This window comes from Yersinia aldovae ATCC 35236, from assembly GCF_000173735.1.
GTDB lineage: Bacteria > Pseudomonadota > Gammaproteobacteria > Enterobacterales > Enterobacteriaceae > Yersinia > Yersinia aldovae.
In genome coordinates, this window is sequence record NZ_ACCB01000008.1 from 1 (window position 1) to 115,343 (window position 115,343).

Consider the following 115,343-nt stretch of genomic DNA (forward strand, 5'->3'; position numbering starts at 1 on the left):
GTTTACTGCGGACGATAATTTCCTGTTGCTTTAACGTTTTACAAGTTGTCTTGGCAACGGCGGCATATATTACTAATTTCTCTTCACAGTGCAACTTAAATTTCTGTAAAGACGTCTAACTGCTTGTTCTTCGTTCGCCAAAGCCCAGTAATTAGTCAATATGTCCAATTACTGGGCCAGAAAAGACTAAAGAGCAGATAAACGTTTCTGTGCCTGTTTAGCAGCATCAGTGTTGGGATATTGCTTAATCACTTGTTGATAAACCGCCTTCGCTTTATCGCTTTGGCCTTTATCCTGCATGATCACCCCAACTTTAAACATCGCTTCTGAACTTTTTGGAGACTTTGGATAATTTTTTACGACAACAGCATAATAATAGGCAGCATCGTCTTTCTTACCCTTGTTGTAATACAACTGCCCTAGCCAGTAATTGGCATTAGGTTGGTAAGTCGACTTTGGATACTGTTTCACGAAGCTCTGGAAAGCTGTGATCGCTTGATCATATTGCTTTTTTTCCAGTGCCAAAGAAACTGCTGCATTGTAGTCGCTGTTTTCATCACCGCCACTTGCCGCAGGTGCCGCTGTAGAAGCTGCTGCGCCTGCTGCGGCCGCATCACTACTTCCAGTGGCAGCATTGCCTGTCGCAGCACCAGCAGCCGCAGAGGCTGAACCTGACGCCCCCTGACCACCGCTCAGGCTATCCATCTGCTGGTAGATCTGTTTTTGCCGCTCAACGATTTGATTGAGCTGATACTGATTTTCTTGGATCTGACCGCGTAAACTATCAACATCGCGTTGCGAATCTGACAGTTGTTGCTGAAGTTGAGTTAATAGCTGGCTGTGAGCGTTGGAAATACGCTCAAGTTGAGTGACTCGATCTTCTACCGAGCCGGAACCGACATTACTGATTGGCGCTTGGGCAGTAGCGGCCCAAGGGACCGCTACGCCAACCAGTAACGACAGACCCACCAAGTGACGTCTGAAGTTACTGTTCATGCGATTCTCTTAGTAAACCAGAACTGCACGACGGTTTTTAGCAAATGCTGCTTCGTCATGGCCCAGTACTGCTGGTTTCTCTTTACCGTAAGAAACGATAGAGATCTGGTCAGCAGAAACGCCTTTACCTTGCAGATACATCTTCACCGCATTTGCACGACGCTCGCCCAACGCGATGTTGTATTCTGGCGTACCGCGTTCATCCGCGTGGCCTTCAACAACAACTTTGTAAGATGGGTTGCTACGCAGGAATGCAGAGTGTGCATCCAGCATTTGAGCGAAGTCAGAACCGATATCGTATTTATCGAAACCGAAGTAAACGATATTGTTCTTTTGCAGTTCTTGCATCTGAAGACGTGCTTGCTCTTCGGAAGACAGGTTGCTGCCGTTTTCTGTACCAGTGCCAGCGCCCATGCCAGATTGGTCATTATTTGCGCTTTTGTTAGAACTACAAGCAGCGATTGCCAGAACTGGCAAAGCCAACATTAGCCCTTTTAGCACTTTGTTCAGTTGCATCTCTTTGATCCTTTTATAGTTTGCCATACATACGTATTTACACATGCATCACAGATACGGCGACCAGGCAGGAAATTTGACCTGTCCATCAGTTGCCGGAAGACGCGCTTTGAAACGCCCATCAGTCGAGACCAGCTGTAACACGGCTCCCAGCCCTTGTGTCGAGCTATAGATAACCATGGTGCCGTTCGGCGCTATACTTGGCGTTTCATCCAGGAACGTGTCCGTTAATACTTGAACGGCTCCCGTTTCCAGATCCTGTTTGGCGATGTGTTGTGCCCCACCATTGGAACTAACCAATACCAGGAACTTACCATCAGGACTCACATCTGCGTTCTGGTTCTGAGAACCTTCCCATGTAATTCGCTGAGGCGCACCGCCATTAATATTCACTTTATACACTTGTGGACGACCGCCCTGATCCGAGGTATAGGCCAGATTCTGGCTATCCGGGAACCAGCTTGGTTCAGTGTTATTGCTACGGCCATCAGTCACCTGGCTAATTTGGCCAGAACCTAAGTCCATAACATATAAGTTCAGGCTACCACTTTTCGACAAAGCGAAGGCCAGTTTAGTACCATCGGGTGAGAAGGCTGGCGCACCATTATGGCGAGGAAACGACGCCACTTGCTTGATTGCACTATTTGCCAGCGTCTGAATAACCAGCGCTGATTTACCACTCTCAAACGTCACATAAGCAATTTTGCTACCGTCTGGAGACCAGGCCGGTGACATCAAAGGTTGAGGAGAACGGTGAACCACAAACTGGTTGTAGCCATCGTAATCAGAAACCCGTAATTCATGTGGGAACTTGCCGCCGTTAGTTTGCACAACATAAGCAATTCGGGTACGGAAAGCACCTTTAATTCCGGTGAGTTTTTCAAAAACTTCATCACTGGCAGTATGCGCGGCATAACGTAACCATTGTTTGGTCACTTTATACTGATTCTGCGCCAAAATGCTACCAGCAGCACCAGAAGTATCCACTAACTGGTAAGAAACCACATAACTGCCATCAGCACTTGGCTGAACCTGGCCGACAACCACGGCATCAATACCGAGCGCAGTCCAGGCAGCAGGGGTGACTTCCGCTGCAGTTGAGGGCTGTTGTGGCATACGAGCCGCATCAATTGGATTGAACTTACCGCTGTTACGTAAATCTGCGCCAACAATAGCACCGATCTCTTCAGGTGGTGTACCCGGCCCCATCCATTTAAACGGAACAACCCCAATTGGACGAGCTGAATCTACCCCTTGGGTAATCTCAATTCGGACTTCTGCATGTAAAACAGCAGCCCATAAAACTAAAAAGCCTAGCGCAACTCGAAATGCCTGCTTCATCTTATCTCCCTTATCCGAGCGGGATGCCCGCGATAATTAGCAGAATTTTAACAAACCAACGCAAACAAAACTACATAATCCACGGGGCGATTAACAACGTGATATGTCCGGTTTACTTGCAGTATGTCCTTCTTAATCAAACTTTATTGCGGTTTAAAATCAAGTGGAACATTCTTAAACACTTCATAAACATCCTGACTTGGCGGTTTAGGTATTTTAGCAAGTTTTGCGGCGGCGATGGCAGCCTGACACAATGCCGGGTCGCCCCCTTCAGCTTTAACATCAATTAATAGACCATCTGGTGCCAATTTAATTCGCAGATTACAGGTGCGGCCTTTGTAAAGATCCGCATCATAAAATTTACTTTGGATTGCCGCAGTGACCTGGCCTAAATAACCGCTGATATCCCCCGCTGACGCCCCACTCTTCTTGCCACCACCTTTACCGGCTGCGGCAGCGCCTGCACCGGAACCGCTTTTCGGTGCATTCTTGGAGTTTGCCAGGCCGCCAAACAAATCATCTACATCGGTTGCCGTTGCAGCGTCTGCGGCAGCCTTTTTCTTGGCTTCAGCAGCAGCGGCTTTTTTAGCATCAGCGGCAGCTTTCTTCTCAGCATCCGCAGCCGCTTTCTTAGCTGCGGCTTCAGTTGCCGCCTTCTCGGCCGATTCTGCGGCTTTCTTCGCCTCAGCATCCGCTTGTTTCTTCGCTGCTGCCGCTACAGCGGCTTCTTTTTTGGCTTCTGCTTCGGCTTTCTTCTGTGCGTCAGCTTGGGCTTTCACTATTTTGTCAGCCTCCGCTTTGGCTTGAGCAGCCGCGGCTTCTGCCTGTTTCTGCTCTTCTTTCGCTTTTGCAGCAGCGGCGGCGGCAACTTTCTGTTGCTCAGCGGCCTGTTTCTGCTGTTCAGCGGCTTGTTTTTTCTGTTCTTCCGTCGCCTGCTTAGCATCTTCTTGTGCTTGCAAACGCTCTTTTTCCAGTTCTTTCAGGCGTTGTTGTTCAGTGGCCTGTTTTTGCTGCAATTCTTCTGTTTGCTGATCAGCTTTCTTTTTGCGTTGCTGTTCCGCACGTTTAGCGTCCGTCTGCTGTTGCTGCTGACGGTTATATTGTTCAGTCACCGCGCCCGGATCGACCATGACAGCATCAATCACTTCGCCGCCAGCGCCACCGCCGCCCATTTCAGTCGTCTGCGTCAAAGAACCCCAAATCAACAGGGCAATCAATATGATGTGCAGAACCACCGAAACAATAACGGCGCGATTCAGCTTGTCATTTTGCTCGGTTGCCTTACCCACGCTCGATTTCCACTCTCGATGTCCGCGCTCTATTGCTAAAAAACGGAATTGCTAAAAACAGAGTTTCTATCAGCTGTCGCGAACTATCACTACAGCCAATATCAACGCAAATTTATATCGGCTGGGTCATTAAGCCCACCGACGTAACACCCGCCTGATGCAGCATATTCAGCGCCTTGATGATTTCATCATAAGGAACCTCTTTTGCGCCGCCGATCAGGAACACGGTTTTCGGATTCGCTTTCAATCTGGCCTGCGCCTCTGCCACTATTTGTTCTGACGGCAGTTGCTCCATCCGCTGATGATCAACCACTAACGTGTATTGCCCCACACCTGAAACTTCAACAATCACCGGTGGGTTATCATCGCTGGAGACTGTTTTTGAGTCAGTTGCATCAGGCAGATCAACCTCAACGCTTTGCGTGATAATCGGTGCTGTCGCCATAAAGATCAGCAATAGCACCAGCAGCACATCAAGCAAGGGAACAATATTAATTTCAGACTTAAGCTCGCGCCGTTTACGACCACGTACTCGCGCCATATAACCCCCTACTTATTTGCTCTCGGCGCTGGCAAAAGCCTGGCGATGCAGAATAGCAATGAACTCTTCCATGAAGTTGTCATAGTTTTGCTCAAGTTTATTCACACGCTGATTCAGGCGGTTATAAGCCATAACAGCAGGGATTGCGGCAAACAGACCAATCGCCGTGGCGATCAATGCTTCAGCAATACCCGGTGCGACCATTTGCAATGTCGCCTGTTTGACTGCACCCAGAGAAATAAAGGCATGCATAATCCCCCATACTGTACCAAACAGGCCGATATACGGGCTGATGGAACCAACAGTGCCAAGGAAAGGAATATGAGTTTCCAGCGCTTCTAATTCACGGTTCATAGAGATGCGCATGGCACGGGAAGCACCATCAATCACGGCTTCAGGCGCATGGCTGTTTGCGCGATGCAAACGAGCAAACTCTTTAAACCCAGAATGGAAGATTTGCTCGGAGCCACCCAGCGTATCACGGCGAGCCTGACTTTCTTGATACAGGCGAGACAGCTCGATGCCGGACCAAAATTTGTCTTCGAAAGCTTCTGCATCGCGGGTGGCAGCATTCAGAATACGCGTTCGCTGAATGATGATCGCCCATGAAGCAATAGAAAAGCCCATCAATACCAGCATGATAAGCTTAACGAATAGGCTTGCCTGCAGGAATAAATCCAGAATGTTCATGTCAGCCACTACTTAAACTCCGCGACAATAGACTTAGGAAGCGCTTTTGGCTTCATTTGGTGTGGATCGATACATGCGATCAATACTTCCGCACTACTCAGAAGATTGCCATGTGTGTCGAGAATTCGTTGAGCAAACGTGAGAGAAGCCCCACGCATTGCGGTAATTTCACTCTGAACGTCTAGCATATCATCAAGACGTGCAGGTGCCAGGTATTCTACCGTCATGCGGCGGACAGCGAAAGCGACATGCTCACTGAGCAATTGCTGATGATGAAAATTGCGTTGGCGCAACATTTCAGTGCGCGCCCTTTCGTAAAAGGCGACATAGCGTGCGTGATAAACCACGCCACCCGCATCGGTGTCTTCAAAATAGACACGAACCGGCCATCGAAACAACGTATTACTCACTTTACTTCCCAGTAATGCAGTTAACGGACACACTATACTGAAGAGCGTTACGCTTTGGAATCACTTGCAAGAATAGAACGAAAATAATTATGGGCCAGGCGGCCCATAAAGGAGAGATTGTATTTAGATTAGGCGAATCGCTGTTAGATTAAGCGAAAAAGTAGAATAAACCCGCGCCCAAGCAAACAATTGCAGGAAGTGGTGAGAAGAAAGCACGCAACCACACCCGCTTAGGGCGAAAACCAACCCCATGAATCACACCGGTACACACCGCCCACACGATAAAGACCTCTTGCCAGACTTCAAGTGAGCTGGTTGCCGCCGCAAAACGCGAAGGGTCCCAGAACACACAAAACGCCACAGCAAATGCGAGCACCAGTGAAAGGGCCCGTAAGGGGCCCTTATCCATTAGTTCATATAACTTATCGGACAACATCGTCATCGCCATCATTCGCGGCTTTGGCTGCTGCATTGGCTTCACTCTGCTCCAGCGCCAGAGCAGTAATGATACCAAAGGAGCAGGCCAGAAGTGTCCCTAAAATCCAGGCAAAATACCACATGCTTTATGCTCCTTAGTACAGTGAGTGCTTGTTGTTTTCGATAAAGTCTTTATCAATGCGCCCGAACATCTTGTAGTAACACCAACTGGTGTAGATCAGGATGAGAGGAACAAAGATTATCGCCACAACGGTCATCACTTTCAGCGTCAACAGGCTAGATGTCGCATCCCACATGGTCAGGCTGACATTTGGCACTGTACTTGATGGCATGACGAATGGGAACATCGTTACCCCAGCAGTCAAGATCACACAGGCAATGGTCAGTGATGAGAATACGAAGGCCCAAGCCCCTTTTTCAAAGCGCGACAGCAAAATGGTAAACAGCGGCAGAATCACCCCAAGCGCTGGCAGCGCCCACAGGCTCGGATACTTGTTGAAGTTAATCAACCACGCACCTGCCTGATGTGCAACTTCTTTGCGCATCGGATTAGATTCAGCTGCGGTATCCAAAGCTGAAGTAATAACAAAACCATCAATGCCTTTAACTAACCAGATACCGGCCAGCAAGAAGGCAACACCCATTATTAGAGCGGAAATCTGCGCCGCCGCACGGGCACGTAGGTGCAGCTCACCACGGGTACGCATTTGCAGGTAAGTTGCCCCCTGCGTTACCAACATGGTTAAGCTGACCACACCGGCCAGTAAACCAAACGGGTTCAGCAACTGGAAGAAATTACCGGTGTAGAACAGGCGCATGTAGCTGTCCATATGGAACGGCACGCCTTGCAGCAAGTTACCGAACGCCACACCGAACACCACCGCAGGCACGAAGCTACCAGTAAAAATGCCCCAGTCCCACATATTGCGCCAGCGGTTGTTCTCCAACTTAGAGCGGTAATCGAAACCGACCGGGCGGAAGAATAACGCAGCCAGCACCAGAATCATCGCAATATAGAAGCCGGAGAATGCCGCTGCATACACCATTGGCCAGGCCGCGAACAGTGCCCCACCCGCAGTTATCAGCCAAACCTGATTACCATCCCAGTGGGGGGCAATCGAGTTAATCATAATACGACGTTCTGTATCATTCTTACCGATGATACGCAGCAAGATACCGACACCCATATCAAAACCATCGGTGACTGCGAAACCAATCAGTAGCACACCGATCAGCAGCCACCAGATAAATCGTAATACTTCATAATCAAACATAAGTGGACTCCTGTTTACCGTGCTTCCTGCACTGGGGCAGTCGGCTGTTCAAAATGATAGCGGCCGGTTTTCAGGCTGCTCGGCCCAAGGCGCGCGAATTTGAACATCAGGTACATCTCTGCCACCAGGAACAGCGTGTACAGACCACAAATCAGCCCCATTGAGAATAAGATATCCCCAGCAGTAACCGATGAGTTTGCAATTGCTGTTGGCAGCACTTCACCAATGGCCCAAGGTTGGCGGCCATATTCAGCCACAAACCAACCCGCTTCTACCGCAATCCACGGCAATGGCATACCGAACAGGGCAGCGCGTAGTAGCCATTTCTTCTGACCAATCCGGCCACGAACCACGTTATAGAACGACAGACCGATGATCAGCAACATCAGGAAGCCACAAGCCACCATGATGCGGAAAGCAAAGTACAGTGGCAGAACGCGTGGAATTGAGTCTTTGGCGGCTAACTGGATTTGCTCTTCTGTCGCATCTGTTACGTTTTGCGTATAGCGCTTGAGTAACAGACCGTAGCCCAGATCTTGTTTTGCTTTATTAAAGGCTTCACGCACTTCTGGAGAGGTATTACCCGCACGCAGTTGCTCTAACAGGTGATAAGCCTGAATACCATTACGGATACGCACTTCATGTTGAGACATCAAATCACGCAAGCCAGTTACCGGGGTATCCAGTGAGCGGGTTGCGATAATGCCCAATGCGAACGGAATCTGAATGGCAAACCGGTTCTCCATTGTTTCCTGATTAGGAATAGCAAACAGCGTAAAGGCTGCCGGAGGCGGTTGGGTTTCCCATTCAGCTTCAATTGCAGCCAGTTTGGTTTTCTGCACGTCACCCATTTCATAACCGGATTCATCACCCAGCACGATAACAGACAACACGGCAGCCAGACCAAAGCTCGCAGCAATAGCAAAAGAACGCTTGGCAAACGCAATATCCCGGCCTTTCAGCAGATAGTAAGAGCTGATACCCAGAACAAACATCGCACCAGTCACATACCCTGCTGCCACAGTGTGAACGAATTTCACCTGTGCCACTGGGTTTAGAACCAGTTCAGAGAAGCTCAGCATTTCCATACGCATGGTTTCAAAGTTGAAGTCAGATGCAATCGGGTTTTGCATCCAGCCGTTTGCAACCAAGATCCACAGCGCAGAGAAGTTAGAACCTAATGCAACCAGCCAGGTTACGGCCAAATGCTCATGTTTACTCAGACGATCCCAACCGAAGAAGAACAGACCGACGAAAGTAGATTCCAGGAAGAACGCCATTAAACCTTCGATTGCCAGAGGGGCCCCGAAGATATCACCGACGTAATGAGAGAAATATGACCAGTTAGTTCCGAATTGGAACTCCATAGTCAGACCAGTAGCAACACCCAGGGCAAAGTTAATCGCAAATAACTTGCCCCAGAATTTGGTCATATCTTTATAGATTTGTTTGCCAGACAGCACATAAACCGATTCCATAATGGCCAACATAAACGCTAAACCCAGCGTTAGTGGGACAAATAAGAAATGGTACATTGCCGTTAAGGCAAACTGTAACCTTGACAGTTCGACAATATCAAACATCTTGACTCCTTGCTCCTCGCACGAAGACTCCGACTTGCGGCAACCGGGCTTCCGTTATATTGGAAGCCTCATATACCTTTCGAATTTGAAACCACAGGGGGGTTAGCTGCCTTCACTCACACGGATCACTTACACGAGTAAGCTCATCGCGTTCATTCGCATACTGCCTACCTGCAACGCCAACTTCTTTGGGTATAATTACCAGCAGTGAATGCCCAAAAAAACACAACAAAAATAACAATATCAACTACCCAGTATTACACCGCGGTAATAGTACGCTTCTAATCCCATACAATAAATAGGATTTTACGTGACCCAGCGTTGAGTTCTGGATACAGGTCAACAAATAGGCCATTTACCTATCATGCCGTAGTTTGATCCAAAACAATTTAAGCCCATATGAACATTATTGCCATAATCAAAACTTGATTTAGAACAATTAATTCTTTTTCATGTTAATTAAAAGTTCAATTGTTTTTTTATAATCCGCGAGTGTTAACAAAATGTAGTTTTAAGGTTTATTTAATGCCTTATTACGTCACTATTATGCAATCCAGATTAACGTTTAAATTTATAAGATTCAGGGTAAGTAAAATCACAATTCTGAGTTTTATATGACTATATTAGTTCATCCTGAGGGAAGCGTTAGCAAGTGTTGCCATTTTGTTGCATGATAAAATGCTACGACATTATAAAATATAGAAACCTCTGTAATGAAAAGAATAGCACTCACCACTTTACTCTGTATCAGCACCACGTCTCTGGCCGCAAATCGGGTCGATATCATCGTTCTGGGCACCTCTGATTTACATGGTACTTTCGTGCCGTGGGACTATGCCAGCGACAGTCAAAATAGGGCTGGCAGCCTGAGTCAGATTGCCACTCAAGTACGGAAAATACGCGCCGAACAGCCGAATATAATACTGGTCGACGCCGGTGATACTCTTCAGGGCAACTTTGTTGAATCTTTTAAAAATGAGCCGATTAGCCCGATGATCCTGGGCTTTAATGCCTTAAAATACGACGCCTGGGTGATGGGTAACCATGAGTTTGATTTCGGCCTGAAGGTGCTTGGCACCTCACTAAAACAATTTAACGGCACCGCACTGGCGGGCAATATCTTCTGGGATTCAGGTAAACCCTACCTGCCCTCTTACAAAATCATTGAGCGTCAGGGCGTAAAAATTGGCATTATCGGTATGGACACCCCGATGACTGCGGAGTTCGCCCAAGGCACAGACCGCATTAATGGCATTCATTTTACCGATCCGGTTCAGGAAGTGAAAAAGGTCATTCAGCAACTCCAGCCACAAGTCGATGCCATCGTGCTAGTCGCTCATATGGGGATTGATAATGAAAACCAGCGCCCTGGAACCGGTGTGGGTGATATTGCTAAAGCTAACCCCGAACTGGCAGCTATTATTGCAGGTCACATGCACGTAAAAATCGATAAAACAGTGGTCAATGGTGTCATTATTACTGAGCCGGATAAATATGGCCGCGCACTGTCTCGTATAGACCTGAAATTTGAGCAACGTGAAGGTAAATATCATCTTATCAATAAAGACAGTTATACCTATCCCATCAAAGATATCGAGTCAGATAAAACGTTGGAAAGCCTTTATCAGCCCTACCATGATATTTTACGTGCCAATGCTAATCGGGTAATTGCCAAGTTGAGTGGCATCAATTTGGTGCCGACAGATGAGATTAAAGGTATTCCTCAGGTTCATATTCAGGACACGGGTATCAGCGCCTTGTATCAGGAGGCCGCTCACCACTTCGCGCCTCAGGCACAGGTTATTGCCTTACAGATTGATAATGACCGTCCGAAGTTAGATGTGGGTGATATTAAAGCCAAAGATATTGCATATAACTATCAATATGCCGGTGGTGAGATTACCGTTTACGCCCTCACCGGCAAAGAGTTGAAACAGTATATGGAATGGTCGGCTGATTACTTTAATCAGGTTAAACCGGGCGATGTAACCTACAGCTTTAACTCGCAACGCCGTGCCTCTAAATACTCTACTAACGATTTCTTTGATGGCGTGACCTACACCATTGATTTACGGCAACCAGCAGGCTCGCGCATCACCGATCTGTGCCTCAATGACGGCACGCCAGTCTCAAATAGCACCCCGATTCATCTGGGAATGAACAGTTACCGGATGGGCCATCTGACACAGAAAGGGGGGGTACTTGAAGGGCAGGAATTCCCTATATTGTCAGACAGTAAAGTGCAATATGGTGAAGAAGAAGGCACTATTCGTAACCTAACGATACGTTACCTCATTGAGGTAAAAGACGGAAATTACCAAGGTAAACCACAGCAGCGCTGGCATCTGGTAGGGCTGGAAGGCTTTGAAAAAGAGCGACAAATTGTTAAACAGTTGATTAACGATGGGACGATTTCCGTGCCGACCACCGCTGATGGCCGCTATACCAACATCGCGTCTATTAATGTCAACGATAAGATATTTAAAGATAAAGCCAGCTACCAAGCTGCTTTAGCAACATTGCAACAGCAAGCCACCACAGCAAGCAATGAACAGGCCAAACAACAGGCTCAAACTGATATTGCATTAATTACCGCGTTAAATAAGTTCTGATTAGGTATTAAAAAGGCCACTGCAAGGTGGCCTGAGGTTAATGACAAAGTGCCCGTAACGGGTGAAAACAGGCAGATCGTAAAGACGCCGTAAACCCATCCCTGGGGGTTCGAGCCGCGCCTTCCCTGGCGCGGATGCTTTACTCTTCTACCTGTCTTCACCTTGCAAGATCGAGCCGTTGGGGTTTGTCAGCAGTCTGAGGCCACCACAAGGTGGTCTCAGGTGTCGAACTAACACTGAAACCAGTGCACTCGATGTTATTTATTACTTTGGTAAACAGCTTTCACCGCATTGCCGATTTCAGCCAAACTACGGACGGTTTTCACGCCAGCAGCTTCCAGCGCAGTAAATTTATCATCCGCCGTTCCTTTACCACCAGCAATAATGGCACCCGCGTGGCCCATACGCTTACCTTTTGGTGCAGTGACACCAGCGATATAACCCACCACAGGTTTGGTCACGTGCTCTTTAATATAAGCCGCCGCTTCTTCTTCTGCATTACCCCCGATCTCACCGATCATTACGATGACTTCAGTTTGTGGATCTTCCTGGAACAACTTCAGGATATCGATAAAGTTAGAACCCGGGATCGGGTCACCACCGATACCAACACACGTTGACTGACCGAAACCGATATCCGTGGTTTGTTTTACCGCTTCATAGGTCAGTGTGCCGGAACGGGAGACGATACCCACTTTGCCAGGCAAGTGGATGTGACCTGGCATAATACCAATCTTACATTCACCCGGGGTAATCACACCAGGGCAGTTCGGGCCGATCATCCGTGCATCAGACTGTTCTAATCTGACTTTTACTACCAGCATATCCAGTGTTGGGATGCCTTCAGTAATACAGATAATCAGTTTGATGCCCGCATCAATCGCTTCCAGAATCGAGTCTTTACAGAACGGTGCTGGAACGTAGATAACAGAGGCAGTGGCACCGGTTGTTTCTACCGCTTCACGTACGGTATTAAACACTGGCAGGCCCAGATGCTGGGTTCCACCTTTACCTGGCGTAACACCGCCAACCATTTTTGTACCATAAGCAATAGCTTGTTCGGAGTGGAAGGTCCCCTGGCTACCGGTAAAACCCTGGCAAATAACTTTGGTGTTTTTATCAATTAAAATAGACATTATTTAGCCCCCACTGCTGCTACAACTTGCTGAGCCGCATCTGTCAGGCTGGTCGCAGCAATGATATTCAAACCGCTGTCTGCCAGTTTCTTGGCACCCAGCTCGGCATTATTCCCTTCCAGACGCACTACCACTGGCACGTTGACACCCACTTCCTCAACTGCACCAATAATGCCGTCAGCAATCAGGTCACAACGCACAATCCCGCCGAAGATGTTAACAAAAACCGCTTTCACTTTATCGTCAGACAAAATGATTTTAAACGCTTCAGTCACGCGCTCTTTAGTGGCACCGCCACCAACATCAAGGAAGTTAGCCGGTTCGCCGCCATGCAGTTTCACGATATCCATCGTGCCCATTGCCAGGCCAGCGCCGTTCACCATGCAACCAATGTTGCCATCCAATGCAACATAGTTCAGTTCCCACTGTGCTGCGCGCTCCTCGTTCTTGTCTTCCTGGCTTGGGTCACGCATTTCACGCAATTCAGACTGGCGGAACAAGGCATTACCATCTGCGCCCAATTTGCCATCCAAACAAATCAAATCGCCCTGTTTGGTGATAACCAGCGGATTTATCTCAACCATCGCCAGATCACGCTCGAGGAACAGGGTTGCCAGGCCCATAAAGATCTTAGTGAACTGATTCACTTGTTTACCGGTCAGACCTAGCTTAAATGCCAGTTCGCGCCCTTGATAAGATTGTGGGCCAGTTAACGGATCCAGTGCGATTTTGTGAATAAGTTCCGGTGTCTCTTCAGCGACTTTCTCAATTTCAACGCCGCCTTCGGTAGATGCCATAAACACCACACGACGGGAACTACGGTCAATAACCGCGCCCAGATACAGCTCTTTATCAATATCAGTTGCGGCTTCAACCAGAATTTGGTTAACCGGTTGGCCGTTGGCATCCGTCTGGTAAGTCACCAGTTTTTTACCCAGCCACTGTTCGGCAAAAGCACGAATCTCTTCTTTGCTGTTAACAACTTTCACGCCGCCCGCTTTACCGCGGCCACCTGCATGAACCTGACATTTAACCACCCACGGGCCAGCACCGATTTTAGATGCGGCTTCTTCTGCTTCACGCGGTGTAGTACAAGCGTAGCCAGTTGGTGCTGGCATACCATACCGAGCAAACAGTTGTTTTGCCTGATATTCGTGTAAATTCATGATGTTCTATCCATATAAGGTCTGAGTTGGGCAAAAGCCTGGCAGGTAGCCTGATTGCAGGGCGGCGGATCATTAGCACCGTGCAATCAGACTGACCTTGTCATTTATCTTTTTTATACGTCGAGCAGCAAGCGAGCCGGATCTTCCAGCATCTCTTTCACCGTCACCAGATAGCCCACGGATTCGCGGCCATCGACCAAACGGTGATCGTAGGAGAGAGCCAGATACATCATCGGCAGGATAACGACCTGACCATTGACCGCCATTGGCCTGTCTTTAATGGCGTGCATACCAAGGATCGCGCTTTGTGGTGGGTTAATAATCGGAGTCGACATCAGTGAACCAAATACGCCGCCATTGGTAATGGTGAAATTACCGCCGGTCAGCTCTTCAACTTTCAGTTTGCCGTCACGACCTTTCACAGCCAGTTCTTTGATTTTCTTCTCAATATCAGCCATGCCCAGTGTATCGACATCACGCAGAACGGGTGTCACCAAACCGCGCGGGGTAGAAACGGCAATGCTGACATCAAAGTAGTTGTGGTAAACCACATCTTCGCCATCAATAGAAGCATTCACTTCTGGATAGCGTTTCAACGCTTCAACCACCGCCTTGATGTAGAAGGACATAAAGCCCAGACGCACACCGTGGCGCTTCTCGAAAGCTTCACCGTACTGCTTGCGCAGATCCATAATTGGCTGCATGTTGATTTCGTTAAACGTGGTCAGCATGGCGGTGCTGTTTTTCGCTTCCAGCAGACGCTCGGCCACACGTTTACGCAGGCGGGTCATTGGCACACGTTTTTCACTGCGACTAGCAAGAGCAGCAGCCTCAACTTTTACTTCAGGCGCGGCAATGGGAGCTGCTTTGCGATTGGCCAAATGGCTATCGATATCTTCACGCGTGATACGGCCACCCACACCACTGCCTTTGATAGCGGATGCATCAAGAGAGTGCTCAGCAATCAGACGGCGGATTGCCGGGCTGAGGCTATCGTTGCTTTCTTCTACCAGGCTGGCAGTCTGACGCTGAGCCGGTGTGGATTCCGTGTTCTGACTCTTCTCTTCGCTCGGTTTGCCAGAGCTGTCACTTGGACGAATACGGCCCAGCACCTGACGCGAAATCACGGTGGCACCCTCATCTTCCAAAATGGCATCCAGAATACCGTCCTGACTGGCCGGAACTTCCAGAATCACTTTGTCTGTTTCAATCTCAACCAGAACTTCGTCACGTTTGACGCTGTCGCCCGGTTTTTTATGCCAGGTTGCAACAGAGCCATCGGCGACAGACTCAGGGAGGTCAGGAACATTAATATCTACGCTACTCATTCTCTATCCTTTATATGTTAACCGGCTCGCTACTCAACGGTCAGCGCGTCATTAACCAGAGCTTGTTGTTGTTTCTGGTGTACGGAAAGGTATCCAACGGCCGGTGAAGCGGATGCCGGGCGGCCTGCGTAACGCAGAGAGGCACCAAATGGAATCACTTCGCGGAAGTTGTGTTGGCTGCAATACCAGGCACCCTGGTTGAGAGGCTCTTCCTGACACCAAACGAAATCATGAACATGAGCAAATTGTTCCAACACCGTTTGTACCGCTTGGTGTGGGAACGGATAAAGCTGCTCGATACGCACGATAGCGACATCGGTTTGCCCATTCTTGCGCCGCTGTTCCAGCAAGTCGTAATACACTTTGCCTGAACACATCACCACACGCTTGACGCCTTTCGGGTCCAGCTCGTCTACTTCGCCGATGGCCGGCAGGAAGCTGCCATTCGCCAGGTCATCCAGAGATGATATAGCTAACGGGTGGCGCAACAATGACTTAGGTGACATCACCACCAGCGGACGGCGCATACCACGTAACGCCTGACGGCGGATCATGTGGTAAACCTGTGCAGGCGTTGACGGAATACACACCTGCATGTTCTGCTCGGCGCAAAGTTGCAGGTAGCGTTCCAGCCGCGCGGAGGAGTGCTCCGGCCCTTGCCCTTCGTAGCCATGAGGCAACAGCATCACCAGGCCACACATGCGGCCCCATTTCTGCTCGCCAGAGCTGATGAATTGGTCGATAACCACCTGAGCACCGTTGGCGAAGTCACCGAACTGCGCTTCCCAGATAGTCAGGGTACGCGGTTCTGCGGTGGCATAACCATATTCGAAGGCCAATACCGCCTCTTCTGACAACACGGAGTCCCAGACCTGGAATTCACCCTGCCCGTTGTGTAAATTCGCCAAAGGCACGTAAACCGAGCCATTCTTCTGGTTGTGAATTACCGCATGACGATGGAAGAAAGTCCCACGCCCGGCATCTTCACCCGACAGACGAATCGGAATCCCTTCATCGACCAGAGTGGCGTAAGCCAATGTTTCAGCACCGCCCCAGTCAAACGGCTTCTCACCGCTGGCCATCAAGGCACGATCGCCATAGATCTTGGCAACACGAGACTGCATTTCGATAGCATCTGGTGCATGGCTGATACGGCGCGCCAAGTCTTGCAGGCGTTTCATATCAACTTTGCTTGGATATTCTTCATCCCATTCATGGTTCAGATAAGGCGACCAGGTGAAGGATTGCAGATTCATCGGACGCCACTCTTCCACCACACAGTCACCACGATCCAATGCATCACGGTACAGGTTGACCATTTCCGTGGCATCTTCCAGGCTGGCGATACTTTGTTCTACCAGCTTGTCAGCATAGATTTTGCGCGGCGTCGGGTGTTTTTTGATCTTCTGATACATCACAGGCTGCGTAGCACTTGGCTCATCGGCTTCGTTATGCCCATGACGGCGGTAGCAAACCAGGTCGATCATTACGTCACGTTTAAAGGTGTTACGGAAATCCAACGCCAGACGGGTAACAAATGCCACCGCCTCCGGATCGTCAGCATTAACGTGGAAAATCGGTGCCTGCACCATTTTGGCAATATCGGTGCAGTATTGGGTAGAACGCGCATCCAGAGGATTCGAGGTAGTGAAGCCAATCTGGTTATTAATAACGATGCGCACAGTACCGCCCACTTCATAGCCGCGAGCCTGTGACATGTTCAAGGTTTCTTGCACCACACCTTGGCCGGTGATCGCCGCATCACCGTGAATAGTGATTGGCAATACCATATTACTGCGGGCTTTATCCAGACGGTCACGACGCGCACGTACAGAACCGATAACCACCGGACTGACAATCTCCAGATGGGATGGGTTAAAGGCCAGCGCCAGGTGAACCAGGCCACCTTCGGTTTCCACATCGGAAGAGAACCCTTGGTGATATTTGACGTCACCGGTGCCCAGATGCTCTTTATGCTTACCGGCAAATTCATCGAACAAATCTGCGGGTTTCTTACCCAAGACGTTGATCAGTACGTTCAGGCGGCCACGGTGCGCCATCCCCAGTACCACTTCGCGCGTGCCGTTTTTACCGGCGTGGCGAATCATCTCTTTCAGCATGGTGACCAGCGAATCGCCGCCCTCAAGTGAGAAACGTTTCGCGCCAGGGAATTTTGCCCCTAAGTAGCGTTCCAGCCCTTCGGCGGCCGTCAGTTCGTTCAGAAAACCGCGCTTCTCTTTATCGCTGAAGGTTGGTTTCCCGACCACCGATTCAATACGCTGCTGAATCCAGCGTTTTTCATCGGTATTGGTGATATGCATATATTCAGCGCCAATCGAACCGCAGTAGGTCTGTTTCAGGGCGGTATACAGATCAGACAGCTTCATGGTTTCTTTGCCGATGGCAAAAGAACCTACATTGAAGGTGTTCTGGAAATCGGCTTCGGTTAGATGGTGATAGGCAGGATCAAGGTCTGGAACCGACTCCTGCTTCCACAAACCGAGTGGGTCAAGGTTGGCATGTTGATGGCCGCGGAAGCGGAAGGCGTTGATTAACTGCAACACCTTAACTTGCTTGGCATCATTTTCAGGATCGCTGATAGATGAGTTATAACGCGTGGAATCCTTCGCCAGGCGACGGAAATACTCACGCGTTTGAGAGTGGAACTGATCAGGTTTTACACCCGTCGTCGGTAGTTGTTGAAAAATTGAACGCCAACTATCATCAACGGAACCAGGATCGGTTAAAAAGTCTTCATAGAGCTGCTCTATGTAGGACTGGTTCGCGCCCGCCAGATAGGAGGAATCCAGCCAGGCCTTCATTGCGCCGTTCTGCATCATGATCCCTTAAGCTTTGAAGCTTCAGTTTTCGCCGTGGTTAACATATACACCGTAATATCAACGGTTTGCCGTAAAAACGGTTCACTCGACATGCTCAATGCATGTTCTGTTATGGACCTTAACGGTCCCGTTCAAGGAACCTCTAGAAACAGACAACTTGCCGGTTTTTAGAGATTCCCTACCTTGAAGCAACCTGGGGAAACCATTCCCCAGGTTAATAAACTCACATCATGCACTAGGTTGCAACTATCATTGTTACAGCGATTATGCGCTGCGTTGTAACAACATAGACTTGATGTGGCCAATCGCTTTGGTCGGGTTAAGGCCTTTAGGACAAACACTGACACAATTCATGATGCTATGGCAGCGGAAAACACTAAAAGCGTCGTCCAGATCATCTAATCGTGCTGGTGTTTCGGTATCACGGCTATCAATCAGGAAACGGTAGGCAGCCAGTAACCCTGCCGGCCCCACAAATTTATCCGGATTCCACCAAAAGGACGGACAAGACGTGGAGCAACAGGCACACAGGATGCATTCATACAGACCATCGAGTTTTTCGCGCTGTTCCGGCGACTGTAAATGCTCGCGTGCTGGCGGATTTTTACCGTCATTCAACAGGTAAGGTTTAATTTTCTCGTACTGAGTATAAAACTGCCCCATATCGACCACTAGATCCCGCACTACTGGCAGCCCTGGCAAGGGGCGAATCACAATCTTCTTATTGCCCTTTTGCAAAGCCGAGATGGGGGTAATACACGCCAGCCCATTTTTGCCATTCATATTCAGACCGTCGGATCCACACACCCCTTCACGGCATGAACGACGAAACGACAGTGTCGGATCTGTTTCTTTTAGCAAGATGAGAGCATCCAGCAACATCATATCCCGGCCTTCTTCCGCGTCTAACGTGTAATCCTGCATATACGGGGCGTTATCGACGTCCGGGTTATAGCGATAAATTGAGAACTCAAGTTTCATGACCTACTCCTCCGCAACGGGTTAACTCGGTAAATACATCAGTAAGAACGCACTTTCGGCGGGAAGGCCGCGCGTAACTTAGGCTGCATGTTTACCTCACGGCGGGTCATGCTCTCGGTGTCTGGCAAATAGAGCGAATGGCACAACCAGTTGGCATCATCACGTTCCGGGAAATCGAAGCGGCTATGCGCGCCACGGCTTTCGGTACGGAAGTTTGCTGACACGGCAGTGGAAAACGCCGTTTCCATCAGGTTATCCAATTCCAAACATTCAATACGCTGGGTATTGAATTCGCTGGAAGTATCATCCAGACGGGCATTTTGCAGACGTTCACGGATAGTTCTCAGCTCTTCTAATCCTTTAGCCATCGCATCACCTTCACGGAATACCGAGAAGTTATGCTGCATACAGGATTGCAGTGCTTTACGGATCTCAACCGGATCTTCACCTGAGCGAGTGTTATTCCAACGATTCATTCGCGCCAGTGATGCTTCAATATCTGACTCGCTGGCATCACGGCTGGCACCTTGCTCCATTAAGGACTCTTGCAGATGCATCCCGGCGGCGCGACCAAACACCACCAAGTCCAGCAATGAGTTGCCCCCCAGACGGTTGGCACCGTGGACGGAAACGCAGGCAATTTCACCGACCGCAAACAAACCTGGGATGACAACATCTTCACCCTTTTCATTAACAGTGATGGCCTGACCGGTCACTTTGGTCGGAATTCCGCCCATCATATAATGGCAGGTTGGGATAACCGGGATAGGTTCTTTGATAGGATCAACGTGGGCAAAGGTGCGGGATAACTCAAGAATGCCCGGTAGGCGGGATTCCAGCACATCTTTACCTAAGTGATCCAATTTCAGTTTGGCATGCGGGCCCCACGGGCCATCACAGCCACGACCTTCACGGATTTCAATCATAATAGAACGCGCCACCACATCACGACCCGCCAAATCTTTAGCGTTCGGGGCATAACGCTCCATAAAGCGCTCGCCGTGCTTGTTCAGCAGATAGCCGCCTTCACCGCGGCAACCTTCCGTGACTAACACGCCCGCACCGGCAATACCGGTTGGGTGGAACTGCCACATTTCCATGTCCTGCACCGGTACACCGGCACGCAGCGCCATGCCAACACCGTCACCGGTATTAATGTGCGCATTGGTTGTTGATTGGTAAATGCGACCAGCGCCACCGGTGGCCAACACGGTGGCCCGCGCTTTGAAATAGACCACTTCGCCGGTTTCAATGCAGATAGCGGTACAGCCGACAAACGCGCCGTCCTGATTTTTCACCAAATCCAGCGCATACCACTCAGAAAATATGGTGGTGTGGTTTTTCAGGTTTTGCTGATAAAGGGTGTGTAACAGTGCATGACCGGTACGGTCAGCGGCTGCCGCTGTACGCGCTGCCTGCTCACCGCCGAAGTTGCGCGACTGCCCACCGAATGGCCGCTGATAAATACTGCCATCTTCTAAACGGGAGAACGGTAACCCCATGTGTTCCAATTCAAGCACCGCTTCAGGGCCGGTTTTACACATATATTCGATGGCATCCTGGTCACCGATATAATCGGAACCCTTTACCGTGTCATACATATGCCATTCCCAGTTATCTTCATGGGTATTACCTAAAGCGACAGTAATACCACCCTGCGCAGAGACGGTATGGGAACGGGTTGGGAATACTTTTGATATCAGGGCGCAAGACAGCCCCATTTGTGAAATTTGCAGGGCCGCGCGCATACCTGCGCCACCTGCACCGACGACCACAGCGTCAAACTCTCTGACTGGCAGATTCATTTATGCACCCCACACCACAATGGTTCCATACAACAGATAAACCAACAGCGTAATCACCACGGCCAGTTGTAACACCAGTCGTACCGCCAGCGGCTTTATATAGTCCGTTAATACCTGCCACAGACCAATCCAAGCGTGAGCCAGAATCGATAATAATGTCAGCAGGGTAAATACTTTTGTGATGTGCGAGGCGAAGAAGCCACGCCAGATTTCATAGGTGATGTCTGGGACAATAACAACGAAACCCAGAATATAAAGAATATATAGAGTGATAACGATGGCAGAAGCACGTAGTAACAGCCAATCGTGTACTCCATTACGCCCTAACGCAGAAGCATTGCTTACCATACAAGGACTCCAGCTAAAACTGACAGCACCAAGGTTAACACCATAGCGACTTGGGCGGAGCGGGTCCCCGCGGCCAAGCTCTCTTCGATATAGCCGAAATCCATTAGCAAGTGACGGATGCCACCGCAAACGTGATAAGCCAGCGCGGTGAGTATTCCCCAAAAGATGAATTTAACAAAAAAGCTATTCATGATAGCCGCGGTCTGCATGAATCCTTCTTGCGAGGAAACAGACAAACCTAACAGCCAGAGGAGGATACCCACAGCAACGAAGGTAATGACGCCAGAGACTCGATGTAAGATGGACGCTATCGCAGTAACAGGAAATCGGATTGTTTGAAGATCCAAGTTGACAGGTCTTTGTTTTTTCACGGTTTTGCCCACACAGCTCTTATTATTTTCCTTCCTCCGGGCCTGGGTGGGGATCAGACAGCGTTAAGAGTCGAAACCCTTCACATCGCACACTTAAACATAACATCCTCAATGCTTAAATGACGTGTTCTGTATAACGCTGGGTGCTCCTACTTCAGGGTAATCCGGAGACCTGGCGGCAGTATAGGGGGTTCACATTCTTATTACAATTCCCACACAAACTCATTGGTGACATTTCCCCTGAACAGTGATTAGGATCACGATTCACACAATTTATATAAAATTAATTATCTGATTTGACAAAGAATAAACATTTCCATTACAACTAGGGTAGAAATAAGCCCTATGACGTACTAAAGGTCGCCAGATACACTTCCCCATAAGCTTAAGTTATGCAACAGTGTATTGAGTGAATGTCCCCATAGATATCGTAGGCTACGAACCCTAGACGATAAGTATTCGACAAATTGTTAACAACTTCGTAACGTCGCCATCAATCCAAACCCTCGGATCGCTGGCCGCATTGGTGAGACACTCTGTACCCTAACTCATGTTTTAATCGTGAATAAAACAGAGCCGTGCCGATGAGGTGATGACCCAGCGGGCATCTAAGACATTTCAGTTGTTAGAGGTTTTTAAAATAAGCGCGAAGGAGACTGTAATGGCTAACGAAAGCAAAAATGAAGACCAAGAAAAAGCAACGCTGAATCTGGCAGGTGGAGCGACGATCGAACTGGCGGTTACCACCCCGACCCTCGGCACGAAGGTGATCGATGTTCGCACCCTAGGTTCGAAAGGTTATTTTACCTTTGATCCCGGCTTCACCTCTACCGCATCCTGCGAATCAAAAATCACTTATATCGACGGTGATGAAGGTATTTTGCTGCACCGTGGCTTCCCCATTGACCAGTTGGCAAATGAGTCTACCTATCTGGAAGTCTGTTACATCTTACTGTATGGCGAAGTCCCCACGGCTGAAGAGTATGCAACATTCAAAACCACGGTAACTCGCCACACCATGATCCACGAGCAGATAACCAGTCTGTTCCGCGGGTTCCGCCGCGACTCACATCCGATGGCCGTCTTATGTGGTGTGACCGGCGCACTGGCCGCCTTCTACCATGACGCGTTGGATGTCAACAACGAGCGCCATCGTGAAATCACTGCTTTCCGCCTGTTGTCTAAAATGCCAACCGTGGCTGCGATGTGTTACAAATATTCCATCGGTCAGCCGTTTGTTTATCCGCGCAATGACCTGTCTTACGCCGGCAATTTCCTGAATATGATGTTCTCAACCCCATGTGAAGAATATAAAATTAACCCGGTGTTAGAACTTGCGATGGATCGTATTTTCATCCTACATGCCGACCACGAACAGAACGCATCCACCTCGACTGTGCGCACCGCTGGCTCATCGGGTGCTAACCCATTTGCTTGTATTGCCGCAGGTATTGCATCCCTGTGGGGGCCAGCTCATGGCGGCGCGAACGAAGCCTGCCTGAAGATGCTAGAAGAGATTAAAACCGTTGAGCACATCCCTGAATTTATCCGCCGTGCCAAAGATAAGAATGACGCGTTCCGTCTGATGGGCTTTGGCCACCGTGTGTATAAAAACTACGATCCACGCGCCACGGTGATGCGCGATACCTGTCATGCCGTTTTGAAGGAATTAAAGCTGGAAGACGACCTGCTGAAAGTGGCGATGGAGTTGGAGCATATTGCGCTGAACGACCCATACTTCATTGAGAGAAAACTGTATCCAAACGTCGATTTCTATTCAGGTATCATCCTGAAAGCATTAGGAATTCCATCGTCAATGTTTACCGTTATCTTTGCTATCGCCCGTACCATCGGCTGGATCGCTCACTGGAATGAAATGCATGAGGAAGGTCTAAAAATTGCCCGTCCGCGTCAGCTTTATACCGGTTATGCGAAGCGTGATTTTAAGAGCCAGTTGAAGAAATAAGCAAATTTAGTGTTCTGATAAAACAGACAACGCCACCTTCTGGTGGCGTTTTTTATTGGTAAATCAGTGAATTGCACCACCTGAAATGTGCAAATCGTGCTCAATTTGCAGAGCAATAGAGATAGATAACTCCAACGCAATCAGTACCGATGATGTTGACATACTCGGCGCACCAGGGTGATCAACCGCCTGCTCCGGCAGATAAGGGATGTGAATAAAACCGCCCTTTACCTCATTATTGAACTGATTTAACCGATGTAATAGCCCGTACATCACATGGTTACAGACATAAGTCCCTGCGGTTTGTGACACCGCGGCCGGAATTCCTGCGTCACGAATGCCCTGCACCATCGCCTTGATCGGTAAACGAGTAAAGTAAGCCGCCGGGCCATCTGCCACTATCGGTTTATCTACCGGCTGCTGACCCAAATTATCTGGAATTCGCGCGTCATCGATATTAATTGCGACGCGCTCAATAGTGATATCAGCACGCCCACCCGCCTGACCTATCGCTAACACTAGCACCGGTTGAACTTCATCTATCGCCTTATTCAGCGCATCCAATGCCTCGCCAAAAGCACAGGGTAACTGGCGAGCCACCACTCTGATCCCGCCCAACATCAAATCATTTAGCTGTTTCACCACTTCCCAGGAAGGATTAACCCGCTCCCCGCCAAATGGCTCAAACCCGGTAATGAGTACACTTCGCATCGCCGCTCCTAGAGAAACATCAGGAAATAGAGTAAAAATACGTTAACAATCAGCAAGGTAATCCCGGTTGGAATCTGCGCTTTAATGACCGCATTTTTGTCCGGCAACTCTAATAATGCCGCCGGAACTATATTAAAGTTAGCAGCCATTGGTGTCATCAATGTTCCACAATAACCGGAGAACATACCGATAGCGGCCATCACCGCCGGGTTACCGCCATGTTGTAACACCAGAATCGGGATACCAATACCGGCCGTCACGATAGGGAAAGCGGCAAAGGCATTACCCATGATCATGGTTAACAGTGCCATGCCGATAGCATAGACCGCCACGGCGATAAAACGATGATCTACCGCCAGATATTCCTGGGTCAAATGCGCAATCGCAGTGCCCACGCCTGCGGTGGTAAACAGCAGACCAAGGGTGGCTAAAATCTGCGGCAGGATAAAGGCCCAGCCGATAGAGTCCAGCAGACGGCGTGCTTCCTGTACCGGCTGTGCTGCCGTTTCGTGGGTTAGGAACACCGCAATCAGCAAGCCAAGCACGCAGCCGACCGTCATTGAGAACAACGTGACCAATGTGGCATGGTTGCCCGTGCCAAACAGCCATTGATCCAGTGCTGGAATATTATTAAACAGCAGCACACCGATAACTGTGACCACCGGAATCGCCAACGCAGGAATAAACAACCGGTTACCCAGGCGCTTGGCGCTAATCTCACGTTGCTCTGGGGTGCGCTGATGGTAGCTGCCCAGCTTAACGCCACCAAAACCGGCAATCAGCGCCATAATGACCACCACCACGCCAACGGTAATATTCAGAATGCGTTTCTCATCCGGCCCTTCCCCCGCCAGCGTATTCGCCAGGCGATAAGTCCAGTCGCCCACCAGAAAAACCAGCCCGTACAACCCCCAAAATAGCCCGGTGGTGATACGACGCGGGTTGGCTTTATCGCGAAAAGACATAACGGCCACGATCAGTAAGACCGCACCGGCCAACCAATAGAGGTATTGTTGTTGGAAAATCATTTTGCGTCTCCCTTGGCAGCCTGAGCCGACTGATTCAGCGCCGTCAATTCAGCGGCGAGATGCTTATCTAAACGTTGTAAGCGATAAGCATGAATAAGGAAGGCACAAATTGCGGTCGGAATCCCCCACAGTGCAATGTGTAACGGCTCGGTCTGAATACCGCCCGATTCCAACATAAAATTATGCATAAAGATGATCGCACCAAAGGCGACAAAAATATCTTCGCCAAAGAACAGCCCGACGTTATCGGTCGCAGCCGACATCGCGCGCAGACGATAACGTACTTTCTCCGGCAGTTCTCCATAACGGGTTTCCGCCGCCCCTTCAGCCATCGGAGCCAGTAATGGCCGCACCATTTGCGGGTGACCACCAAGGCTGGTTAGGCCCAACGCGGCTGTGGCTTCGCGCACGAACAGGTACACAATCAGTAAACGCCCGGACGTGGCACTCTTAATTTGCGAAATCCACGCCTGCGCCCGCTCTTTTAAGCCATGCCGCTCTAACAAGCCAATCACCGCCAATGGCAGTAACAAGATCAGTGGCAAGTTGCGGGTATTAAGGAACCCTTCGCCCAGTTTTTCCAAAATTGTCGCTATTGGCATTAACGCTGCGACACCGGTGATAATGCCAGCGGTAATTACCACCAACACTGCGTTTATACGCAGTAAAAACCCGATTACGATCGCCGCGATCCCAATCAGCGGCCAAAGATTTACCGTTTGTTCCAAGGTGATTCTCCTGTCCTGAAGTCGATTTAATGGATAACTGCCTTCCGCCGGGCCAGACGGTTATGATTTTTATAGCCCGATTACTGCGCACTAACGCTGATATTTTCCTGCTGAAAACTGCCGCGTAAACGGCGCGCAAAGGCCAATGCATGTGCGCCATCACCATGTACGCAGACAGTATCAGCCTGAACTGCTACCCAACTGCCATCACGGGCTTGAACCTGATGACGCATCACCATCGCTAAGGTTTGTGACAAGGCCAGCTCGTCACTTTCAATCAACGCATCCGGCTGGCTACGAGGCACTAAGGTGCCATCCGCTTGATAGCGGCGGTCGGCAAAGACTTCTTGTCGGGTCACTAAACCTGCTCGCTCACCGGCTCGGATTAATTCGCTCCCCGCCAACCCCACTAGCCGTAGCGATGGGTCAACCGCCCTTACTGCCTGCGCAATCGCATCTGCCAGCAGCGGATCGACCGCCGCCTGGTTATACAACATGCCATGTGGCTTAACATGTTGCATTACGCCACCTTCAGCGTGGACGATGGCGGCCAGCGCACCCAGTTGATAAATCACTTGGGCATAGACAGTTTCGGGCGGAAGTTGCATTGCGGTGCGCCCAAAGTTCTCCCGATCAGGGAAGCTCGGATGCGCGCCAATAGCGACACCATATTCAATGGCCCAACGCACCGACTGACGCATGATCTGCGCATCTCCGGCATGAAAACCGCAAGCGATATTGGCGGAACTCACCACTTGCAGCAGCGCCTGATCATTGGCGCAGCCCTCACCTAAATCTGCATTTAAATCAATTTTCATTCAACCTCCGTCGCATCGAACCCTGGCTGCAAACCCCACTCAATCTGTTGTAGGAAATGCTGCTGTTCAGACTTGGCACGGAGCGCATCCTCTACAGTGCAAGGCACAAAATGCACCGATTCCCCGAGGCGAAGTTGCGCCAAATGGTAGAGATCAGCCTCAATCACGCAGGCAATACGCGGGTAACCGCCGGTCGTTTGCGCATCAGCCATTAATACGATTGGCTGACCATTATGAGGAACCTGCACCACACCGGGTAACAAGCCGTGCGACAACATCTCACGATCAGTTGTGCGAGCCAGTTCACGCCCAGTCAGGCGATATCCCATCCGATTGCTTTGCGGGCTGAGTTGCCATGCCTCACGCCAGAATACCCCCTGTGCGATATCATCAAACTCATGATATTCCGGCCCCGGCAATGCTCTGACGCGATTACCAAATAACAACTGTTTGATACCGACTGATTCACGCGGCAAACGGGTTGGCCTACCCAATGGCAATACATCGCCCTCTTTGATAAGCCGCCCCAGATACCCACCGAAACCAGCTTTCAGGTCAGTGCTGCGTGAGCCCAGCATTTCCGGCACATCAATACCACCAGAAATCGCCAGATAACTGCGCATCCCACGATACGGCACACTGAGTTTCAACTGCTGGCCCGGCTTGACCGGATAACGCCATCCCGTCCAAAGCAACTGATCATCGAGCATCGCATTACAACCCGCGCCAGTAACCGCAATCCAGCCCGGTTGGGTAAATTCAGCGGTAAATTGCCCCAGCGTGATTTCCAGTCCAGCGGCACCGGCATCATTACCCACCAGCATATTCGCCATACTCAGTGCCGGTAAATCAAGTGCTCCGCCCTGACTAATGCCTAAGCGACGAAAACCACCACGGCCAGTATCTTGTACCGTGGTGTAAATACCTGAACGAATAATCTTCAGCATACGCCCTCCTTTAAAGGCAGAAAGCGCACATTATCACCAGGTCGTAGCAAGGTTGGCGGCATCTCTAACGGATTAAATAAGGCCAGTGAGGTGCGGCCGATCAGTTGCCAGCCACCTGGGGTTGCCAGTGGATAGATACCGGTTTGGCTGCCGCCGATGCCAACAGAACCGGGGCCACCACTAAACGAGGTTCCCCACGGCGAGGTGTGGCGAGCTGTTCTGGCATCCCGCCCAGATAAGAAAATCCCGGTTGAAAACCGAGAAAATAGACGATATAGCTCGCACCCGCATGGCACTCAACCACCTGACGTTCGCTCATGCCGGTATGACGTGCCACTTCAGCCAGATCCGGCCCTGCCTCACCGCCATAAATCACCGGAATAGTGATATCGCGTGATTCAGGCACCAGTGACTCACTCTCTTCCCACCAGCGTTGTAACCGTTCAATGGCATCCAGTGCGGTATTGTGTGGGTCTGTCAGTAGCAGGGTCAGATTGTTCATTCCCGGAATCGCTTCAACGACATCGGGATGATGAATCAGCCTGTCAGCCAAGCCCCAAATTCGTTGCTGACTTGCTAATGTAACCGGCGGTTCTAGCTCCAGAACCACCGCACTTTCTCCCAGTAAATAGCATCGCGCTCGTTGCACTCCCGTCCCCCTGATTAATTTCTAGCTTTCATTTTTTATATAAATACTCGTTATAAGTATATATTTATGCGTTAGCGTCTGGTCACTGTCAATAGAACTGAATTATCCAATAGCCGCGAGCAACCACTAAACCTGATAAAAAGGTCAATATTAATCCCTATAAATGCTTCTTTTTAGCGTTTTTCGACCATAACAGGAAAATAGATACGATTTTTTTCTTATTTAGAATCAGAGTAAAGCGAGCAGATATTCTTAAAAACTGCCGTTTTATCTCCCAAGCACCGCCAGATGATAATTTCAAATAGCCAGAGAGAGGGAAAAACCTTGCTTTATTCAAGGCTTAATGATGTTTTGAGAGGGGGATATTAGCAGAAAATCATGCACCGATACTGATTACCGGTGCATATCGCATGGTGTCAGGCTGGATTAGATATATCGATAAAAATAACCTCTAATTGATGTTGTGCAGCCAGCCATTCTCCCAGTGCTTTGATGCCATAACGCTCGGTAGCATGATGCCCCGCCGCATAAAAATTCACCCCCATCTCGCGGGCAATATGAATTGTTTGTTCAGAAACTTCGCCGGTGATAAATGCATCCACACCAAACTCCGCGGCTTGCTGAATATATCCCTGCCCACCGCCGGTACACCAGGCAATTCGTCGGATATCGGCGGGTGCCTGATCACCACAATGCAAAACAGGCCGCTCCAATAATTTTTCCAGCCGCTCACGTAAAATCACTGCATTTAACGGCGTAGTAAACTCACCATAGGGTAATAACGGTTCAATTTCGCCTAACACCTTAATATTGAGTAATTTTGCCAGTTGTGCGTTGTTACCCAATTCGGGGTGTGCATCCAGTGGCAGATGGTAACCATACAAATTGATATCGTTAGTTAACAGTGTTTTTAGGCGATTACGCTTCATACCGCGCACGACTACCGGTTCGTTTTTCCAGAAATAGCCGTGATGAACCAAAATAGCATCTGCCTGCTGCTCAACTGCGGCATCTAATAGTGCCTGACTGGCCGTCACACCGGTGATAATACGTTTTACTTCTGCCCGCCCTTCAACCTGCAAACCATTGGGCGCATAGTCTTGAAAAGCTACAGTATTCAGTTGGTTATTAAGTAGGGTTTCCAGTTCTATATTGCGCATTTTATCAGCCTCACTAATAGATGTTCTTGAATCAATCTCATTAAAATATATACCCAACCTCATTGGCGGTGCAGGTAGCTGCAAACGACCCCCCCCCTGCGGCTTCAAGCATGAAGGGAATATTTAGAATTTCTGGCTATCGCCTTGTTCCATCAGGATAAAGTTAACCCCCATATCATTACCTTGCGCTAACTCATCCGCAATCACTTTACGCACATCCTGGCCCTGCTTAAATGACGGTTTTATATGGCTGATCACCACCGGCAATCCTTTTAATGGCTGACCTTCACCACTGTATTTCTCCAGGTTTTTCAGTTCCTTCAACAGCCATTTAGGCGTCATATGGCCATAGAGCTTGCCGTCAGCCACCTCATTTGGATAAGAAACTTCAATGATCATCCCTTTTAATTGCTGCTGTTTGACTTTTTCCGCTAGTTTGCGCCACACCGCATCCAGATTTTTTGACTTTTCTATCTCATCGGGGCCGGTATCGCCAAAATAGGCAAAGGACTGATTATTGTTACTGATCAGCAACATAGAAGATGGCGATTTATCGTGACTCAGTGGATACATCTCACCGGTCAAACGCGTTAGCCCCAGGCTCAAGGGCTGATTAGGACGCACCATTTGCATACGGTAGGTTCCCAGCCGGACACCACTGCCACTGTCCGTAAAGTTCGGCCAGACACGCCAGTTAAAATAGTAGTTGCGCAACACGTCAATGGTATCAGCGGAGCCATAAATGGTCTTTTTGCTGTCTTGCGGTGAACCGACAATCAGACCGGAAACATGGTCAAGATGGGCATGACTGATAAAATAGCTGTTAATACTTTGGCGAAAGATATAACCCTGCCGAGTCAATGGAGCCGCCTTTTCCTCGGTCACATCAGAGAAATTGCCTTTATCTAATGCTTTGGCAATGCCCGGCAAGAGAGAGCCTGCATCCAGCGCTAAATAGGCCGGTTGGCTGTCATCACGAATCAGATAAGAGGTCAAATTGCTATCGCTAACACCACCATCCACTCCAAGCGCCACCACCTCAAAACCCGCAGCAGACAGCGAACTATAAACACTAAACGATAAAATCAGGCCCGTTTTAACGGCGTTGCGCGTAATTTTATCAAGATAGAATGCAGGTCTGGTCGAAATATCGGTCAAAAACATGACGGCTCCTTGTGATTAGGGGTCCTTACGAACATCCCGCTTAGCGGTTTCAAATGCCGCCAGTGTAGCCAATCTGGCCAGCTTATGGTCCACCAGCGGCAGTGGGTAATCCAAATGCCGTTGTTGCCGATCGGCCCAACGCCACGGCTGATGGATATCACTGTCGGGTACCGCAGCCAGTTCTGGCAGCCAACGGCGAATAAAAGCGCCGTCTTTATCAAAGCGCTCTCCCTGCGTGGTGGGATTAAAAATACGAAAGTACGGTGCAGCATCAGTACCCGTTGAAGCCGCCCACTGCCAGCCACCATTATTGGCGGCCAGTGAGCCGTCGATTAATTGCGCCATAAAATAGCGCTCACCCTCACGCCAGTCGATCAATAAGTCTTTAACCAAAAAAGCTGGCACTGATCATCCGCAGGCGGTTATGCATCCAACCGGTTTCATTCAACTGCCGCATCGCGGCATCAACAATGGGATACCCTGTGCGCCCCTGCTGCCAGGCGGTTAATTGCAGTTCCGAGTGATTCCATATTACTGCATCAGTCCAGCCGATAAAGGGATGGTGCTGGCATAAACGCGGATAGGCCACTAACAAATGGCAATAGAACTCACGCCAGATAAGCTCATTAAGCCAGGTGAAAGCGCCGCTGTCTGGATTTTCCAACCCGGCCGGGCACTCCGCACGCAAGCGGTTAAAGCACTGACGCGGTGATAAAACGCCGAGCGCCAGATAAGGTGACAGGCAACTGGTACCTGACACCGCAGGGAAATCACGTTGCTGGTGATAATCTTGTACCTGCTCACGACAGAAACTGCGCAAACGCTGCAGTGCCGCGTCTTCACCGGCGGGGAACAAAATAGGGTCAACCGGCTGTTGCGGATAATCAAATAAGAGCGGGGGGAATGATGTCGCGGCAGCCATGTTATCGCGAGCAATCGGTGCCGGAACACATGCGTTATCGCTCATAAGTAATCGTTGGATAAAAGCGCGGCGAAATGGCGTGAACACTTTATACATTTCGTTATTACCGGTCAGGACGCTGCCTGGCGGCAATAATAAGCTGTCATGAAAACGGTGGCAGGTGATATTTCTACCGTTCGCTCCACTGTTGAGCCGCACCGCCAATGCCTCATCCCGCCGCCGTTCGTTCAATTCATACTGCTGATTATAAAATAGTGCATCGACCTGTTGCTGCTGGCAGAAGTTATCCAACCAGATAACTGCATCCTGAAAATCATCACATTGATGATAATGCAGCGCTATGCTTTTCGCAGCGAGAGCACTCTGCAACAGTTGCAGATTTTGCTGCAAAAATGCCGCCTGACGCGGTGCCATATCATGTGCGGCCCACTGCTTAGGCGTGGCAATAAACAGCGCAATAACCCTTGCTTGTGGGTCCTGACACGCCGCATTCAGCGCCAGATTATCAGTGATACGTAAGTCATTACGAAACCAGACCAGATGCGTTGCCATACCTTATCCTTGCGCGGAGTAAAAAGTAAAATAGTGCTGCTCAGACAGATAATCATTAGGAAAATCAGCAAGATATGATTTTATCTGCACAACCGGTACACTCAAGGGCAGCTCACCTGTACGGTATTGATCAATAAGTTGCGCCAAAGCCTGACGCTGAACTGACGTGAGATAAGGCCGAAAATAGCCCTGCACATGCATTAACACATTGGTGTGATTAGCGGGTGTCGGCTGATGAGACAATAAGTGAAGTAAACGCTGGCGATATTCAGCGGTAAACTCAGCCAGCGAAGGCCACTTATCCATCGACGCAATAAATGGGCCGATCTCTCTATATTCAGGCTGCGAATGCGCTAGCAGCACCAATTTATAACGGCTGTGAAAAGTCATTAATTTGCCACGGGTGATTCCAGCGGCACATAACGCATCGAGTTCATCGCGCACCTGGTCATATTCAGCACTGTGCGTCGGCTGATGGGTTCCTGACATGCTGTTCTCCCCAATCTTTACTGTCATAAATATCACATCATTCATTTCATCATAACAGTTGTCGCCAGAGAACTACGGTATTGCTTGATATCTTTACCTAAACACATTTACGTGGGCAATAAAAAAGCCCGCGAGCGTTAACTCACGGGCCATCTATTTTACAGCGTGTTTACCACGATGAAATCGATTGATGTCTCTTAGTAAAAATCTTGAATCGCCGATTCAGATTGCGCCAACCATACCGGTTTATCACTGGTTTTCGCCCAGACACGGTGCAGGTAGCTGTAAAAACGGGCACGATCTTTACGGAAAAGCATCACTGGCAGCGCCAATAAACCCAGCAGGATCACCGCGCTACGGCGCAAGAGAACCTGATGTAATGGGTATGCGTTGTACATGGACATACGATCCTCCTTTTAAAACGCCGTCGTGTAGTGAATTGGCCCGATAAATAAAGGGAGGCCGGTTTACCGCGTGGCGCTGAAAGTAAAATAAGTAAATCTGGAAACTGAACAAAATTTTACCGCATTGGTTGAAACTTTACCACTCATCCGACCACTAATTTACACAAAAAACAGATTAAAACGGCCAATCCTGTAATTTTGTTACGTTTGAGTTAATTTAAAACCAACTATGGTTATATTTCGTTCACATATTGTTTACCTACTGGCAAACTAAACATAGTCACCGCATGAAAGCGCATTTAACGCATCCCGTTAAATAACCCACACGTCAACTGATTAAATTACACTCAGTTTGTGTCATTTTTTTGTACCGTTTTTATTACTTTTTTTACACCCCGCCCTCCTTTTTTATCAAGAACTTTTCGCCCGACTACCTAAGCTGTTGTGACTAACAACTTGTTTGTCAAAAAGTTGACTATCAAAAGTCAGACCTGTGGAGGTGTATCGTGAGTTTCAGCATCGTTTGTGGTGCGTTGTTGGTCCTGCTGCTGCTGGGCTATCTGGTTTACGCCTTATTTAACGCAGAGGACTTTTAAATGGCAGCGTCAGGATTTCTGCTTATCGCCAGTTTCATGCTGGTGCTATTGGTGCTGTCCCGCCCCCTGGGGAGCTTTTTAGCCCGAATAATCGAAGGTGAACCTTTTGCAGGATTACAAAGAATCGAGGCCGGAGTATGGCGTTGTAGCGGCGTAAAAAATGAAGAGATGAATGGCTGGCAATATGCACTGGCTATTCTCTGTTTCAACTTGATGGGCGTTGTAGTGCTATTTGTGTTGCTGATGACACAAGGCTCTTTGCCACTCAACCCTGAAAATATGCCGGGGATGTCGTGGCATCTGGCACTCAATACCGCAGTCAGCTTTGTCACAAATACCAACTGGCAAGCCTACAGCGGCGAAAGTACCCTCAGTTATCTGAGCCAAATGGCTGGGCTGACCGTGCAAAACTTTTTGTCAGCCGCCACCGGTATTGCCGTGGCGTTTGCCCTGATCCGCGCTTTTGCCCGCCACTCCGCCGCCACTTTGGGTAATGCCTGGGTGGATTTGGTACGCATTACCTTATATGTCTTGCTGCCAATAGCCCTGATCATCGCCCTGATTTTTGTCAGTCAGGGGGTATTGCAAAATCTGGATGGCTACCTGCACATCACCACGCTGGAAGGGGTGAAACAAACCCTACCGATGGGACCGGTGGCCTCGCAGGAAGCGATAAAAGTGCTGGGAACCAACGGCGGCGGCTTCTTTGGCGCTAACTCCGCACACCCATTTGAAAACCCAACCGCATTCAGCAACTTTGTGCAGATGCTGGCCATTTTCCTGATCCCTTGCGCCCTGTGTTTTGCCTTTGGCCAAGTGGTGGGTGATAACCGTCAAGGCCATGCATTGATCTGGGCCATGTCACTGATTTTTGTGGTGGCAGTGGTGGTGGTGATGTACGCCGAACTGGCCGGTAACCCACATCTAACGCAGTTGGGCGCGAACAGTAATATCAATATGGAAGGTAAGGAGTCGCGCTTTGGCATCCTGTCTACCAGCATCTATGCCGTAGTGACCACGGCCGCATCCTGTGGCGCGGTCAACGCGATGCATGACTCCCTTACCGCGCTGGGTGGCATGGTGCCGATGTGGCTGATGCAAATTGGCGAAGTGGTGTTCGGCGGCGTCGGTTCTGGCTTGTACGGCATGCTGTTGTTCGTCCTGCTGACGGTGTTTATCGCCGGTCTGATGATTGGCCGATCCCCTGAATATCTCGGTAAGAAAATCGATGTATTCGATATGAAAATGACCGCACTGGCCATCCTGGTTACCCCGACCATCGTGCTACTGGGCACCGCGCTGGCGCTGTGCTCCGATGCCGGGCGAGCAGGAATTCTTAACCCTGGCGCACACGGTTTCAGCGAAGTGTTGTACGCCCTTTCATCTGCTGCCAATAACAACGGTAGTGCCTTTGCTGGCCTGAGCGTCAATACACCGTTTTATAACCTGCTGCTGGCGGCCGCCATGTTCCTCGGGCGCTTTGGTGTGATCCTACCGGTATTGGCCATTGCCAGTTCACTGGTGGCGAAGAAGCGGCAACCTGCGGGTAACGGCACGCTACCGACCTCCGGGCCGCTGTTTATCGGTTTACTGGTTGGTACCGTATTGCTGGTAGGCGCATTGACCTTTATCCCAGCACTGGCGCTAGGCCCGGTGGCTGAACACCTGCAAATTTGGTTAGCACATTGATGAGAGAATGACTATGACACGTAAACAACGCGCGATTTTTGAACCTGCACTGGTTCGCACTGCGCTGATAGATGCCGTGAAGAAGCTGGACCCGCGCGTCCAGTGGCGTAATCCGGTGATGTTCGTGGTGTATCTGGGCAGTTGGCTAACCACCCTTATCTGGTTGGCTATTTTGAGCGGTCAGGCCAGCGGTAGCGCCATGTTTACCGGCAATGTTGCCCTGTGGTTGTGGTTTACTGTGCTGTTCGCCAACGTTGCCGAAGCACTGGCCGAGGGGCGCAGTAAAGCGCAGGCCGAGAGTCTGCGTGGCGTGAAAAAAACCAGTTGGGCTAAGAAATTGTCTGAAGCCCGCTTCGATGCACCTCAGGAGAAAGTCTCTGCTGACAGCCTACGCAAAGGTGATTTGGTATTAATCGAAGCAGGCGATACTGTGCCCTGTGATGGCGAGGTACTGGAAGGTGGCGCATCGGTTGATGAAAGTGCTATTACCGGTGAATCGGCTCCGGTTATCCGTGAGTCCGGCGGCGACTTCTCTTCCGTTACCGGTGGTACTCGGGTGCTGTCCGACTGGCTGGTGGTTGAGTGCAGCGTTAACCCCGGCGAAACCTTCCTTGACCGGATGATAGCGATGGTGGAAGGTGCCAAACGGCGCAAAACACCTAACGAAGTAGCGCTGACGATACTGCTGATAGCACTGACTATCGTCTTTTTGCTGGCAACCGCAACGCTCTATCCATTCTCGATGTTTAGTGTGGAAGCTAACCAGGCCGGTTTACCGGTGACGATTACAGTATTGGTCGCACTGCTGGTTTGCCTGATCCCCACCACCATCGGCGGCTTGCTGTCAGCCATCGGGGTGGCCGGGATGAGCCGGATGCTGGGTGCTAACGTCATTGCTACCAGCGGGCGCGCGGTGGAAGCCGCCGGTGATGTCGATGTGCTGCTGCTGGATAAAACCGGCACCATCACCTTGGGTAACCGTCAAGCGTCTGAGTTTTTACCGGCTCCCGGAGTCACCGAGCAACAACTGGCAGATGCCGCGCAACTCTCTTCGTTAGCGGATGAAACGCCTGAAGGCCGCAGCATCGTGGTGCTGGCTAAACAGCGCTTTAATTTGCGTGAACGTGACTTGCACAGCCTGAATGCCACCTTTGTGCCCTTCTCTGCGCAAACCCGCATGAGTGGGGTGAATGTACAAGACAGAATGATTCGCAAAGGTGCGGTAGATGCTATCCGCCGTCACGTTGAGTCCAATCAGGGCCATTTCCCACGGGCAGTTGAAGATGCGGTCGAGAGTGTTGCGCGCACCGGTGGTACCCCATTGGTGGTGGCCGAAGGGCCGCGTGTGCTGGGTGTGGTGGCACTGAAAGATATCGTGAAAGGCGGTATTAAAGAACGTTTTGCCGAACTGCGCAAAATGGGCATCAAAACGGTGATGATCACCGGTGATAACCGCCTGACCGCCGCCGCCATCGCAGCCGAAGCTGGCGTAGATGATTTTCTGGCCGAAGCCACTCCCGAAGCTAAACTGGCGTTGATTCGCCAGTATCAGGCAGAAGGTAGATTGGTGGCGATGACCGGTGATGGCACCAACGATGCTCCGGCACTGGCGCAGGCGGATGTTGCCGTGGCGATGAACTCGGGGACGCAAGCGGCTAAAGAAGCGGGCAATATGGTGGATTTGGACTCCAACCCGACCAAGTTGATTGAAGTGGTGCATATCGGTAAGCAAATGCTGATGACCCGTGGCTCACTAACCACCTTCAGTATCGCCAACGACGTCGCCAAATATTTTGCCATTATTCCGGCAGCATTCGCCGCGACTTATCCGCAGTTAAATGCCTTGAACGTCATGCAGTTGCATTCCCCCGCGTCAGCCATTCTGTCGGCGGTTATTTTTAACGCACTGGTGATTGTGTTCCTGATCCCGTTGGCGCTAAAAGGGGTGAGTTACAAAGCGATGAGCGCGGCTGCCCTTTTACGCCGTAACCTGTGGATCTATGGGCTGGGTGGCTTACTGGTGCCATTTGTCGGGATAAAACTGATCGATCTGGTGCTAAGCGCCGTGATGATGAGTTGAAGTCACACTAATCAAGTGTTCAGCAATGGGCCACAGCACATGGTTGTGGCCGGTTTAAGCGTTATTTAAGAGGCAAATAAAATGTCATACCTGCGACCTTCACTGGTTTTACTGATATTACTGACACTGATTACCGGGATAGCTTATCCTCTGCTGACTACCGGTTTGGCAAAATTGATGTTCTCACATCAAGCTAGCGGTTCATTGGTGATGCTGGGTGATGAGGTGGTTGGCTCCTCATTGCTGGGTCAGAACTTTACCCAACCGGGTTATTTTGCTGGTCGCCCGTCGGTAACGGCGGATATGCCTTATAATCCAATGGCTTCTGGCGGCAGCAATCTGGCTATCAGTAACCCGGCACTGGATCAAGCCATTAGTGAACGTGTTAAAGCCCTGCATCAGGCCAATCCCACCCAAACCGGCCCGGTTCCGGTTGATTTAGTCACCGCTTCTGGTAGTGGTTTAGATCCACAGATTTCGCTGGAAGCGGCTTACTATCAGGCACCGCGCATAGCAACGGTACGCCAGATGCCGTTGTCTGAGGTTAAGCAATTGATTGATGATAATGTACAAAAAGCGACACCTAATTTCTTCGGTGAATCCGTCGTCAATGTGCTGAATCTGAATATGGCGCTGGATGCCAAAAGCCAGGTCAAAGTACCCGCCAACCCGATGAAATAATAAGGAAATATGATGGTGGAAGCAGAACCAACCCGTCCGGACCCCGACAGCCTGCTCGCGGTGGCGAATGAAAAGCCGCGCGGGCGACTGAAAGTCTTCTTTGGGGCCTGTGCGGGAGTGGGCAAAACCTACGCCATGCTGCAAGAAGCTCAGCGTTTACGTGCGCAGGGGTTAGATGTGCTGGCTGGCGTGGTGGAAACTCACGGACGCAGTGAAACCGCGGCGTTACTGGAAGGGCTGGCAGTTCTACCTCTAAAACGCATCCACCACCGCAACCGTCAGGTACGTGAGTTTGATTTAGATGCCGCGCTGGCTCGCCGTCCGGCGCTGATCCTGATGGATGAACTGGCCCACAGCAACGCCCACGGCTCGCGCCATCCCAAACGCTGGCAGGACGTCGAAGAGCTATTGGATGCCGGCATTGACGTGCTAACGACCGTCAATGTGCAACATTTGGAAAGCCTCAATGATGTGGTCGGTGGCGTCACCGGGATTCGGGTACGAGAAACGGTGCCCGATCATATGTTCGATGAGGCCACAGAAGTGGTATTGGTCGATTTACCTCCCGATGACCTGCGCCAGCGTCTGAGCGAAGGCAAAGTCTACATCTCTGGCCAGGCTGAACGTGCCATCGAACATTTCTTCCGTAAAGGGAATCTCATTGCCCTGCGCGAGCTGGCACTGCGCCGTACTGCCGATCGGGTTGATGACCAGATGCGGGCTTTTCGTGACAACCAAGGGCGTGAACGTGTCTGGCATACACGCGATGCCATTCTGCTGTGTATCGGCCACAATAACGGTAACGAAAAACTGGTTCGTACCGCCGCCCGTCTGGCCGCCCGTTTAGGCTGTATTTGGCATGCGGTTTATGTGGAAACCCCACGGCTGCATGGGCTGCCTGAAGCCAAGCGGCGCGCTATCTTACGCACACTGAAACTGGCGCAGGAGTTAGGAGCGGAAACAGCAACGTTATCAGAACCTAGTGAAGAGCGAGCGGTGCTGCGTTATGCCCGTGAACACAATCTGGGCAAAATCATTATTGGCCGCCGTGCCGAGCAACGCTGGAAACTGCGCGGTAGTTTTGCTGACCGCTTGGGCAAGTTAGGGCCGGATCTCGATTTGGTAATTATCGCGCTGGAAGGTGATAACCCGACCAACGTGGTGAAAGAGAATGATTCGCGCACTTTCACTGAAAAGTGGCGTATGCAGCTACGCGGCTGTGCGGCCGCCATCGGCCTGTGCGCTTTGATAACCTTATTATCACAATGGTTAATGCCCGGTTTCGATCAGGCAAACCTGGTGATGGTTTATTTGCTCGGAGTGGTGATTATTGCCCTGTTCTTTGGCCGCTGGCCATCGGTATTAGCAGCGGTGATTAATGTCGCCAGTTTCGACCTGTTTTTTGTCCAACCACACTGGTCGTTAGCGGTCACCGACGTACAATATCTGGTGACTTTCGGCGTAATGCTGATTGTCGGTATTGTGGTGGGTAATCTGACGGCAGGCGTGCGTTATCAGGCACGAATTGCCCGATATCGAGAGCAACGGGCCAGGCATCTGTATGAAATGTCACGAGGTTTGAGCCGCGCGCTCACCCCAGAGGATATTGCTAAAACCAGCCGCCATTTTCTTTCCAGCAGTTTTCAGGCTAAAACCGGCCTGCTGTTGCCGCAAGAGGATGGCAGTTTACAACAAATTGCCACCGATGAAGGGGGCATATTGTCAGTGGATGAAGCTATTGCCCGCTGGAGTTTTGATAAGGGCACACCTGCCGGTGCGGGCACCGATACTCTACCCGGCGTCCCCTATCAATTACTGCCATTGAGTGCCTCCAAACAGACCTTTGGTGTACTGGCGATAGAGCCGGCCAACTTGCGCCAATTAATGGTGCCGGAGCAGCAACGTTTGTTGCAAACCTTTACCAGCCTGATTGCCAACGCCTTGGAAAGGCTGCATTTGGCGCGCAGTGCCGAACTGGCCAAACTGGATGCCGAGCGGGAGCAATTGCGTAACTCGCTACTGGCAGCGCTTTCCCACGATTTACGTACTCCGCTAACGGTGCTGTTCGGTCAGGCAGAAATCCTGACACTGGATCTGGCAGCAGAAGGTTCGCGTCATGCTCCGCAAGCCAACCAAATTCGCCAACAGGTATTAAGTACCACTCGATTGGTGAATAACCTGCTCGATATGGCACGTATTCAGTCCGGTGGTTTTAATCTGCGCAAAGAGTGGCAATCGCTCGAAGAGATCGTTGGCAGCGCGCTGCACATGCTGGAAACCACCTTAAGTTATCATCAGATTAAGGTCGAATTACCCGACGAAATAGTGCTAATCAATTGCGATGGCAGTTTGCTGGAGCGGGTGTTTATCAACTTGCTGGAAAATGCCCATAAATATGCGGGAAATACCGCCTCACTGGGTATTCGGGCCATTGTGCAAGGGGAGTGGCTAAATGTAGAAGTGTGGGATAATGGCCCCGGAGTCACCGCTGGGCAAGAGAATCTGATTTTTGACAAATTCTCTCGTGGTAACAAAGAGTCAGCAATTCCGGGAGTGGGCTTGGGTTTAGCCATTTGTCGTGCCATTATTGATGTACACGGTGGGCGTATCTGGGTTGAAAAGAGCCAAGATGGTGGTGCGAGTTTCCGCTTTACACTACCACTAGAGAAAGCGCCGGATATTGATGGTGAAAACATGGATACTGAAAAGTGATATACCCTAAATAATTCGAGTTGCAGGAAGGCGGCAACTGAGTAAGTCCCTGGGAGCTTACATAAGTAAGTAAGTGGGGTGACAAATCTGCCAGGAGCAGATTTGAACGCGGCTTGCAGCGGCCTCACAGAGGCGAGGCTCATGGACGGGCCGAGTAACGAAAGCAGCCAACGCACAAGCAGCTCGAAGTATGACGGGTAAGAGGAGAAATGACTATATCCCCGACTAACATCCTGATCGTAGAAGATGAAAAAGAGATCCGCCGCTTTGTTCGTATTGCGCTGGAGAGTGAGGGTTGGCGGGTATTTGAGAGTGATACTCTGCAACGGGGTTTAATTGAAGCAGGTACCCGTAAACCGGATCTGATCATTCTGGATTTGGGATTACCGGACGGCGATGGGCTGACATACATTCAAGACCTGCGCCAGTGGAGCGCGATCCCCATTATTGTGCTATCGGCCCGTAACAGTGAAGAAGACAAAGTGGCGGCGTTGGATGCCGGTGCCGATGACTATCTGAGCAAGCCCTTTGGTATCAGTGAATTGCTGGCGCGAGTACGAGTGGCTTTACGCCGCCACAGTGGTGGTAGCCTGGAAAGCCCACGGGTCGATTTTTCCGATATCAGTGTCGATTTGATTAACCGTCAAGTTACCCGCGCGGATGTTGACCTGCATCTGACACCGATTGAATTTCGGCTACTTTCAGCACTCTTGGCTAATGCAGGTAAAGTGATTACCCAACGCCAGCTTTTGAGTCAGGTCTGGGGGCCAAATTATGTCGAGCACAGCCACTATCTGCGCATTTATATGGGGCATTTACGCCAGAAATTAGAAACAGACCCCACTCGCCCTAAACACCTGCTGACTGAAACCGGCGTCGGCTATCGCTTTATGCCATAACAGATTGTGCGCCATCAAATTTCACCTTGAGACTAGGAAAATAGCGTTCAGCGGCGTAGCATCTTGTTTTTAAATTGCTAATAGGTCTTATTATTCATGAGCACTTGGTTAATTTACGCCCTGCTGTCTGCCCTCACCGCCTCCCTGGTCGCAATCTTCGGTAAAATCGGCTTACAGCATTTGGATGCCAATACCGCCACTGCGGTTCGCGCTGTTGTGATGGCACTATTTTTAGTCGGAGTGGTTGTCGTGCAGGGTAAATTTAATCTGGTTGGCACAATATTGGCAGATAAAAAAGCGCTCTTGTTTATCGTGCTAAGTGGTGTGGCGGGTGCGTTGTCCTGGTTGTTCTACTTTATGGCTATCAAGCATGGCAATGTCTCGCAAGTGGCCCCCATTGACAAACTCAGTGTGGTTTTTGCGGTGATTCTGGCCGTTATTCTGTTTGGTGAAAAGATTTCACTTGTGGCAGGAGCCGGTGTCGCACTGATTACCGCCGGAGCATTACTGGTAGCGTTAGGGTGATAGATGCTTAACGGCACAAAATGAGCGCCTTGGCACTGCGAATACCAGAATCAAACGACTAGCAGTCTGTCACCTGATTCTGGCCCGATATTCTTAAGGCTGTTATTTAGCGCCCGCCAGAACGTCACTGACAATATCGACCGCTTCCTGTTCTATCTTTTCGCGATGTTCTGCCCCCAGGAAGCTTTCACAGTAGATTTTATAAGCCTCTTCGGTACCTGATGGGCGGGCGGCAAACCAGCCGTTAGCCGTCATCACTTTCAGGCCGCCAATGGAGGCACCATTACCCGGAGCCGCCGTTAAACGCGCAGTAATGGGGTCACCCGCCAGCGTGCTGGCCTGCACCATTTCTGGCGACAGCTTAGACAGCGCATTTTTCTGTGCTTGCGTTGCCGGAGCCTGAATACGGTTATAGCTTGGTGCGCCAAAGCGCTTGGCTAAATCATCGTAGTGCTGCTGTGGATTTCTGCCCGTCACCGCCGTAATTTCCGCCGCCAGTAGGCACATAATGATGCCATCTTTATCCGTAGACCACGGCTTGCCGTTAAAGCGCAGGAAAGATGCCCCCGCGCTCTCTTCACCGCCAAAACCAAAACTGCCATCGTGCAGACCGCCGACAAACCACTTGAAGCCAACCGGCACTTCCACCAGCTTACGGCCTAAATCAGCCACCACGCGGTCAATCATCGCACTGGAAACCAGTGTTTTACCTACTGCGACATCAGTTCCCCATTGCGGACGATGCTGGAACAGGTAATTGATGGCTACCGCAAGATAATGATTCGGATTCATCAAACCCGCTGGCGTGACGATACCGTGGCGATCGTAGTCCGGATCATTGGCAAAGGCTAAATCAAACTTATCACGCAGCGCCAACAAGCCTGCCATCGCTGATTCTGACGAGCAATCCATGCGGATCACGCCATCATGATCGAGATGCATAAAGCGGAATGTCTGATCGACGAAATCATTAACCAGCGTCAGATCCAATTTATAATGCTCGCCAATGCGTTGCCAGTAAGCAATACCAGAACCCCCGAGAGGATCGACACCTAACTTCAAACCGGCGGCTTGAATGGCCGGGATATCCACTACATCCACCAGGCCTTCTACGTAGGGCTGAATCAAGTCTTGCTCACGCAGATGGTTACCACGCCAGGCTTTATCCAGTGTTTGCCGTTTAACGCCGTCTAATTTCAAACTGAGTAATTGATTAGCATGCTTTTCTATTACCGAGGTTAAATGGGTGTCAGCCGGGCCGCCATTCGGTGGATTATATTTGATACCACCGTCTTCTGGCGGGTTGTGCGACGGCGTGATGACAATGCCGTCAGCCAGAGCTTTACCCTGCGCGTTATAGCAAAGGATGGCATGAGAAATAGCCGGTGTCGGGGTGAAACCATTATCTTGCTGCACCACCACATCCACGCCGTTCGCCGTCAGTACTTCCAGCACCGAGATAAAGGCCGGTTCAGATAAGGCATGGGTATCTTTACCCACATAACACGGGCCGGTAATGCCGTGTTGGTGACGAACTTCGGCGATCGCCTGCGCGATAGCCAGAATATGTGCCTCATTGAAACTGTGGCGCGCTGAACTGCCACGGTGCCCAGAGGTACCAAATTTGACCGCATGGGCCGGGGTTTCAGCATCGGGTTGCAATACATAATATTGCGACGTCAATTGGGCAACATTAATCAAATCACTTTGCTGAGCAGGTTGCCCGGCTCGAGGATGATTGGCCACAGTCACTACTCCCTATAGGCTTTCACTTTCATAGCAGGACAGCTCTGTGCCCAGCGGGAAAGATAGTTTCAATGAAATCAGACATTCCTGTAGATCAAATAGTCCCGCACACTTTGTCAGTCAAATCCGGCGGGAACTGCATCGCCAGCATAATATGTTGCACCATGCTGCGTTTACGCTCGGTATTGGTATTGGTGATAACCCAGTATGGCGTACCTGCCACATGCTTAGGTTTGGTGTGTGTCCCGTTTTGCAATAGTGTTTGCTGATCACCGGCAAAATAGACCCGGGTGCGGCCATGTAATGATTCGGTCGCCTCAGTAAATGCCTGCGCATCCAGCGAGTACAGTGTTGATAGCACCAACATAAAGCGGTTAACTGACCTGCTTTGCTCCGCATATTCATCGGACAGCAGTAATTCACGTACCGCACGAACCCTATCCTTCGGCACGGGAGCGGTAGCGACTTTTACTACCGTAGTATTACTGGCAGGCACGTTGGCTGCCATCTGGCCTGGGGTAAACTTCAACATACGCCGTAAAATGTCGGACGCACTCTCACCAATGTGTTGCGTATGGCTGGCAATATAGCGATAAAGTTCTTCGTCGAGTTCAATAGTTTTCATCTTTATCCAGTACGGTTTCTACTTTCTTATGCATATCGAAGGATTATAAAGTCAAAGCGCGCTGACGAGTACCTTTATCATGGCTTATCGGGATAAATCCCCCGCCCTTGCCTACAATGATGCAATAATCCACATGAACTTGATGATAAGGCGAATAATCGTATAGCAGCACACCTAAGCTCAGTCATGATACCCTAACCACAATATCTCTCAGTATGAACTTCGCCATGAAATTAAACTTCCGCTTACAAAATGCACTTTCTCCCACGCCCGCCCTGCCCATCATCCTGATCCACGGGTTATTTGGTAATCTTGATAACCTGGGGGTTTTGGCACGCGACCTCCACAAAGACCATAATGTGATTCAGGTTGATTTGCGCGACCACGGTTTATCGCCTCGCTCGCCACAAGTGAATTACCCGGAAATGGCGCAAGATGTATTGGAATTGCTGGATCAGCTTGAAATAGAAAAGGCTATAATTATCGGTCACTCGATGGGTGGAAAAGTCGCAATGGCGATGACCGCACTGGCTCCGAATAGAATTGAGAAATTGGTTGCCATCGATATCGCCCCAGTCAATTATCCGGTACGCCGTCATGATCAGATTTTTGCCGCGCTGAATGCGGTCAACGCAGCAGGGGTAACTCAACGTCAGGAAGCCGCTCAACTGATGCGTGAGTTTATAAAAGAAGAAGGCGTTATCCAGTTCTTACTGAAATCATTTCAAGGCGGCGAATGGCGCTTTAATGTGCCTGCGCTATGGGATCAATATGAGAATATTGTTGGTTGGCAACCAGTACCTGCATGGCCCCACCCCATTTTGTTTATTCGCGGCGAATTATCCCCCTATGTTCAAGACAGCTATCGTGATGATATTGCTCGTCAGTTCCCGCAAGCTAAAGCGCATGTGGTGGCAGGAACCGGCCATTGGGTACATGCAGAAAAACCGGACTCGGTGTTACGGGCCATCCACCGCTTTATCGATGCAGAATAATGTTGCGCACCCGGATGTTGATTAAAAATCATACCCTGGGGAAAAGAAATGTATTTCCTGTGGAAAAATTGTGCAAAAAAGAATGAATTAGCCCAATCTAATCACAGTAAAGCATTGTCGTTGCTCGCTTGGCTGGGGTATTATGGCGCGCTATAATTTTGCCGCGGTGTATGGTCGCTGTTCTCAGGCTATAACCGGTGCAAATGCAAATTCAGGCTGCGATATATAGGTTATTAAATGCGCTCTATCTATGCTCTCAACCTGATACGTGTTAACCGAATCGTCAGACAAGGCTCCGTTACGCTTTCTGATGTAAATCCCTTGTAGTAACGCTACCTATGGCAAAAGAACAAACGGATCGCACGACGCTGGATCTGTTCGCAGATGAACGCCGTCCGGGGCGACCGAAAACAAACCCATTATCCCGTGATGAACAGCTTAGAATTAATAAGCGAAATCAACTGCAACGCGATAAAGTCCGTGGCTTACGACGCGTGGAACTGAAGATTAATGCCGATGCAGTCGATGCTCTCAATAGTCTTGCAGAGCTGCGTAACATCAGCCGTAGTGAGCTAATTGAACAGATGTTACTGGCTCAATTAGCGCATGATCACTCTCATGAAGGGTTTTAACCCTACCGGTTACCACGACGGCGTGGCGTAAGTCATTACGCCACGCCAATATCCTCAGCGTTGCTTAGAAAGTTTCCCAATTGGCGTTGTTGTCTACCTTAGTGACAGGTGCCATCGCTGTGGGATGCGCCCGAGGCTTCACCGCCGGTTTAACCCGCTCGTCATCCAGGTGTAATTTGAATACCGCCACCGCCCGATTCAATTGTGTTGCCTGTTCTTCCAATGAGGCGGCTGCGCGCGAAGCCTCCTGTACCAGCGCAGCGTTTTGCTGCGTCACGCTGTCCATTTCAGCCACCGCCTGCCCGACCTGACTGATACCTTTACTTTGCTCATCAGAAGCCGAGGCTATTTCCCCCATTAAATCAGTTACATTGGTAATCGAACGGACAATTTCATCCATCGTAATACCCGCACTTTCCACCAACGCCGAGCCACTGCTAACACGGTTGACCGACTCATTGATCAAGCCATCAATCTCCTTCGCCGCTTGCGCGCTGCGTTGGGCCAGGTTACGCACTTCACTGGCTACCACCGCAAAGCCACGGCCCTGCTCGCCCGCCCTTGCCGCCTCCACTGCCGCATTCAGCGCCAGAATGTTAGTTTGAAAAGCAATGCTGTTAATGACAGTAGTTATGTCAGCTATTTTTCGTGAACTGGCAGAAATCTCATTCATGGTGTTAACCACATCCGCCACCAGCAACCCGCCCTTTTTCGCCGTCGCAGAGGCACTCGCCGCAAGTTGGCTGGCATGATGTGCGTTATCCGCATTGTGTTTTACGGTCGCGGTGAGCTGCTCCATACTCGCTGCCGTCTCTTCCAATGCCGCCGCTTGCTGTTCGGTGCGGGATGACAAATCAGTATTACCGGCTGAAATCTCAGCGGCACCGTGATAAATACCGTCGGTACTGCTACGAATCGTCTGAACCGTGTTCACCAGACTGGTTTGTACATCGCGCAAAAGCGGAAATAACCGCCCAACACAGTTTCGACCAAAATCGGCGATAGGCTGACCAAGCTGACCGGAAGCAATCACCCGGAAATGCTCGCGGATCTCATCCAACGGGCGCACCAGGTTCGCCACCAGATAACGATCCGTCGCTAATAAAATCAACAAGCCAGCAACCAAAGCAGAGATAAGCGTGACGCTACTCACTTTTGTCAGATGTGAGAATTGTTCTTTAGCCACCCCGATAGCTTTTGATGCCGACTGATTAAAGCTTTCTGCCACGGAACCATATTGGCGGCTCAAGGCAGGCACGGTTTTCTTGGCCAATTCTTGATACGCGGCACTATTGTTATCCATCGCGGCCTGATAAAGCGGGGTAACACCCTGTTCAATTAATCCGCTCCATCCATCAATAACCCCAGTGACTAGTACAGGATCAATTTGTGCATGGTCGACAGCTTTAAACTCTGCCAGTTTTTTTTTCAAATTCTCCAGGGCGACATTCGATGATTTCAGTTCTTTGTCTGCATCCGCGATATTACCGCTTTGGCGATAATCCACTGAGCGGGCAAGCCGTGTCACCATACGGAAATACTGATCGGTTCCCTGATTCACCAAATTCATGTTTTCTACCAATACACTGTTCGCATTGGATGATTGTGTTAATTGATTCAGTGATAGCAATGTATAAGCTGATACGCCGCCCCAGAGCAGGCAAAATATGCCAAGAACCCAAAGTAAAGCCACCCTGATGCTAATATTTTTTAAAAACTGCATGTGCGTTCCCCTTATATAACGGATGATTGCCGTTAGAGACTCTGGTGTTATTTGATGACCGAAAAGCAGTAAAGTACGTCCATACAGCTAACGATAGCTCCTTTACCGGCAGACTTTCATCTGACGAATTTCCCCTGGCACCGCAAATTGCAACCATTCGGCTACACAACGGTTATCGGCAACGGCGTTGTAAGGTTGAGTGACTCGCGAAAATTTAATATCGCATAAACTTGATATCAGCCTGATGCTGTTTTCTGGCATTATGTTGCCCTATCGAAATGTGCTATATTATTGGGCATAACGCGCAAAAATCAGCATAACCATTTGAATTTAAAAGGTATTAAGTTATATGGCAACTGTAGGCATTTTCTTTGGCAGCGATACTGGCAATACTGAAAACATTGCCAAGATGATCCAAAAGCAACTGGGCAAAGAGGTTGCTGAGGTTCATGACATTGCCAAAAGCAGTAAAGAAGATTTAGAAGGCTTCGATATTCTGCTGATCGGTATTCCAACCTGGTATTACGGTGAAGCGCAGTGTGACTGGGATGATTTCTTCCCAACCCTGGAAGAGATCGATTTCAACGGCAAGCTGGTTGCATTGTTCGGTTGCGGTGATCAGGAAGATTACGCCGAGTATTTCTGTGATGCGATGGGCACAGTGCGCGATATCATCGAACCGCGTGGCGCTGCTATCGTCGGTCACTGGCCAACCGCAGGCTACCATTTTGAAGCCTCTAAAGGCCTGGCTGATGACGACCACTTTATTGGTCTGGCAATCGATGAAGACCGTCAGCCAGAGTTGACCAATGAACGTGTTCACGCTTGGGTAAAACAGATCAGTGAAGAACTGAATTTGGCCGAGATCGTCGGTTAATTTGGTATATCGGAAACGCTGTGATGGTGTCTTTTATATACAATCAGGCGTTTCCGCCCTTTTTTAAGCACGCTTGCTTCGCGTAAAATAACCTCTTTCGCCCTGAATAGCCCACCAAACATGTGTGGCTATGTCTGCCGGGTAAATTTGCTTTGTTAAGCGGCCCACAAATCCGCACCATCATCGGTGTAAAATGAAAATAAACGGCTACAAATTTGTAACTTTATTTGTAGCCACTGTACACTTGAATGATGTGTTATCCCCATTCCTCAACACACTGCATGATTAATCTTACAAAGTGTGCAATTATAACTTTGTTAACAACCACGGTTTTCATTTGGGGCTAGCAGTTCTATAATGAGACGCAATTGAGAATATTGCGCCACGGATGTCATAGGCTGAACAGCCTTAATTTGAATCGATAGTAATAGGACTGAATCCGCATGACTGACAACAACAAAGCCTTAAAAAACGCAGGCCTTAAAGTAACACTGCCCCGGCTCAAAATTCTGGAAGTGTTGCAAAACCCAGCGTGCCATCACGTCAGCGCGGAAGATCTTTATAAAAAGCTGATCGATATCGGAGAAGAGATTGGTTTGGCAACGGTTTACCGTGTGCTGAATCAGTTTGATGATGCCGGTATTGTTACCCGCCATAACTTCGAAGGCGGCAAATCAGTCTTTGAGCTGACGCAACAACATCACCATGATCACCTTATCTGTCTGGATTGCGGCAAAGTGATCGAATTTAGCAATGAATCGATTGAATCGCTGCAACGTGAAATTGCTAAACAACACGGTATCAAACTGACCAATCACAGTCTGTATCTGTACGGCCACTGTGAATCCGGTGATTGCCGTGAAAATGAGTCAGCTCACGACAAAAGATAATGCTGTTTTATCGCGTTAACTTATAAAGATTTTTAAGCACTGCTGAAATATACAACCCGCAATATGGCCGCCTTTCCCGCATGTAACCCGAGATTAGCTCGGTGGGGAGTCAGGTGGTCATTCTTATTTATACCCTTATCCCTTAGTTACTCTCATTCATCCTATGAACCAGCGCAAGTGCTGCTCAAAATAGTTTATAACCAATTTGTTATTCGCTGGCGGCCTACCTGCAATGACTTTGGGTATAGACCTTGCGGCCTGCATAAATTTAACGCAAAAAAAACCCCGGACTCGCCGGGGGAAAGCTATCAACTCAACTTCATTTAATCGACAATTCGTTGAGCTACAAATAAATCAAACAGGGGGTACATCAGACACAGCACTTACAAAGCATCAAACTTTAACCGGTTCAACGCGGCTACTGCGTTTGCCATCCGGGCTGGTCGAGCGGATCAACACCTCACCACTGACCTTAGGCTGCGCGTTGACATCATACTTCTGCCACTGCTTACCACCATCAGTTGAATACTCGATAATCAAGCCAGGCAGAGAGATATTGGCTTCCAACAGCCCGGTAACAATCCGCGCTCCCGGAACCGGCAAGCGATATGACACACCCGCTTTATCCAGTTTTGCCAGTTCGCGCTGGCCCATGATGTTGGCAAAACGCTGCCAGTCACTGTCCAATGCTTTGGTATCAACCCAGTGTGTTTCGCCACCTTTATACTCGCGACCCGCTTGATAGGTCTGCTCCCATGATGCGCGATGCCAGGCACGCTCAGCCAATGGCAACACCCGTGGGAAGATCATGTATTCCATCTGCTCATCAGTACGGACGGTTTCATTCCATGACTGACCAGAGATACCCTGTACACCCGGCCACGCTTTATCGCTCTTCGCGCTAAAGTGATTGCCGTCGCGATCCACGGAGGTTTCAGCGTTTTGCGGCATGTTATTGGGAGCGAAACTAAAGACCTTAGCCTCATCAGTGAAGCGCGTTGCCCAGTAGTAGCCGCGTTCATTCGGATTAACTTCATATGGCATATCGAAATAGACATAATCTGGATTGGAAGCTACAACTTCATAGCCTTTATTGGCCCAATCATTGATAGAATCAGCCCCGCCCCAGTAGAGGGTATCCCAGAAGTTGACGCCAACACGTTTGGTCGCAAACGCTTTGGCATCTTTCGCGTCTTTCAAACCATCCTGCCAGGCTTGCATCTTCTCGATACCGTGAGCATTGACCATCTTGCTGACTTCAATAGCGAAGTAGCTGGAAAGGTGCTCAACATCCTGAATCTTGCCTTGCTTAACCATGTCCTGACAGACCTGAGACTTGGCCCACGGCTTATCTTCAACACTCTTATCGATAATGCCCTTACCTGGTTCGATTGGGCCACCTTTGTCCTGGAACCCCGCCCCCAGACGAATGTTTTTCGCTTCATCACCGCCAAAGTGCCAGGTGGTCAGCGGCATTCCCGCGTCTTTATGCATCTGAGCCATTTCGCCAATCACTTTATCGACAAAGCGTTTGGACGAGTCCAGACATGGATTCAGATAGCTTTTGCGCTCATAGAACTGCACCGAGGTAGTATTAGAGTCATCCGTCGGGTCAACCAAGCGGAATTCGTTGGCTTCTTTTTCCTTACCCTGCTTCATCAGATTGTTGTAGCGCGCTTCCATCGAAACCACCGCTGCACGGGCATGTGCTGGCATATCAATCTCAGGAATGACATCAATCTGGCGCGCCTTAGCGTATTGCAAGATCTCAATATAATCGTCACGGGTAAAATGACCACTGCCCAGATTATTGCTATCCGGGCCAGAACCCAGTTGTGGCAACAGACAGGTGGTTTCAGTCAAGTCATGACAACGCTTACCACCGACATCCGTCAGTTCCGGCAAGCCTGGAATTTCAATACGCCAGCCTTCATCATCACTCAGATGGAAGTGGAATTTGTTCAGCTTATAAGCTGCCATCTGATCAAGCAGGCGCAGCACTGCATCTTTGGTTTTGAAGTTACGGCCCACATCGAGGAAAACACCACGGTATTCAAAGCGTGGTGCATCTTTCGCCTCAAGAGTAGCAATGTTCTTACTGCCGTCCGTCGGAACCAGAGAAAGGATGGATTGCAGACCATAGAATACGCCGGTTGGATCAAAACCAATCACCTGTGCGCCTTGCTCGCCAATATTCAGCTCATAAGCACCAGAAACCGCTAAATCACCTTTAAAAGCGGTGGGTTGAACCCCTGTTTTTATTGGGTAACCCGTCGCGTTCATCTTCAGCCCGAGTAACTCAAAGCGCTGCTGTACCGCCTTAGCAGCCGGTTTGGGTAACGCGTTCAGATCCAGTGCCACACCGTTACTCAAATCGATATCTTGTTGATAAACCTTAACATCCATTGGCGTCGGGATGATTTGCCCACGCAAGTTAGCCGCCGATAACGTTTTTACCGTTTCATTTTTGATAAAACGTGATTCTGGCGTCATCAGCACGTTATTGTCGTCTTTGGTGCGCTTCCACTGCGAGTCAGTAAACGGTGTCAGATATTCACTAATATCTTCAGTATCGGTATTTTTCAGGATTTTTGGCTTGGCATCGCCAGAAGTCGCGTACCAGCGTGGCATAAAATCAGTGTCAAACAACTGCCAGTACTCACCGGTGATGGGGATTTCAACGGCCTGATTGGCAGGGAAACCCGTAAATTTGGCCGTGGGTTCAATCTTATGCAGATCACCGGTTAGGTGAGTAATTTTAAACTGGCTGTTATCTACCGTCAGGATTTGGCGGATGCTGTGGAAGTAAATAGCCCAATCCTGGCCTTTGATTTCATCTCCCGTATTGGTCAGAGTAATAACTAACTTATTACAAGATGCCCAATCAGCCCCCAGCTTGGCACAATCCACACCATTTTCAGCAGCGCGGTTATCTAACAGTTTATAGTTAACGTTTAATGCACTGAGCTGGTCAACAGTCTGCTGATGGGTGGCATCCGCTTGTGCATATCCCATCAAACCAAAAGTCGCGGTTATCGCCGCCAACGCATTTAATCTAAATTTGTTCATCACTAACCTCGTCCGTAATGGTTATTGGCTATTGCCCTAATTACTTATAGTTTAATTACTGCGACTCGTACTGCTGGCGGCTGAGTTATTGCTGCGAATTTCCTGCCACAGCTTGCCACATTGCTCGTTATAAGCCTGGCCATTGCCAGTATGAGCCGCATCAATGCAACGTTGGTAATCCAATACCCGTACCGTTTCTTTGTCAGTAAAGGCTTGATGTGCTTTTTCTTGTTTCAAGACATTCAACACCGCTTTGCAAGGGATCAGCCTTTCCGGTTGACCTTCGCTGGCCGTCATACAGGCGCTGTAGGCTTGCTTGAGTTGGCTATCTTCCGACTGAACAGGCTGTTGTGGTGCACAGGCACTTAATCCCAACACCGCAGCAATAATAAAAAGCGTTTTCTTCATGGCAGGCACTCCATAATCCCCAGCATCACTGCCAGAGTGGGTTTATCAGGATCAGAAGATGGTAAATGGCGCAATCACGATGAATTTAACGTCTTTTTCATCCTGGAATACGTTACCGAAACCACCGCCATAGCTTGGGATATTGGTGTGGTTGTCGTACATGGTGTAGTGCAGTTTGAACAGCGTGCCTTTCGCACGGCCTTCTTGCAGGGTGTAGAGGACGTCAAAGTTCCATGCGGATTCTTTCAAACGGGTATTCTGGTCAAACTTCGGATTGGTGCTTGGTTTCGCATCCCAGCCATAAGCATAAGAGGTTCCAACCGCCCACCCTGCCAGATTCCAGTTTTTCAAGTCATACATCACGCCACCGAACAGCGCTTTTTCGCCGTTGGCGTTAAAATCAGAACGGGAATCCCACCAAACATCCAGGCGACCATTAGATGAAGCATAGCCCGGTGTCATACGTTGCAGGAAGTAGCCTTGATTACCGTCGGCTTTAGCCCAGGTTCCTTCCAGACGCAGATCGAATGGCCCGGTGGTGTAACCCAGTGTCAGTGCCTGCAACCATGCCAAACCGTCATAAACATCATTGATATTACTGGCACCGCCATCCACTTTATCTTTAGCACCGTAGAATTGGTAAGAAGTCCGCAGATCATTGCCCGCAACCGGGAAAGCATAAGAGGCTTTCGCAAAGTATTGGTCCATATAATCTTTAGCCTGACCGAATGCCGCTTCCATCACCAGTTTGTTTTTGAAGTCGTATTTAGCACCGATTGAGTGCAAGTAACTGACACCGGTCAAACCATCAGCCTGACGGAAGTTGTACATGTTCTGATACCACGGTGCTTTATATTCATCAGTCCACATGTAAGACATGGACAGTGCGCCCGCCGTATCAAAATCAAATTTCGCGCCGCCTTCCGCACCACGATAGGTCCCTGGCATAAAGCTCCAGTGCGGAGCCAGCAAGGTCTGGCCAGTCGGTTGGATATAACCCCCACGCGCCCAAAAATCGCCTAACTTAAATTTGGCAGCCGCTTTATAAACACTGACACCGCTCTTATCACCAGTCCACTTTTCGTCCCAACGGGTTTTGGCATCACTGAAACCAATTTCGTTCGGAGCAGCAGGGCCACTGTTGCTCATTTCAACCGCGCCAAACGCAGCCAGATCGATACCAAAGATGTCTGCCGCATAACCCGACGAGAAATCCAGATTGGCGTTAAATGTGGAGTGATGTAGGTTGGCAACGTATTTACCATATTCAGCACTTCCCGGCGTTAAATCCTTACGGTCACGCTGACGCTGCCAATAGTAAATACCGCCGGTCAGCGACGAATCATCAATAAAACCTTCAGCCTTGGCTTCTGGGGCTGCCATGAACCCCGTTCCTAACAATGCGCCCACGACGGCGAGCGCTAATGTTTTACGTTTTACATCGTGCGTAACCATAAGAAAAAAATCCTCTTTGACATCACATTTAAAGTGCGCCCTCTGTGTCCACCACAGCTCACAGGTGCCGCCTCAAAAAAAACCTAAATAGGTAAAATTTCTTGCCCGGAAGAAATTTCCGTTAGCAATTAGTTTTCAAAAAAACAATTTCGACAAAACAATTTTCAATAAAACAAACTCGTGCTGATGTGTTGCTGTAATACAGACTATTTTTCGCGACGCGAATTATCAATCAAAAATAAAGCTAACTTTTCAAAGTATGACAATGAGCACATAATTGTGAAAAATATTACCAAGTTCACAAAAGCTTAAAAAACAATGCATAGCATCCTTTTTTTGGCAAAAATAGTCTCTCATTGACATAATTGAATGGTTTCAGCTCGCACAATAAAATGTGATTTTTTTATTAAGATGAAGGTTTTTTATTCAGTTAATTTGCAAAGCGAATGTTTAAGAAAGACTTACAGTGAGTCACCTGGCGGGGAAGAAAGAGGTTAATAGGCCGTGATTGACCATGAGGTAATGCCGAGAGTAATGGAAAAGGAAATGCTCATTAGAGTTTAGTAAAATAAACTATTTCACGTTTTTAGGGGGTAAAAAAGGCGTGGACTAAGCCACGCCTTTTAGGGTTATTTGATACGTTAAAGCTTAGTTTGCCGCTTTAGCCGCCCAGGTGTCACGCAAGCCTACAGTGCGGTTAAACACTAAAGCATCTGGGCGTGAATAGTGGCTGTCAGCGCAGAAATAACCTTCACGTTCAAACTGGTAGGTTTTTTCTGGGTTCGCATTTGCCAGGCTCGGCTCAACAAAGCCCTGACGGATAACTAAAGATTCCGGGTTAATCGTCGATAAGAAGTCATCCGCCGCCGCCGGGTTTGGCACACTAAACAGGCGATCATATAAACGAATTTCCGCAGGCAGTGCATGAGCCACTGAAACCCAGTGAATAACGCCTTTCACTTTACGGCCATCGGCAGGATCTTTGTTGAGTGTTTCTGCATCAAAGCTGCAATAAAGTGTCGTAACATTACCTTCGGCGTCTTTCTCAACACGCTCGGCTTTGATGACATAAGCATTACGCAGGCGCACTTCTTTACCCAGCACCAGACGCTTATATTGCTTATTAGCTTCTTCACGGAAATCAGCACGATCGATATAAATTTCACTATCAAACGGCACCTGACGGGTACCCATATCTGGGTTATTTGGGTGATTTGGCATGGTGAGCCACTCTTCCCCAGCAACCCGGTTTTCGATAACCACTTTGATAGGGTCAAGCACCGCCATCGCCCGCGGCGCATTTTCGTTTAAATCGTCACGGATACAAGATTCCAGCGACATCATTTCAACGTTGTTATCCTGCTTGGTCACACCGATACGACGGCAGAATTCACGGATAGAGCCAGCGGTGTAGCCACGGCGACGCAAGCCAGAGATAGTCGGCATACGTGGGTCATCCCAGCCCTCTACCACCTTCTCGGTCACCAGTTGGTTCAGCTTGCGCTTAGACATGATGGTGTATTCGAGATTCAGGCGAGAGAACTCATACTGACGCGGATGACATTCAATGGAAATATTATCCAGCACCCAATCATACAGACGGCGGTTGTCCTGGAACTCCAGCGTGCAAAGTGAATGGGTGATCCCTTCAATCGCATCGGAAATGCAGTGGGTGAAGTCATACATCGGATAGATGCACCACTTGTTACCTGACTGATGATGCTCAGCGAATTTAATACGATATAGCACAGGATCACGCATTACGATAAATGGTGATGCCATATCAATTTTAGCGCGTAGGCAAGCTGTACCCTCCGCAAAGCCACCGTCACGCATTTTTTCAAACAGTGCCAGATTCTCTTCAATGCTGCGGTCGCGGTATGGGCTGTTTTTACCCGGTGCGGTCAATGTGCCGCGATATTCACGCATCTGTTCAGCACTCAGCTCATCGACATACGCCAGGCCTTTGTTAATCAGCTCTACTGCGTACTGATACAGTTGATCGAAGTAGTCTGAGGAGTAACGTATATCGCCGCTCCAGGTGAAGCCTAGCCACTCTACGTCGTGTTTAATTGACTCAACAAACTCCACATCTTCTTTCACTGGGTTGGTGTCATCAAAACGCAGATTACATTGGCCCTGATAGTCTTGGGCAATGCCAAAATTCAGACAAATAGATTTTGCATGGCCGATATGCAGATAGCCGTTTGGCTCTGGCGGAAAGCGGGTATGAACCGATGTATGTTTGCCGCTGGCTAAATCTTCGTCAATAATCTGACGGATAAAATTACTCGGGCGGGCTTCTGCCTCACTCATTGTTCTTTTCCTCAATGCAAACGCAACAAATATAACCGCATATTTACCTAATAGATTTCAAGATGCAGGAAGGCGGCAAACGAGAAAATCCCGATGAGCTTACATAAGTAAGTGATTCGGGTGACAAATCTGTCTGGAGCAGATTTGAACGCTGCTTGCAGCGGCCTCGCAGAGGCGAGGCCCAGGGATGGGCTGAGTAATGAGCGCAGCCAACACACCTGCAACTTGAAGGATGACAGGTATAATCCAACAAGCCCGGCCCGGAAACAACCGTTTGTTACCGTAAACAAAACAAAAAAACGGGAAGAGATTGCTCTCCTCCCGCTACTTTGATTAAAACTCAGGCCAGTGACTCAGTACATCAGCACTTTTTCACTGAGAATCTTAAACTGATTATTTACCCTGAATCTCAAACAACGGGCTTTGACCGGCAACCACAGAGCTGCCTGCCAATATTGAAATACCGGCATAATCATCAATATTACTGACCACAACTGGGCTAATCATTGAACGTGCATTCGCATTCAGATAAGCCAAGTCCAGCTCCAATACCGGCTGACCGGCAACCACGGTGGCACCCTCTTCAACCAGACGGGTAAAGCCCTGACCATTCAGTTTCACCGTATCAATCCCGATATGAACCACGATTTCAGCACCGGTTTCAGTTTCCAGGCAGAACGCATGGTCAGTATTGAAGATTTTCACGATAGTGCCGCTGGCCGGAGAAACCACGGTTTTATCGGTAGGACGAATAGCCACACCTTCACCAACGGCTTTGCTGGCAAAAGCTTCGTCAGGCACCTGATCCAATGCCACAACATCACCGGTAATCGGTGAAACCAGTATCAAAGAGGCACTCTTGCTGGTGTTAGCCGTATTAACCACAGCCTGAGGTTTGGCGGCAGGTGCTGCGCTACCGGTTGTTGCAGGAACCGGCCCACCGGCCAATACTACACGCATTGCCGAGGCAATCAGTTCCGCACGCGTCCCGACAATCACCTGTACACTTTGTTTGTTCAGACGAATAACCCCTGAAGCACCGAGGCGTTTAGCCACGCTATCATTCACCAGTGCAGAATCTTTCACATTCAAACGCAGACGGGTGATACAAGCATCAATCCCAGTCAGGTTGTCTGAGCCGCCGATAGCACCGATATAACGACGTGCCAGACCATTAATTTCACTTTCGTTGACTTCCGCAGTGTTATTAACATTGACGTCATAACCATCTTCCTCACTGCCTTCTACCGCCAGTTCGCGGCCTGGAGTCAGTAAGTTGAATTTCTTGATAGTGAAACGGAATACCACATAGTAAATGGCGAAGAACACCAAACCTTGTGGGATCAGCATGTACCAGTGAGTTGCCAGTGGATTGCGCGAAGAAAGCACCATATCCACCAGACCGGCGCTGAAACCAAAACCGGCAATCCAATGCATACTGGCGGCGATGAACACGGAAATCCCAGTCAACACGGCGTGGATAAAGTACAGCACCGGTGCCACGAACATGAAGGAGAACTCAAGAGGTTCGGTGATACCGGTGAAGAAAGCAGCAAATGCCCCCGCCATCATGATACCCGCCACTTTCGCTTTGTTTTCCGGACGTGCACAGTGGTAAATCGCCAACGCGGCACCCGGTAAACCGAACATCATAATAGGGAAGAACCCTGCCTGATAACGGCCCGTGATACCGACCACCGCTTTACCGGCGTCAATAGACTGTTGGCCACCCAGGAAGTTAGGAATATCGTTAATGCCGGCAACGTCAAACCAGAACACCGAGTTCAGGGCGTGATGCAAGCCGACGGGGATCAGTAAACGGTTGAAGAAGGCATAGATACCAGCCCCCACAGACCCCATGTCTTTGATATATTCACCGAAAGTCACCAACGCATTATAAATCAACGGCCAGACATACATCAGAATGAAGGCAACAGCGATCATCAGGAAGGAGGTCAGAATCGGAACCAGACGGCGGCCACTAAAGAAGGAGAGTGCTTTTGGCAGTTCAACGCTACTGAAACGGTTGTACAGTTCAGCAGAGATGATACCGACCAGAATACCCACAAACTGGTTATTGATTTTGCCGAATGCAGCAGGAACCTGATCAACCGGGATCTTCTGAATCATCGAAACCGCGGCTGGCGAGCACAGCGTGGTCAATACCAGGAAACCGACAAAGCCCGTCAGTGCCGCAGCACCGTCTTTGTCTTTTGACATACCATAAGCCACACCAATGGCGAACAGCACAGACATATTGTCGATAATAGCCGCACCGGACTTGATGAATAATGCCGCGAGCGCATTATCACCCCCCCAGCTTACCGGGTCGATCCAATAACCGACACCCATCAAAATCGCGGCTGCCGGCAGTGTGGCCACAGGGACCATCAACGCCCGACCCACTTTTTGCAAGTAACTAAGAATATTCACTTTTCCCCCTATTCGTCCGATATCGGACCCTTTAAGTAGTTTATTTAATTGACTCACTACCTTTTAGAAAAACGCATGGTTCACTTTTATTTATTTACTGTGTGTATTGCTCATTATGGAGTGTAAAAAAATTATTTCGTAACGCAAATTAAAACCCCCTATTTTGTGATAAATGTCACCAAAAAACAGTGAAAAAGCACCAATTCACTAGCCATGATACAAAACTTATTTTATCATTCGAAAAATGAACAAAGCATTGTATCAACGCATGAGTCAAAATCTGAGTTACGCTTAGCTGAATGACTCAAACCGCGTAGAGTATAGTCACTATTCGCAATCACAGAGGTGCAAGATGAGACTTATCCCACTGAAAAACACCACAGAAGTTGGTAAATGGGCCGCAAGACATATTGTTAACCGCATCAATGCATTTAAACCGACGGCTGAACGCCCGTTTGTACTGGGCCTGCCAACCGGCGGCACACCGATGGAGGCGTACAAGCACCTGGTTGCCCTGCATAAAGCCGGGGAAGTTAGCTTCAAGAATGTTGTGACCTTCAACATGGATGAATATGTCGGGCTGCCTAAAGAACATCCGGAAAGCTATTACACCTTCATGCACAGCAACTTCTTTAATCATGTTGATATTCCGGCTGAAAACATCAACCTGCTGAATGGTAATGCCGCTGATATCGATGCCGAATGCCGCCGTTACGAAGAGAAAATTAAGTCTTACGGCAAAATTCACCTGTTCATGGGTGGCGTGGGCGTTGACGGCCATATCGCATTCAATGAACCTGCGTCCTCTTTGGCCTCCCGCACTCGTATCAAAACCCTGACGCAAGAAACCCGTATCGCGAACTCACGTTTCTTTGGTGGTGATGCAAACCTTGTGCCGAAATATGCACTTACAGTAGGTGTGGGGACATTGCTGGATGCGGAAGAAGTGATGATTTTGGTGACCGGCCACGGTAAAGCACAAGCCTTGCAAGCGGCGGTCGAAGGGAGTATCAACCACATGTGGACCATCAGTTGCCTGCAACTACATGCCAAAGCCATCATGGTGTGTGATGAACCTTCAACAATGGAATTAAAGGTTAAAACCGTAAAATACTTCCACGAATTGGAAGCCGAAAACATCAAAGATCTGTAATAGTCATCAGGGGGCTAAGATGTACGCTTTAACTCACGGTCGTATTTATACCAGCCATGAAGTACTGGATAATCATGCTGTTATCGTGGCTAACGGATTGATCGAACGTATCTGTCCTGCCGATGAACTTCCGGCTGGCATTGAGGTACGCGACTTGGGTGGTGCCATTCTGGCCCCCGGTTTTATTGATGTGCAGTTGAATGGCTGCGGTGGTGTGCAATTCAATGATTCACTTGAAGCCATCAGCGAAAAAACGCTGGAAATTATGCAGCGCGCGAATGAAAAGTCAGGATGCACCAGCTTCCTGCCGACACTGATTACTTGCAGTGATGAATATATGAAGCACGGCGTTGATGTCATGCGCTCATATCTGCAAAAAAATCAGCATCAGGCTATCGGCCTGCATCTGGAAGGGCCTTATATCAGCCCACAGAAAAAGGCACCCATAACCCGGCGTTTATCCGTAAGCCCAGTGCTGAAATGATTGATTATCTGTGTGCCAATACCGATGTGATTACCAAGCTCACTCTGGCACCGGAAATGGTTGACGCTAAATATATTCGTCAATTGACCGAGGCTGGCATTCTGGTTTCTGCCGGTCACTCGAATGCCACCTACCCGCAAGCCCGCAAAGGCTTTGCCGCCGGTATCCGTTTCGCGACGCACCTTTATAATGCAATGCCGTATATCTCAGGGCGCGAGCCAGGTTTAATTGGTGCAATTTTCGATACACCGGAAGTCTATACCGGCGTAATCGCGGATGGCTTACATGTCGACTGGGCCAATATCCGCAATGCCAAACGCATCAAAGGTGACAAGCTGGTACTGGTTACAGATGCCACCGCACCGGCTGGCGCTGAAATTGATCAATTTATTTTTGCTGGTAAAACAATATACTATCGCGATGGCTTATGTGTGGATGAAAACGGCACCTTAAGCGGTTCAGCTCTGACCATGATCGAAGCGGTACAAAATAGCGTCGAACATGTTGGTATCGCGCTGGATGAAACACTGCGTATGGCGACACTTTATGCGGCCCGCGCCATTGGCGTGGATAAGCAGTTAGGGAGTATTGAAGTCGGCAAAGTTGCCAACCTGACTGCCTTTACCCGCGATTATAAAATCACTAAAACCATCGTTAACGGCAACGAGGTTTTAAAATAAGCGAGTAATTGTATTGATGAGCACTGGCGGACAGTCACAAATTGGTAATGTGGACCTTGTTAAGCAACTCAATGGTGCCGTTGTTTATCGGCTAATTGACCAACAAGGCCCGATATCGCGTATTCAAATTGCCGACCTCAGCCAGCTCGCCCCCGCCAGTGTCACCAAAATCACCCGCCAACTGCTGGAACGGGGGCTTATCAAAGAAGTTGACCAACAAGCCTCCACCGGCGGTCGCCGAGCCATATCGATAGTCACCGAAAATCGTCAATTCCACACGGTTGCTGTTCGTTTAGGCCGCCACGATGCGACTATCACCCTGTTCGATATGAGCGGTAAATCGCTGGGTGAAGAGCACTATGCGCTGCCTGAACGCACGCAAGAAACGCTGGAACACGCCCTATTCAATATTATCAGTCAGTTCATTGAGGCTTATCAGCGCAAATTAAATGAACTGATTGCGATCGCCGTTATCCTCCCCGGTTTGGTTGAGCCAAGCAAAGGTATCGTGCGCTATATGCCACATATCAGCGTCAACAACTGGCCATTAGTCGAAAATCTGCAAAATCGTTTTAATGTTACCAGCTTCGTTGGTCACGATATTCGCAGCCTGGCACTGGCCGAGCACTACTTTGGTGCAACCCGTGACTGTGAGGATTCTATTCTGGTTCGTCTGCACCGCGGCACCGGTGCCGGTATCATTGTTAACAGCCAAATATTTTTAGGCAGCAACGGTAACGTGGGCGAAATCGGCCATATTCAAATTGATCCGCTGGGTGAGCGCTGCTATTGCGGCAATTTTGGTTGCCTCGAAACCGTGGCATCCAATGCCGCGATTGAAAACCGGGTGCGCCACCTGCTCACGCAGGGCTATCCGAGCAAACTGACGTTAGATGATTGCCATATCGCCGCCATCTGTAAAGCCGCTAACCGGGGTGACCTGCTGGCGGTTGAAGTGATTGAACATGTCGGCCGCTACCTGGGCAAAGCCATCTCAATTGCGATCAACTTATTTAATCCGCAAAAAGTGGTCATTGCGGGGGAAATTATCGAAGCCGAGAAAATTCTGTTGGCCGCCATTCAGAGTTGCATTAATACGCAAGTATTGAAAAACTTCCGCCAGAATCTGCCTATCGTCACGTCACAGCTAGATCACCAGTCAGCAATCGGTGCCTTCGCGCTGGCTAAACGCGCCATGTTGAACGGCGTTTTGCTACAACGTCTGCTGGAAAACTAATTCCTATATATTCTCAATAACTCGAGTTGCAGGAAGGCGACAAGCGCAAGACAAATGGGTTATAAACCATGTTGAGCAGCGCCTGCGCTGGCCCGTAGAATCAATAATCCCGATGAGTTGATGCCAATCAATGATTCGGGTGATAAATCTACCGGGAGCAGATTTGAACGCGGCTCGCAGCGGCCTGGTAGAGGTGAGACCTATCGATGGGCCGAGTAACGAACGCAGTCAACACACATGTAGCTTGAAAAATAACGAGTAAAGATAAGAAAGTGGCAGGGTTAGTTTCGCAATCTGCCATGTTATAGTGACTCATTGCTGCGGCTAAAAGAGTAATTTAAACAATGACAATTAAAAGTGTTATTTGCGATATCGATGGTGTGCTGTTACATGACAATATTGCAATTCCTGGTGCTAATGATTTCCTGGCCCGGATTCAAGAAGCCGGAATGCCGCTGGTTATTCTCACCAACTACCCATCACAAACCGCGCAGGATCTGGCTAACCGCTTCAGCTCTGCCGGGTTGGATGTACCAGAAAGTGCCTTTTATACCTCTGCAATGGCCACCGCCGATTTCCTGCGCAATCAGGAAGGCAAAAAAGCCTATGTGGTAGGAGAAGGCGCACTAGTACACGAATTATATAAGGCTGGCTTTACTATCACTGATATCAATCCTGATTTTGTGATTGTCGGTGAAACCCGCTCTTATAATTGGGATATGATGCATAAAGCGGCCTATTTCGTCGCCAACGGTGCGCGCTTTATTGCCACCAATCCGGATAGTCACGGTCATGGATTTGCACCAGCCTGTGGCGCATTATGCGCCCCGATAGAGAAAATCTCTGGCCGCAAACCATTTTATGTCGGTAAACCCAGTCCGTGGATCATTCGCGCCGCACTGAATAAAATGCATGCTCATTCAGAAAGCACCGTCATTGTGGGTGATAACCTGCGTACTGATATTCTGGCCGGTTTCCAGGCCGGTTTGAAAACGATTCTGGTGCTATCCGGTGTTTCAACGCTAACAGATATTGAAGCCATGCCATTTCGCCCGAACTACGTTTTCTCTTCCGTGGTTGATATCAATATTATCTAATCTCTGTTGGCGGCTCCGGTCGCCACTCCCTTTTTTGGTGCGGTGCACCAAAGTTTCTTGCCATTACGCCCTGTTTTGGCGCATTTTCTTTTATAGCCTTCGTCCTTAAAGCTACAGGGGCGTTAGCTGCGCGCACTCACCCAAATCACTTACTTGAGTAAGCTCATTGGGATTTGCTTGCTGGCCGCCTACCTGCAACGCCAAGTGCTTTGGGTATATGTTCTCATGAGAAAGTCCACTATAGCGGTGAATTCGGCACACGATAAATTGGCGTGTTTTTTGCATCAGGTTTATAAATCATTCGGATAACTGCACCTCATCACCGCCAAAGCAGAGACGTTAGGGAGATTATTATGTGTTCTATTTTCGGGGTTCTCGACCTTAAAACCGACCCCATTGAGTTACGCAAAAAAGCGCTGGAAATGTCACGTTTAATGCGACACCGTGGCCCGGATTGGTCAGGTGTTTGGGCTAACGATAAAGCCATTCTCGCCCACGAGCGTTTGTCTATCGTTGACGTCAATACCGGTGCTCAGCCCCTGCTTAATGCGGCTCACACGCACATTCTGGCAGTTAACGGTGAAATTTATAATCACCAGGCACTCCGTCAGCAATATGGTGACCGCTACGCCTTCCAAACCGGATCTGACTGTGAAGTCATTCTGGCGCTGTATCAGGAAAAAGGGTCTGAGTTCCTCGATGACCTGCAAGGCATGTTCGCTTTCGTCCTATACGATACAGAAAAAGATGCTTACCTGATTGGCCGCGACCATCTGGGTATTATCCCGCTGTATATGGGCCATGATGAGAACGGCAACATGTTTGTCGCCTCCGAAATGAAAGCACTGGTTCCGGTTTGCCGCACCATTAAAGAATTCCCGGCTGGCAGCTATCTGTGGAGTCAGGATGGGGAAATTCGCGAATATTATCATCGTGATTGGTTTGATTTCGATAATGTTAAAGACAACGTTACCGATAAAGTTGAGCTGGCAAACGCATTAGAAGATGCGGTTAAAAGTCATTTGATGTCCGACGTGCCTTACGGCGTACTGCTGTCTGGCGGTTTGGATTCCTCGGTTATTTCTGCCATTACCAAAAAATTTGCCGCCCGCCGGGTAGAAGATGACGAACGCAGTGAAGCCTGGTGGCCACAACTGCACTCTTTTGCTGTTGGGCTGATTGGTTCACCGGATTTACGTGCCGCGCAAGAAGTGGCAAACCATCTGGGCACGGTGCATCATGAAATTCACTTCACCGTGCAGGAAGGTCTGGATGCCATCCGCGATGTGATTTATCACATTGAAACTTATGATGTCACCACCATCCGCGCCTCAACGCCGATGTACTTGATGTCACGTAAAATCAAAGCGATGGGCATCAAAATGGTGCTGTCTGGTGAAGGATCTGACGAAGTGTTCGGCGGTTACCTCTATTTCCACAAAGCACCAAACGCCAAAGAATTACATGAAGAAACGGTCCGTAAGTTGCTGGCTCTGCATATGTATGACTGCGCCCGCGCCAACAAAGCCATGTCTGCCTGGGGGGTTGAAGCCCGCGTACCGTTCCTGGATAAGAACTTCCTTGATGTTGCGATGCGCATCAACCCACAAGACAAAATGTGCGGTAACGGTAAAATGGAAAAACATGTCCTGCGTGAATGTTTTGAATCCTACCTACCGCATAGCGTCGCATGGCGTCAGAAAGAGCAATTCTCCGATGGTGTCGGTTACAGTTGGATTGACACATTAAAAGAGAAAGCCGCAGAGCAAGTGACTGATCAACAAATGGAAACTGCTCACTTCCGCTTCCCGTACAATACGCCATCCTCTAAAGAGGGTTACTTGTATCGCGAAATTTTTGAAGAGTTATTCCCACTGCCGAGTGCGGCTGAGTGTGTGCCTGGTGGCCCATCAGTGGCTTGTTCATCGGCTAAAGCTATTGAATGGGATGAATCATTCAAAAGTATGGATGATCCTTCAGGACGTGCTGTTGGTGTGCATCAGGACGCTTATAAATAATCGAAAATGATGGTATGGCGCGAGTCTGCCTGCCTGCCCTGTCGGACTCTCAAGGCCACCCTCGGGTGGCCTTGTCTTTTGCTGGCAAATTCAACAATTAATCAAGATAACTGCTGCTTTAATCACCAGTCTGTTCACTCACCACACAAACGAACCCTTTCAGCGCTTTTTTGGGAAAAAATTAGTTGACGCAATTCGGCCATATACGCATAATGCGCCCCGCAACGCCGATGAAGGTTGTGCAGAAAAAAGATGGCTACGTAGCTCAGCTGGTTAGAGCACAGCACTCATAATGCTGGGGTCACAGGTTCGATTCCCGTCGTAGCCACCATCTTTTTTCATGTATGCGGGAGTGGCGAAATTGGTAGACGCACTAGATTTAGGTTCTAGCGCCGCAAGGTGTGCGAGTTCAAGTCTCGCCTCCCGCACCATTTTTATCGGTTGTCACAGTAGATGGGATATCGCCAAGCGGTAAGGCACCAGGTTTTGATCCTGGCATTCCCAGGTTCGAATCCTGGTATCCCAGCCATTTCTTTGAAATGGAATACTGTTAGACGGACGTTGTGTCTTGAACGTGCTAAATCAGTATAAAGAATTGTATTTCAGTTGGGATATCGCCAAGCGGTAAGGCACCAGGTTTTGATCCTGGCATTCCCAGGTTCGAATCCTGGTATCCCAGCCATACAATTTCCCAAAGTTAAAGATTTAAAGATGGCTACGTAGCTCAGCTGGTTAGAGCACAGCACTCATAATGCTGGGGTCACAGGTTCGATTCCCGTCGTAGCCACCATCTTTTGGGGTATCGCCAAGCGGTAAGGCACTGGATTCTGATTCCAGCATTCCGAGGTTCGAATCCTCGTACCCCAGCCAAATTTAGAAAAGCTCGCTTCGGCGGGCTTTTTGCGTTTTGGGATTTGGCTTGTTCGCGGCGATGAAATTTGCGTTTTGCTTTTCAATAAAAAAAGAAGCAGCGCGCTCGCAGCCGCCAGAAAACAACGCCCCTGGCGACAAGTGATTACAATCTCTACAGCCCTAATGCATACCTCAATGCACGCTCTTTCAACTTGCCCGCGCGTTGGGCGGCCATCAATGCCAGGTTACGCACAAATTTCACTGGCGGCAGGTCATTACTGAATGCGGTATAAAACAGATCCATGCCACTTTGCATCATCATATTATCGGTACGGCGGCGGCGCTGATAACGGAGTAACACCTGCTCGCTATACCACGGTTGCGCTAACTCACGCGCCTGATGAAGTACGTCCAACAACGCATCCACATCGCGATACCCCAAATTAACCCCCTGCCCAGCCAGCGGATTGATGGTATGGGCCGCATCCCCCAGTAATACCAAACCCGGCTGTACATAGTGCTGGGCGTGACGTCGAACCAGCGGGAAAGACCCTGCGGCAATGGCGTTAACAGCGCCCAAACGAGACGGAAATGCCGCTGCAATGGCTTGATTCAGTTGCGCCATTGGCATGGCCTGAAGCTGGCGGATACGCTGCGGGTTGTCGTACCAGACCAAGGATGCCCAGTTATTAAACAGCGGCAAGAACGCTCGTGGGCCTGTTGGGAAGAACTGCTGCCAGGTGGTGTCTTGTTGAGCGCTATCGGTTTCGACCGTGATTAACATGCAGGACTGGCGATACTGCCAACCACTGGTGCCAATCCCCGCCAACCGCCGTACTAACGAATTCGCACCATCGGCCCCCACCACTAAACGGCCCTGTATCTCTTGTTGAGCCTCTAATGTGATATTCCAGCACTCATCTACTCTGATCATGCTTTGCAGCCGTGACGGGCACAGCAGCGTCAAATTAGGGCATTCAGCCATCTGTTGCCATAACGCCAACTGCAAAACACGGTTTTCAACCATAAAGCCCAGTTCAGGCAGCGACAGTGATGCCGCATCAAATACCACCAGTGACCCTGGCTGCTCCCAGGTTTCCAATCGACGATAAGGGGCATAACGCATCTGTTGCACCCGCGCCCAAGCGCCAAGTTGCTTTAGCAATGACACCGAAGTGCAGCCAATGGCTGAGACGCGTAAATCAGGCGTACTCTCGGTGTCAAATGGTGCGGGGGCTTCATGTTCCAGTACGGCAACGGACCAACCCTGTTGTGCCAATCCCAATGCAGCGGCAGCACCTACCATGCCACCACCCACGACCACAACATCATAATTTGGTTGCGTTTTATTCATTTTCGCCATGTTTTAAAAGTTAAAATAACACCTGCACCGGCAAGCGTTTTGTTTGCGCTAAGTGTACCGGATTTTTCATCATTCAACAGGATAAGTAAGTTGTTCTGCGGTGGTCATCGCAACGCCAAATGACTACAATACCCCTTAACTACTGAGCCTTTGCGCCTGGCTAACAACGTGGAGCACCGCACCGAGCGATGTGATTTTGATGATGAATGACTTAATGACAAAAAAACTGCATATCAAAACCTGGGGCTGCCAGATGAATGAATATGATTCATCTAAAATGGCAGATTTGCTGGCCAGCACCCACGGTTACCAGTTAACGGCGATCCCGGAAGAAGCCGATTTACTGCTACTGAATACCTGTTCAATTCGCGAAAAAGCGCAAGAAAAAGTATTCAGTCTGCTTGGCCACTGGAAATTACTGAAAGAAAAGAATCCTAATCTGATCATCGGGGTTGGCGGGTGTGTCGCGTCGCAAGAAGGTGAGCATTTACGCCTGCGCGCACCTTGCGTTGATGTCATTTTTGGGCCGCAGACTCTGCACCGTTTGCCGGAAATGATTAACCACGTACAAGGCACTCACAGCCCGGTGGTAGATATCAGTTTTCCGGAAATTGAAAAGTTTGACCGGCTGCCAGAGCCACGAGCTGAAGGCCCGACTGCATTTGTCTCCATCATGGAAGGCTGCAACAAATATTGCACTTTTTGCGTGGTGCCATACACCCGTGGCGAGGAAGTCAGCCGCCCATGTGACGATATTCTGTTTGAAATCGCGCAATTAGCTGCTCAGGGTGTGCGGGAAGTGAATCTACTTGGTCAGAATGTAAATGCTTATCGTGGCGCAACTTATGAGGGTGACACCTGTAGTTTTGCCGAATTATTGCGGCTGGTTGCTGCTATTGATGGCATTGACAGAATACGTTTTACTACCAGCCATCCGATTGAATTTACTGATGATATTATTGAAGTGTACCGTGATACGCCGGAGTTGGTGAGCTTTCTGCATCTGCCGGTGCAAAGTGGTTCTGACCGCATCCTGACAATGATGAAACGCGCTCATACTGCACTGGAATACAAAGCGATTATCCGTAAACTGCGTCAGGCGCGGCCCGATATCCAGATAAGTTCTGATTTTATTATCGGTTTCCCCGGTGAAACTCAGCAAGATTTCGAGCAAACCATGAAACTGGTGGCAGATATTGGTTTCGATACCAGCTACAGCTTTATTTACTCTCCACGCCCCGGCACACCAGCGGCAGAATTGCCCGATGATGTCAGCGAAGAAGAGAAAAAGCAGCGGCTGCATATCCTGCAACAACGCATTACTCAGCAAGCAATGGGCATCAGCCGTGAAATGGTCGGTACTGTGCAACGAATTCTGGTCGAAAGCACATCGCGTAAAAATGTGATGGAACTGGCTGGGCGCACGGAAAATAATCGGGTCGTCAATTTTGCAGGTTCGCCGGAACTGATGGGTAAATTTGTTGATGTCGAGATTGTCGATGTTTATGCCAGCTCGTTGCGCGGGGCTTTGCTGCGTACCGAAGGCCAAATGGACTTGCGCATTCATGAATCACCGCAATCGGTGATTGCCCGTACCCGTAAAGAAAATGAGATTGGTGTCGGGCTTTACCAACCTTGAATTCCTGTGACTCGCACCAATATACACTTAAGTGCGTCTACGCAGGCACGGCATTGCCTGTTTTATTTGGCGAGCACGCTCATGCCATGAATAATTTTCAAATGACATGTATGATTGATGATATATAAGTGAATCATACAATGTGATCCAGAGGAACGCAGTGACTCAGAGAAACAGTTTGCACGTCGTGACACAAGAAATCTTGCTGGAACCTGCCGATAATCAGCGTCTGCTGAGTCTGTGTGGCCCTTTTGATGACAACATCAAACAGTTAGAGCGCCGATTAGGAATTGAAATTAATCGCCGTGATAACCGTTTTAAGTTAGTCGGTAAGAATATCTGTGTGGTTGCAGCGGCTGATATCCTGCGCCATCTGTATGTTGATACTGCTCCGATTCGCGGAGTTATCCCCGATATCGATCCCGAAGCGATTCACCTTGCGGTGAAAGAAAGTCGCGTGTTAGAGCAAACGGCCGAGAGTGTGCCGGATTACGGAAAAGCCGTAAACATTCGCACCAAGCGCGGGATGGTTAAGCCCCGCACGCCCAATCAGGCGCAATACATCGCCAATATTCTCGACCATGATATTACTTTCGGTATCGGCCCTGCCGGTACCGGGAAAACCTATCTGGCAGTGGCCGCAGCCGTTGATGCACTGGAGCGCCAGAATGTACGCCGTATTCTCCTGACGCGCCCCGCCGTTGAAGCGGGTGAAAAACTGGGCTTCTTACCCGGTGACCTCAGCCAAAAAGTCGATCCTTACCTGCGCCCGCTTTATGACGCGCTATTTGAAATGCTCGGTTTTGAGCGGGTTGAAAAACTGATTGAACGCAATGTGATTGAAGTGGCTCCGCTGGCCTATATGCGAGGACGGACACTGAATGATGCGTTTATCATTTTAGATGAAAGCCAGAACACCACCATCGAACAGATGAAAATGTTCCTGACCCGCATGGGCTTCAACTCTAAAGCGGTGATTACCGGTGATATCACACAAACTGACTTGCCACGTCATCAGAAATCTGGCTTGAGCCACGCCATCGAAGTGCTCTCTGAGGTCAAAGAGCTGAGTTTTAACTTCTTCCACAGTGAAGATGTGGTGCGCCACCCGGTGGTTGCTCGCGTGGTCATTGCTTATGAAGCCTGGGAAGCGGCAGAACAGAAACGCAAAGAGGCAATTGCCGAACAACGTAAGCGGGAAAATCATACCCCGTCTGAGCAGGAGGCTCCGTGAGCCAGGTTATTCTCGATTTACAAATTGCCTGCGCTGATAGCCAGGGTCTGCCCACAGAGGCCGATTTTCAACGCTGGCTAGAGGCTGTATTACCTCAATTTCAGGACGTCGCCGAAGTCACCATCCGCTTAGTGGATGACGCGGAAAGCCATGAGTTGAACCTAACCTATCGCGGCAAAGATAAATCAACCAACGTCTTATCTTTTCCTTTTGAGGCTCCGCCTGAAATTGAATTGCCACTATTAGGTGATTTAATCATTTGTCGCCAAGTGGTTGAGCAAGAAGCCATCGAACAAGAGAAAGCACTATTAGCCCATTGGGCGCATATGGTTGTTCACGGCAGTCTCCATCTGCTAGGGTATGATCACATCGTTGACGATGAAGCTGAAGAAATGGAGTCGATTGAGACTGAAATCATGCAAAGTCTGGGTTATCCGGATCCGTATATTTCAGAGAAAGACCCCGAATAAGCCCATCATACCGGGTGTTATAATGCCAGTTAATGAGGCAAAAAACTGTTGGCGGTGTGAATTTACCACTGCCGATAACATTTAATTTTATATGGGTAAACTTAACTAAAACGCCATGAGCGACGACCACTCACAAAACAACGATAGCCCCAGTCCCAAGAAAGGGTTCTTTACTCTTATCCTTAACCAGTTATTTCACGGTGAACCTAAGAACCGTGGTGATTTGGTAGAGCTTATCCGTGATTCTGAACAAAACGATCTGATCGATCCCGATACCCGTGACATGCTGGAGGGCGTGATGGATATCGCCGAGCAGCGCGTGCGGGACATCATGATCCCCCGTTCCCAAATGGTCACACTAAAGCGTAACCAAACGCTGGATGAGTGCCTGGATGTGATTATTGAATCTGCTCACTCCCGCTTTCCGGTGATTAGCGAAGATAAAGATCACATTGAAGGTATTCTGATGGCGAAGGACTTGCTGCCGTTTATGCGCACCGACTCCGAGCCATTCAGCATTGATAAAGTGCTACGGACGGCGGTCGTGGTGCCGGAAAGTAAGCGCGTTGATCGGATGCTAAAGGAGTTTCGTTCCCAGCGCTATCATATGGCAATCGTCATTGATGAGTTTGGCGGCGTTTCAGGGCTGGTGACCATTGAAGATATTCTTGAGCTGATCGTGGGCGAAATAGAAGATGAGTATGACGATGAAGAAGACCGCGATGTGCGTCAACTCAGCAAGCATACCTATACCGTTCGTGCGCTGACACAAATTGAAGATTTTAATGATGTGTTCACTACTCATTTCAGTGAAGATGAGGTCGATACGGTCGGTGGTTTGGTGATGCAGGCCTTCGGCCACTTGCCTGCTCGTGGTGAAGCCATTGAAATTGAAGGTTACTTATTTAAAGTTGCGATGGCGGATAGCCGACGTATCATCCAGGTTCATGTAAAGATCCCTGATGACGCTCCGCAACCCAAATTGGAAGAATAAATTCTCGATGCCTATTGCTTCATATCTCCAACGCCAGTGGGTTCGCGCCCCGCTGGCGCTATTGTTTGGTGCCTGCGGTACGCTGGCCTATTCGCCATTTGATAGTTGGCCTGCGGCCATTGTTTCACTGTTTGGTTTACTGAGCCTGACATTGAACCGCACCTCCAAACAAGCTACTTTTATCGGTTTCTGTTGGGGAATGGGGCTGTTTGGTAGCGGCACCAACTGGGTGTACGTCAGTATCTCCGAGTTTGGTGGTATGCCGACGGCGGTGAATATCTTCCTGGTGGTCTTACTGGCGGCATATCTCTCGCTCTACACCATGCTGTTCGCCGGTTTATTGGCCCGATTGTGCCCCAAAGCCACCTGGTGGCGGCTGGCGATTGCTGCACCGGTGTTGTGGCAACTGACTGAATTCCTGCGCGGCTGGGTATTGACCGGCTTCCCGTGGCTGCAATTTGGTTACAGCCAAATTAACGGCCCACTGCGGGGGATTGCTCCCATCCTTGGCGTCGATGGCATCACCTTTATGTTGATGGCAATCAGTGGGTTGTTGGTTTATGCCTGTTATCAACGTCGTGTGAGTGCGGCGGTAATCGCCCTCGCATTGTTGTTATTGCCGTGGCCGTTGCGTCAGGTTCAATGGTTCACACCGGAGCCTGAAAGAGCCGTCAAGGTAGCGATGGTGCAAGGTAATATCGCGCAATCAATGAAGTGGGACCCTAAAGTCCTGCTCTCAACTCTGCAAGTCTATCTGGATGAAACCCGCCCGTTTATGGGCAAAGCCCCGATCATTATCTGGCCTGAATCTGCCATCCCTGATATTGAAACCGATCAAACCGGCTTCCTGACAATGGTTGACGACCTGATGCGAGCCAATCACAGCAGCCTGATCACCGGTATTGTCGATGCCCGGCGGCGTCCTGAGGGCAAAGGTTACCACTTCTTCAACAGCATAATCGTGTTGGGGGATAAAGAGCCTTACCACTATCCGACTCAAAACCGTTACAGCAAACATCATCTGGTGCCATTTGGTGAGTTTGTGCCGCTAGAGTCACTGTTACGCCCCTTGGCACCGCTGTTTGATTTGCCTATGTCAACATTCAGCCGGGGTGATTATGTTCAACCACAGCTCAATGTGGCCGGATTCAACCTGACTGCCGCCATTTGCTATGAAATCGTGTTGGGCCAGCAAGTGCGCGATAACTTCCGCCCGGATACCAACTTCCTGCTGACCATCTCGAATGATGCCTGGTTCGGCCACTCCATCGGGCCGTGGCAACATTTCCAAATGGCACGTATGCGTGCACTTGAATTGGGCCGCCCTCTGCTACGCAGTACCAATAATGGCATCACTGCCGCCGTTGGGCCTAGTGGAGAAGTGCTGGCGCAGATCCCACAATTTACGCAACAGGTGCTGGAAGTTAAGGTTACACCGACTACCGGCGTCACCCCTTATGCCCGTTTTGGCTCGTGGCCGATGTGGATTATCACGCTGTTTCTGGGTGCGTTCACCCTGTTGTGCGTGATCCGTGGTCGTTTCGATAAAGAATAACGTAATATTCGGGCATGTTCTCTTCATGCCCGTTCATCTTGAGAGCCTTATGTCACTAAAGCCTGAATTTATCCTCACCAGCGAAGCTCAATTAAGCGAGCACTACGCCTTCCCTTTTGAAACGGTATTGAAGAAACAGATAGATCACATTGACGATTACGGCAAAAAACTTATCGCGGCGGCCCCTTTCGCTGTGCTGGGTACGATCGGCATCAATGGAATCGACTGCTCCCCGAAAGGCGGCGAGCCTGGTTTTATCCATGTGGAAGATCGTAAAACGCTAATGCTACCTGACCGCCCAGGGAATAATCGCCTGGATGGTATTCGCAATCTGCTGCATAACCCCGCTATCGGCATCTTGTTCCTGATCCCTAACTGGGCTGAGGGTTTTCGGGTGAATGGCCGTGCGAAGATCTCGGTCGATCCTGAGCTTTGTGAACGTTTTAGCCAAAATGGTCACCCTGCACGGAGTGTATTAGTGATTGAAGTTGATGAAGTTTTTATTCACTGTGGCCGCGCAATTACCTTTGCAGACCTGTGGAACCCAGAAAAACATGCCGGTAAAGAGAGCGTACCTACGGCGCTGGAAGTGTTTAAAGCTCATCTGGCTATCAATAACCAGCAACTGAGTTAACCCATCATTAAAGTCGCCTTTGGCAACTGACGAAACCCGCCCCATTAATAGCTTATAGCCCTGTTATATCAGGGCTATATTCCTCCATTTCAGCCATTACTGGCACAGACCTTGCATTGTTTATAACCCTATGGTGTTAGTTGGCGGTTTAAACCCGCCATCCTTGGGTTTGGCATTAAGCTTTGTACGGGTTTTAGGCAAACGCCGCTTTTGAATCTGAAATTACCCTTATTAGCCTGCACATTTACAGGGCTTACCCCGCACCACGAGAGTGCAGTTGTGTTTTATTGCCTCTATTTGGTGCGATTTGAGTCTCAAAAAACAAACATTTATTCAGCATTTACGTAACAATTGGCTATTTTATAAAGATAATCTGATACAAGTAACAGCGAAAATCCCTCGTTCGCCCACAAAGCGTCGGAGCACTAACAGAACTAATAAGACGATGTAAGGCGATTTTCACATTACGATTTTTTAACATCACAACATTGAGCAATAAAACAACCGCAAAGGAGTTGGACCATGCAAATGCGTAAATTGGCGTTAGCGTTACTGTTAGCTGGGATGGCAAGTAATGTAGCGCAAGCAGAAGAAGCGGCAACACAACCGGCAGCGAAAGCTGAAGTCTCCTCGGACACGCTGAAGAAGATTAAAGATAGTGGCGTTATCGTTGTGGGCCACCGTGAGTCTTCCGTTCCCTTCTCTTATTATGATAATCAACAGAAAGTGGTTGGTTATTCACAAGATTACTCCAACGTGATCGTGGAGGCGGTTAAGAAAAAACTTAATGCGCCAGACCTGCAAGTCAAACTGATCCCGATTACCTCGCAAAACCGTATTCCATTGCTGCAAAACGGCACGTTTGACTTCGAGTGTGGTTCCACTACCAATAACCTGGAGCGCCAGCAACAAGCCGCATTCTCTAATACTATTTTTGTGGTTGGCACCCGTTTGCTGACCAAAAAAGGCACTGAAGTTAAAGACTTCAAAGACCTGGCCGGTAAAGCGGTGGTTGTAACTTCTGGCACCACCTCTGAAGTGCTGCTGAACAAACTGAACGAAAAAGACAAAATGGACATGCGCATCATCAGCGCCAAAGACCACGGCGACTCTTTCCGTACCTTGGAAAGTGGCCGTGCAGTGGCCTTTATGATGGATGATGCGCTGTTGGCAGGCGAACGCGCTAAGGCCAAGAAACCAGATCAATGGGATATCGTTGGTACCGCGCAATCCCAGGAAGCTTACGGCTGCATGTTGCGTAAAAACGATCCAGCCTTTAAAACGCTGATGGATGAAACCATTGCTACGGCACAAACCTCAGGTGTGGCGGAGAAATCCTTCGACCGCTGGTTTAAAAACCCAATTCCACCGAAAAATCTTAACCTGAATTTCGCATTGTCTGACGAAATGAAGGCGCTGTTCAAAGCCCCTAACGATAAAGCATTGAACTAACAATAATAATCAGGGCGGGTACGGCCTGCCCAACTCGATTGATGATGGGTCGATGGGAGATACCCAATAGATTTCAGAGTGCAGGAAGGCGGCAAGCAAAAGACAAATTGGTTGTAAACCATTTTGAACAGCGCTTGCGCTGGCCCGTAGGGTGAGCCTCTGATGAGGTTCATAATCCTGATGAGCTTATGCAAATTAGTGATTCAGGTGAACAAGGGCAGCCAACACATCTGCAATTTGAACGATGCAGGGTAAAGACAGGATGCGGGGTGGCCGTTCCCCACTCCGCATTTTTTTGTTTCCCTCGCATGGTCCCAACGCATTAAATCATCAGTCATCAGGATGGCTTATCCATCCTTTTAAGGGAGTTTGTTATGTCAATAGACTGGAACTGGGGCATTTTTCTGCAAGCGGCCCCCTTCGGCAATACCACCTATTTCGGCTGGATATGGTCTGGCTTTCAGGTCACTGTCGCCTTATCACTGTGCGCATGGGTCATCGCTTTCTTTGTCGGTTCCTTGTTTGGCATCTTAAGAACGGTGCCCAATCGCCTTTTGTCAGGCATTGGAACATGTTACGTAGAACTGTTCCGTAACGTGCCATTAATTGTGCAATTCTTTACCTGGTATCTGGTAATACCCGAATTATTGCCAGTAGATATTGGTATGTGGTTTAAGAGTGAGCTGGACCCCAATATACAGTTCTTCCTCTCATCAATGATGTGCCTTGGCTTATTCACCGCCGCCCGCGTGTGCGAACAGGTACGTGCCGGGATCCAATCACTGCCGCGTGGTCAAAAAGCTGCGGGATTGGCAATGGGCTTAACCCTGCCACAAACTTACCGTTATGTTCTGCTGCCGAATGCTTATCGGGTGATTATTCCCCCGATGACCTCAGAAATGCTTAATCTGGTAAAAAACTCAGCAATTGCATCCACCATCGGGCTGGTAGATATGGCGGCACAAGCCGGTAAGCTGCTGGATTACTCAGCACATGCTTATGAATCATTCACAGCCATCACTCTTGGTTATGTATTAATCAACGCCGTGATCATGTTGTTGATGCGATTGGTTGAAAAGAAAGTGCAATTACCCGGCAATCTGGGGAGTAAATAATGTACGAATTTGATTGGAGTTCTATCGGCCCCAGTATGCCTTATCTGCTGCAAGGGCTGGTTGTTACCGCCAAGATAACCGTCACGGCTATCGTGTTCGGGATTCTCTGGGGAACCGTTCTGGCGGTGATGCGCCTGTCGCCAATTAAAGCTGTCAGTTGGTTTGCCACCGCCTATGTCAACGTGTTCCGCTCTATTCCGCTGGTGATGGTATTGCTATGGTTTTATCTGGTGGTGCCGAGCTTATTACAAAATGTGCTGGGCTTATCACCAAAAACTGATATTCGCCTGATCTCTGCCATGGTAGCCTTTTCGCTGTTTGAAGCGGCCTACTACTCAGAGATTATCCGCGCCGGGATCATGAGTATCTCCCGTGGCCAATCTGCTGCTGCATTGGCGCTCGGCATGACTCACGGCCAGTCAATGCGGTTGGTTATTCTGCCGCAGGCTTTTCGTGCCATGGTGCCGCTACTGTTAACTCAGGGGATCGTGTTATTCCAGGATACGTCACTGGTCTATGTCCTTAGCCTGGCTGATTTCTTCCGTACCGCCACCACCATCGGCGAGCGTGACGGTACTCAGGTCGAAATGGTACTGTTTGCCGGTTTGGTTTATTTTGTTATCAGCATTGCCGCGTCGATGTTGGTTAACTATTTGAAGAAAAGGACTGTTTGATGATTTCCCTGAAGAATGTTTCTAAGTGGTATGGTCACTTTCAGGTGCTGGCTGGCTGCACCACCGAAGTCAAAAAAGGTGAGGTTGTGGTAGTTTGCGGCCCTTCTGGTTCAGGCAAATCAACCTTAATCAAAACGGTTAATGGGCTGGAACCCATTCAAAAAGGCAATATTACTGTTAATGGCATTGCCGTTAATGATAAAGGGACCAATCTGGCACAACTGCGCTCCAAAGTTGGCATGGTGTTTCAGCATTTCGAGCTGTTCCCACATTTGTCTATTATCGAAAATCTGACACTGGCGCAAGTCAAAGTGCTAAAGCGCGACAAAGCACAAGCACGAGAAAAAGGGCTGAAACTGCTAGAGCGTGTCGGTCTTACTACCCATGCCGATAAATTCCCGTCTCAGTTGTCGGGCGGCCAGCAGCAGCGTGTTGCCATCGCCCGCGCTCTGTGCATGGACCCGATCGCCATGCTGTTTGACGAACCCACCTCGGCACTTGATCCGGAAATGATCAACGAAGTGTTGGATGTGATGGTCAAACTGGCACAGGAAGGGATGACGATGATGGTGGTGACCCACGAAATGGGCTTTGCCCGCAAAGTGGCAAACCGGGTTATTTTTATGGATGAAGGCAAAATCGTTGAAGACAGTAACAAAGATGATTTCTTCAACAACCCTAAATCAGACCGCGCCAAAGACTTCCTGGCGAAAATCCTGCACTGATTGCCCTTCGCCCCTCTCTATATTGAGAGGGGTTGATAATATTTCGCAAGTATTAAGGCTGGAATGGCCGGCGATTGAATTGGTCGTGCCCGCATTTAGGGCAGAGCGGCAACACTTCTGGCGTATAGAAAGCCAGATGATAGTGGCATTTTTCACACACTAAATTGCCCAGCCCCACAACCTCTCCGCTGTGATAAACCCCATGATGGCTGACGTCTTTAAACACTTCACGCCACTCTAATTGAGTCTTGTCGGTAATATCAGCCAGCTCCTGCCACAGGCTTTCTTTAATTACTCTCATGAATACACTATCGCTGAACTCATCTTTGCTCTCTGCATAACTGCGGGCAAACTCTTCCAAATCGCGGCGCACCGCCTGAATTATCTGCTCAACCTCACTGCGAGTTAACTCTTCAACAGCATCCAGCCGCTGCTCGGCGCTATCCACCAGCTTATCGATATCACATTCACCATTTTTCAAGCGTTCGGTCAGTGATGTTACTAACTCACGATAATATTGAGCTACCTTGTTCATACTGTCTCCTCGATCCACGGTTTGTAATAAAGCAAATCATGCTAATACAACATAGTTATAAGGCTAACTTTTCGCCTGTTTTTATGTTTTTAGTTCCCGTTGCCTGGTTTTTCTGGATGCCTACATTAAAGCTATCGTTAATTATTTTAGTCGTAAATGACTGAAGTCATGCGAACATCAGGTGGTTATCCCCTTACTTTGGCTATTTCTGCCATCCACTGCGCAGAAAAACCCTTTAGGGGGACGCTGAGTGTTGTTGCGCCTGCCGCTTATCAGCTATGCTATGCGGATCTCTCTTTATGTAATGAAACAGATGATGCTACAGGCGTAGCTGTTTTTCACTATAGGACCACCGGCCGCCATGCAAGAGCAATACCGCCCAGAAGATATCGAAACGCAAGTACAGCTTCACTGGCAGAAGAAGCAAACTTTTAAAGTCACTGAAGACGCGAGCAAAGAAAAATATTACTGCCTATCTATGCTGCCATACCCTTCAGGGCGTCTGCATATGGGGCATGTTCGCAACTACACCATCGGCGACGTGATCTCCCGCTATCAGCGAATGCTGGGTAAAAACGTCCTACAACCCATTGGTTGGGATGCGTTTGGCCTGCCGGCTGAGGGCGCTGCGGTAAAAAATAACACCGCTCCTGCGCCGTGGACTTACGACAATATCGAATACATGAAGAACCAGTTGAAACTACTGGGCTTCGGCTACGATTGGGATCGCGAGATTGCCACCTGTAAACCTGATTATTACCGTTGGGAACAGTGGTTCTTCACCAAATTATATGAAAAAGGCATGGTCTATAAAAAGACCGCTGCGGTTAACTGGTGCCCACATGACCTGACGGTACTGGCTAACGAACAAGTGATCGACGGCTGCTGCTGGCGCTGTGATACCAAAGTTGAACGCAAAGAGATCCCACAGTGGTTTATCAAAATCACTGATTATGCTGATCAGTTGCTCAACGATCTGGATACGCTGGAAAGCTGGCCAGAACAAGTTAAGACCATGCAGCGCAACTGGATTGGCCGCTCCGAAGGGGTCGACATTGTTTTTGATGTCGCGGATAGCGAAGAGAAACTCTCAGTTTACACCACCCGCCCGGACACCTTTATGGGGGTGACCTACGTAGCCGTTGCGGCCGGTCACCCACTGGCGTTGCAGGCCGCTGCGACTCAACCCACACTGGCCGATTTTGTTGCCGAATGCCGTAATACCAAAGTTGCCGAAGCTGAAATGGCAACGATGGAGAAAAAAGGCATGGCCACTGGCCTGTATGTCATCCATCCACTCACTGGCGAGAAGCTACCTATCTGGGCCGCTAACTTCGTCTTGATGGATTACGGCACCGGTGCGGTAATGGCAGTTCCAGGCCACGATGCCCGTGATTGGGAATTTGCTACCAAATACAACCTGCCAATCAAACCGGTTATTTTAGCCGCTGATGGCAGCGAGCCTGACTTAAGTCAGGAAGCCATGACCGAAAAAGGCACCCTGTTCAACTCCGGTGAGTTTGATGGCCTGAATTATGAAGATGGCTTTAATGCCATTGCCGACAAACTGGTCGCACTGGGGGTTGGTCAGCGTAAAGTCAACTATCGTTTGCGTGACTGGGGTGTGTCTCGCCAACGTTATTGGGGCGCACCAATCCCAATGGTGACGCTGGAAGACGGCACTGTGGTGCCAACGCCAGAAGACCAACTGCCGGTTATCCTGCCAGAAGATGTGGTGATGAATGGTATTTCTAGCCCAATCAAGGCTGATCCTGAGTGGGCTAAAACCACCGTTAACGGGATGCCGGGCCTGCGTGAAACCGATACTTTCGATACCTTTATGGAATCATCTTGGTATTACGCGCGCTATACCTGCCCGCAATTTGACGAAGGGATGCTGGATCCTGCCGCCGCGAACTACTGGCTGCCGGTTGATCAGTATGTTGGTGGTATCGAACACGCCATCATGCACCTGATGTACTTCCGCTTCTTCCACAAATTGCTGCGTGACGCAGGTTTGGTTGATTCAGATGAACCAGCCAAACGCCTGTTATGTCAAGGTATGGTTCTGGCTGATGCCTTCTACTACACTGGGACTGGCGGTGAACGTGTTTGGGTTTCGCCAGTAGATGCTATTGTCGAGCGTGATGAAAAAGGCCGTATCGTTAAAGCAATAGACGCTGAAGGTCATGAACTGGTCTATGCCGGTATGAGCAAAATGTCGAAATCGAAAAATAACGGTATCGACCCGCAAATCATGGTAGAGAAATACGGTGCCGATACCGTACGTCTGTTTATGATGTTTGCTTCACCGGCAGAAATGACGCTGGAATGGCAAGAGTCAGGTGTTGAAGGAGCGAACCGCTTCCTGAAACGTGTCTGGCGTCTGGTGTTTGAAAGCACCGCAAAAGGGGCAACAGCACCACTGGATATTGCCAGCCTGACAGAAGAGCAAAAATCCCTGCGTCGTGATTTGCACAAAACAATCGCCAAAGTTACAGATGACGTGGGCCGCCGCCAAACCTTCAACACCGCGATTGCTGCGGTGATGGAGCTAATGAACAAGTTAGGCCGTGCGCCGCAGGAAACCGAGCAAGACCGCGCTCTGTTGCAAGAAGCATTACTGGCAGTGGTGCGGATGCTTTATCCATTCACCCCTCATATCTGTTTCACCTTGTGGCAGGCGTTGGGTGGAGAAGGTGATATTGATACCGCACCGTGGCCGATCGCTGATGAACAAGCGATGATTGAAGACTCTAAATTAGTCGTCGTGCAGGTTAATGGTAAAGTACGTGGCCGCATTACGGTGCCTGCCGATGCCACTGAACAGCAAGTGCGTGAACGTGCTGGTCAGGAACACCTGGTGGCTAAATACCTGGATGGGGTTACTGTGCGTAAAGTAATCTATGTCCCTGGCAAACTGCTTAACCTGGTTGTGGGTTAAGACAAGGAGGAGTTGTGCGACATCGTATTCTGACGCTGTTGCTGGGGTTGGCGGTGCTGGTCACCGCTGGCTGTGGCTTTAATCTGCGCGGTACCACTCAGGTGCCATCTGAACTGCAAAAATTATTGCTGGAAAGTGGTGATCCTTATGGCCCGCTGACCCGCGCGGTACGTCAACAATTACGTTTAAACAACGTCACTATTGTTGATGATCCGATGCGTAAAGACTTACCCATACTGCGGATTATCGGTTCATCCGAAAATCAGGACACCGTGTCTATCTTCCAAAACGGTGTGACCGCAGAGTATCAGTTGGTATTGCATGTGCAGGCTCAGGTATTGATTCCAGGCCATGATATTTACCCGTTGCAGGTCAATATTTTCCGCACATTCTTCGATAACCCGCTGACCGCACTGGCGAAAGATGCTGAAGAAGAGGTTCTGCGCCAAGAAATGCGTGATCAAGCGGCCCAGCAGTTAGTGCGTCAGTTGCTGGCAGTTCATGCAGCAGAAGTAAAAAATGTGCAGGAAGATGGCGTCAAACCACTTGGTGGCAATAAGGTAAGCGGTACCGCCGCAGTTAAAGAAATTAATATCGGCAAACCCGTAGTCAGTACCCCGGCCCAATGATCCGAATTTATCCTGAACAACTTGTCACGCAGCTCCATGAGGGGCTGCGTGCTTGTTATCTGTTATGTGGCAACGAGCCGTTGCTGTTACAGGAAAGTCAGGACCACATTCGCCACGTTGCATCACAACACGATTTTAGCGAGCATTTCAGCTTTACATTGGATGCTCACACCGAATGGGACAATATCTTTAGTTTATGTCAGGCGCTGAGTTTATTTGCCAGTCGCCAAACACTGCTGCTTAACTTCCCAGAAAGTGGCTTGACCGCCCCAATGAACGAACAGTTAGTCAAATTATCCAGTTTGTTGCATCCGGATATTTTGTTGATTTTACGCGCCAACAAGCTGACCAAAGCACAGGAGAACAGTGCCTGGTTCAAAGCCCTTAGCAAGAATGGCGTATTGGTCAGTTGCCAGACGCCGGAACAGACTCAGCTTCCCCGCTGGGTAAGTGCCCGCACCAAGCTCCTCAACCTGGAAGTCGACGATGCCGCAACACAGCTACTTTGTTACTGCTACGAAGGTAACTTGCTGGCGCTATCACAGGCATTAGAGCGGTTGTCACTGCTCTACCCTGACGGCAAACTGACGCTGCCCAGAGTGGAGCAAGCAGTCAATGACGCAGCACATTTCACGCCTTATCACTGGCTGGATGCATTGCTGGCGGGCAAGAGCAAACGTGCATGGCATATTTTGCAACAACTGCAACTAGAAGAGAGTGAACCGGTTATTTTGCTGCGCACCCTACAGCGTGAACTGCTATTACTGCTCACACTTAAGCGCCGGATGGATCAGGTTCCATTACGATCTTTGTTTGATCAATTTAAGGTCTGGCAAAATCGTCGTCCAATGATGACTCAAGCGCTGCAACGTCTTACGCTGCAACAACTGCAACAAGCGGTTCATTTGCTAACACGAATGGAAATTCGCCTGAAACAGGATTACGGTCAATCAATCTGGCCTGAGTTAGAAATCTTATCTATGCTGATGTGTGGAAAAACCTTACCTGAGAGTTTTTTTGATGCCTAATACATCCCCGACTCGCACGCTACATGCCCTGTTCGGCGGTACATTTGATCCCATCCATTACGGGCATTTAAAACCGGTTGAAGCCTTGGCTCAGCAAGTCGGTCTGAAACACATTATTTTACTGCCTAATCACGTTCCACCTCATCGCCCCCAACCGGAGGCCAATGCACAGCAGCGACTCAAGATGGTGGAATTAGCCGTCGCCGATAACCCACTGTTCAGTGTCGATGCACGCGAGCTATTACGTGATAACCCATCATTCACCATCGATACCTTAGAAAACCTACGTAAAGAACGTGGTGCCGAACTGCCCTTAGCGTTTATCATTGGGCAGGATTCATTATTGACACTGCATAAATGGCACCGTTGGCAATCACTGTTGGATGTTTGTCATTTGCTGGTCTGCGCCCGGCCCGGTTATTCACAAACGATGGAAACACCGGCGCTACAGCAGTGGCTTGACGTTCATCGCGTCTTTGGCCCGCAAGCGTTAAGCCAACGGCCGCATGGCGCAATCTATCTGGCAGATACACCTTTATTGGATATTTCGGCAACCGATATTCGCCGCCGGCGACATAACGGCGAAAGCTGCGATGACCTGCTACCACGCGCGGTACAGCGATATATTGAGTTACAAGGTTTGTATCGCGGCTGAGTAACTGAGGGTTTATATCGCGATGCATTCACCCATGTTATACTCCGCCGCTAAATTTCAGGTATTCGCTGAAAAACCGTTACATTCTAACTGTTCATACCGGTAACTGTTCGCGGGATCTCCGGCAAACAATACCTAAGAACGTTATATACCCAAAGAACTTGACGTTGCAGGTAGACAGCCAGCGCCCAAATTCCGATGAACTTACATAAATTAAGTGATTCGGCTGAGAAAGCGCAGCTAACACCCCGCAACTTCCAGGACGAAGGGTATGGACAGAAATCACCCGAGGGGGAACCTTTGCAAGGTAAAGCGCTCCAAGAATTTGTTATCGACAAGCTCGATGATTTGAAAGGCCAGGACATTACCACTCTGGATGTTCAGGGTAAGTCCAGCATCACCGATTACATGATCATTTGTACCGGTACTTCTACCCGCCATGTTATGGCACTGGCAGATAATCTGGTGCAAGAATCGCGCCTCGCCGGCATGATACCGCTGGGTGTCGAAGGTCAGGGTGTGTCTGACTGGGTTGTGGTCGATTTAGGCGAAGTGATTGTGCATGTGATGCAAGAAGAAAGCCGCCATATGTATGAACTGGAAAAACTCTGGAGCTAAACGGTGAAACTGCAACTGGTAGCCGTCGGCACAAAAATGCCAGACTGGGTGCAGACAGGTTTTATCGATTACCTGCGCCGTTTTCCTAAAGATATGCCCTTTGAGCTGGTAGAAATTCCTGCGGGTAAACGGGGCAAAAATGCGGATATCAAACGCATTTTGGAAAAAGAAGGCGAACTGATGTTGGCAGCGGTAGGTAAGAACAACCGTATTGTCACGCTGGATATCCCAGGCACGCCCTGGGAAACCCCACAGTTGGCTCAACAATTAGAACGCTGGAAACAGGATGGCCGTGATGTCAGTCTGTTGATTGGCGGGCCGGAGGGGTTAGCCCCGGCGTGTAAAGCTGCCGCAGAGCAGAGCTGGTCGCTCTCTCCGTTGACGCTCCCCCATCCTTTAGTGCGTGTATTAGTGGCCGAGAGCCTCTATCGCGCCTGGAGTATTACGACCAATCACCCTTATCACCGGGAATAAGCGGGCGATGAATCTGAATAAAGTGATGGCTTTTAGTGACATGCTGGTGTTGGGCAAGATGCTGTTTTTGGACAAGATGAAGTAGTTGCGGATGAAAAAAGAACCTAACCCCTTTCGCGACTATTCAGCTGAATCAGCTCTGTTTGTTCGCCGCGCCTTAGTGGCTTTTCTCGGTATCCTGCTGTTAAGCGGGATATTGGTAGCCAACATGTACAATTTGCAGATAGTGCGTTTCGACGATTACAGCACCCGCTCGAACGACAACCGTATCAAGTTGGTTCCTATCGCCCCCAGCCGTGGCATGATATTTGACCGCAACGGCACGCCTTTGGCGATGAACCGGACCATTTATCAGTTAGAGCTGATGCCGGAAAAAATTGAAGACCTTCCCACCACCCTCAATGCACTGCGCCCGATAGTGGATCTGACGGATGAGGATATCGCTAATTTTGAAAAAGAGCGCAAACGCTCACGCCGCTTTACCTCAATAGCGGTTAAAACACCATTGACTGAAGTGCAGGTTGCCCGTTTTGCGGTTAACCAGTTCCGCTTCCCCGGGATTGAAGTCAAAGGCTACCAACGCCGCTTTTACCCTTATGGCTCTGCCCTGACCCACGTTATTGGCTATGTTTCCAAAATTAACGATAAAGACGTCGAACGGTTGGATAAGGAAGGCATTCTGGCCAACTATGCCGCGACTCACGATATCGGTAAGCTGGGTATTGAGCGCTATTATGAATCAGTGTTGCACGGCAAAACCGGTTATGAGGAAGTTGAAGTCAATAACCGTGGCCGGGTGATACGCCAGTTACACGAGCAACCGCCACAAGCCGGTAAAGATATTTATCTGACGCTTGATCTCCATTTGCAAACCTATATCGAAAAACTACTCAGCGGCAGCCGCGCCGCCGTGGTGGTCAATGATCCACGCACTGGTGGAATATTAGCCTTGGTGTCTAACCCAAGCTATGACCCAAACCTGTTTGTTGACGGCATATCTAACAAAGATTATCAGGGGTTACTCAACGACCCAGACCGCCCGCTGATTAACCGTGCGACTCAGGGCGTTTACCCACCCGCCTCGACGGTGAAACCCTATATTGCCGTTTCAGCGCTCAGTGCTGGGGTTATCACCAAAAACACCAGCCTGTTTGACCCCGGCTGGTGGCAATTACCCGGTTCAGAAAAGCGCTTTCGCGACTGGAAGAAATGGGGGCATGGTCGGCTGAATATCACCAAAGCACTGGAAGAATCAGCGGATACTTTCTTCTATCAGGTTGCCTATGACATGGGGATTGACCGCCTCTCTTCCTGGATGAGTAAATTCGGTTACGGTCAATATACCGGTATTGATTTGTCAGAAGAGCGCGCGGGGCTGATGCCGACCCGTGAATGGAAGCAAAAACGTCATAAGAAACCCTGGTATCAAGGGGATACCATCCCGGTCGGTATCGGTCAGGGTTACTGGACCGCCACACCGATCCAGATGGCAAAAGCACTGATGACACTGATTAACGACGGTGCGGTCAAAACACCCCACTTGTTGCAAAGTACCCGTATTGATGGGGTATTAGTGCCTTACCAGCAGGAAGATAAAACGCAGATTGGTGATATTCACTCAGGTTATTGGGAAATCGCCAAAGATGGCATGTATGGTGTCGCTAATCGTCCGAACGGGACCGGACGTAAGTTCTTTGAAGGCACGCCATATAAAGCCGCAGCAAAATCCGGTACGGCACAGGTTTACAGTTATGAAACCTATAATGCTCACAAAGTGGCAGAACATCTGCGTGACCACAAGTTAATGGTTGCCTTCGCGCCTTACGAGAACCCAACGGTTTCTGTCGCCATGATATTAGAAAATGGCGGTGCCGGGCCTGCGGTAGGGACCATTACCCGGCAAATCCTCGACCATATCTTATTGGGCGATAACAATACTGAACTACCGGATGCGGCTCCGCTGCCTCCTGGGGTTGAGGCCGATTAATTGAGGCGGATTAAGGCAACTCATGACTGATAATCAACAAAAAGGTTCTTTGTGGTACAAAATGCACATCGACCTGCCGTTTCTGATTTGCATCCTGGCGTTGCTAGCTTATAGCGCCTTTGTGATGTGGAGCGCCAGCGGGCAAGATATCGGTATGATGGAGCGCAAAGTAGGCCAAATTACTATCGGCCTGGTTGTCATGTTAGTGATGGCTCAGATCCCGCCACGCGTCTATGAAAGTTGGGCACCCTATCTCTATTTTGTCTGTGTGATTTTACTGGTACTGGTAGATGCATTTGGCCAGATCAGTAAAGGCGCTCAACGCTGGCTGGATTTGGGTTTTATCCGTTTCCAACCCTCTGAAATTGCGAAAATTGCCGTTCCGCTGATGGTGGCTCGCTTTATGAACCGTGACGTCTGCCCGCCATCATTGAAAAATACCGGTATCGCGCTGATTTTGATCTTTATGCCAACCTTGCTGGTGGCCGCTCAGCCTGACCTTGGCACCTCGATTCTGATTGCCGCTTCGGGCCTGTTTGTTTTGTTCCTATCAGGCATGAGCTGGCGTCTAATCGGCATTGCGGCAGTATTGGTGGCCGGATTTATTCCTATCCTATGGTTCTTCCTGATGCACGGTTATCAGCGGGATCGCGTGATGATGTTACTGGACCCAGAGAGTGATCCGCTCGGAGCCGGTTACCATATTATTCAGTCTAAAATTGCGATTGGTTCTGGCGGGTTATCGGGCAAAGGCTGGTTGCACGGCACTCAGTCACAACTGGAATTCTTACCGGAACGCCATACCGACTTCATCTTTGCTGTACTGGCAGAAGAACTCGGTTTGATTGGCGTACTGGTGCTATTGGGGCTTTATCTGTGTGTCATTATGCGCGGCCTGGTGATTGCCGCCCATGCACAGACCACCTTTGGCCGGGTCATGGTGGGCGGTATGATGCTGATACTCTTTGTCTATGTGTTTGTTAACATAGGAATGGTCAGTGGAATTTTACCGGTAGTTGGCGTACCTTTGCCTTTGGTCAGCTACGGAGGCTCGGCGCTGATAGTACTGATGGCCGGGTTTGGTATCGTGATGTCGATACATACTCATCGAAAAATGTTATCCAAGAATTTATAGAGGTGAGCAATGCGTAAGGAATGGCTTTGGGTCGGCATCGCAGGCGTGCTGTTGTCAGCATGTACCAGTCAGCCTCCGGCCCCCCAGCAACAAGTACAACAAACCTACAACGGCCCGGTTGAAGAGATTGGTGGAGCCGAGCCTCGCTATGAACCCTTTAATCCTAATGTTAATCAGGATTATAAAGCGAACGGCCAGTCCTACAGTATTATCAAAGATCCACAAAACTTCACTCAGGTTGGCCTCGCGGCCTGGTATGGCGAAGAAGCTAACGGTAACGCCACGGCCACCGGCGAGATTTTTGATCCTAATGCACTGACCGCCGCTCACCCGACGCTGCCCATTCCAAGCTATGTCCGGGTCACCAACGTCAGCAATGGTCGTCAAATTGTAGTGCGCGTTAATGACCGTGGCCCTTACACACCGGGCCGCGTGATTGATTTATCTAAAGCGGCCGCTGACCGCCTAAATATCTCGAATAATACCAAGGTGAAGATTGATTTTATCAATGTGGCACCTGATGGTTCGTTATCCGGCCCTGGTATGGTTGGCACCACGATCGCCAAACAGAGTTATGCCTTACCTGACCGCCCTAATCTGGCTTCCAGCGGTATGGGTACCCCTATCCAGCAGGATGCTCCAGTAATCAGCGCCCCGGTGCGCCCTATTGATAACAGTAATTTATCCGGAGCAGATGCCACTCAACCGGTAGCACCGCAGAGCAGCGGCTTCCTGCGAGCCGCCACGCCGGTTCCTGCCGGTGTGCTGGAAAGTGCAGAGCCAACCGTCAGCGCGCAACCGGTCATAAGTTCCGAAGCGGTACGGCCACCAGTTGTTGCTAACCCCGGTCCCGTGACCTCATCCGTCGCCGCGACATCACCTGCCGCAGTCGCATCAGGTGGGTATGTTGTTCAAGTCGGTGCTCTGAGTGATGCACAAAGAGCGCAAAGCTGGCAGGAAAGTCTGAGTCAGCGCTTTAGCGTACCGGGTAAAGTGACCAGCACTGGCAGCGTGCATCGGGTTCAGTTAGGGCCATTTAGCAGCCGCCAGCAAGCCGTTGAATTACAGCAGCGCTTGTCGAGCGAAGCGCAGCAGCAATCATTTGTTGTCGCGGCACCTTAAATATTCGCCAAGAGGCAGACATGCCTTGTAGCAATTTAAGGTTCATCAGATGAAAATAACCGTAACTCTCTGTGCAAACAGGATGTTACGGTTAAAAGCATAAACGCCACATAAATGTATAGCCAAATCAGTTGGCGTTGCAGCAAGGCTACAGCGTCAAGTCAGCAGGCTATGGTATAGTGTGGCACGTATTTAACTTACTCCCACGGATGTTGTTGTCTTGATCATGAAATATGTAACTACTTCTCGCATTATCAAGAGCCTGGCGCTCGGTACTGTTATTGTTATGAGCGCAGCTTCAGCTGCTAACGCTGATGACGTCAATTTGAAAACCATGATCCCCGGCGTGCCACAGATTGATGCTGAAGCCTACGTTCTGATTGATTACAACTCCGGTAAAGTATTGGCAGAAATGAATGCGGATGCACGCCGCAACCCAGCCAGCCTGACCAAAATGATGACCAGCTATGTTATCGGGCAGGCCATTAAAGCAGGCAAAATCGGGCCGGAAGATATGGTTACCGTGGGTAAAGATGCCTGGGCGACGGGTAACCCAGAGTTCAAAGGCTCTTCGCTGATGTTTTTGAAACCCGGCGACCGGGTGCCCGTGTCTAAACTGACTCGCGGTATCAACCTGCAATCCGGCAATGATGCCTGTGTTGCTATGGCTGATTACGTTGCTGGCAGTCAGGATTCATTCGTTAACCTGATGAATAACTACGTTAAAGCACTGGGCCTGCAAAATACCCAGTTCAAAACAGTTCACGGTTTAGATGCAGAGGGTCAGTATAGCTCTGCGCGCGATATGGCTCTGATTGGTCAGGCACTGATTCGTGATGTGCCAGATGAATATGCCATCTACAAAGAGAAAGAATTCACTTTCAATAATATCCGTCAGATGAACCGCAATGGTTTACTGTGGGATACCAGCTTAAATGTTGATGGTATTAAAACCGGCCATACTGAAGCTGCTGGCTATAATCTGGTGGCATCAGCTACCGATGGTCAAATGCGTTTAATCTCAGCCGTATTGGGTGGTCACACCTATAAAGGCCGTGAAACTGAAAGTAAAAAGCTGCTGACTTGGGGCTTCCGCTTCTTTGAAACCGTCGCACCGCTGAAAGTCGGTAAAGAGTTTGCTTCAGAACCAGTCTGGTTCGGTGACAGCGACCGGGTGCAGCTAGGTGTGGATAAAGATGCATACCTGACTATCCCACGCGGCCGAATGAAAGACCTGAAAGCCAGTTATGTGCTAAATACCCCAGAGATTCATGCGCCATTGGCGAAGAACCAGGTTGTTGGCATGATTAACTTCCAGTTAGATGGCAAAACCATCGATCAACGCCCATTAGTGGTGATGAACGAAGTTAAAGAAGGCGGGTTCTTCAGCCGCATGGTGGATTACATCAAACTGATGTTCCACCGCTGGTTCGGTTAGTCGATGAGCTTGAAAGCCACAAAATAATCTCCATATTATAAATAATGTATAACTCCCGCTCCGGCGGGAGTTATAATTTTTATAGCCGGATACTTTTTTCGTTATCCCAGACCCCGTCCGGCAACCATCTGTCCGTCAACACCCCAGGAGCGCACATGAAAACTAAACTGAACGAACTGCTTGAGTTCCCTTGTTCTTTTACCTACAAGGTCATGGGCATTGCTGAACCACAGTTGGTAGACCAGGTGGTAGAAGTGGTACAGCGCCATGCTCCAGGTGATTATACCCCGCAGATAAAACCGAGCAGCAAAGGCAATTTTCACTCTGTCTCCATCACCATTACAGCCATCCATATTGATCAAGTGGAAACCCTGTACAAGGAGCTAGCTGAACTTGAACTGGTGCGGATGGTACTGTAGTTCAGCCCATTTTGCCGACGCAAAATATCCGCGCTATTCACTTGGCCCGAACCGTTTATTTACGTATCGGGCCTTATTTTTAATTACCAAGTCTGACATGCAAAACATCCATCCATACTTTTCAGACAGTAAAACCGCTTTTTCAAACATCAAAACAGTAGCCCCATACCGCTGGGCTGGTATACTGACGCCACCATATCTGTAACCAGACGATGCCTCGCTTGCAACAACATACGATCATTTTACGTCAGCTGGGGTTACAGCCCTATGCTCCCGTATCTCAAGCCATGCATAATTTCACTGAGTTCCGCACTGACGCTACTCCAGATGAAATCTGGCTGGTTGAGCATCAACAAGTCTTTACTCAGGGTCAGGCAGGAAAAGCCGAACATGTTCTAATGCCCGGTGATATTCCAGTTATCCAAAGTGATCGAGGCGGCCAAGTTACCTATCACGGCCCCGGCCAGCAGGTCATGTATATCATGATTGACCTCAAGCGGGCCAAGTTAGGAGTGAGGCAGTTGGTGACCGCCATTGAAAATACCGTCATCCAAACTCTGGCCCACTTCGGCATTGATTCACAGGCCCGCCCAGATGCCCCCGGCGTTTATGTCGGTCAGCAGAAAATATGTTCACTGGGATTGCGCATCCGCAGGGGCTGCTCGTTTCATGGCCTGGCGCTGAATATCGACATGGATCTGGAACCGTTCCAGCGCATCAACCCTTGCGGTTATGCGGGAATGCAGATGACGCAGGTCAGCACGCTGGTTGCGGGAACAACCGTTACCGACGTTCAACCGATATTAGCGCGTGAATTCACCCGCCAGTTGGGTTATCCAGAGGCCGAGCAGCAGGTGTGGTCGCTGACTGACTATTTATCATCTGACCCATTGTAAATTACGCAACTTAAGCTGCCAGCACCGTACCAGTCACAAGTAACAACGAAAATTGGGGGCTGAATGGGCAGGGTTAAAATGATATAATTTTTAAACAATTTTCAAATATTTTTTAACGAAAGCCACATCCCGTTGAATTTAATGAAAAATCTCAAGTTGAGAGATTCATAACTGGAACCTGCACGATTATGAGTAAACCGATTCAGATGGAACGCGGCGTTAAATACCGCGATGCAGACAAAATGGCGTTGATCCCGGTAAGAACCGTGGTAACTGAACGTCAGGAGCTGTTACGTAAACCCGAGTGGATGAAAATCAAGCTCCCTGCTGATTCCAGCCGCATTCAGGGCATTAAAGCTGCGATGCGTAAAAACGGCCTGCATTCGGTTTGCGAAGAGGCTTCATGCCCCAACCTGTCTGAATGTTTTAACCACGGTACGGCAACGTTTATGATCCTCGGCGCGATTTGTACCCGCCGTTGCCCATTCTGTGATGTGGCCCACGGTCGCCCAACGACACCCGATGCCAATGAGCCGCAAAAGCTGGCTCAGACCATTCAGGATATGGGCTTGCGCTATGTGGTTATCACCTCGGTTGACCGGGATGACCTGCGTGATGGCGGTGCTCAGCATTTTGCCGATTGCATTGCAGCAATTCGAGCCAAAAATCCAACCATTAAAATTGAAACCTTGGTGCCAGATTTTCGTGGTCGTATGGATCGCGCGCTCGAGATTCTGACCGTTACGCCGCCGGATGTGTTTAACCACAACCTGGAAAACGTGCCACGGGTTTATCGCCAGGTGCGCCCTGGTGCTAACTATGAGTGGTCACTGAAGCTACTGGAGCGTTTCAAAGAAGCCCATCCGGATATTCCGACAAAATCAGGCTTGATGGTTGGTTTGGGTGAAACTAATGCCGAAATCGTTGAGGTGATGCATGATTTGCGCCGTCATGGGGTCACGATGTTGACGCTGGGCCAATATTTGCAGCCGAGCCGCCATCACTTACCGGTGCAACGCTATGTCAGCCCGGCTGAGTTCGACGAAATGAAGGCTGAAGCAATGGCGATGGGCTTTACCCATGCCGCTTGCGGCCCGTTTGTCCGTTCCTCTTACCATGCTGACCTGCAAGCCAAAGGTTTGGAGGTCAAATAAGCACATCGGGCCTGAATGTGTATCCAGCCCAGCATTATTGAAATAATTTATTACACCTTATACGACAGACACACAAAAACGGATTTCCAATGGAGATCCGTTTTTGTTATCAACCAGGATAGGCTTGTTGATAGCTATTCTGGTGATAAGGCACAATAGCGACTCTTACGTCGTTCTCAGGTTTGAATGCCCAGAGAGGATCAGTCCTTGTGCTCAACAGGGGGGGCCGTTTTGGTTTCAGTTGCCGTTTTAGCTTCTGACATAGCACCTGTTGAAGGCGTCTCATCATTGCCCATAGCTTTTTTGAACCCCTTCAAGGCCGCCCCCAGATCTGCGCCCAATGTGCGTAATTTACTGGTGCCAAACAACAACACGATCAATATGCCGACCACCAATAATTTGGTAATGCTGATACCTTCCATACTCACCTTCTCAATTAGCTCTATTCATTAAACCGTGAATATATCCTTGTTAGTTGAAATTGCAGTGAGATGGACACCTTGGCGGCCTGGCTACAACGTCACTTACTTTGGATATAGTCAAATCATGGCCTATTTACGAATAAATTACCGATTTAAACAAATGTAATATGTAACAGATTTCGTTAGTGAACTATGATTTACACAAGGGTCTGTCTTGCTCAATTTTTGACTCTTTCCGGATGAGATATTGCCGTTAACATCCCCCCAGGGAAAAAAGAAAGAGGGTGCCGCCAATTGCCTTATTCAGCAAGAATAAATACTCGTCGATCGGGATTGAGTTTTGCCAAAAGGACTTATTTACCCCGAGCATTCGGCTTAGGCATTGGCATGTTTTGTGTCGCGTCAGTGCTCTATACCCAAGACACGCCACTGTGGCTATGGCTGCTGCTGGCTGTTTATGGATTAATATGGCCACATATTGCATATCTGCTGGCGGCACGCTCTGAACAACCGTTTGAGCAAGAAACAACCAACATGAAAATTGACTCAGCAATAGGCGGGGTCTGGGTTGCATTAATGTCATTTAATGCCCTCCCCTCAATCGTTATTCTGTCAATGATGAGTATGAATAATATTGCGTCCGGCGGTAAGAATATTTTTATAAGGGGCTGGCACTGCAAATCGCCTGTAGTTTATTAACCTCATGGTTATTTAATTTGCCGTTTAAACCTGAAACCACACCGACTCAGGTTTATGCCTGCTTGCCGATGATAATTATCTACCCTTCCCTACTCGGATTAGTCACTTACCGCACGGCAAAACGGCTGGCTGAAAGTAAAGAAGAGTTGCTACGCATTAGTGTAAGAGATGGGTTAACCGGGCTGTATAACCGCCGACATTGGGAACATCAACTTCATAATCAATTCGATAGTTGCCGCCGTTACCAACATGGTGCCACTCTTATTCTGTTGGATATTGATAACTTCAAATCTATTAACGATACCTTCGGACATGCCGTAGGGGATGAAGCTATTACTATTCTGGCCGAAGAGTTATTACTGGGATTACGCGCTATCGATATCGTTGGCCGCTATGGTGGGGATGAGTTTGGTGCGATTTTACCCAATACTACCGCAGAACAAACACGCGAAGTATTAGCGCGTATACAAATAAGATTGGGTGAAATAATATTCAAACATGCCCCCTCCCTGCAACTCAGGCTCAGCGCAGGGATTGCAGACTATAGACACGACATGGTTAACTATCAGCAATGGCTAAAAGCGGCAGACGCTGCCCTGTATTTGGCCAAAGATAATGGCCGTAACCGTATTGAGTTGGCGAGTTGAGTATCAACCCATCCCAAAGACTTAATGATATATTCTAACGATTTATGATGGCCCCCATTTAGTCTACATGTCTATGTGGCGATGTTGGGGTTATACCCATGAGATGGGTATACATTCAAAAAGGTATTTATGTTTAGTACATTACTTGCTGTATTTATTGGTGGCGGCGCAGGCAGTGTAACGCGCTGGCTAGTCAGTACGAAGTTAAACGGCTTGTCTGCCAATGTGCCGATCGGAACATTAACTGTAAACCTGGTAGGCGGCTTTGTTATTGGACTGGCCTTAGCCATTTTCACCCGAGTTACTCATATTGATCCTGTTTGGAAATTACTGATTACAACCGGTTTTTGTGGTGGTCTGACGACATTCTCCACTTTCTCTGTCGAGGTGGTTTATCTGATTCAAGAGGGTAAATTAGCGTGGGCAGCAGGGACTATTTTGCTCAATCTGGCGGGTTCGCTTGCCATGACATTTCTGGCCTTTATGCTGGTTAATCAATTCGCAGCGCAATAAATAAGATTACTAACTGCCAGGTAATCTCACGTTCCGCGCAATCTAATCCTTCGCCCTAAAAGTGGGCATGGGAAAAATAACCACCTTGATTATGTTGCCTTAATGTTTTCTTAATCTGGCAGCCGGATAATCATTTAGCAGAGAACAGTTGACCAATAGGGTAACTGATGTGCCGGATATCACTATGTTTGGGTTGCCTAAAACATCTATTGAATGGCTGACGACCATTTTTTGCCTGTTGGTTACAGTCATTTTTTTTAAAATCTATCTTTTTTAACTCAGATACGTTCGTTAATCCGCGTTTATTGGGAGCTGCCTCTCCTCTTTGCTTTGCAAAAATACAGAAAAAACCCGCCTGATGAGGCGGGTTTTAAAAAATAGTGAGCTACTTAGATAGCGATAACATTAGCAGCAGATGGCCCTTTGGCACCGTTCGTAATTTCAAATTCTACACGCTGACCTTCAGCAAGGGTTTTGAAACCATTGCTAGCGATGGCAGAAAAATGAACGAAAACGTCTTTGCTACCATCTTCTGGGGTAATGAAGCCGAAACCTTTGGACTCATTGAACCACTTAACGCTACCTTTAATCTTAGACATCAAACTTACCTTTACGTGAATGTTGGACACAAAAATTGTGTCAAGTACAGTACAGCAATAGAACCATTCTTTGTCCACAGCCGAGATCACAAAAAAGAGACAAAAAGTGAAAAACTCAACTTCTCTGGCCTGAAAGCAGCACAGAAAGCCACACTTTTTGCCTTTAGCAGTTAACTCTAATGCCCCTTTAAAATACGTTGCTCAGTTGCCAGACTATATCTGAAAGCCATTCACCTGTATCATACTCGACCATTGGATACACTAATATGAGATGCATGATGAACGGTAGAATAACAACTTTTTTTGAAGATAAAGGCTTTGGTTTTATCACCGATGAAAACGGCGATAACCGTTATTTTCACATTATTAAAGTTGCTAATCCCGAGATGATTAAGAAAGGCGCTGAAGTGACCTTTGAACCAACAACTAACACCAAAGGGCTATCAGCGTTCGCTGTAAAAGTAGCAATTGAGAGTAAATACATCTTTATCGCTAATGAAAGAATTAAGCTGACCAGCATCAAGTCATTCAATACCTTCACTAAAGAAGTGCCTGCTCAAGCGGAAGTTGATAAAGCTAATACCATTTTATCGGTAAATTTATTGATGAACAAAATTCGCCCACAAGAGGAAGATATTTCGCAGAAGACCGTGTCATTGAAAATGTTATCGATAACAACATTTCAAAATGTAACTTATACATTTTCTGAGCACGAAGTCGATATTGATAGCACTATGGCTAAGTTGAAGAGTATTTGATGAATTACAGGAGATTATTCTGATTTACTGGCTATTCTCTACCAGTAAACAGCCCCAAATGCCTTTGGGGCTGCCGGGTAATCCCCGAGATTTGGCGCTGGCATCCCTGCCCGCTAACGCAAGAGCATCCCTCTGATATTCTCTAACATTGACGGTAGAACTAACGACAAATCCAATTCTATTTTTATATTGCTTACTTAAACATAAACATCTTAATTAGTTCTACATCAGTGCGAGCACCAAGTTTTTTCATTGCTGAACGCTTTTGACCACTGACAGTTTTTTCACTCTTTTTCAAAATCCTGGCGATATCTCCACCTGAAAAACCCTCATTAAAGAGTTTTAGTACAATATTTTCATTCGGTGTTAAATACTGGCGCTCTGAAGAGGCGCCAATGAGCACGCCAGATGGTTTACGCTCGATTAGGCTCTCAGTCAGCCCACGAAGTCGCCGCTTTAATACAGTAGCGATTTTGTTGCTCACCGTATCCAGCGAATCTTCTCTAAAAATCATAGTAACGTTACTAAACCTTGGAATACCTTGTAAAAAGCTATTCAGTCTGCCGTCGCAAATCAAAAAAACGTCTGCTTCAGTAGGCGTTTTGTCCAGACGCTTAAGCGCCTCAAAAAAACTGAACTCGTCGACACCGATAAAAATCACATCTGCTGAATAGAAAGCTTTCCGGTAGAATTTAATCTCTTTTTTAAATCCTAAAGATGCAAATATTTTCTTTACGATAGAGACCATACCCAGTGTTTGATATTTATCATTATCGACTATCATGCAGCTTATCATATTGACCACGCCTATCGGTGCTTTTGCACCCCATGAATTGTTCATGCTCAGCAGCTTGTAATGAGGTAGAATATCATTACAAATCATCAAGATAACTTAGCACATCCCTTTTACTCATTTAACCACTAAGAGAACAGTAGAGATATAGGATGTCAGCACCTCAATATGTAGGAAATGTCTTTTTATGTTTGAGGTATTTCTTGTATGTATATTTATGATTGGTTTATCAATCGTTAAGTTTGGTAGGCGTGACAGCACGAACATTGTGTGCAAAACTATAAAAGTAGTCTGAATAGGAAAGGTTTTCTGATGCCAACCGTGCGGTCTTTCAAGCTGCATCTTTCTTTTAACCTTAGCGTAAGTCAAACTACTTTATGAGAAACGTCGGTTTACATGCTCTAAAAACATTAAGCTGTTTTTCTGCAGTCACTTTCTATTCCGCCAGTAAAACCTGTACTGAACAGTGTTTTTTGGGGGGAGAAGTGATGAGTGTCCTTTACTTCCTCTCGATTATCGCTACGCCACTGTTTTTTATGATCATTGGTTATATAGATTCCAGCGACGAAATAGACCAACAGGATATACTGAGAAAATTAAAATCGATCATAACTATTATTATCTTCTGGAACGTCCTGTTCTACTTTATCAATGAGGATGGTTTCAAGCGCGGCTATTTCCTACAAAGCTGGCTTTTATTCAGCATTGCTATCATCTATCTCATAAACCCAATAATATCCAAAGTATTAAAAAGTAATCGGACAGCAATAATCACCCTCTCTTGTCTGGTCATTTTCTCTATCACTATCGATTTGGTCAGTGCATTCACTGAACGTCCCTACTTGATTGATTTTCCACAACACTTCCGTCTCTGGACCTGGATTTTTTACTATATAGCTGGCCGCTTCCTCTACTCAAGAATTTGCCAGAAAGCCACCAAATTAACCAAAGTTCGCGTGATAGCGAAGGTACTTCTGATTCCGACAGCTATATCGATGTATTACTACGAAAGCTTTATGTCGATTTATGTCTATAAAACAGTGAATGCGGGCTACTTCCTTGATAACATGCACGTTTTAATTCTGAGTTTATGCCTGTTTGTCATATTTGATAATTTTGACACTAAATATGAATGGATAAAGAAGACACTGGCTTATATTAGTCCTTCGATGATTGGGGTGTACATATTACATGACGGTATTTTCTATTTTATTTCCAGTGCATATAACTTATCCGATATCACATTAAGATTCACGTTGCTGCTATCAGTATTTGCCGCCTCGGTGTTGCTATCTCGCGCACTGTTGCTCAATAAGTATACATCACGATTTATCTCATTCTGATTAGAATTAAATCAAAACGGGTCGAGGCTACTCGCCCGTCAAAAAACCACTTTAGTTAATACTTACTGGATTTGAATCAAGGTCAGCACATTACCGAACACGGCACCGGAATCAATATAAAGCTGATTTTTAAACAATGACGGCTTAACTAATGGCGTATGACCGAAAATAAATTTATCCGCCCCTGCAATTTCATAAAACTCTCCCTTCATGGCAGCATTCAGGCGTTTACGATTCCACAATACTAACTGTGTATTGATAGGCTTATCATAAATGTATTCATCTGAAGGATAGTCAGCATGGGCGATAACATATACTCCGTTATCAGTGCTCACCTCAATCACGAAAGGCAATTGCCCTGCCTGCTTGATTAACTATGCCACTACAAGAAAACTTTAACCAAAACTGCTTACAGTATCGAATGGGTCGCCCTCAGATGACGTATTTAGCACCGAGACTTAATGAGTAATGGTGACATATACCCCATAATAGACTGACCCTTATCGAAAAAATCACATCCATCCACAGAAATATTAGCTTCAATCTCTTCTACATAAATATGCTTTTTTGGCGTTTCTCGACAGCAACAACAGTAGGTAGAATAAAATACAAGTTGGTATGGCAATATTCAAAAATTCATTTCTCTAGCGAGAACCAGCATCACAACTCGTTACTACACAACTATTTATGGTAAATCTGTGATGAAAATCGCTATAAAATGCGCTTAGAACCTATTTATCAATCGATAATGCCTTACCCAGTAAAATAAGAATTAAATATGATTTATACACGCTCCTAACCAGGGAAAATATTTGGCTTTATAGTAAAATATACTTTAATAAACCTTCAAAACTGGCTGGCATATGAAAAAATTTGATTATAATCTGGTAAAATTACTACAATGCTTGATTGAGTTTCGCAGTGTAACTCGAACAGCAGAAGAATTGGATGTCGCTATTTCGACGGTCAGCCACGGTCTGGCTCGTTTAAGACGTGAATTCAATGACCGGATTGTGATTAACACAAAAGAAGGATTGATCCCCACTACCCTGGCGATAGCACTTAATAACCATTTTTCGCCTGCAGCAGATCTTATTGATAATGCAATCATTGCTGGGAAAAATAGTGATTCTAAACAGACTTCACTTACGATCAGTGCCAGCCCATTAATCCAGCATTGGTTAAGTTGTCAGATATACGCATTGTCACAATCTGATGATATCAGTAACAATTTTACCATTAAATATGTCGACAGTTATTATGTCAATGAACAACGCGTATCACGGCTAAGAAATAGTGAAGTTGATATTGATATAGGTTCTATTTTAAATATTGACAGATCATTAGTCAGTTATCATTTAGGATCATTCCCGCTAGGGATTTTATTAAGTAATTCCCATAGCAGGATCCTTGGTGACGTAGGTAAAGATGACTGGTTACAAGAACAACGCTTAATTTGGAATATCAATATGCAAGGAGCTTCATTTGCTCCAGGAAACACTTTTAATGATATTCATATCGGTAATAATAAAGCGACAATTGAAACAACCAGCTCACTCAATGCAGTAACCTTGGTTGCCAACACTGACTATCTGGTAATATTTCCCTTTATGATGCAGTCATTTTTAGCCAAACAGTTCAATGTTCGCATATCACCACTCCCCTTCGCTAATGATGGCGTAGTGTCTCTTTATGCCTATACGCATAAAAAGTCCGACTCAAATGATCTGATACAGAGATGCCTTAAAATTATAGCAAGCCTTACTTAACAGAGACTAGCAACACACAGCCTGGTTGAGTAGTTTATTATAAAGTTGCCCAACTGACTTAACTTTTAATTTTATATAAATACTGTGTCGGTGACCACTCACAGTTTTTTCACTAATATCCAGTTTCAGTGAGATCTGCTTATTGTTATTCCCAGATAGAATCAGACTCAGTATGGTATACTCTCTTTGCGTTATCTTGAACTTTCTCAAATAATAAATATAGAGAATATCATCCATATTAATGTCATTATTACCTCGACCTTTGATAGCTGAGCCATCGGACAACACTAACAATAGCCCTTGGATACTATTATATAAATCAAAAGACAGGTAAGATGTCTGCTTAATAACAATATGCTCTATTTCAAGTATTTTCTCACTGATAATACTAATTATTTTAAAATGATGATATTTCATTTTCTCTTTTAATGCAATGATCATATTTAACCAGTTCTCACCTGGCCAGGTATAATCAATGATTAAAAAATCAACCGCATTTTTCTCGACATAATCACAAGCTTCATAAATATCGGTAAAATTACTTATTGATATTGAGTGTTTTGATTTCCTAAGTGGCAAGATATCCGAAACTATATGGTCTAATCCTGCACCAAAAAATGATGATTGACTTAAAGATACAACTGAAATCATTGGATTACCCTTGAGATTAAACAAACGAGCACAGCGCATCAATCTATTGGAAACATGTTATCAATACCGATAGATAAAGTAATTCAGACGCACCTTGCTTTGCTGGGAATAATCCTATAATGTAAAGTTAAACCACAACAGATCTTTAAATAAAAAGACATTTAGCGAAAACAGAATACTCATATTAAACATAGTGTTATGTACTTAAAAAATGAATTTAAACTATTACGAAGAACCAACTCTCTTATATTTCATTCGCTAAAATGAGTGAAATTGCACAAAAAAACAGACAAGTCTTATAAATAAATCATCAAATTCGCAGTCTAATAATGGACTGTAAATGATATTTTTATGAATAAGATACAATTTAGTTTTTTGTCACAAAAATCCACGTCATTTTATTGAAAGACACTTCTTACTGTATAGGCTATAGCATAATTCAATATCGCCAGGCGACTCATAGATAGGCTATGCAGAAATCAATTTGGTCGTTGCAGTATGACGGGATCACATTCTCATTTTTAACCGTATATCCGTGTCTTTTAATCCATTTTCCGCTATCTTGATAGCCTAATATTGACACGATAATAAATTACAGGGTCGGAGCAGTAATGAGAAAGATAACCATGATTATGATAGCGGTCGCAGTGGTGGTGTTTACTTACACCTACTTTACTGGGGTATAGCATCAGAAAGGCCATATCCTACAGCTTGCTGGTGCAGGACTTACTTACCATAGATTGAATTGATCTTGATGGGAGCGAAATGTTAAAAGTTATTGCCCAAGACTTTATAAAATTGGAATTCCTGAGTATTGTGCTGCCATTGTATAAAGAATTGGTGGAGAAAACCAAACAGGAACCGCTATGTATGGCTTATGATTTATTTATCGACCATAAAGATCCTGGACACTTTATCTTTATTGAAGAGTGGCCGGATAAAGCAGCTTTAGACATACACTGTGCGACAGAACACTTCACAAGGCTGGTACCACAAATTAATCAGTATCAGCGGAAAGAGTGTACGTTTATCCTTATGAACACTTTTGAGTAGCCGCTGACTCGCGTTGGTGTAACTCCATCATGCAGGGAGTTGCTCCTCTTCATAATACTGATTGTGCCACATAGCTGAATAAGGGCCATTCTTGAGCAATAATTCTTCATGACACCCACGTTCAACAATTTTACCCGCCTCCAGTACGATAATCTCATCCGCATCAACCACAGTTGATAAGCGGTGGGCAATCACCAACGTAGTATGATTGCGACTAACTTCTCGCAGATGAGACTGGATTTCACGTTCAGTATGAGTATCTAAAGCACTGGTAGCTTCATCAAAAACCAGTATTGCAGGGTTTTTTAGGATAGTGCGCGCAATGGCGACACGCTGTTTTTCCCCACCAGATAACTTAAGCCCGCGCTCCCCCACTTTGGTATCATAACCATCGGGTAAGCCACTGATAAAATTGTGAATATGTGCCAATTTTGCAGCGCGTTCTATCTCTTCGAAACTTGAAGATGTCCTGCCATAGGCAATGTTATAACGCAACGTATCATTAAATAGCACGGTATCCTGAGGCACAATGCCAATCGCTTCACGTAGACTCAACTGAGTCACAGTCCGAATATCCTGATTATCAATATAAACAGCACCGCTAGTAACATCATAAAAACGAAATAGTAAGCGTGAAAGAGTTGATTTACCTGCCCCTGAAGCCCCTACAATCGCCACTGTTTTCCCCGAGGGAATGGTGAAACTCACATTATCCAAAATAGGTCTACGTGGGTCATAACCAAAACAAACCGAATCAAAGCGCACCTCACCCTTGGTTAGTTGCAATGGCAGTGCATTGGGGCGGTCAGTAATCTCTTTTTTGACCATCAACAGGTCAAGCATATTCTCCATATCAATCAATGCTTGCCTGATTTCTGAATAAATAAAACCAAAGAAATTGAGAGGCTGATAAAGCTGAAGAAGATAGGCATTAACCAAGACAAAATCACCAATGGTCATTTTCCCCTGAGTAATTCCCTTTGCCGCCATAGCCATCATGACTATTAATCCGATTGAAATGATAGCTGTCTGACCGAAGCTCAATGCCGTAAAGCTAATTTGATTCTTGATAGCAGCAGTTTCATAGAGTTGCCGCGACGTATTAAAGCGCTGAGCTTCAAACTCCTCATTACCAAAATACTTTACAGTTTCATAATTTAGTAGGCTATCTATAGATTTTGTATTGGCATCCGCATTGGCCTGATTTAATTCACGCCTAAACCGAGTTCGCCAACTCACAGCCATAACGGTAAACAGGATATAGCATCCGACCGTGGCAAGAATTGCAACGGCAAACCAACCATCTAGCAAATGCCACATGATCAGCGAGACTAACGTTATCTCAAACAAAATGGGGAAAATAGAAAACAGCAGGCGCGACAGTACCGTGGCAACAGCTTGTGTCCCGCGTTCGATTGAGAGTGATAAGCCACCGGTTTGCCTGTCCAGATGAAAACGCAAACTCAATGCATGTATTTGTTTAAATACGCGTAATCCAAGCGATCGAGTTGCATTCTGGCTCACATGAACAAACATTACATTTCGAAGTTCTTCGAACAATGATGCACAGATCCGTGCTATGCCATAAGCGATGATAAAACCAATCGGTATCGCCACCATCTTGGCGCTATCACTGCTCAACGTATCTATCATGGCTTTATAAGCAAGAGGAACCAGAGTTGTACTGACCTTAGATATCACCATAAAAATAACGGCAACAACCAGATAATAACGTAATCTTACGTTATTTTTAGGCCACAGATAAGGCAACAGGAACTTAAGTAAGCGGGAGCGATCCATATTTATCTATTTGTCATCTCGAGAGAAACAGCATTCTTTTTTATATTCTGCCATGTATGGCTGTAATAGCCTAATCTCTGATGACAATATCTGGCTTTAAATAGCCATAAAATTTGTTAACTCATAAGACACTAACTTGCTGGATACCGGTAAGTTTATCTATCGTTTTGTGGATAGGTAAACCCAACATATTGTACTTAATTACATGAGTAAATCTTTACCTCTCTTGGAGAGCATTTATCTGATTAACAGACGAGTCTATGAATCATAGAAACCCATAAGCTATAACTTATACAGAGATTGCCGAGATTTGAAGTACTCTGATGGTATGGTTTGAACAAGGTTTATATTTAAGAGTATGTTAAATGGCTCGCTTAATGAAATGGAAACTGATTTTTCATTCACTTTTTTTGACCAACATGAACAATTCTCTTTGATATCCTAATTCTGTGATCGGAGTAACATTCTTCCTATCGAAAGCAACCGGCTTTCACATAAAAATAGAAGAGAATTGATTATGAAAACAACCATCGCAGCATTCACACTCATCGCAGCAATGCTGGCACCAACTGTTTCTATGGCCAATATCGGTGATAGTGATAGCTATAAAGGCACCTACTCAATAAGCCAGGGTCAGACAACCAAGACTGCGGACCAAACTGTTAAAAACTAATCTTCAGTAAGGTCCACTGGAAATCAGTGGGCCTTATATTCATAATTTTTGAGCTATTAGCCCTACACTATATCAATAATCCAATCCGCACTATCCCTGGCCATCCTCTCAGCAACAGTTGGGTGTCTTCATCTCCCTCTTTCACCATTTAACATTTATGATTGCCAATTTTATTGTTTCACATCGGCTCCTGAGCCTACACGTTATTGTCTTTTGACGTTTTCAATTATTAACATTAAATACAGAATAGAGTCGGAAAGGTATTTTGTCTTGTTATTTTTATTTTTATTTTTACGGCCAAATCATACGTCTAAGACAAATGCGGATATGTGTTTTACTTGCATGGGTGAACAGACCATCCGTGACAATATCCGGTATATTATGATTTGCTATTAGCATGATTGAATCGCGCTAAATCTACACGCCAGACCTTTGCATTCTCACCTAAGACAAATAGACCAGGCGGATACAACTCCAAGATATTTATTTACAATAAAGAACAGAACACTCCGGATAATGTTCTACAGCGATAACCTTCAATAACTCGAAACCTTCGTTATTCAGATTTATTTTATCGCCAACAGATACAGGATTTCCAAAAGAATGTAGATAATTTGTATTGACTGTCGGTAACTTATCAACCATTACGATTTCATACTTGTATTTAATATCCATAGTATTACCTCTTCTTGGTGGTTTATTTTTATTCATCTATGTTAACTTTATGACCGTATAGCTATTTCCATCACATAATATGATTACAGAATGTAAACATTATTTTTCATTTTCACTAATGAATGTAACTTTAGTTTATTATATACAAATGAAAATAGTTTCCTTGTTACTACAACCCCTTATATATGATATATAATTATAAAATCCAACCTGTTTAATATACCCAATTTCCTAATTGCATTCCGCCTATGCGTTAATATCGTTTTTTCTGAACGACCTAATATCCTTGAGATCTCAACAATATCATTTCCCTCAACAGTTAACTCAACAACTTTAACTTCAGTGATAGAAAGCTGGCTATGATTCTTCAATCCTAAGCATTTAAAAACATTTATTTTAATCATTTTATTATATTTCAATTTAGCCACATTAAAGATCTTACCAATAGTATATACAATACTATAGATATCTAACTTACTGCTGTTAAATGGGATATTCAGTGTTACAACAGGATTGTTATTATTTGTGTTATCTGATATGGCATACTCATTTTTAAAGAAGTTAACAAATACCATGTGGTCTTTAAATATTACATTAACATTTTTAACAACTGCATTTTCATCAGTCCTAATAATACCTACTTCATTTTCCTTTTTTTAAACAATTTTCAAGTAAATAAATCAATCCTAGTTCATAGAATGAATTTCGGGTTTTAACAACGACTCTAAGCATACTTTACTCACAACTTTCAGTTTATTTTGGTAAGCATGACAACTAATAACAATCGGGCTTACCATTATCATTTTATTATAAATGACATGTAAAAAATAATTTTAAGATTAAAAACCCTAACTAAAATGATATTTTACATCTTATAATACAACCCATAGAAAGTAGATCTATGACCATAGGAAACCGCTACAACATAACAACTTTAAATTGTATGCTATAAAAACAACATGAATAAAATTAAACAATATTGGTGCAATACAAGTGATATATTGCAACACAGATAGGCTCAAGATACCCACGTTCTAATCGAGTAAATGCCTGATAGCTCTCAGCGTTAATAACAATTATCACCCCTTTAATATATTAAGTTATATTTATTTAGAGGAAATAGTGTTTTTTATGAATCATCAATTTTATTAATTAACTGCTTACTCTATCAAATCCATTGAAAATCCAAGTATAGAAATCGGCGTTGTTAGTCACATTTATTTTATTCATTACCGATTTTTTCTGGGCACTCACTGTTTTTACACTCTTGTTCAATATCTTGGCAACCTCAGTCACACTGTGTCCTTGTGATATCAAGGAAATTACTTTACTTTCGGCATCTGACAGAACCTTTGGCAACTTCTTTTGATATAAAAATGACTTGGTCAACGCTTTAAAAAAAAGAAGGTTAAGCACAAAGTTTGATTTACATACAATAGAGTTAACTTTATCATCTCGGTAAATATAGCTATTGGCTTCTAAAGAAGCATCCGATATATCGTCATTACTATTAATTATTTTAAGTGTGTCACTGCTGAATTTTGTATTATCTTTATCATCATAGATATGGAACCTCAACACATCCAAGCCCTCACAGCCGTCAGCAACCTTAACTTGTATTGAGAAACATCCAAAGTTATCCTCTAGAATAACCTTAAGACCTTCTGCGAAAATGGTATTATTATCAGATATTGTAGCAACAAGCATAGTATAACCCAGTATAATTAAATGTTAATTGAGTTCAGAAACACTAGCACTTATCTAGAATTTCTATTGTAATCAGTCATTGTTAATAATAAAAAATTGTTGATACAACCTAAAAATCGCTATTGATACTTCTAACCAATAAACTCATTAATAATATGTCTCACAGATTCTAAATTTCCTCAGCACGCTGATGATGTCATGTTTTCACTGCTGCTTAACTTTCTACAATTCTATACCTTAAATATCCAAACGATAGCAAATTGTTAAAAACTCGTTTTTTACGACATAAAAAACCATAATCACACCTAATATTATTTTTTTAAACCAAAAAAAACAACAAAAAACGAGTGGTTAGCTAGCTAACTAAAGTGCGAAAAATGCACTACTAGTCGGTTTGTTGTAAGCAACAGGATGGTATTACTCAAAAAAAGACATGATGGCCATTTCAAATCGGCCTCAACAAAAAAGGTGATTGATAATAAAGATGGTGCTTTCTCGTACTCACGCTCTACATGCATTATGGTGCAACACAAAATAAATTTAATGGTTATCACTTGCCATTCACAATGGTTAAAATCGCAGACACATTGATACTTCAAAACTATCTTTCCTGAATTTACTCTCAAAGGGAAAATCGTAATATTTTAGAAATCTCTTTAAAAATTAATACATAGTCTCTTTATTACACTTACGGATTATATAGAGACCCAGTGCCGTACCACCTTTAATGGACAGCATAATCAATATCGTACCAAATCCATTTCATTTTAATTCAGTGATCATTAGGTAGTAACGAAAATCCGTGACTCACAAATAACCATTTGTGAGTAGTAATAGTAGAAGTGTTTTTTCTAAGAATGGATTTCCGTACAGAAACAGAAATCACTCTCTCCTGGTGAGAGATTTATATTATTTATCTAGATGAAAAGCTTTTAATTCCAGTGAGATATTGAATATGAGGGGTGGCATTCTTATTAAATTATCTAATTGCATATATAAAATACAGACATTAATTCTTAATAACAATAAGAATAAAACGGCAAGGACTACAAAATTGAAGGAGTTTTCCTACATAGTTACACTATCTATCCTATATTTACTTAGCCAACACCATGCTCAAATATCGACCATCCACTAAGCGCCTCATATTTAAACGTTAGGTACTTAAGTGTTTATACATAGTGAAGATCTATTTTATAAAATTAGTGCACTCCCAACATTTTGATTGTGAATAATTTTTATGATTCTCTCTGTACATGATTAATTTCCAGATATACTTCTAAGGTTTATTTAAGTGAAAAACATTATTACTGCATTGGTATTAAGTCTCGGTGTTTCTTCTATGGCTCATGCAGCCGATGGTACTATCAATTTTACCGGAAACATTATAGAACAAGCGTGTGACATTACCTCAGGTGTCGCAGGCACCCAAACTGTTAATTTAGGCAGCATTGCCAAGTCTAACCTTTCTGGCGCAGGCAAAACTTCTGGATCGACAAAATTCAGCATTGTATTGGCTGATTGCCCTGTCGATTTTATTCCTACTAAAGTATCTGTTAAATTTGATGGTACAAGTGTCGCCACCGATACGAGCCTATTAGCGTTGACTGCAGGCCAGACTGCCACTGGTGTTGGTGTACAAATTTTGGAAGCTGATGGTAATACCCCCGTTCCATTGCGTACAGCTTCTGTACAACAAACATTGGTTTCTGGTGGTACGACAACATTAGACTTTGTTGCCCGTTATAAGGCTGTTGCAGTTGCAACTGCAGGCACAGCAAATGCCAGTTCAACCTTCGTTGTAGATTACAACTAATTATTTTATCTGACAGGGGACATCAATAACGATGTCTCCTGCTTTGATTAAAATTGTAAATATACATTGCCTTCACACTATAACATTGTTGACTATAACCTCAATTGCGTTATGTACTAAAAGATATCTACAAGCATATTGTAGGAAGTAAATTATACCAGATTGCTTATGAAGCTAGTTTATAGAATGTCGTAGGCTATCTATATAGTTAAATATCAGCTTAGCAGATGTGAATATATTTATTCGACAACAAACCTCATCCATTTAAATCAGATGAAGTTCAAGATAATAAATTAATGGCGAAATTTATCAGCATACTACCTTCCTAAAAATGGTCATTAATATCCATGTCATATAGAAGGAGCATCCCTTTATTACCCATTATATATCGTCACCCCAAAATCATATTTGGTTATCCACGTGGAAAAGTTTTATGAAAACGAAGATGTCAATAAAAAATAGAAATATATTTAAACCACAAAAATTGATAATCTTTATCTCTTCGTCTTTATTTCTCTTAGGCATTAGCAGTCAACAGGCCAGTGCTAACGATTATTTTGATCCACAATTGTTGGAAAATGTGGGTTCACAAACCAGTAATACCGATTTATCTGTGTTTGATACCGATGATTCTCAGTCTCCTGGTAACTATTCCGTCGATATTCTGATTAACGATGAGCGTGTCGATACACAAAGAAACATTGAATTTAAACAAGCTAAAAATATTGCAGGCAAAGACGTTTTGCAAGCCTGTCTGTCAATAAATGATCTGAAAAGTTGGGGAGTAAAAATCGAGTTATTCCCTCTTTTAGATGCCAGTCCCGACGGTTGCTCGGATCTGTCAGCTATTACGCAAGCTAGCCAGGAATTTGATTTTAGTCAGCAACAATTAAAACTGAGTATTCCTCAAGCTGCTATTTCTATGCAGGCTCGCGGTTATGTCTCACCCAAGCAGTGGAATAATGGTATTCCTGCCATGCTGTTAAACTATGATTTTAGCGGTTCGCAAAGTCGGCTACAAAATAGTGATGGCGATAACCGGAGTAACAGCCAATTCTTAAATCTGCGTCCCGGACTTAATTTAGGGCCTTGGCGCTTTCGTAATTATACGACTTGGGGTAGAGACAATAAGGGTGAAACCAGTACCCAAGCTATTTATACCTACGTCCAGCGTGATATTGCGATTCTTCGTAGTCAGTTAATCATGGGTGATAGTACTTCCCCCTCAGATGTATTTGAAAGTGTGCCGTTACGCGGAGTACAAATATCCTCCGATGATGACATGCTCCCGGATAGCCTGCGTGGCTACGCTCCGGTAGTACGTGGTATCGCCCGTACCAATGCTCAGGTAATTATCCGCCAGTCTGGTTATATTATCTACCAGAGTTATGTTGCACCTGGTGCTTTTGAGATCACCGATATGTATTCCACCGGTGGAAATGGTGATTTGGACGTCACAATCAAGGAAAGTGATGGGAGTGAGCAACATCTTATATTCCCTTTCGCTTCATTACCCGTGTTGATGCGTGAAGGACGAATGAAGTACAGCATGTCAGGCGGAGAATTCCGCTCTTATGATAATAATATTGAAAAGATGAAATTTGCCCAACTGACCGGTATTTACGGTTTGCCTCATGGTATGACGCTGTATGGGGGTACCCAAGGTGCCTCTCATTATAAGTCTGTCGCATTAGGACTGGGTGCTAACTTAGGCAGCGTTGGGGCATTATCTGTGGATGTCACTCACGCGGCGGCAGAGAAACAAGGGTTGGATAAAACCAGCGGTGACTCCTGGCGGATTCGTTACAGTAAAAATCTTGTGGAAACTGGTACTAATTTTGCCATCGCGGGTTACCGTTACTCAACAGCGGGTTACGCCACTCTGCAAGAGGTAGCCAACAGCTATAACGCGCAATCAGGCATACAATATGGCTCATCAGGTAGCCGCAATCGTGCTGAAATATCCATGAATCAGAAGCTCTCCGATCAGCTAGGTTCTCTCAATATTAGTGCCGTCAGAGAGGATTACTGGGGTGAGGATCGTCGGATGCAATCCATTAGTACGAGTTATAGTAATAGCTGGAATCAGGTTAGCTACAATATTAATTATACCTATGCAAAAAATAGCAGTAGTACCAATAATTATGTGAAAAATAATGATCATTCCGTCACTTTCAATATTTCTATTCCGTTGAGCAAGTGGTTACCGTCCACTTCTGCCAGTTATAGCCTGAATCAAGGCAGTAATCAGAAAGCCAGTCAATCTGTGGGGCTGTATGGTTCAGCACTTGCCGATAATAACCTGAACTGGAGTGTGCAACAGTCCTACAGTGCCGGTTCGAATGAGAGTAGCAGTAATCTGAATACCAACTATCGGGGTACTTATGGTGAGCTTAGTGGTGGTTACAGTAGCGACACTTATCAGCAACGCCTTAATTATGGTGTTAGAGGTGCAGTGCTGCTCCATGAAGATGGCCTCACTCTAGGACAATCATTAGGTGAAACAATAGTGCTGGTTAAGGCCCCTGGAGCCAGTGGTGTCGGAATTAACAATCAATCAGGGGTAAAAACCGACTACCGTGGTTATGCTATCGTGCCATTTGTCAGCCCTTACAGGCAGAATACTGTCGCGCTGGATAATAATACGCTACCAGACGATATGGATGTCGATATCAATACCCAGACTGTAGTCCCTACTCGGGGCGCAGTAATGCGGGCCGATTTTGCGCCGCAAATCGGTTATCGCGCAGTTATTACTTTGCAGCAACCTAATGGTAAGCCGGTGCCTTTCGGGGCTACGGTAACGCAAATTGATACGACATCGCCACAGGGGAGTATTGTCGGCGATGGAGGTAGCGTTTATCTCACAGGCTTGGCAGATAAAGGCCGTTTAATGATTCGTTGGGGTAAGTCTCCGGATAATCAGTGTCAGGTAGATTATCGTTTGTCGGATCAGAAACCCGCTTTCGGCCTTTATAAAATAGAAAATCTACAATGTCGTAGACTATAGTTAGTTAATACACTTTCCTGTTATTTTAATTAATACAGTAGCAGGATTTAATTTATCAATAGCCATAATGGAGTTATTATACCATGCTATTTATTCGTACTCTTATCTTGTCATTATTGTTACTGAATAGCGCTGTACAAGCAGGCGTCGTAGTCGGTGGCACCCGGGTTATTTATCCGGAAGCAAACAAATCCGTATCATTAAATCTGAAAAATTCAGATAACAATCCCTATTTAGTGCAATCCTGGGTTGAAAGTGAACTTGGGGAAACAGCCAATCAGCCCTTTATTATCACACCGCCCTTATTCCGCTTTGAAGGGCAGCGTGAAAATCTACTAAGAATTATTCGTACAGATGGAAACCTGCCCACAGATCGCGAGTCTATGTTTTGGTTAAATATTAAATCTATTGCCGCAGTAAGCAAATCATCTGCTGAAGGCGGAGAGGCTCAGAATGCGTTACAAGTCGCGATTAAAAATCGGATCAAGTTGATTTACCGCCCAACGCAATTAATGGATATACCTGAAGTTGTTACCGATAAACTTAAATGGCAGTTACAGGGGAACCAGTTAACTGTAACCAATCCAACGCCCTATTATATGAATTTTCAACAAGTTAAAGTTGGTGGAGTTGAGGTAGAAAAAGCCAATTGGGTCGGGCCAAAAAGTAGTATCACATTTACAGTACCTAAAACGACCAACGGCCGTGAAGTGAGTTGGTATATTATTACTGACTTTGGCGGCGCGGGTAGCGAGCATAAAGCTTCATTATAGAGACATTTATCATACATGCCTGTTCTATACAAAAGGAATCCTATTATGTATCCAAATAGAGAAGTAGTAAGAGAAAATAGGGCTACAGAGTCAAGCGCTCTTTGGGTATTATCGAAAAATCTGCCTCTTTCCCGATTTTTCTATCTTATATTAATATTGGTGAGTGGTTTGTTTACTAGTCAGCACGTTTTGGCATTAAGCTGCGTGTTAAGTACCACCGGATCGGCAATTTTTACAGAATCAATCGCTAACAGTATCGCGATACCACAAAGTGTTCCGGACGGCACAATAGTGTGGCGCTCTGAATTGCGCGTTCTACCGGTAAAATGTTATATGACAGCGACAATTTCAGCAGAAGCTGTAAAGGCCTACTATAATCCAGGTAACATCGTAATGCCCACTGGAATTACTCTGGGTGCTAACATTAATGGAGTAAACGTTGATGCAGCCACAAGTTCTTCAACAAAAGGGGTCGCTATAGGTATTACTGTTCCAACGTGTTCCAATAGTGCAGGCTGCCCGAGTACAGGAACCACATTTAATGCCAGCTATTACGTTTATGCTAAAAAATCTGGAAGTAGGCCTTCAGGAACATATCCTCTTGCTAGCTTTAAGGTTTTCCAATTAGATGGCTCTGGCGGTATGAATAATGTAGCGGGTTCTAACCTTGTTTATTCAGCATCCAACTTAGGCAACATCCGTTTTATTACCTGTAATGCAACAGCCTCGGTCAGCCCTAATATAGTTGACTTTGGTTCTATCATAGCGAATAAACCGGTGATCGGTACCGTGGCAAAAGAAAGGAATTTCACCATCACGGTAAGCAAAACATGTAGTGACCCCGTTAAAGTTTCCACCACATACAGTAGCACTAAGCCTATTATTAATGGCAATGAAGTAGATCTTAGTAACGGCCTTTCATTGCAAATTAAAAATATTAATAGTGGAAATTATATTATTTATAATAACGTGGATTCGATAGCAGATCTTAGTTCAATGAACTCCGTAACAGTGCCATTTTTAGCACAACTAAAATGGAACAAGAATACAGCAGTAAAAGGAAAGATTAACTCAGCGGTGACATTTACATTTTCATATAATTAACATGCTATTACGTTGAAGCGGTTAAGCCTTAAATGCAGGTTATCCAAAGGTTGTTAGATCGCACATGAGTATTATTAGCATATTATCTTGACTAGGGCACTATCTATGATATTTAACCTAATCGTAAATGTGCTTATTGCCACAATAACACTTTAATAAAGTCTTACACTAAACCTTTTAAAATAGTCTATTATAAGATGATATCACTAAAAATAATGAATAAAGGATAGCTATGAAATACATTATAAATAATACAGTTATTTTTGTGGAAGACGATGGCATTTATCTAAAGGATTCAACTGAAGTTGAAGTAAAATTATCATCTTTATCATCTCGCATATTGTCACTTTTGATTGAAAATAAGGGAAAGCCTGTTTCTAGAGATATGATTTACAAACTGGTATGGGAAGATTATGGGTTAGCACCGTCAAATACCAGTCTTAATAATAACATTAGTTTTTTAAGAAAAAGTCTAAGAGACTGTGGCGTAGATGACTTTATTGTTACGATTCCTAAAATAGGTATTTCCATTGAAAAAAGCATATTGATAGACACTATCAATAATGAAGAAGTA

General features: G+C 47.4%; 96 protein-coding genes, 6 tRNA genes and 6 pseudogenes (1 of these 108 running past the window's edge). 59 read left to right on the plus strand and 49 right to left on the minus strand.

The features are described from left to right. Nucleotides 1–186 precede the first annotated feature (186 nt). From cpoB to cydA, 11 genes are all read right to left on the minus strand, one after another. Complete coding sequence (gene cpoB / locus YALDO0001_RS05350; RefSeq protein WP_042839458.1) at nucleotides 187–996, minus strand: cell division protein CpoB; 810 nt, start codon at nucleotides 994–996, stop codon at nucleotides 187–189. A gap of 9 nt (nucleotides 997–1,005) precedes the next feature. Beyond that, on the minus strand, nucleotides 1,006–1,512 hold the full coding sequence (pal, locus tag YALDO0001_RS05355; protein WP_004700664.1) for a peptidoglycan-associated lipoprotein Pal: 507 nt from the start codon (nucleotides 1,510–1,512) through the stop codon (nucleotides 1,006–1,008). 48 nt (nucleotides 1,513–1,560) lie between these two features. Then, nucleotides 1,561–2,853, minus strand: coding sequence for a Tol-Pal system beta propeller repeat protein TolB (gene tolB / locus YALDO0001_RS05360; protein ID WP_004700665.1), 1,293 nt, complete (start codon nucleotides 2,851–2,853; stop codon nucleotides 1,561–1,563). 143 nt (nucleotides 2,854–2,996) lie between these two features. Next, complete coding sequence (tolA, locus tag YALDO0001_RS05365) at nucleotides 2,997–4,142, minus strand: cell envelope integrity protein TolA (protein ID WP_004700669.1); 1,146 nt, start codon at nucleotides 4,140–4,142, stop codon at nucleotides 2,997–2,999. A gap of 112 nt (nucleotides 4,143–4,254) precedes the next feature. After that, nucleotides 4,255–4,683, minus strand: a complete 429-nt coding sequence (gene tolR, locus YALDO0001_RS05370) for a colicin uptake protein TolR (RefSeq protein ID WP_004700671.1) — start codon at nucleotides 4,681–4,683, stop codon at nucleotides 4,255–4,257. A gap of 12 nt (nucleotides 4,684–4,695) precedes the next feature. After that, on the minus strand, nucleotides 4,696–5,382 hold the full coding sequence (gene tolQ, locus YALDO0001_RS05375; protein WP_004393307.1) for a Tol-Pal system protein TolQ: 687 nt from the start codon (nucleotides 5,380–5,382) through the stop codon (nucleotides 4,696–4,698). Next, nucleotides 5,382–5,783: a tol-pal system-associated acyl-CoA thioesterase gene (ybgC, locus tag YALDO0001_RS05380; protein ID WP_042839459.1), complete on the minus strand. Its 402-nt coding sequence runs from the start codon at nucleotides 5,781–5,783 to the stop codon at nucleotides 5,382–5,384. The genes tolQ and ybgC overlap by 1 nt, the downstream gene beginning before the upstream one ends. 148 nt (nucleotides 5,784–5,931) lie before the next feature. Next, nucleotides 5,932–6,219 carry a cyd operon protein YbgE gene (gene ybgE, locus YALDO0001_RS05385; protein ID WP_186367025.1) on the minus strand — a complete coding sequence of 96 codons (288 nt, stop codon included), beginning with the start codon at nucleotides 6,217–6,219 and terminating at the stop codon, nucleotides 5,932–5,934. Beyond that, entirely contained in the window at nucleotides 6,206–6,343 is a 138-nt protein-coding gene (gene cydX / locus YALDO0001_RS05390; RefSeq protein ID WP_004700677.1) for a cytochrome bd-I oxidase subunit CydX, read from the minus strand. The genes ybgE and cydX overlap by 14 nt, the downstream gene beginning before the upstream one ends. A 12-nt stretch (nucleotides 6,344–6,355) precedes the next feature. Beyond that, nucleotides 6,356–7,495, minus strand: a complete 1,140-nt coding sequence (gene cydB / locus YALDO0001_RS05395) for a cytochrome d ubiquinol oxidase subunit II (RefSeq protein ID WP_004700679.1) — start codon at nucleotides 7,493–7,495, stop codon at nucleotides 6,356–6,358. A gap of 14 nt (nucleotides 7,496–7,509) precedes the next feature. Next, a complete protein-coding gene (gene cydA / locus YALDO0001_RS05400; protein ID WP_004700680.1) occupies nucleotides 7,510–9,078 on the minus strand; it encodes a cytochrome ubiquinol oxidase subunit I in 1,569 nt (522 codons plus the stop codon). 713 nt (nucleotides 9,079–9,791) lie between these two features. Here cydA and YALDO0001_RS05405 point away from each other — a divergent pair. Continuing rightward, entirely contained in the window at nucleotides 9,792–11,690 is a 1,899-nt protein-coding gene (locus YALDO0001_RS05405; RefSeq protein WP_004700681.1) for a bifunctional metallophosphatase/5'-nucleotidase, read from the plus strand. 257 nt (nucleotides 11,691–11,947) lie between these two features. Here YALDO0001_RS05405 and sucD read toward each other — a convergent pair whose 3' ends face one another. From sucD to sdhC, 8 genes are all read right to left on the minus strand, one after another. Continuing rightward, on the minus strand, nucleotides 11,948–12,826 hold the full coding sequence (gene sucD, locus YALDO0001_RS05410; RefSeq protein WP_042839460.1) for a succinate--CoA ligase subunit alpha: 879 nt from the start codon (nucleotides 12,824–12,826) through the stop codon (nucleotides 11,948–11,950). Next, nucleotides 12,826–13,992 carry an ADP-forming succinate--CoA ligase subunit beta gene (gene sucC / locus YALDO0001_RS05415; RefSeq protein ID WP_004700682.1) on the minus strand — a complete coding sequence of 389 codons (1,167 nt, stop codon included), beginning with the start codon at nucleotides 13,990–13,992 and terminating at the stop codon, nucleotides 12,826–12,828. The genes sucD and sucC overlap by 1 nt, the downstream gene beginning before the upstream one ends. A 113-nt stretch (nucleotides 13,993–14,105) precedes the next feature. Then, nucleotides 14,106–15,320: a 2-oxoglutarate dehydrogenase complex dihydrolipoyllysine-residue succinyltransferase gene (gene odhB / locus YALDO0001_RS05420; protein WP_004700683.1), complete on the minus strand. Its 1,215-nt coding sequence runs from the start codon at nucleotides 15,318–15,320 to the stop codon at nucleotides 14,106–14,108. A gap of 29 nt (nucleotides 15,321–15,349) precedes the next feature. After that, a complete protein-coding gene (sucA, locus tag YALDO0001_RS05425; protein WP_042839461.1) occupies nucleotides 15,350–18,157 on the minus strand; it encodes a 2-oxoglutarate dehydrogenase E1 component in 2,808 nt (935 codons plus the stop codon). Between the two features lie 267 nt (nucleotides 18,158–18,424). Next, nucleotides 18,425–19,141 carry a succinate dehydrogenase iron-sulfur subunit gene (locus tag YALDO0001_RS05430; RefSeq protein WP_004700687.1) on the minus strand — a complete coding sequence of 239 codons (717 nt, stop codon included), beginning with the start codon at nucleotides 19,139–19,141 and terminating at the stop codon, nucleotides 18,425–18,427. Nucleotides 19,142–19,179: 38 nt separating this feature from the next. After that, a complete protein-coding gene (gene sdhA, locus YALDO0001_RS05435) occupies nucleotides 19,180–20,946 on the minus strand; it encodes a succinate dehydrogenase flavoprotein subunit (RefSeq protein WP_004700689.1) in 1,767 nt (588 codons plus the stop codon). Next, nucleotides 20,947–21,294, minus strand: a complete 348-nt coding sequence (sdhD, locus tag YALDO0001_RS05440) for a succinate dehydrogenase membrane anchor subunit (RefSeq protein WP_004700691.1) — start codon at nucleotides 21,292–21,294, stop codon at nucleotides 20,947–20,949. It lies immediately after the preceding gene. Further along, on the minus strand, nucleotides 21,288–21,677 hold the full coding sequence (sdhC, locus tag YALDO0001_RS05445) for a succinate dehydrogenase cytochrome b556 subunit (protein WP_042839462.1): 390 nt from the start codon (nucleotides 21,675–21,677) through the stop codon (nucleotides 21,288–21,290). Before sdhC ends, sdhD begins: the two co-directional genes overlap by 7 nt. A 649-nt stretch (nucleotides 21,678–22,326) precedes the next feature. On the opposite strand from sdhC, the gene YALDO0001_RS05450 reads away from it, so the two are divergent. Next, a complete protein-coding gene (locus YALDO0001_RS05450) occupies nucleotides 22,327–23,631 on the plus strand; it encodes a citrate synthase (protein ID WP_004700693.1) in 1,305 nt (434 codons plus the stop codon). Nucleotides 23,632–23,694: 63 nt separating this feature from the next. On the opposite strand, the gene pcp is transcribed toward YALDO0001_RS05450, so the two are convergent. The 11 genes and pseudogenes from pcp to YALDO0001_RS05505 all read right to left on the minus strand — a co-directional run bounded on the left by pcp (nucleotide 23,695) and on the right by YALDO0001_RS05505 (nucleotide 33,203). After that, on the minus strand, nucleotides 23,695–24,342 hold the full coding sequence (pcp, locus tag YALDO0001_RS05455; protein WP_004700694.1) for a pyroglutamyl-peptidase I: 648 nt from the start codon (nucleotides 24,340–24,342) through the stop codon (nucleotides 23,695–23,697). Nucleotides 24,343–24,350: 8 nt separating this feature from the next. Beyond that, complete coding sequence (locus YALDO0001_RS05460) at nucleotides 24,351–25,370, minus strand: DUF979 domain-containing protein (protein ID WP_042548210.1); 1,020 nt, start codon at nucleotides 25,368–25,370, stop codon at nucleotides 24,351–24,353. Further along, the gene (locus tag YALDO0001_RS05465; protein ID WP_004700697.1) at nucleotides 25,367–26,098 is read right to left on the minus strand and encodes a DUF969 domain-containing protein; all 732 of its coding nucleotides are present in this window, start codon (nucleotides 26,096–26,098) and stop codon (nucleotides 25,367–25,369) included. The genes YALDO0001_RS05460 and YALDO0001_RS05465 overlap by 4 nt, the downstream gene beginning before the upstream one ends. Nucleotides 26,099–26,178: 80 nt before the next feature. Then, nucleotides 26,179–26,916 carry a 5-oxoprolinase subunit PxpA gene (pxpA, locus tag YALDO0001_RS05470; protein WP_042548209.1) on the minus strand — a complete coding sequence of 246 codons (738 nt, stop codon included), beginning with the start codon at nucleotides 26,914–26,916 and terminating at the stop codon, nucleotides 26,179–26,181. Continuing rightward, nucleotides 26,913–27,863 carry a 5-oxoprolinase subunit PxpC gene (pxpC, locus tag YALDO0001_RS05475; RefSeq protein WP_004700700.1) on the minus strand — a complete coding sequence of 317 codons (951 nt, stop codon included), beginning with the start codon at nucleotides 27,861–27,863 and terminating at the stop codon, nucleotides 26,913–26,915. The genes pxpA and pxpC overlap by 4 nt, the downstream gene beginning before the upstream one ends. Beyond that, nucleotides 27,857–28,512: pseudogene (pxpB, locus tag YALDO0001_RS05480) on the minus strand (5-oxoprolinase subunit PxpB). The gene pxpC and the pseudogene pxpB overlap by 7 nt, the downstream one beginning before the upstream one ends. A 416-nt stretch (nucleotides 28,513–28,928) precedes the next feature. After that, on the minus strand, nucleotides 28,929–29,672 hold the full coding sequence (locus YALDO0001_RS05485) for a type 2 GTP cyclohydrolase I (protein WP_042839471.1): 744 nt from the start codon (nucleotides 29,670–29,672) through the stop codon (nucleotides 28,929–28,931). A 123-nt stretch (nucleotides 29,673–29,795) separates the two neighbouring features. Then, nucleotides 29,796–30,836, minus strand: a complete 1,041-nt coding sequence (locus tag YALDO0001_RS05490; protein WP_004700709.1) for an MBL fold metallo-hydrolase — start codon at nucleotides 30,834–30,836, stop codon at nucleotides 29,796–29,798. Continuing rightward, nucleotides 30,827–32,310, minus strand: a pseudogene (gene phrB / locus YALDO0001_RS05495) (deoxyribodipyrimidine photo-lyase). The gene YALDO0001_RS05490 and the pseudogene phrB overlap by 10 nt, the downstream one beginning before the upstream one ends. 3 nt (nucleotides 32,311–32,313) lie before the next feature. Then, the gene (locus YALDO0001_RS05500) at nucleotides 32,314–32,799 is read right to left on the minus strand and encodes a YbgA family protein (RefSeq protein WP_042839463.1); all 486 of its coding nucleotides are present in this window, start codon (nucleotides 32,797–32,799) and stop codon (nucleotides 32,314–32,316) included. 197 nt (nucleotides 32,800–32,996) lie between these two features. Further along, the gene (locus YALDO0001_RS05505) at nucleotides 32,997–33,203 is read right to left on the minus strand and encodes a YbfA family protein (RefSeq protein ID WP_042548203.1); all 207 of its coding nucleotides are present in this window, start codon (nucleotides 33,201–33,203) and stop codon (nucleotides 32,997–32,999) included. Nucleotides 33,204–33,709: 506 nt separating this feature from the next. Here YALDO0001_RS05505 and YALDO0001_RS05510 point away from each other — a divergent pair. The 7 genes from YALDO0001_RS05510 (at nucleotide 33,710) to YALDO0001_RS05540 (ending at nucleotide 42,385) form a co-directional block, all read left to right on the plus strand. After that, nucleotides 33,710–33,799 (plus strand): K(+)-transporting ATPase subunit F, encoded by a 90-nt coding sequence (locus YALDO0001_RS05510; RefSeq protein ID WP_033850939.1) that lies wholly within the window; start codon nucleotides 33,710–33,712, stop codon nucleotides 33,797–33,799. After that, nucleotides 33,800–35,488: a potassium-transporting ATPase subunit KdpA gene (gene kdpA, locus YALDO0001_RS05515; protein WP_004700719.1), complete on the plus strand. Its 1,689-nt coding sequence runs from the start codon at nucleotides 33,800–33,802 to the stop codon at nucleotides 35,486–35,488. A 13-nt stretch (nucleotides 35,489–35,501) separates the two neighbouring features. After that, nucleotides 35,502–37,568, plus strand: a complete 2,067-nt coding sequence (kdpB, locus tag YALDO0001_RS05520) for a potassium-transporting ATPase subunit KdpB (RefSeq protein ID WP_004700721.1) — start codon at nucleotides 35,502–35,504, stop codon at nucleotides 37,566–37,568. A gap of 81 nt (nucleotides 37,569–37,649) precedes the next feature. After that, nucleotides 37,650–38,249 (plus strand): potassium-transporting ATPase subunit KdpC, encoded by a 600-nt coding sequence (kdpC, locus tag YALDO0001_RS05525; RefSeq protein WP_004700723.1) that lies wholly within the window; start codon nucleotides 37,650–37,652, stop codon nucleotides 38,247–38,249. Nucleotides 38,250–38,261: 12 nt separating this feature from the next. Further along, nucleotides 38,262–40,961 carry a two-component system sensor histidine kinase KdpD gene (gene kdpD / locus YALDO0001_RS05530; protein ID WP_042839464.1) on the plus strand — a complete coding sequence of 900 codons (2,700 nt, stop codon included), beginning with the start codon at nucleotides 38,262–38,264 and terminating at the stop codon, nucleotides 40,959–40,961. A gap of 209 nt (nucleotides 40,962–41,170) precedes the next feature. After that, entirely contained in the window at nucleotides 41,171–41,860 is a 690-nt protein-coding gene (kdpE, locus tag YALDO0001_RS05535; protein ID WP_004700727.1) for a two-component system response regulator KdpE, read from the plus strand. A 96-nt stretch (nucleotides 41,861–41,956) separates the two neighbouring features. After that, nucleotides 41,957–42,385, plus strand: a complete 429-nt coding sequence (locus YALDO0001_RS05540; protein WP_004700728.1) for an EamA family transporter — start codon at nucleotides 41,957–41,959, stop codon at nucleotides 42,383–42,385. Between the two features lie 102 nt (nucleotides 42,386–42,487). Here YALDO0001_RS05540 and pgm read toward each other — a convergent pair whose 3' ends face one another. Beyond that, nucleotides 42,488–44,131 carry a phosphoglucomutase (alpha-D-glucose-1,6-bisphosphate-dependent) gene (pgm, locus tag YALDO0001_RS05545; protein WP_004700730.1) on the minus strand — a complete coding sequence of 548 codons (1,644 nt, stop codon included), beginning with the start codon at nucleotides 44,129–44,131 and terminating at the stop codon, nucleotides 42,488–42,490. A 94-nt stretch (nucleotides 44,132–44,225) separates the two neighbouring features. Further along, on the minus strand, nucleotides 44,226–44,756 hold the full coding sequence (gene seqA, locus YALDO0001_RS05550) for a replication initiation negative regulator SeqA (RefSeq protein ID WP_004700732.1): 531 nt from the start codon (nucleotides 44,754–44,756) through the stop codon (nucleotides 44,226–44,228). A 227-nt stretch (nucleotides 44,757–44,983) separates the two neighbouring features. Here seqA and ybfF point away from each other — a divergent pair, with 227 nt between their 5' ends. Together ybfF and ybfE are read left to right on the plus strand one after the other, a co-directional pair. Further along, nucleotides 44,984–45,751 carry an esterase gene (gene ybfF / locus YALDO0001_RS05555; protein WP_042839465.1) on the plus strand — a complete coding sequence of 256 codons (768 nt, stop codon included), beginning with the start codon at nucleotides 44,984–44,986 and terminating at the stop codon, nucleotides 45,749–45,751. Nucleotides 45,752–46,089: 338 nt separating this feature from the next. Continuing rightward, nucleotides 46,090–46,383 carry a LexA regulated protein gene (ybfE, locus tag YALDO0001_RS05560; RefSeq protein WP_004700739.1) on the plus strand — a complete coding sequence of 98 codons (294 nt, stop codon included), beginning with the start codon at nucleotides 46,090–46,092 and terminating at the stop codon, nucleotides 46,381–46,383. 64 nt (nucleotides 46,384–46,447) lie between these two features. Here the strand turns inward: ybfE and YALDO0001_RS05565 are convergent, their stop codons facing one another. Beyond that, nucleotides 46,448–48,106 carry a methyl-accepting chemotaxis protein gene (locus YALDO0001_RS05565; protein ID WP_004700741.1) on the minus strand — a complete coding sequence of 553 codons (1,659 nt, stop codon included), beginning with the start codon at nucleotides 48,104–48,106 and terminating at the stop codon, nucleotides 46,448–46,450. 349 nt (nucleotides 48,107–48,455) lie between these two features. On the opposite strand from YALDO0001_RS05565, the gene fldA reads away from it, so the two are divergent. Continuing rightward, a complete protein-coding gene (gene fldA / locus YALDO0001_RS05570) occupies nucleotides 48,456–48,983 on the plus strand; it encodes a flavodoxin FldA (RefSeq protein WP_004700746.1) in 528 nt (175 codons plus the stop codon). Between the two features lie 443 nt (nucleotides 48,984–49,426). After that, nucleotides 49,427–49,873, plus strand: coding sequence for a ferric iron uptake transcriptional regulator (fur, locus tag YALDO0001_RS05575; protein WP_004700748.1), 447 nt, complete (start codon nucleotides 49,427–49,429; stop codon nucleotides 49,871–49,873). A gap of 393 nt (nucleotides 49,874–50,266) precedes the next feature. On the opposite strand, the gene YALDO0001_RS05580 is transcribed toward fur, so the two are convergent. The 5 genes from YALDO0001_RS05580 to nagE form a co-directional block, all read right to left on the minus strand. Then, the gene (locus YALDO0001_RS05580) at nucleotides 50,267–52,942 is read right to left on the minus strand and encodes a beta-N-acetylhexosaminidase (protein WP_042839466.1); all 2,676 of its coding nucleotides are present in this window, start codon (nucleotides 52,940–52,942) and stop codon (nucleotides 50,267–50,269) included. 51 nt (nucleotides 52,943–52,993) lie between these two features. Next, nucleotides 52,994–53,350, minus strand: coding sequence for a ChiQ/YbfN family lipoprotein (gene chiQ / locus YALDO0001_RS05585; RefSeq protein ID WP_042839467.1), 357 nt, complete (start codon nucleotides 53,348–53,350; stop codon nucleotides 52,994–52,996). Between the two features lie 51 nt (nucleotides 53,351–53,401). Then, nucleotides 53,402–54,805, minus strand: coding sequence for a chitoporin ChiP (gene chiP, locus YALDO0001_RS05590; protein WP_004700754.1), 1,404 nt, complete (start codon nucleotides 54,803–54,805; stop codon nucleotides 53,402–53,404). A 648-nt stretch (nucleotides 54,806–55,453) separates the two neighbouring features. Further along, entirely contained in the window at nucleotides 55,454–57,121 is a 1,668-nt protein-coding gene (gene glnS, locus YALDO0001_RS05595; RefSeq protein ID WP_004700756.1) for a glutamine--tRNA ligase, read from the minus strand. Nucleotides 57,122–57,514: 393 nt separating this feature from the next. Further along, entirely contained in the window at nucleotides 57,515–59,554 is a 2,040-nt protein-coding gene (gene nagE, locus YALDO0001_RS05600) for an N-acetylglucosamine-specific PTS transporter subunit IIBC (protein WP_042548189.1), read from the minus strand. A gap of 352 nt (nucleotides 59,555–59,906) precedes the next feature. Between nagE and nagB the strand changes: the two genes are divergently transcribed. The 11 genes and pseudogenes from nagB to YALDO0001_RS05655 all read left to right on the plus strand — a co-directional run bounded on the left by nagB (nucleotide 59,907) and on the right by YALDO0001_RS05655 (nucleotide 67,093). Next, on the plus strand, nucleotides 59,907–60,707 hold the full coding sequence (gene nagB / locus YALDO0001_RS05605; RefSeq protein ID WP_004700761.1) for a glucosamine-6-phosphate deaminase: 801 nt from the start codon (nucleotides 59,907–59,909) through the stop codon (nucleotides 60,705–60,707). A gap of 19 nt (nucleotides 60,708–60,726) precedes the next feature. Beyond that, a pseudogene (gene nagA, locus YALDO0001_RS05610) lies at nucleotides 60,727–61,871 on the plus strand (N-acetylglucosamine-6-phosphate deacetylase). A 16-nt stretch (nucleotides 61,872–61,887) separates the two neighbouring features. Then, nucleotides 61,888–63,108, plus strand: coding sequence for a DNA-binding transcriptional regulator NagC (gene nagC, locus YALDO0001_RS05615; protein ID WP_042548186.1), 1,221 nt, complete (start codon nucleotides 61,888–61,890; stop codon nucleotides 63,106–63,108). Nucleotides 63,109–63,452: 344 nt separating this feature from the next. Then, nucleotides 63,453–64,205 (plus strand): HAD-IIA family hydrolase, encoded by a 753-nt coding sequence (locus YALDO0001_RS05620; protein WP_004700769.1) that lies wholly within the window; start codon nucleotides 63,453–63,455, stop codon nucleotides 64,203–64,205. A gap of 353 nt (nucleotides 64,206–64,558) precedes the next feature. After that, nucleotides 64,559–66,223, plus strand: a complete 1,665-nt coding sequence (gene asnB / locus YALDO0001_RS05625; protein ID WP_004700770.1) for an asparagine synthase B — start codon at nucleotides 64,559–64,561, stop codon at nucleotides 66,221–66,223. A 254-nt stretch (nucleotides 66,224–66,477) separates the two neighbouring features. Then, a tRNA-Met gene (locus YALDO0001_RS05630) sits at nucleotides 66,478–66,554 on the plus strand. Between the two features lie 15 nt (nucleotides 66,555–66,569). Then, nucleotides 66,570–66,654, plus strand: a tRNA-Leu gene (locus YALDO0001_RS05635). Nucleotides 66,655–66,677: 23 nt separating this feature from the next. Beyond that, a tRNA-Gln gene (locus YALDO0001_RS05640) sits at nucleotides 66,678–66,752 on the plus strand. Nucleotides 66,753–66,830: 78 nt separating this feature from the next. Beyond that, a tRNA-Gln gene (locus YALDO0001_RS05645) sits at nucleotides 66,831–66,905 on the plus strand. Between the two features lie 31 nt (nucleotides 66,906–66,936). Continuing rightward, a tRNA-Met gene (locus YALDO0001_RS05650) sits at nucleotides 66,937–67,013 on the plus strand. 5 nt (nucleotides 67,014–67,018) lie between these two features. After that, nucleotides 67,019–67,093: transfer RNA gene (locus tag YALDO0001_RS05655), tRNA-Gln, on the plus strand. A gap of 154 nt (nucleotides 67,094–67,247) precedes the next feature. Here YALDO0001_RS05655 and ubiF read toward each other — a convergent pair. Continuing rightward, on the minus strand, nucleotides 67,248–68,429 hold the full coding sequence (ubiF, locus tag YALDO0001_RS05660) for a 3-demethoxyubiquinol 3-hydroxylase (protein ID WP_042839472.1): 1,182 nt from the start codon (nucleotides 68,427–68,429) through the stop codon (nucleotides 67,248–67,250). 223 nt (nucleotides 68,430–68,652) lie between these two features. Between ubiF and miaB the strand changes: the two genes are divergently transcribed. From miaB to YALDO0001_RS05710, 10 genes are all read left to right on the plus strand, one after another. Then, a complete protein-coding gene (miaB, locus tag YALDO0001_RS05665; RefSeq protein ID WP_042839473.1) occupies nucleotides 68,653–70,077 on the plus strand; it encodes a tRNA (N6-isopentenyl adenosine(37)-C2)-methylthiotransferase MiaB in 1,425 nt (474 codons plus the stop codon). Nucleotides 70,078–70,237: 160 nt separating this feature from the next. Continuing rightward, nucleotides 70,238–71,311, plus strand: coding sequence for a PhoH family protein (locus YALDO0001_RS05670; RefSeq protein ID WP_186367024.1), 1,074 nt, complete (start codon nucleotides 70,238–70,240; stop codon nucleotides 71,309–71,311). Further along, a complete protein-coding gene (gene ybeY / locus YALDO0001_RS05675) occupies nucleotides 71,308–71,781 on the plus strand; it encodes an rRNA maturation RNase YbeY (protein ID WP_042548183.1) in 474 nt (157 codons plus the stop codon). Before YALDO0001_RS05670 ends, ybeY begins: the two co-directional genes overlap by 4 nt. A gap of 115 nt (nucleotides 71,782–71,896) precedes the next feature. Continuing rightward, complete coding sequence (corC, locus tag YALDO0001_RS05680; RefSeq protein WP_004700781.1) at nucleotides 71,897–72,775, plus strand: CNNM family magnesium/cobalt transport protein CorC; 879 nt, start codon at nucleotides 71,897–71,899, stop codon at nucleotides 72,773–72,775. 7 nt (nucleotides 72,776–72,782) lie between these two features. Next, nucleotides 72,783–74,330, plus strand: a complete 1,548-nt coding sequence (gene lnt, locus YALDO0001_RS05685) for an apolipoprotein N-acyltransferase (RefSeq protein ID WP_004700784.1) — start codon at nucleotides 72,783–72,785, stop codon at nucleotides 74,328–74,330. A gap of 49 nt (nucleotides 74,331–74,379) precedes the next feature. Beyond that, nucleotides 74,380–74,964 (plus strand): MSMEG_1061 family FMN-dependent PPOX-type flavoprotein, encoded by a 585-nt coding sequence (locus YALDO0001_RS05690; RefSeq protein ID WP_004700785.1) that lies wholly within the window; start codon nucleotides 74,380–74,382, stop codon nucleotides 74,962–74,964. Between the two features lie 522 nt (nucleotides 74,965–75,486). Further along, nucleotides 75,487–76,416 (plus strand): amino acid ABC transporter substrate-binding protein, encoded by a 930-nt coding sequence (locus tag YALDO0001_RS05695; protein WP_004700787.1) that lies wholly within the window; start codon nucleotides 75,487–75,489, stop codon nucleotides 76,414–76,416. A 374-nt stretch (nucleotides 76,417–76,790) separates the two neighbouring features. Then, nucleotides 76,791–77,531, plus strand: a complete 741-nt coding sequence (locus tag YALDO0001_RS05700; RefSeq protein WP_004700789.1) for an amino acid ABC transporter permease — start codon at nucleotides 76,791–76,793, stop codon at nucleotides 77,529–77,531. Beyond that, nucleotides 77,531–78,205, plus strand: coding sequence for a glutamate/aspartate ABC transporter permease GltK (gene gltK, locus YALDO0001_RS05705; RefSeq protein ID WP_042548178.1), 675 nt, complete (start codon nucleotides 77,531–77,533; stop codon nucleotides 78,203–78,205). Before YALDO0001_RS05700 ends, gltK begins: the two co-directional genes overlap by 1 nt. After that, complete coding sequence (locus tag YALDO0001_RS05710) at nucleotides 78,205–78,930, plus strand: amino acid ABC transporter ATP-binding protein (protein WP_004700791.1); 726 nt, start codon at nucleotides 78,205–78,207, stop codon at nucleotides 78,928–78,930. The genes gltK and YALDO0001_RS05710 overlap by 1 nt, the downstream gene beginning before the upstream one ends. A 52-nt stretch (nucleotides 78,931–78,982) precedes the next feature. Here the strand turns inward: YALDO0001_RS05710 and YALDO0001_RS05715 are convergent, their stop codons facing one another. Continuing rightward, complete coding sequence (locus tag YALDO0001_RS05715; RefSeq protein WP_004700792.1) at nucleotides 78,983–79,465, minus strand: zinc ribbon-containing protein; 483 nt, start codon at nucleotides 79,463–79,465, stop codon at nucleotides 78,983–78,985. A gap of 361 nt (nucleotides 79,466–79,826) precedes the next feature. On the opposite strand from YALDO0001_RS05715, the gene leuS reads away from it, so the two are divergent. The 13 genes from leuS (at nucleotide 79,827) to lipA (ending at nucleotide 93,964) form a co-directional block, all read left to right on the plus strand. Further along, a complete protein-coding gene (gene leuS, locus YALDO0001_RS05720) occupies nucleotides 79,827–82,409 on the plus strand; it encodes a leucine--tRNA ligase (protein WP_004700794.1) in 2,583 nt (860 codons plus the stop codon). A gap of 14 nt (nucleotides 82,410–82,423) precedes the next feature. Then, entirely contained in the window at nucleotides 82,424–83,038 is a 615-nt protein-coding gene (gene lptE, locus YALDO0001_RS05725; RefSeq protein WP_004700795.1) for an LPS assembly lipoprotein LptE, read from the plus strand. Then, nucleotides 83,035–84,066, plus strand: coding sequence for a DNA polymerase III subunit delta (holA, locus tag YALDO0001_RS05730; RefSeq protein WP_042839468.1), 1,032 nt, complete (start codon nucleotides 83,035–83,037; stop codon nucleotides 84,064–84,066). Before lptE ends, holA begins: the two co-directional genes overlap by 4 nt. After that, the gene (gene nadD, locus YALDO0001_RS05735; protein WP_042548172.1) at nucleotides 84,059–84,721 is read left to right on the plus strand and encodes a nicotinate-nucleotide adenylyltransferase; all 663 of its coding nucleotides are present in this window, start codon (nucleotides 84,059–84,061) and stop codon (nucleotides 84,719–84,721) included. Before holA ends, nadD begins: the two co-directional genes overlap by 8 nt. Before the next feature lie 300 nt (nucleotides 84,722–85,021). Further along, a complete protein-coding gene (gene rsfS, locus YALDO0001_RS05740) occupies nucleotides 85,022–85,339 on the plus strand; it encodes a ribosome silencing factor (protein ID WP_042839475.1) in 318 nt (105 codons plus the stop codon). A 3-nt stretch (nucleotides 85,340–85,342) separates the two neighbouring features. Next, complete coding sequence (gene rlmH, locus YALDO0001_RS05745; protein WP_004390602.1) at nucleotides 85,343–85,813, plus strand: 23S rRNA (pseudouridine(1915)-N(3))-methyltransferase RlmH; 471 nt, start codon at nucleotides 85,343–85,345, stop codon at nucleotides 85,811–85,813. A 91-nt stretch (nucleotides 85,814–85,904) separates the two neighbouring features. Then, the gene (gene mrdA, locus YALDO0001_RS05750) at nucleotides 85,905–87,800 is read left to right on the plus strand and encodes a peptidoglycan DD-transpeptidase MrdA (protein WP_004700804.1); all 1,896 of its coding nucleotides are present in this window, start codon (nucleotides 85,905–85,907) and stop codon (nucleotides 87,798–87,800) included. A 22-nt stretch (nucleotides 87,801–87,822) separates the two neighbouring features. Next, nucleotides 87,823–88,935, plus strand: coding sequence for a peptidoglycan glycosyltransferase MrdB (mrdB, locus tag YALDO0001_RS05755; protein ID WP_004700805.1), 1,113 nt, complete (start codon nucleotides 87,823–87,825; stop codon nucleotides 88,933–88,935). 9 nt (nucleotides 88,936–88,944) lie between these two features. Further along, a complete protein-coding gene (gene rlpA, locus YALDO0001_RS05760) occupies nucleotides 88,945–90,057 on the plus strand; it encodes an endolytic peptidoglycan transglycosylase RlpA (RefSeq protein ID WP_004700808.1) in 1,113 nt (370 codons plus the stop codon). Nucleotides 90,058–90,283: 226 nt separating this feature from the next. Beyond that, nucleotides 90,284–91,495 carry a D-alanyl-D-alanine carboxypeptidase DacA gene (gene dacA, locus YALDO0001_RS05765; RefSeq protein WP_004700809.1) on the plus strand — a complete coding sequence of 404 codons (1,212 nt, stop codon included), beginning with the start codon at nucleotides 90,284–90,286 and terminating at the stop codon, nucleotides 91,493–91,495. Between the two features lie 155 nt (nucleotides 91,496–91,650). Next, a complete protein-coding gene (gene ybeD / locus YALDO0001_RS05770; protein ID WP_004700811.1) occupies nucleotides 91,651–91,914 on the plus strand; it encodes a DUF493 family protein YbeD in 264 nt (87 codons plus the stop codon). Between the two features lie 212 nt (nucleotides 91,915–92,126). After that, a complete protein-coding gene (gene lipB / locus YALDO0001_RS05775) occupies nucleotides 92,127–92,810 on the plus strand; it encodes a lipoyl(octanoyl) transferase LipB (protein ID WP_004700813.1) in 684 nt (227 codons plus the stop codon). 188 nt (nucleotides 92,811–92,998) lie between these two features. Then, nucleotides 92,999–93,964 (plus strand): lipoyl synthase, encoded by a 966-nt coding sequence (lipA, locus tag YALDO0001_RS05780; protein WP_004700815.1) that lies wholly within the window; start codon nucleotides 92,999–93,001, stop codon nucleotides 93,962–93,964. 200 nt (nucleotides 93,965–94,164) lie between these two features. On the opposite strand, the gene tatA is transcribed toward lipA, so the two are convergent. Beyond that, nucleotides 94,165–94,386, minus strand: coding sequence for a Sec-independent protein translocase subunit TatA (gene tatA / locus YALDO0001_RS05785; RefSeq protein ID WP_004700817.1), 222 nt, complete (start codon nucleotides 94,384–94,386; stop codon nucleotides 94,165–94,167). A gap of 294 nt (nucleotides 94,387–94,680) precedes the next feature. On the opposite strand from tatA, the pseudogene YALDO0001_RS05790 reads away from it, so the two are divergent. Both YALDO0001_RS05790 and crcB read left to right on the plus strand, forming a co-directional pair. Next, nucleotides 94,681–95,732, plus strand: a pseudogene (locus YALDO0001_RS05790) (diguanylate cyclase). A 129-nt stretch (nucleotides 95,733–95,861) separates the two neighbouring features. After that, entirely contained in the window at nucleotides 95,862–96,245 is a 384-nt protein-coding gene (gene crcB, locus YALDO0001_RS05795; protein WP_004700823.1) for a fluoride efflux transporter CrcB, read from the plus strand. 389 nt (nucleotides 96,246–96,634) lie between these two features. Here the strand turns inward: crcB and cspE are convergent, their stop codons facing one another. After that, on the minus strand, nucleotides 96,635–96,844 hold the full coding sequence (gene cspE / locus YALDO0001_RS05800) for a transcription antiterminator/RNA stability regulator CspE (RefSeq protein WP_002210315.1): 210 nt from the start codon (nucleotides 96,842–96,844) through the stop codon (nucleotides 96,635–96,637). Between the two features lie 278 nt (nucleotides 96,845–97,122). Here cspE and YALDO0001_RS05805 point away from each other — a divergent pair, with 278 nt between their 5' ends. Next, on the plus strand, nucleotides 97,123–97,602 hold the full coding sequence (locus YALDO0001_RS05805) for a cold-shock protein (protein WP_004700830.1): 480 nt from the start codon (nucleotides 97,123–97,125) through the stop codon (nucleotides 97,600–97,602). A 193-nt stretch (nucleotides 97,603–97,795) separates the two neighbouring features. Here the strand turns inward: YALDO0001_RS05805 and YALDO0001_RS05810 are convergent, their stop codons facing one another. Next, the gene (locus tag YALDO0001_RS05810; protein ID WP_042839476.1) at nucleotides 97,796–98,386 is read right to left on the minus strand and encodes a helix-turn-helix transcriptional regulator; all 591 of its coding nucleotides are present in this window, start codon (nucleotides 98,384–98,386) and stop codon (nucleotides 97,796–97,798) included. 386 nt (nucleotides 98,387–98,772) lie between these two features. On the opposite strand from YALDO0001_RS05810, the gene YALDO0001_RS05815 reads away from it, so the two are divergent. Beyond that, nucleotides 98,773–99,738: an acyltransferase gene (locus tag YALDO0001_RS05815; protein ID WP_004700834.1), complete on the plus strand. Its 966-nt coding sequence runs from the start codon at nucleotides 98,773–98,775 to the stop codon at nucleotides 99,736–99,738. A 62-nt stretch (nucleotides 99,739–99,800) separates the two neighbouring features. Here the strand turns inward: YALDO0001_RS05815 and YALDO0001_RS05820 are convergent. Beyond that, nucleotides 99,801–100,112, minus strand: a pseudogene (locus YALDO0001_RS05820) (metallophosphoesterase family protein); the annotation flags it as partial. A gap of 489 nt (nucleotides 100,113–100,601) precedes the next feature. Between YALDO0001_RS05820 and YALDO0001_RS21775 the strand changes: the two are divergent. After that, nucleotides 100,602–101,507, plus strand: coding sequence for a LysR family transcriptional regulator (locus tag YALDO0001_RS21775; protein WP_004700838.1), 906 nt, complete (start codon nucleotides 100,602–100,604; stop codon nucleotides 101,505–101,507). 6 nt (nucleotides 101,508–101,513) lie between these two features. Here the strand turns inward: YALDO0001_RS21775 and YALDO0001_RS05830 are convergent, their stop codons facing one another. Then, nucleotides 101,514–102,158: a response regulator transcription factor gene (locus YALDO0001_RS05830; protein ID WP_169310398.1), complete on the minus strand. Its 645-nt coding sequence runs from the start codon at nucleotides 102,156–102,158 to the stop codon at nucleotides 101,514–101,516. A gap of 765 nt (nucleotides 102,159–102,923) precedes the next feature. On the opposite strand from YALDO0001_RS05830, the gene YALDO0001_RS05835 reads away from it, so the two are divergent. Next, complete coding sequence (locus tag YALDO0001_RS05835; protein ID WP_004700842.1) at nucleotides 102,924–103,211, plus strand: putative quinol monooxygenase; 288 nt, start codon at nucleotides 102,924–102,926, stop codon at nucleotides 103,209–103,211. A gap of 27 nt (nucleotides 103,212–103,238) precedes the next feature. Here the strand turns inward: YALDO0001_RS05835 and YALDO0001_RS05840 are convergent, their stop codons facing one another. Next, the gene (locus YALDO0001_RS05840) at nucleotides 103,239–105,011 is read right to left on the minus strand and encodes an ABCB family ABC transporter ATP-binding protein/permease (protein WP_004700845.1); all 1,773 of its coding nucleotides are present in this window, start codon (nucleotides 105,009–105,011) and stop codon (nucleotides 103,239–103,241) included. Between the two features lie 517 nt (nucleotides 105,012–105,528). On the opposite strand from YALDO0001_RS05840, the gene YALDO0001_RS21460 reads away from it, so the two are divergent. Then, nucleotides 105,529–105,684 (plus strand): hypothetical protein, encoded by a 156-nt coding sequence (locus YALDO0001_RS21460; RefSeq protein WP_004700847.1) that lies wholly within the window; start codon nucleotides 105,529–105,531, stop codon nucleotides 105,682–105,684. A gap of 483 nt (nucleotides 105,685–106,167) precedes the next feature. Here the strand turns inward: YALDO0001_RS21460 and YALDO0001_RS05845 are convergent, their stop codons facing one another. The 3 genes and pseudogenes from YALDO0001_RS05845 to YALDO0001_RS05855 form a co-directional block, all read right to left on the minus strand. Further along, nucleotides 106,168–106,395, minus strand: a complete 228-nt coding sequence (locus YALDO0001_RS05845) for a hypothetical protein (protein WP_156168289.1) — start codon at nucleotides 106,393–106,395, stop codon at nucleotides 106,168–106,170. 102 nt (nucleotides 106,396–106,497) lie between these two features. Beyond that, nucleotides 106,498–107,091, minus strand: a pseudogene (locus YALDO0001_RS22330) (LuxR C-terminal-related transcriptional regulator). 420 nt (nucleotides 107,092–107,511) lie between these two features. After that, complete coding sequence (locus YALDO0001_RS05855; RefSeq protein ID WP_042839469.1) at nucleotides 107,512–108,066, minus strand: helix-turn-helix transcriptional regulator; 555 nt, start codon at nucleotides 108,064–108,066, stop codon at nucleotides 107,512–107,514. A gap of 1,294 nt (nucleotides 108,067–109,360) precedes the next feature. Between YALDO0001_RS05855 and YALDO0001_RS05860 the strand changes: the two genes are divergently transcribed. From YALDO0001_RS05860 to YALDO0001_RS05880, 5 genes are all read left to right on the plus strand, one after another. Continuing rightward, complete coding sequence (locus YALDO0001_RS05860) at nucleotides 109,361–109,882, plus strand: fimbrial protein (protein ID WP_004700854.1); 522 nt, start codon at nucleotides 109,361–109,363, stop codon at nucleotides 109,880–109,882. A gap of 433 nt (nucleotides 109,883–110,315) precedes the next feature. Further along, nucleotides 110,316–112,892, plus strand: coding sequence for a fimbria/pilus outer membrane usher protein (locus YALDO0001_RS05865; RefSeq protein ID WP_231583197.1), 2,577 nt, complete (start codon nucleotides 110,316–110,318; stop codon nucleotides 112,890–112,892). Between the two features lie 83 nt (nucleotides 112,893–112,975). Next, nucleotides 112,976–113,665: a fimbrial biogenesis chaperone gene (locus tag YALDO0001_RS05870; RefSeq protein ID WP_004700858.1), complete on the plus strand. Its 690-nt coding sequence runs from the start codon at nucleotides 112,976–112,978 to the stop codon at nucleotides 113,663–113,665. 45 nt (nucleotides 113,666–113,710) lie between these two features. Then, nucleotides 113,711–114,769, plus strand: a complete 1,059-nt coding sequence (locus YALDO0001_RS05875) for a fimbrial protein (protein WP_042839470.1) — start codon at nucleotides 113,711–113,713, stop codon at nucleotides 114,767–114,769. 232 nt (nucleotides 114,770–115,001) lie between these two features. Next, on the plus strand, nucleotides 115,002–115,343 hold the 5' portion of the coding sequence (locus YALDO0001_RS05880) for a winged helix-turn-helix domain-containing protein (protein WP_004700862.1). 93 nt of this gene lie beyond the right edge of the window; 342 of the gene's 435 nt are visible here — the first part of the coding sequence; its start codon is at nucleotides 115,002–115,004; its stop codon lies off the right edge, out of view.

Excerpts from the sequence above, each read along its gene's own strand:
- cpoB (WP_042839458.1), bottom strand. The coding sequence starts at position 996 with ATGAACAGTAACTTCAGACGTCACTTGGTGGGTCTGTCGTTACTGGTT.
- pal (WP_004700664.1), bottom strand. The coding sequence starts at position 1,512 with ATGCAACTGAACAAAGTGCTAAAAGGGCTAATGTTGGCTTTGCCAGTT.
- tolB (WP_004700665.1), bottom strand. The coding sequence starts at position 2,853 with ATGAAGCAGGCATTTCGAGTTGCGCTAGGCTTTTTAGTTTTATGGGCT.
- tolR (WP_004700671.1), bottom strand. The coding sequence starts at position 4,683 with ATGGCGCGAGTACGTGGTCGTAAACGGCGCGAGCTTAAGTCTGAAATT.
- ybgE (WP_186367025.1), bottom strand. The coding sequence starts at position 6,219 with ATGTTGTCCGATAAGTTATATGAACTAATGGATAAGGGCCCCTTACGG.
- cydX (WP_004700677.1), bottom strand. The coding sequence starts at position 6,343 with ATGTGGTATTTTGCCTGGATTTTAGGGACACTTCTGGCCTGCTCCTTT.
- cydB (WP_004700679.1), bottom strand. The coding sequence starts at position 7,495 with ATGTTTGATTATGAAGTATTACGATTTATCTGGTGGCTGCTGATCGGT.
- cydA (WP_004700680.1), bottom strand. The coding sequence starts at position 9,078 with ATGTTTGATATTGTCGAACTGTCAAGGTTACAGTTTGCCTTAACGGCA.
- YALDO0001_RS05405 (WP_004700681.1), top strand. The coding sequence starts at position 9,792 with ATGAAAAGAATAGCACTCACCACTTTACTCTGTATCAGCACCACGTCT.
- sucD (WP_042839460.1), bottom strand. The coding sequence starts at position 12,826 with ATGTCTATTTTAATTGATAAAAACACCAAAGTTATTTGCCAGGGTTTT.
- sucC (WP_004700682.1), bottom strand. The coding sequence starts at position 13,992 with ATGAATTTACACGAATATCAGGCAAAACAACTGTTTGCTCGGTATGGT.
- odhB (WP_004700683.1), bottom strand. The coding sequence starts at position 15,320 with ATGAGTAGCGTAGATATTAATGTTCCTGACCTCCCTGAGTCTGTCGCC.
- sucA (WP_042839461.1), bottom strand. The coding sequence starts at position 18,157 with ATGCAGAACGGCGCAATGAAGGCCTGGCTGGATTCCTCCTATCTGGCG.
- YALDO0001_RS05430 (WP_004700687.1), bottom strand. The coding sequence starts at position 19,141 with ATGAAACTTGAGTTCTCAATTTATCGCTATAACCCGGACGTCGATAAC.
- sdhA (WP_004700689.1), bottom strand. The coding sequence starts at position 20,946 with ATGAATCTGCCAGTCAGAGAGTTTGACGCTGTGGTCGTCGGTGCAGGT.
- sdhD (WP_004700691.1), bottom strand. The coding sequence starts at position 21,294 with ATGGTAAGCAATGCTTCTGCGTTAGGGCGTAATGGAGTACACGATTGG.
- YALDO0001_RS05450 (WP_004700693.1), top strand. The coding sequence starts at position 22,327 with ATGGCTAACGAAAGCAAAAATGAAGACCAAGAAAAAGCAACGCTGAAT.
- pcp (WP_004700694.1), bottom strand. The coding sequence starts at position 24,342 with ATGCGAAGTGTACTCATTACCGGGTTTGAGCCATTTGGCGGGGAGCGG.
- YALDO0001_RS05460 (WP_042548210.1), bottom strand. The coding sequence starts at position 25,370 with ATGATTTTCCAACAACAATACCTCTATTGGTTGGCCGGTGCGGTCTTA.
- pxpA (WP_042548209.1), bottom strand. The coding sequence starts at position 26,916 with ATGAAAATTGATTTAAATGCAGATTTAGGTGAGGGCTGCGCCAATGAT.
- pxpC (WP_004700700.1), bottom strand. The coding sequence starts at position 27,863 with ATGCTGAAGATTATTCGTTCAGGTATTTACACCACGGTACAAGATACT.
- YALDO0001_RS05485 (WP_042839471.1), bottom strand. The coding sequence starts at position 29,672 with ATGCGCAATATAGAACTGGAAACCCTACTTAATAACCAACTGAATACT.
- YALDO0001_RS05490 (WP_004700709.1), bottom strand. The coding sequence starts at position 30,836 with ATGTTTTTGACCGATATTTCGACCAGACCTGCATTCTATCTTGATAAA.
- YALDO0001_RS05500 (WP_042839463.1), bottom strand. The coding sequence starts at position 32,799 with ATGTCAGGAACCCATCAGCCGACGCACAGTGCTGAATATGACCAGGTG.
- YALDO0001_RS05505 (WP_042548203.1), bottom strand. The coding sequence starts at position 33,203 with ATGTCCATGTACAACGCATACCCATTACATCAGGTTCTCTTGCGCCGT.
- kdpA (WP_004700719.1), top strand. The coding sequence starts at position 33,800 with ATGGCAGCGTCAGGATTTCTGCTTATCGCCAGTTTCATGCTGGTGCTA.
- kdpB (WP_004700721.1), top strand. The coding sequence starts at position 35,502 with ATGACACGTAAACAACGCGCGATTTTTGAACCTGCACTGGTTCGCACT.
- kdpC (WP_004700723.1), top strand. The coding sequence starts at position 37,650 with ATGTCATACCTGCGACCTTCACTGGTTTTACTGATATTACTGACACTG.
- kdpD (WP_042839464.1), top strand. The coding sequence starts at position 38,262 with ATGGTGGAAGCAGAACCAACCCGTCCGGACCCCGACAGCCTGCTCGCG.
- kdpE (WP_004700727.1), top strand. The coding sequence starts at position 41,171 with ATGACTATATCCCCGACTAACATCCTGATCGTAGAAGATGAAAAAGAG.
- YALDO0001_RS05540 (WP_004700728.1), top strand. The coding sequence starts at position 41,957 with ATGAGCACTTGGTTAATTTACGCCCTGCTGTCTGCCCTCACCGCCTCC.
- seqA (WP_004700732.1), bottom strand. The coding sequence starts at position 44,756 with ATGAAAACTATTGAACTCGACGAAGAACTTTATCGCTATATTGCCAGC.
- ybfF (WP_042839465.1), top strand. The coding sequence starts at position 44,984 with ATGAAATTAAACTTCCGCTTACAAAATGCACTTTCTCCCACGCCCGCC.
- ybfE (WP_004700739.1), top strand. The coding sequence starts at position 46,090 with ATGGCAAAAGAACAAACGGATCGCACGACGCTGGATCTGTTCGCAGAT.
- YALDO0001_RS05565 (WP_004700741.1), bottom strand. The coding sequence starts at position 48,106 with ATGCAGTTTTTAAAAAATATTAGCATCAGGGTGGCTTTACTTTGGGTT.
- fldA (WP_004700746.1), top strand. The coding sequence starts at position 48,456 with ATGGCAACTGTAGGCATTTTCTTTGGCAGCGATACTGGCAATACTGAA.
- fur (WP_004700748.1), top strand. The coding sequence starts at position 49,427 with ATGACTGACAACAACAAAGCCTTAAAAAACGCAGGCCTTAAAGTAACA.
- YALDO0001_RS05580 (WP_042839466.1), bottom strand. The coding sequence starts at position 52,942 with ATGAACAAATTTAGATTAAATGCGTTGGCGGCGATAACCGCGACTTTT.
- chiQ (WP_042839467.1), bottom strand. The coding sequence starts at position 53,350 with ATGAAGAAAACGCTTTTTATTATTGCTGCGGTGTTGGGATTAAGTGCC.
- chiP (WP_004700754.1), bottom strand. The coding sequence starts at position 54,805 with ATGGTTACGCACGATGTAAAACGTAAAACATTAGCGCTCGCCGTCGTG.
- glnS (WP_004700756.1), bottom strand. The coding sequence starts at position 57,121 with ATGAGTGAGGCAGAAGCCCGCCCGAGTAATTTTATCCGTCAGATTATT.
- nagB (WP_004700761.1), top strand. The coding sequence starts at position 59,907 with ATGAGACTTATCCCACTGAAAAACACCACAGAAGTTGGTAAATGGGCC.
- nagC (WP_042548186.1), top strand. The coding sequence starts at position 61,888 with ATGAGCACTGGCGGACAGTCACAAATTGGTAATGTGGACCTTGTTAAG.
- YALDO0001_RS05620 (WP_004700769.1), top strand. The coding sequence starts at position 63,453 with ATGACAATTAAAAGTGTTATTTGCGATATCGATGGTGTGCTGTTACAT.
- asnB (WP_004700770.1), top strand. The coding sequence starts at position 64,559 with ATGTGTTCTATTTTCGGGGTTCTCGACCTTAAAACCGACCCCATTGAG.
- ubiF (WP_042839472.1), bottom strand. The coding sequence starts at position 68,429 with ATGAATAAAACGCAACCAAATTATGATGTTGTGGTCGTGGGTGGTGGC.
- miaB (WP_042839473.1), top strand. The coding sequence starts at position 68,653 with ATGACAAAAAAACTGCATATCAAAACCTGGGGCTGCCAGATGAATGAA.
- corC (WP_004700781.1), top strand. The coding sequence starts at position 71,897 with ATGAGCGACGACCACTCACAAAACAACGATAGCCCCAGTCCCAAGAAA.
- lnt (WP_004700784.1), top strand. The coding sequence starts at position 72,783 with ATGCCTATTGCTTCATATCTCCAACGCCAGTGGGTTCGCGCCCCGCTG.
- YALDO0001_RS05690 (WP_004700785.1), top strand. The coding sequence starts at position 74,380 with ATGTCACTAAAGCCTGAATTTATCCTCACCAGCGAAGCTCAATTAAGC.
- YALDO0001_RS05695 (WP_004700787.1), top strand. The coding sequence starts at position 75,487 with ATGCAAATGCGTAAATTGGCGTTAGCGTTACTGTTAGCTGGGATGGCA.
- YALDO0001_RS05700 (WP_004700789.1), top strand. The coding sequence starts at position 76,791 with ATGTCAATAGACTGGAACTGGGGCATTTTTCTGCAAGCGGCCCCCTTC.
- gltK (WP_042548178.1), top strand. The coding sequence starts at position 77,531 with ATGTACGAATTTGATTGGAGTTCTATCGGCCCCAGTATGCCTTATCTG.
- YALDO0001_RS05710 (WP_004700791.1), top strand. The coding sequence starts at position 78,205 with ATGATTTCCCTGAAGAATGTTTCTAAGTGGTATGGTCACTTTCAGGTG.
- YALDO0001_RS05715 (WP_004700792.1), bottom strand. The coding sequence starts at position 79,465 with ATGAACAAGGTAGCTCAATATTATCGTGAGTTAGTAACATCACTGACC.
- leuS (WP_004700794.1), top strand. The coding sequence starts at position 79,827 with ATGCAAGAGCAATACCGCCCAGAAGATATCGAAACGCAAGTACAGCTT.
- holA (WP_042839468.1), top strand. The coding sequence starts at position 83,035 with ATGATCCGAATTTATCCTGAACAACTTGTCACGCAGCTCCATGAGGGG.
- nadD (WP_042548172.1), top strand. The coding sequence starts at position 84,059 with ATGCCTAATACATCCCCGACTCGCACGCTACATGCCCTGTTCGGCGGT.
- mrdA (WP_004700804.1), top strand. The coding sequence starts at position 85,905 with ATGAAAAAAGAACCTAACCCCTTTCGCGACTATTCAGCTGAATCAGCT.
- mrdB (WP_004700805.1), top strand. The coding sequence starts at position 87,823 with ATGACTGATAATCAACAAAAAGGTTCTTTGTGGTACAAAATGCACATC.
- rlpA (WP_004700808.1), top strand. The coding sequence starts at position 88,945 with ATGCGTAAGGAATGGCTTTGGGTCGGCATCGCAGGCGTGCTGTTGTCA.
- dacA (WP_004700809.1), top strand. The coding sequence starts at position 90,284 with ATGAAATATGTAACTACTTCTCGCATTATCAAGAGCCTGGCGCTCGGT.
- ybeD (WP_004700811.1), top strand. The coding sequence starts at position 91,651 with ATGAAAACTAAACTGAACGAACTGCTTGAGTTCCCTTGTTCTTTTACC.
- lipB (WP_004700813.1), top strand. The coding sequence starts at position 92,127 with ATGCCTCGCTTGCAACAACATACGATCATTTTACGTCAGCTGGGGTTA.
- lipA (WP_004700815.1), top strand. The coding sequence starts at position 92,999 with ATGAGTAAACCGATTCAGATGGAACGCGGCGTTAAATACCGCGATGCA.
- tatA (WP_004700817.1), bottom strand. The coding sequence starts at position 94,386 with ATGGAAGGTATCAGCATTACCAAATTATTGGTGGTCGGCATATTGATC.
- crcB (WP_004700823.1), top strand. The coding sequence starts at position 95,862 with ATGTTTAGTACATTACTTGCTGTATTTATTGGTGGCGGCGCAGGCAGT.
- cspE (WP_002210315.1), bottom strand. The coding sequence starts at position 96,844 with ATGTCTAAGATTAAAGGTAGCGTTAAGTGGTTCAATGAGTCCAAAGGT.
- YALDO0001_RS05805 (WP_004700830.1), top strand. The coding sequence starts at position 97,123 with ATGAACGGTAGAATAACAACTTTTTTTGAAGATAAAGGCTTTGGTTTT.
- YALDO0001_RS05810 (WP_042839476.1), bottom strand. The coding sequence starts at position 98,386 with ATGATAGTCGATAATGATAAATATCAAACACTGGGTATGGTCTCTATC.
- YALDO0001_RS05815 (WP_004700834.1), top strand. The coding sequence starts at position 98,773 with ATGAGAAACGTCGGTTTACATGCTCTAAAAACATTAAGCTGTTTTTCT.
- YALDO0001_RS21775 (WP_004700838.1), top strand. The coding sequence starts at position 100,602 with ATGAAAAAATTTGATTATAATCTGGTAAAATTACTACAATGCTTGATT.
- YALDO0001_RS05830 (WP_169310398.1), bottom strand. The coding sequence starts at position 102,158 with ATGATTTCAGTTGTATCTTTAAGTCAATCATCATTTTTTGGTGCAGGA.
- YALDO0001_RS05835 (WP_004700842.1), top strand. The coding sequence starts at position 102,924 with ATGTTAAAAGTTATTGCCCAAGACTTTATAAAATTGGAATTCCTGAGT.
- YALDO0001_RS05840 (WP_004700845.1), bottom strand. The coding sequence starts at position 105,011 with ATGGATCGCTCCCGCTTACTTAAGTTCCTGTTGCCTTATCTGTGGCCT.
- YALDO0001_RS21460 (WP_004700847.1), top strand. The coding sequence starts at position 105,529 with ATGAAAACAACCATCGCAGCATTCACACTCATCGCAGCAATGCTGGCA.
- YALDO0001_RS05845 (WP_156168289.1), bottom strand. The coding sequence starts at position 106,395 with ATGAATAAAAATAAACCACCAAGAAGAGGTAATACTATGGATATTAAA.
- YALDO0001_RS05855 (WP_042839469.1), bottom strand. The coding sequence starts at position 108,066 with ATGCTTGTTGCTACAATATCTGATAATAATACCATTTTCGCAGAAGGT.
- YALDO0001_RS05865 (WP_231583197.1), top strand. The coding sequence starts at position 110,316 with ATGAAAACGAAGATGTCAATAAAAAATAGAAATATATTTAAACCACAA.
- YALDO0001_RS05870 (WP_004700858.1), top strand. The coding sequence starts at position 112,976 with ATGCTATTTATTCGTACTCTTATCTTGTCATTATTGTTACTGAATAGC.
- YALDO0001_RS05875 (WP_042839470.1), top strand. The coding sequence starts at position 113,711 with ATGTATCCAAATAGAGAAGTAGTAAGAGAAAATAGGGCTACAGAGTCA.